This is a genomic window from Pseudomonas viridiflava (assembly GCF_001642795.1).
Taxonomy (GTDB): Bacteria; Pseudomonadota; Gammaproteobacteria; order Pseudomonadales; family Pseudomonadaceae; genus Aquipseudomonas; species Aquipseudomonas viridiflava.
This window is the reverse complement of the sequence record NZ_LKEH01000017.1, coordinates 87,406-199,987: the sequence shown is the minus strand read 5'-3', so window position 1 is coordinate 199,987 and position 112,582 is coordinate 87,406. Positions and strand designations below refer to the sequence as shown.

Sequence of the window (112,582 nt, the reverse complement as noted above, 5' to 3'; positions counted from 1 at the left end):
AGCGTCGCGCAACTGAGCGTAGAAAGTGGCCCGACCCAGATCGACCGGTATGACCGACGGCGCTATGCCAATGTCAGCGCCGATCTGGGGCACATGCCGCTCGGCCAGGCACTGGCCATTGCCCGATCCCTGCCAGCGATCCAGTCCATGCCGTCCAGCGTGAGGCTGATTGAAACAGGCGATGCAGAGATCATGGCCGAATTGATGGAAGGCTTCGGCATGGCCATCATTATTGGTCTGGTTTGCGTCTACGTGGTGCTGGTGCTGCTGTTCAGCGACTTCTTCCAGCCGTTGACCATTCTTTTCGCCATTCCACTGTCGGTAGGTGGCGCCTTTGTCGCTTTGCTGCTCACCCGGGGCATGTTGAGCCTCCCGTCCCTGATCGGTCTGGTGATGCTGATGGGGATCGTCACCAAAAATTCGATTCTGCTGGTCGAGTATTCGGTGATGGGCATCAGGAAGCAGGGCCTTTCAGTGGCAGATGCCCTGATCAATGCCTGCCACAAGCGCGTTCGCCCGATCATCATGACCACCCTTGCGATGATCGCGGGGATGATGCCGATTGCCTTGGGACTGGGGGCTGACGCGAGTTTCCGACAGCCCATGGCCATTGCGGTGATTGGCGGGTTGATGACGTCTACCGCCTTGAGTCTGCTGGTGGTGCCTGTCGCATTCACTTACATCGATGATCTGGAGCGCTTGCTGCACCGCTGGTTCAGCCGCGGAGCCGCTCACCATGGCGAGTCTATTCACTGATGTGTGAAACTGCCTGCGGTCTGCCCAGCCGAGTCAGGCCGTACAACACCGCACCGACCACCAGCATGACCCCGGCCCGCAGCCAGGTTTCCGGCCCTTGCTGAGTCAACAGCAACAGACAGGAGAGTATCCCAAGGACGGGAATCACCCAGTGAACCTGAAAGTGCGCAGGCTCGACCTTGGCCCGCTTGAGCACCAGCACGGCCACATTGACGCTGAGGAATACGAACAGCAACAGCAGCACCACCGTTTCGGCGAGCGTGGTCAGGGTGCTGGTGAACGACAGCGCGATGGCGACCAGGGTGGTGACCAGAATGGCAACGCCGGGTGTGCGTCGATGCGGCAGCACGCTGCCCAGAATCGCAGGCAGCAGACCTTCGCGCGCCATGCCGAACGTCAGGCGGCTGGCCATGATCATTGTCAACAGCGCGCCATTGGCGACCGCGATCAGTGCGATCAAGGCAAACCAGGTTGATGGAATCCCCAGACCCGATGCCTTCACCACGTCCAGCAGCGGCGCCTGCGAGTCCTTCAACTGATCGACCGGCAACACCATGGCCGCGCCCACGCCCACCAGCACATACACAGCACCGGCAATCAGCAATGCTCCGAACAGGGCGCGGGGATAGACCTTGCGTACATCCTTGATTTCCTCGGCCAGGTTGGCGGAGGTTTCGAAACCGACAAAGGAATAGAACGCCAGCAGCGATGCCGCCAGAATGGCCGTTGCAGGGGAGGCCGTGTCCAGTTCGAACACCCGTTGCGGAACGCCCTGACCCTGGCCGACGAACCAGGCTGCAGCGGCGATCACCATCACCAGTCCGCTCAGCTCGATGGTGGTCATCAGCAGGTTGGCCCCCAGCGATTCCTTGATGCCTCGTGCATTCAACAGTCCGACGATAACCAGAAACCCGACACAGACCCATTGCGGTGGCACGCTGATCAGCGCTTGCAGGTAGTCACCGGCGAACGCAACGGCCAGTCCCGCTGCGCTGGTGACGCCTGCCGCGATCATCGAGAAGCCCACGAGAAAGGACAGCAGGGGTTTGCCGAAGGCTTTTTCGGCATACACCGCAGCGCCGCCCGCACGCGGGTACTTGGTGACCAGTTCGGCATAGGACGCTGCCGTCAGCAGGGCAAAACACAGCGCGATCAGCAAGGGCGCCCAGATGGCTCCGCCCACGCGTCCGGCGATGGTGCCTGCCAGCGCATAGACGCCGGCGCCGAGCACGTCGCCAAGGATGAACAGCATCAGCATCGGAGCGGTGATCGCGCGTCGTAGTGACGCTTTTTCGTGACTGGCCATGGGGGAGTGATTCCTTTCGGGGGCTGCGGCGTGTGAGTTTCAGAGCATTGCAGTGACGGTTGGTTCTGACTTTCTGCCAGGTGCACCGATCAGAGGCAACGTCTCAGTCTGCGTCTGCTCTGGAGCGTTGCGCAGATGAATGATCGATGGCCTGCTGAAGTTCGATGGCGTCGTGACTGCAAAAGATGCGCAGGTCGCGTCCCGCTGAAAGCGACAAGTTGCGCAACCGCATCTGATTGGCGACGCGCTCCTTGTGATCGGTGTCCATCATGCGCTGGTAAAAGCGCAGTCCCGGCGTGCAGCTGCGTTCGGCTGAACCGATTTCGCCATGGTAGAAATAGGCATCGCCTGCATGCAGCACCCAACCCTCGGGCGTGCGAATGGCAATGCCTGCGTGCCCAAGGGTATGGCCCCGCAGCGGAACCAGAAGAATGTCGTCATCGCCCGTACCCAGCAGCGTGCGTACAGCGCCAAAGCCATTCCAGCGGTCGCCGTCAGCGTCATACAGTTTCCAGTCATTCACCCTTTGCCATTGCGGAGCGCGAAATCTGCGCGAATCGCGCCAACCGGCGGCGTTGCTGGCCGCGGACATTTCGTCACGCATGACATGTACGCTGGCCTGCGGAAAATCATGCAGACCGCCAGCGTGATCGAAATCCAGATGAGTCAGCACGATATGGCGAACATCTTCGGCACGAAAACCCAGCTGCCGTACCTGATGCAATGCGGTATAGCGCTGCTCCAACTTAATATTGTTGAAGTAGCGAAAGAACCGGCTTAAACGCCTTGAAGGCTGCTCGACATCTTCGGTTCCGAAACCGGTATCCACCAGCACCAGTCCGTCGTTGTCGGTTTCGATCAGCAGACAGTGACAGACCAGTCGCGCGGTCAGTCCTCGGCTGAAGCCGTCGAACAGCGCACCGCCGAGAGGGCACATGCAACCGCAGTTCAGATGATGGATGCGCACGACCGCCTCCTCTCAATTCGAGATACGCTGTTCATGACCTGCGTCTCACTCTTCGTCCCGCCGCTTGCGGCAGCGTTCCAGCAAGCGTCTGCGCGGGGCTTCCGGACGAAGCTCGCGAATGATCACCTTCAAAACCTGCTTCAGCCTGCTGGCGATATCGCTCGTCAGAGAAGGCTTTGTGTCCCGTTTTCCCTCAGTGACCGTTGTGATCAATTCCTTCATTCAGGGCTCCCATGGCTGAAAGTCGACACCGCTTCGGTCTGGCCGGTGCGTGTCTGAAAAATGATCTTGATTCAAACCGGAAATTCAAAGCGATGATCTTCGGCCCTGACAGGCGGTTTCATGAAGTGAAACGTTGGTCATGCAAGGGAGTATTGCTCGGGCGCGTTGTCACAGTTGCGGTATCCGGATGAATCTGTGGAGGCTGGACGTTGAATATTGCATGCCTGGGCTGGGGATCATTGATGTGGGAGCCGGGCGCGCTTCCGTTGGCAGGTGAGTGGTACGGGGACGGTCCCGCGCTGCCGATCGAATTTTCGCGGGTGGCGGATGGAGGCGAGCTGTCCACCGCCATTTGCCTGAACGCACCACCCGTGAAAGTGTGTTGGGCGCTGCTTGCAGTGTCGAGCGTCGAGGAGGCCTGCGCGGCGTTGCGTGAGCGTGAGCAAATCCCTGAAGAGCGGGAAGGCGCTATCGCCAGTCTGCTGGTTTCACGCAAGCCGGTAGGCGTGTTGATGGAATGGGCGTGGGAGCGGCGGATCGATGCCGTTATCTGGACGGCATTGCCGCCCCGGTTCAACGGCATTGAAGGCCGGGTCCCGTCGGTCGAGGATGCGGTGGCTTACCTTTCGGGTCTGACCGGTGAAACGCTACAGCATGCGCGCGACTACATCGAGCAGGTTCCCGAGCAGATCGACACGCCCTATCGTCGGATTATCAGGCGTCAGCTGGGATGGCATCCCGGATCCGCGCTCTGAATTTTTGCGAGCTGTGAGCCGCGAACCTGAAACCTTTGCCGATGAAGGGAGTTGAAAGTGAAGCATGAACGTCATGAGCGGTTTGATGCTGTCTGGGTAACGCTTGAGCGATTGCGCGACGACATTCGAGGCCTTGAGCGCAGCGAGCTGGAGCGGGTGGCGCATTTGCGCGGACATCAGACGGTCGATGATCTGGAGGCGTTGCAGCAGTCGTTCGTCAAGCTGGATCACGCTGTGCTGGACATCGAACAGACACTGGCCAGCCTGGGCGAGGCCACCGGGGAAATCGGAAAACTCTAAGCGGTGGTGCTGTGCTGCCATGAACCATGTGTCAGTTGCACGGTCCTATTCGGGCCCTTAAAAAAGGGCCGCAGTCCGCTGGGCAGTCCCTGCCTTTTACGGCTATTTCCTTCCCCAGAGTCCATGCCCATCATGCGCAAGCACCTCCGTTTTCCATGGCGTGTCCGGCTCTGTCTGATTTCGTTCGCGTCCTTGTTTGCCGCGCCTGCCATGGCCAGCGAAGGGCAGCAGATGGTCCAGAGCATCAATGCCTACCGTGCGCAGCCGCAGCGCTGTGAGTCGCGAACCTCCAAGGTGGCTCGCCCATTGGTGCTGAACGATAGCGTCACGCTGCCCATCGTCTTCAACGGCAGTTCCCGCGATGCGCTCAAGGCTGCGGGCTATCAGGCGGTAACCGTACGCACCATCCGTCTTGCAGGCGCGCAGGACGCCAACGAGGCGGTCGGCATGCTCAAGGCGCGTTACTGCGGCGCGTTGCTGGACGCTCAGTACGCCGATGTCGGCATCACTCGGGAACGAAACGATTGGCGCATCGTGCTGGCCCGTCCCTTGATCGACAGCAAGCTGAGTGACACCCGCTCGGCGGGCAAGCTGCTGCTCGCACAGATCAATGAAGCGCGGTCCAAACCCCGTATGTGCGGCAAACGACCGTTTGCAGCGGCGCAGCCTGTGGTCTGGAATGCGACGCTGGAACTGGCCGCTCAGGGCCACAACCAGTCGATGGCCAGCGAAAACTATTTTCAGCATCGCGGTTTCGATGGCGACTCGCCTGCTGACCGGGCCCGTGCGGCAGGTTACAGCGGCCGACAGATTGGAGAGAACATCGCGGCAGGTCAGAGCACGCCAGGCAAGGCCATGGCCAGTTGGCTGGCAAGCCCCGGGCATTGCGCGAACCTCATGAATCCGATGTTCACCGAGGTGGGCGTGGCGTATGCGACCGGCCCACAGACCGATTATGGCGTTTACTGGACGATGCTGTTCGGTGGGCCTTGATGCCTGGCATCACGACCGTTGGTCGTGCCGTCGAACAGACTGAACAAACCCTGCGTGCGGCCTGATTGTCTGCAAGGGAAGGCGCGTCGTTTCAATCGCCGCAGCCTTTCAATGCAATGAAATGATCAGGAGTATTCACATGAGCAAGCCAGCGATCTGCCTGGGTTTTTTCTGTCTGTTGGCCCTGCACGGCTGCTTCGACAATTCGGGTAACGAGACCAAGAACAACACCGACGGCAGCAAGTCCTCGGTACAGATGCAGCAGGGCAAGTCCGAGCAGAGCAAGTAATCGCCATGAGCCAGTCCGTGACCGCCTCTGACCTGCAGATCGACTTCAGCGCGGACAAGGAGAAATCCCTGTTCAAGTGGCTGATCGCCAGTTTTCTGATGGGCAAAAGGATTCAGGCCCAAATTGCCTGCGAAGCCTACCGGGTGATCGTTGAGCACAAGGGTCGTGACACACCCCGCAAGCTGGCGAGCTGCACGCATCGCGAACTGGTCGACATGCTGGGGCAGGCTCATTATGTGCGCTATGACGAGTCCACTGCCGAACGGCTGCTGGCACTGGCCAGCAAGCTGAACGAGGAATACGGCGGCAAGCTTCTCAATGTTCACGAAGCCAGTGATGGCAGGGCGGATTTCGAGAAGCGCCTGCTGGCATTCGAGGGAGTCGGCCCCAAGACAGTGGAGATATTCATGCGCGAGGCTGGCAGGGTGCTGTATTGAGCGCGTTCCTTATCGGCTGCGCGGGCTGGAGCCTGGCGCGTCAATACTGGCCCGTATTTCCTGATGAAGGCACCCATCTGCAGCGTTATGCGGCACGCTTCAATGCGGTGGAGATCAACAGCTCGTTCTATCGTCCTCATCGTCCAGAGACCTATGCGCGCTGGGCCGAGTCGGTGCCTGAAGGCTTTCGCTTTTCCGTGAAGTTGCCCAGGACCATCAGTCATGAATTGCGTCTGCATGATTGCGAAAGCCTGTTGAGGGTCTTTCTCGAGCAGTGCATGCAACTGGGTGACAAGCTGGGTTGCCTGTTGATTCAGCTGCCTCCGTCGTTTCGCTATGACGCCGATATCGCGCAACGCTTTTTTGCGTTATTGCGTGAGTGCTATACCGGGCATGCGGTGCTCGAGCCGCGCCACGAGTCCTGGCTGCAGGCACAGCCGCTGCTGGTCGAGCAGCGTATCGGACAGGTTGCCGCTGACCCGTCACCCGTGTCAGGTGGTGACGTTCCAGCGGGCTGGGAAGGTTTGCGCTATTGGCGGTTGCATGGCTCGCCGCAGATCTACCACAGTCCGTATGGTGCAGATCGGTTGGCGACGATTGCCGAGCAGTTACGCCGATCCGAGCAGGAGGGCGCAGCGACCTGGTGCCTGTTCGACAATACCGCCAGCGGTGCGGCGGTGGGGGATGCGTTGGGGCTGCAAGAGCTGCTCACGGACTGATTTGCCAGCGTGCTTCTCTTGCGTACGTCGGGACGCAGAGCGTCCTGAGCGGCATTCCCACGCAGAGCGTGGGAACGATCATGGTGGAGCCGACAAATAGTGATCGTTCCCATGCTCGGCGCTCCTCGTTATGCGCAAGCCGGCCTCGACACTGATCGTACCTACGCTCCGCGTGGGTATGCCGCCCGTGACGCTCTGCGTCACAAATGGCAAAGACTGCGGGGCAGTGAGCTAGCCGCGTGTTTCAAGTCACGTTTGCGCCCCTCACTCCCGCCCTGCAAGCTTGTCTTCGACCTCGCGGTTCTTTTCCTTGAGGGTCTCGGCGTCCTGCTCCTTTTCGCGGTTGGAGGTCGGGGTGATGATCTTGTCGACGCCTTCGGCAGGTGAGTCCTGATTGTCAATGTCCTTGCGCACGACCTCGACAGGTTCGCCGGACTGGTCGACGGTGGGGGTGTAGGGCTGGTCTTCTGACGCCTTGTCCTGAGGTCTTGCGTGGTCATTACTCATGTGGGTTCCTCGTTGATGGCTGTCTTCCTTGGAGAGGACGACGAAACGGCGAGTTCGATCTTTTTCACCGTGATCTGCCTGACAGCTGTCAGTCACTGAGCCGTAGAAGGTCGTTGCAGCAGGTCGATCAGGGTAATAGTCGGTTCATTCAGGCTTGGCCGGTCGCGGTGCACCAGGCCCACGTCTCGATGAAAGGTCCGCTCGCCAAGGTCCAGCGCCCGGATGCCTTCAGGCCAGGGATGGTGGCTGGCCGTCTGCGGTATCAGCGCCACGCCCAGGCCACGGGCGACCAGTTTGATGATGGCCTCCAGCTCATCCAGCTCGCAGACTTCCCGGACGCTGAACGGCATCTGGCGCAGGAAACGATCCACCTGCCGGCCACCAAACGAAGAGCGGTCATAGCGAATCAGGGGTTGTGAGGAGAGCAATTGCATCCAGTCATCGCCCGGTATCTCGGCAGGCACGATCAGGCGGTAGGGTTCCTGCGCAAGACTGGTCCAGCGCAGATCGCTTTGCAGCGAGAAGGGCGGTCGGATAATCGCCGCCAGATCGATTTCGCCGGCATCCACCTGATTGACCAGATTCATGGAAACGCCCGGAATCACTCGCGTCCGGCACTGCGGCCATGAGCGATGAAAGGCCGCCAGCGCGTCCGGCAGTAATGAGCACTGCATGGAGGCGATGGCACCGATGGTGAGGTGCAGCACGGCGGGCTGACCGGCAGGAGACGAGCCCAGATTGTGATAGAGCCGAATCAGCTCCTGCGCCTGTAGCAGGGTCTGATGCCCCATGCGATTCAACTGCGCCGAACGGCCCTTGCGCTCGAATAGCGCAAAGCCCAGTTCGGCCTCCAGACGCTGCATCTGCGCGCTGACCGCCGCTTGGGTCAGCCCGATCCGGTTGCCCGCCGCAGCAAAGGTTCCGGCCTGTGCAACGGCTACCAGGGTCTTGAGCTCGCGAATCATTGATAAATCCCTTTTGTGTATTCGAGAAATATATATTGATTTTAGTGTTGAGTCCTCGCGCATATGATTGACCCGGCGTTATCCAGAAGGACGCGCCGACGTCCCGCCCAACAGACCTGACCCCGGAGCCTGCAATGAGCCTTTCACCTTTTCATCTGGCGATACCTGTTTATGACCTGGCTGCCGCGCGCAGTTTTTACGGCGAAGTGTTCGGCCTGGCTGAAGGTCGTTCCAGCGAGCAGTGGGTAGACTTCGATTTCTACGGGCACCAGTTGGTAATCCACCAACACCCGAAGACGTCTTCGCAGGAACACGTTCACAGCAATGCGGTGGACGGTCACGATGTGCCGGTTCCGCATTTCGGCATCATCCTGCACTGGGAACAGTGGGAAGCGTTGGCCGAGCGCCTGAGGTCGCTGGGGACGCAGTTCGTGATCGAACCTTACATCCGCTTCAAAGGGCAGGTCGGCGAGCAGGCCACCATGTTCCTGTTCGATCCGTGCGGCAATGCGCTGGAGTTCAAGGCGTTCAAGGACATGAGTCAGCTGTTCGCCAAGTGAAGGGCAGAAAGCCGCTTCCAGGGAAGCGGCTTTCGGGTTGTAACCATGGCTGAAAGGCTGATCAGACCTTCGAGCCGCCCCAGCGTGGCGCGTTCCTCAGGTCGTCACGTTGCTGGGTATCCGGCGACTTGTGCGGTTCGCCGTACTCCACGTGCAACGTTTCATCCAGTCGGTTGCTGGACGAGCCTTTTTTCTGCGGCGTTTCGTCGAAGTGCTCCCACTCGGCGCGCTGGAAACGGAAGAGGCTGTCGTCTTCAGGCGCTTCGCGTTCGCGATAATGGTGAATCGAGTAATGCGCGTATTCCACCTTGTCGCCCCAGTCGGCCTGCAACAGGCCATCGGCGGCCAGATCCCGATACCAGTCGTTTTCCTTCTCGGACGCTTTCTGCTTCTTGTTGTGGTCGACGAAGTAACCGATGATCCCGCCCACCACGGCGATAACCACCCCGACCAGAAAGAACGGCCCGGCCAGCGCGGTAGCGGCTGCTCCACCCGCGCCAACCAGCGCTGCGGTGCCCAGCACCCCGGCAGACGCGCCGAATGCACCGCCCGCGATCTGCAAGCCTCCCGCGGCCTGAGCCAGCTTGTCACCGGACTTGACCCCGTCCTTGATGGTGAAGGCACCAAGTACGATGTCGGCAAAACCGCCCGCCAGGTCAGTCGCCGGTCCCAATACTTTCACCACCGAGCCCGCAATCTTGGCCGAGACACCGGGCTTGAGTTTGACCTCGCTGTCCAGACGCTGGGAAATACCCTCCATTGCCTTGTGCTCGGCCTGCGCATTGCCGGTCAGGTCGCCGATGAGGTCCATGCGCTGGTTGTCAGGGATGTCCAGCGCAGTACGGATCTCGGCGAGCCGCTCGGCACTCAGGCCACTGGGGCTGACTTCGACCTTGGGCGGCTTCATGTCCGACTTGCCCCAGATTTCCGGTACGGTCTTGTCCAGACCCAGCAGGTCGACCAGGCCACCTTTGCCCATCAGGTCACCCACCTTGTCGGCCAGTTTGACGAAATGGCTCGCGCCGCCGGCAAAACTGATGAAGTCCTTGGCAATGCTCAGACGCTGGAGAGGCGTTTCGCCCAGTTTTCCACCTTGACCCACCATTTGATAAATGGCCGAGAACAGTGAAACCCCCGCAGCCACCGAGCCCATCACGCCCTTGCTGTTGAGGGTGTTGAAGATTTCACCCAGTTTGCCGCGGTCGGCAACCGGGATGTAGGGCTTGGACAGGGCGGTCTTGATGTCGGCTTCGCTCACCGAGCCTTTTTCCTGGTAAGCCTTGCCGACTTCCTTGAGCGCCTTGGCGATGTCCTCGGTCTTGGCGTTGCCGACGACGCCTTCCTGGATGAATTTCTCGAACGTGGGCTGCAGGTGGCGGGGCAGGTCGACCAGAATGCCCTTCAGCTCGCCCTTGAGCAGGCCGAACAGGTCCTTGGTGGCCAGTGCGTTGTTTTCGTCACTGATCTTCGACGGGTCGGCAACCAGGTCATTGAGGTCACTGGTGAGGCCATCGGCCTGGATCGACTGCGCCGCCTTGCTCGCTGCCTCGGGGTCGACCAGTGCCAGCGATGACAGGGTGTCGCTCAGGTCTTTCTGGGCTTCCTGTCCAAGGCCCTGCGCCTTGAGGTCCTTGAGGTACAGCACGTAATCGGGATTGGCCGTCAGGTCGATCAGCTTTTGCTTGATGGCGTCCTTGTCGGGCACCTTGCCCAGCGCGTCGGTCATCTTGGTCTGGTAATCCTGCTGCACGGTCGGATCCGAGAACAGCGTCGTCAGTTGTTCCTGCAGCTTGCCGCCATCGATGATGTCGTGCATGTCCGCCGAACTTAGTTGAGTCTGCTTGCTGTCGAACTCCCGCCATGTACCACCAAAGGCGCCCTGGGCTTCTTCATAGCCGGTCAGGCCACGGCCGTTGTCGTAGGCGGCCTGTGCTTCGATGGCTCTCACCAGCTTGGCGCGCGGATCATCCTTGGGGATTTCCCCCTTCTTGACGCCTTCGCGGTACTGATCCAGCAGCTCTTTGGTGGCCAGTTCGCCGACATTCAGCTCGGGAGAGTTTTCATCGTCCTTGTCAGCCTTGACCCCGGTTTTCTGGCCCATCAGGTCCAGTTCGGCAGCGGGAGGCAGGTTGTGGCGGGTGCGCGTCTCACCGATATTGCCCGTACCCAGCTCGTTCCATTTCGCAACGACATCGTCATACAGCTGAGGACTTTGATCCTTGGATACGATGAACTTGTCATCACCGTTGGCGAACCGGATCAGGCCATCGCCCAGCTCATCCGGCGAGCCAATCACAATGTCCTTGTTTTTCAGGAAGTCGTTCGGGCCAGCCAGTTTGTAGCCTTCCGCTTCACTACTGTGAATCTTCGCCCAGGTATCGTTGAGCGTGCTGACCTTTTCGAACAACTCGGGCGTCAAGGATTCGGAGACGACGATTCGCTCACCCGCCTGATTCTTGTAGCTTATCTGGCTGCCTTCCTGGCCGGTGACCCAGTTGAACTCGGTGATGTCGCCCAGTTTCGGGATCGGGGTATTACCGTCGGCCAGAATTTGCCCCTCATTGACGGCTGTTTCCAGTGCTTTCCTTTTCTCCGGATCGGACACGACGGTTCGCAAGGCTGACAGGTACTCGAACAGTTTCGGGTTATCGTCCCGCGCCACCACGACCTTTTCGCCATTGTGTTCATAACGGATGGTGCCTGGACCCGCTTCGTCCAGCGGGCCGACCGTGGTGCCGAACACGGGCGGCCACACTTCGTTGTCACCCGCCCTGCGATAGCCTTCGCCTTCGCTCTTGCTCAAACCGGTCAGGCTCGTGAATGCGTCCTTCGCGGCCTTGTACAGCTCAGGGTTGTCACGCTCTGCCACGACGATCTTGTTGCCTTCGCGGTCCACGTAGCGCATGACTCCGGGACCGACTTCATCCACCGGCCCGACCACGGCGAAGTCACCCAGTTTTTCGGGTGGTTTCTCATCCGCTCCTGCCACGCGATAGCCTTCACGCTGGCTGCTGCCCACGCCAGACAGGGCCTTGAAGTCAGACGCTACCTGTTTGAACAGTTCAGGGCTCTGCTGCCGCGACACAATGACCTTGCTGCCATCGGCGGCCTCATAACGAATGAGCCCCGGCCCGCTTTCGTCCGGCGGACCGATACGTGAATAGCCGCTCAGCGTTTCGGGTGCCGCCGCGTCAGCGTTGGCCAGCGCGTAGCCAGCCTCGACGCTGGCCTTGAAACCGGCCACGCGCGGCTGGTCTTCGACCACCTGTTGGTAGAGCGCCGGGCTCGTGGATTTGCTGACCAGCACGTGGTCGCCATCCTGTGTGACGTAGCGCACCGTGTCGGCCGCAACCGTGCCTGGCTTTTCAATGGAGGTGTAGTCAGTCAGCGCCGGCGCTTTATCGTTGGCGCCAGCCGGTCGGTACTGAGTGCCATTGCGGTTACTGGTCTGCAGCAACTGTGTGAAACGGGCCTTGGCATTGAAGCCTGGCGTTGCCGAGGGAAGAGGGCCGGGTGTCTGACCTATCGAGGGTGTCGACATACCATATGACTCCTGTTGTAACGGTTGGACTTCGTCTCGAAACGGACCGCGCGTTGCCTCGCCAAGAGGCACAGGCCAGTCTCGGCCTTTCGGGCGACATACACTTGCGAGCGTGAGCGGGTCATTGAATTGTGCCGTGGTTTAGTGGCGGCCAATTGCGATAGTGCAGGGTGTTACTTGCATGACACTAACATTGCTGCGTGACATATAAGGGTTGCGAAGTGCTTTTTCACAACATTTCACAACCGGCTTGAAAGCGCCCTGGGGCACGGCACGTCTGTCTCTGTGCCGCACGCGTTGAGCTGCCGGCGTCTGATATAAAGTTCACTGTTCCGAAAAATATAATTGCTGTTGATAAATATCATTTTGATATTACTTGTCCGATATCTTTCGTTTATACCTGTTTTCGCAAATTCACAACGTTTCACAGCACAGTCCAATAGTCGCTGCGTAGTATTTGTGGGGTCGGACAACAAACTTTTTTAGTGGCGTAATCGCCAACTATGAAGCGCGCAGTTCAATGCGCAAAAGTGTCCGGTCATCGCTTTTTTGGCTTGCCTGTCGGCAGGTACAACTTCCCTCGAAGCAAGGAGAAACAACATGAGTTCTACTCCACCCGTAAGCTCCGGCAACTCTGACGCAGCGATCGAAAAAATGTCCGCCACCTTTGATATGGCTATCGAGAAATCGGCCAAGATCACCGAAATCTCCACTGCCAAAAAAGCAGAGCTGGACGCGACCAAGCAACGTCCGCAGAACTGACGTTGCCATGCGGGCAGCCTCGCCGCTGCCCGCATCTTCTCTTCACGAAAAGTCTTGCGATCGACAGTTTTACCCGGCTCTGACGTGCCGTTTCCGGTAAATCACACGGTGGTGACTCGATCATGACAGCCCTGATTTCATTCAAGTCGACGCCCGATACTGCGGCGCCCGGCCAGAGCACGTGTGTGCTCGAAATTCTTCAAGGTTTGCACAAGGGTGTTTCGCTGGCGCTGGACAAGCCGAGCTACAGCATCGGCAGCGCCGCGCCTGCCGACCTCATCCTGAGCGATACCGATATCGCCGCACAGCATGTGCGTCTGGTTTTTGGTCGTGACCCTGCGGATCGCGGTCAGGTGGCCATCGAAGCCAGCGGCGGTGATGTCGCTTTCATTCACGCCAGCGGCCTGCGTGCCGTACTGGCTGCAGGCACGGGTCAGCGAGTCCGACTGCCAGTGGAACTGGAGCTGGGTCAGGCCCGGCTTTGTCTGCGTGCAGACCGGCTGCAAGCAGTCGTCTCCGATGTTCCGAACACCCGCTCCCCTCGGGTCTGGGGGCTTTTCGCTGCGTTGACGCTGTTGCTGATATGCGCGACCGCGTTTGCGCTGCATGCTCCGCGCGAAGATGCCATACGAGCAGCGGGCATCAACCAGAAACAGTTGCCCGCAGCCGCCCCGGCCCCGACGCTCGCTCAGGCGCAAGGCTGGCTTGAGCAGGCGTTGAAAGACGCTGGGCTTCAACAGTTGCACCTTGTCAGCCACAACGGCACAGGGCCTGGCGGACAGCTCGGTGTGGAAGGCACCTATTCCCCGGAACAGAAAGGTAGCTGGCTGCAGGTCCAGCGCGCATTCGACAGCCAGTTCGGCCAACACATCGTACTGACCCCCAAAGTGCAGCTGGCAGCTTCGGTGGCCAAGCCTCGTGTACGTTTTCAGGCGGTCTGGTTCGGTCCAGATCCTTACGTGATCGATGAGCACGGCAAGCGCGTCTATCCCGGCGCAGCGCTGCAGGACAACTGGACCCTGGAAGGCATCGCCGATGATCAGGTGCGTCTGGTGCGCGGCCAGGAAAGGTTTGTGTTTACGTTATGAAAGTCGACCTGCGCCCCGTACTTCCATCCCCTGGCGAGCCGCTGCCGGCCGTTGAACGCGTCGCTCCGGTGTCGCCACGCCAGGCGCCGCGTTTCGAAGCATTGCTCGACCAGCGCGAAAGAAAGGTTCGCCGGTCGCTGCGTGGCGAGCTGGAGCAGACGGATCAGGCCGCTGCTGCCAGCACCGAGCTGTTCGGCACCGTACGCTCGCTCCAGACCCTGCGTTATCTGCTCGACGAAGTCTTGCCTGCGCTGGACGCCGAGCCCGATATCCGGGCGCTGGCCGAAGACGTGATTCGTGAGGAGATCGACATTCGTCTGCTATTGGAACAGCAACGCGCGCAGGTGCAGCCATGAGCGCGAGTCAGGATCGTGACTGCGTCGAGCTGCTCAAGGGGCTTGGCGATCTTTATCGTCGCTGCGGTCAGCCGCAACGGGCGCTGGTGATGCTGTTGATTGCCATCCAGTTGGCCCCGGCCGACACCGGTCTGCTGCACAGCCTGGTGCTGGCCTTCACTGACAGCGGCGATACCGGCCGGGCGTTGGCAGCGCTGGATCGTCTGGTGAGCTATCAGGGCGAGAGCGCTGCCTTGCTGTTGTTGCGCAGCCGCGCCTTGTGGAAAGCCGGCAGCAAGGACGAAGCCCGCCAGTGCTTCAGACGCTACCTGAGCGCGCGGAGGGATGAGCAATGACGTTCATGAATCGTCTCAACCTGCTGGCGCAGATCGCATCCAAGCGCACCGACGTTATCATCGTCGCGTTCATGCTGATGGCCATCGCCATGATGATCATTCCGTTGCCGACCTATCTGGTCGATGCGCTGATCGGCGTGAACATCGCCCTGAGCCTGCTGATCCTGATCGTTGCCTTCTACATCAATCATTCCGTGGAGTTTTCGGCGCTGCCGCCGCTGATTCTGCTCAGCACGTTGTTTCGATTGTCCCTGTCGATCACCACGACGCGTCTGATTCTGCTGGACGGCAACGCCGGTCATATCGTCAAGGCCTTCGGTGATTTCGTGATCGCCGGTCAAGTGGTGGTCGGGCTGGTGGTGTTTCTGATCATCACTGTGGCGCAGTTCGTCGTCATCACCAAAGGTGCCGAGCGTGTGGCCGAAGTGGCCGCACGTTTCACCCTGGACGCCATGCCCGGCAAGCAGATGAGCATCGACAACGATTTGCGCAACGGCGATATCGATCAGGCCGAGGCGCGCCGTCGCCGCTCGCGTCTGGAGCGCGAAAGCCAGATGTTCGGGGCCATGGACGGTGCCATGAAGTTCGTCAAGGGCGACGCCATCGCGGGGCTGGTGATCCTGTTCGTCAACCTGCTGGGCGGGATGATGATCGGCATGGTCGAGCGCGGAATGCCGTTTGCCGAAGCTGCTCACACCTATTCGTTGCTGACCGTCGGCGACGGCCTGATTGCGCAGATTCCGGCGCTGCTGATTTCGGTGGCTGCCGGCACGGTGGTCACGCGGGTCAACAGTGATGGCGAGGAGCGCGACCTGGGAACGGAAATCGTCCGGCAGCTGGGCGCCAGTCACCGTGCGCTGGGGCTGACGGCCCTTATCCTGCTGGGTGTCGGACTGTTGCCGGGGTTCCCGTTGCTGGTGTTCGTCACACTGGCGGCGGTGCTGGGCGGCAGTGCGGTGGTGCTCTGGCGTCGCGCCAGAACCGGCGCTTCCGTGCCCGCGATCGACCTGCCGGACGATGAACTGGCCATGGAGCCAGACGCGCCTGAAGTGCTGGAAACGTTCGAACGTCCGCTGGACAGTCGAGTGCTGCTGAGTGTCGGAGACGGTCTGGCTCAGGTAGCGCCATTGCAGCCGCTGCGGCAGCGGATCGAAGCGCTGTGCCACGAGATTCGCGCCGACCTTGGCATCGATGTGCCGGTGCCGGAGGTGTACCTGGATCGCTCGATGTCCGCAGACCGTTTTCAGGTCGAGCTGGAAGGCGTGCCCGTCTGCGAAGGTGAATTCGACGGGCAATGGCTGCTGCTGCAGGACGATCCCGTGCACGCCCAGTTGCTCGCTGTCGAGCCTCGCGAGGCGCCGTCACCGATCAGTGAACGTTCCGGTCGCTGGGTGGAGCGCGAGCACGCCAGTCAATTGCAGGAGGCCGGTATCGGCTTTCTGTTTGCCGACGAGGTGTTGCGTGAGGTGCTTGATCGCACGTTGCGCCGTTACGCCGCCGACTTTCTGGGGATCCAGGAAACCCGCGTGATGCTGGAGCAACTGGAGGGCAAATACGGTGAGCTGATCAAGGAGGTGCTGCGCATCCTGCCGTTGCAGCGCGTGGCCGAAGCACTGCGTCTGCTGGTCGCCGAAGGCGTTTCCATCCGCAATCGCCGGGGTTTGCTGGAAGCGATGGTGGAGTGGGGAAGCCGCGAATCCGATGCCGGACGGCTCACCGAGCACCTGCGTGCCGGACTTGCGCGGCAGATCAGTCATCAGTACGCCGACCGCAACCGGGTGATCAGCGCGTTCGTACTGGCCCCGGCGCTGGAAGAGCAGTTGCGTGCCGCCATCAGCCGCCTGGACAAGGGGCGTGATTCGGTCCCGGACGACATCGCCCGCACGCTGCTCGTGCAATTGCGCCGCTTGTGTGACCTGTTGCCGGAAAACGATTCGACCGTGCTGCTGGTGCACCCCGAACTGCGTCGGGGTATCCGCCGCATGATCGTGCGCGGCGAGCTGCAACTGGCCGTGCTGTCCTTCAGAGAGCTGGCGGGCGAATACAACCTTCAGGCGGTCGGCACCCTCAGCCTGACCGATATCAATACGCGCCCGGCCTCAGGTGCCGGGTCCGTCTCTTCACTGGCGACTGCCTCATGACTTGTTCAGTAGCTGCACTGCGTACGTTTTTCTTCAGCCTTGGCGTGTTGCTCCTGAGCAGCCACGCCAGCGCCGAGAACATCGGCAAAGGTGCCAAAGGCACGATCGATCTGGGAATCGGCGAAGGCCGGGTTCTGCATTTTTCGGCACCCGTGGATTCGGTGATGGTTGCCGAACCGGGGATTGCCGATCTGCAGGTGGTGTCGCCCGGCGTGATCTACGTGTTCGGCAAGGCGGCCGGGGAGACCAGCCTGATTGCGCTGGACGCTGAAGGGCAGGAGACCGCCACGCTGAGCCTGTCGATCAACAGCGGCACCTCGGCCGTCTCACGGCCGCTCAAGGCGCTTCATCCGCAGAGCCAGACGCGTATCAAGGCCACCGGCAACCGTCTGGTGGCCGATGGCGCGGTGCAGGACGTGGGCGAGGCCACCGACCTCAATGCGCTGTTGAGCACCGAAGGGCAGAACTTTCAGTCAACGGTCAACAGCGCCACCTACGCGGGCTCTGCTCAGGTCAACATCCGGGTACGTTTCGCCGAAGTGTCGCGCTCCGAACTGCTGCGCTACGGCGTGAACTGGAACGCGCTGTTCAACAACGGCACGTTCTCCTTCGGTCTGCTGACCGGTGGCGGCCTGGCGAGCGGTGCGGCAGGCGGCGCCTCGAATGTGATCAGCGCGGGACTGGCCTCGGGCAACGTGAATATCGACGCCATGCTGGAGGCGTTGCAAAGCAACGGTGTGCTTGAAGTGCTGGCCGAACCGAACATTACGGCGATGACCGGACAGACCGCCAGTTTTCTGGCCGGTGGCGAGGTGGCGGTACCGGTACCGGTCAATCGCGAGGTCGTCGGGATCGAATACAAGCCGTACGGCGTGTCATTGCTGTTCAGTCCGACGCTGCTGCCGAACGGGCGAATCGCCTTGCAGGTGCGCCCGGAGGTCAGCAGTCTGATGAGCACCACCACGCTGGACGTCAACGGTTATCAAGTGCCGTCGTTTCGCGTACGTCGTGCGGACACTCGGGTCGAAGTCGGCAGCGGTCAGACCTTCGCCATTGCCGGGCTGTTCCAGCGTGAAAGCAGTCAGGACATGGACAAGGTGCCGATGCTCGGCGACATGCCGATTCTGGGCAATCTGTTTCGCTCCAAACGGTTCCAGCGCAACGAAACCGAGCTGGTGATTCTGATCACGCCGTACCTCGTCGAGCCGGTCAAGGATCGCGTAGTGGCCACGCCGCTGGACAAGCAGCGCGCGGCCGCCACGGCATCCGCCAGCCCGCGCACCGGTGGCGCATTCGGCTTCTACATGAACTGAAAGGAGCAGGCCATGAACTTCAATCCAGCGTTGCCCGTTCCCTTTGCGTGTCTGTTTCTCTGCCTGCTGGGCGGCTGCAAGACGCATCTTGACCCGGTCAGTTATTCGCCGGACTACACCGCAATCACCCGCGCAGACGGCCGTATCGAACTGGTGCCTCAGGCGTGTGCCCAGCCTGCGGCGCAGGATGACATCGATGTCGGTGAAGACTTTCAGGCGTTGCTGCCGCCTGGCTGCGCCAGCAATCTGATTCTGTTGCAGATGGTCGAGCAGCGTGCGGACGTGCTGCGCGGGCGTGACACCGGGCCGACCATGGCGGCGCCGGTCGGCCGTGCCGCGCAGGTGTACATCGACGGTTATGACCGTGAAGAGCTGCGTCGCCGTCAGGCCGAGCAGCAGGCCAGCACCGACACCCGGGAGGCTCGATGAACTCAGCGGCCGTCGACAAGCCCCAGTGCCTGGGCCTGCGCTGCAGGATCCTTGATCGCCTTGATGCGGCGCGCCTCGGTGATCAACTTACTGCGCTCGGCCTTCGGAATGTCCTCGAAACTCATGCCCTTGAGGTCCTTCTCTCGCCCGGCCAGGACCATGACCAGCAATTCGTTGCGCTGATGCCTGGGCTGCGCCAATGGCGACTGGCTGACCGTTTCGATGGTCTGCAACGCCTTCTGACTGTCGTCGCCCAGCGCGTAGGCCAGCGCCAGGTTGCAGCGGGTGTCCAGATCGTTCGGGGCAAGGCGCAGGCTGGTGTTGAACGCAGTCTGGGCCGGTTTGGCCTGACCCAGCAGGATGTGCGCGATGCCCAGTCGGTTCCAGGCCGTCGGCTGTTGCGACGCATCCGCCGCCTGGTTCAAGGCGGTGACGGCGCGCTCCAGCTTGCCTTGACGCAACTGTGCCGTGCCCAGACCCAGCAAGGCGTCAGGGTCGTTGGCCTTGAGTTCCAGCGCACGTTGAAAAGCCCGCTCTGCACCCCGGGTATCGTTACTGGCGAGCAGGGCATCACCGAGCTTGAGCCACGACTCGACACCGGCCTCGGGCTGCTGCGTGGCGCGCTGGTAGAACGATGCCGCCGTGGTCGGGTCGCCGCGCTTTTCCAGGTCCGCCGCCAGTTGCATGAACCGCTCGTAGCTGGCATCGCTGCGGGGTTGAGTGGCACAGGCCGTCAGGGTCAGACAGCCGAGCAGCAACAGCGTGGACACGGAACGAGGGGGCATGGACAAGGCTCTTGTGAAAGTGGATCGGGCGAGGCGAATCATCCGCCGAGGGCTGTTGCAGGCGAGCGCCATCTTATCGACTCGGCGCGCAATTGCGACCGTTTTCTGAGCCTGATTCAGCCCGCTTTGTTCCCGGCAGGCGTTGCGCAGAAAGGAGGTCGCCATGGCGCTCTTCAGGCTTGAGCACGTCGTAGCACGCAGCCTCATGGTGCTGGCGCTGGCCGGGTTTTCCTGTGTGCTTAATGCTGCACCCGATCACGAGCCGGACTGGTTTTCCAAACCTTACGCCTACGTGTTGGTGGATCAGGATATCCGCGGTGCCCTGACCGAATTCGGCCAGAACCTGGACCTGATCGTGGTGTTCTCCGACAAGGTGCGCGGCGCGGCGCGGGGCACCGTGCGCGGCGCCAGTGCGGGAGAGTTTCTGTCCCGGCTGTGCGACGCCAATCAGCTGAGCTGGTATTTCGACGGCAATGTGCTGCACATCGCCCAGTCGGATGAAGTCGGCACCCGGGTGTTCGACCTGCCGGGGCCGAAGCTGGATGAACTGCAGCACTACCTGGCGCAGCTGGAGGTCTCGGGCCAGCCGATGTCCAGTCGTGCCAGCCCCGATCACGACAGCCTGTTCGTGTCCGGTCCGCCTGCGTACCTGGCGCAGATCCAGCAACACCTTGATCGTCAACCTGTCGCCGAGGCTGCACCTGTGGTGCGTGAGCGCGGTGTGCGGGTATTCCGTGGCGGTGTCGTCACCCAGGTCACCAATGACCGTCAATAACCCAAAGGAGCATCACTCATGTCCGTGAATCCGGTAGACAGCACGACCGATATCAACCCTTCCAGTCAGGAGTCGCGTTTCAACGCAGCCGTCGACAATGCCACACAGGCGTCCAGCGACGCTGAGTTCAACGATGCGCTGATCACCCAGGCCGTCACCATCGGCGGGCAATTCATCATCATGCCGCGCGCTCAGGAAATGCTGAACGAAGCGCAGTCCGATGATGACTCTGAATAAGGATCGACCATGACCGTCAATCTGGCTGCATCACCGGCGGCGGCTGCCTTGCCGTCGCCGGGAGGAGGCGGGGGCATGCAGGCCTCGCAGAACCTTTTCGAACACATGGCCGAAAGCGCCAAGGGGATGCCGCAGGGCGCAAGCCCGCACCAGATCGGCAGCAACCTCATGGAGCGTCTGGACGGCTTCATCGACCGCTCACGGCAGTTCTCCGAACGCGCCGACGCGATGACCCATGGCAGTGCACCTTCGTCCACCGGTCACGCGCAGGCACCTGAGGCAAGCGCTGCTCAGGATATGAGCAAGACAGGCGGTCCCCAGGTTGATCGCATCGTGCAGTCGCTGGGCCGGATGTTCGACTACTCCATCGAAACCCAGATGGTGGTGCGCGGGGCCACGCAGATATCCGGTTCCGCCAACACCCTTCTCAAAGGTCAATGAACCATGCCCAGATGCCGTCGTGTCCTGCGCCTGCTGATCGTGTCCGCGCTTGCCAGCCTGTTGCAGGCCTGTGATGTCGATCTCTACACCAACCTGGGCGAGCGCGAGGCCAATGCCATGCTCGCCGTGCTGCTGCGCGACGGCATTCCGGCTTCGCGCAAGGTTCAGGACAACGGCCAGTTGAAGGTCATGGTGGACGAGAAGCGCTTCGCACAGGCCATGGCGGTGCTGGATGACGCCGGTCTGCCGGGGCAGAGTTTTTCCAACATGGGTGAAGTATTCAAGGGCAATGGCCTGGTGTCCTCACCCGTTCAGGAGCGTGCGCAGATGGTCTACGCGCTGAGCGAGGAACTGTCGCACACCGTTTCGCAGATCGACGGGATCCTGTCTGCGCGAGTGCATGTGGTGCTGCCCGACAACGATCTGCTCAAGCGGGTGATCTCGCCGTCGTCGGCTTCGGTGCTGGTGCGTTTCGATCCGAAAACCGACATCAATGTGTTGATTCCGCAGATCAAGACCCTGGTCGCCAATGGCATTTCCGGACTGGGTTACGACGGGGTTTCCGTGACTGCGATCAAGGCGGTGCTGCCAGCCAACGCCTCTGCCGGTCCGCAACTCGGTAGCTTTCTCGGGTTATGGATGCTTGAAGACGACGTGCCTCGGGCCAGATGGCTGTTCGGCACGCTGTTGCTGATTGCTCTGGTGCTGGCCGCGATTCTGGGCCGCCAGCTCTGGAAGCGGCAAAAGGCTGAAGGGGCTTACGTCCTGAGTGATGCGCCATGAGTGCCGGGTTGACGGGGCGGTGGCAAGCGCTGACTGAACAGCCGTTGGCCTTTGTTCGCGAGCGTTGTGTCAGTGACTGCCTGGTGCACGACCTTGCGCCTGCCGACCTTGCGAGCCTGCGCGAATCGCCACGCTTTGCTTCGCGTCTTGAGAGCTTGTTGAACCATCATTTTGGTTTACAGCCGTTGGCGCAATTGGCGTTGCCTGCCGAGCAGGACTTGCCGGTCCTGCTGCTGAGTGACAACGATTTTGCACGTCTGCCGCGCCTGTGTGGCGCGGTCTGGCACGCGGCAACACTGAGCCGGGAAATTCGCGGTCAGGTGGTCAGCGAATACCGCCAATTGCTGGGTGAAGAAACCTTTGCCTTCGCGCTGGCGCATCGGCATCTGGCGGGTGCGGCTGACCTGCTTCGGACCCCGGCCGAGCTGGCTCAGGCCATCGACCGCGACGGCGCGTTCTGCGTGGCCACCTGGCTGGGTGCCCAGCCTGCGGACCTGCGGGCCTGGCTGCAGCTGCGTCTGGAATGTCCTGAGCCGGATCAACCCGAGGATCAACGACAGGTCCGGGTGGTGCAGGTCGTGGCCGCTCATCTGCTCAAGCGTGCACAAGGAAACGACCATGAGTGAGCTGCCGACCCGCCCTGGCACACGCATCGTGCGGGCTGCCGACGCGGCCCGCTGGATCGACGGTTACGCGTTTGTGGAGGCCGCGCATGACGAGGCCCGCCGCGTGCGTGAGGACAGCGCGCAATGGCTGGAGCAGGCTCGTGCAGAAGGTTTCGAACACGCTCGCCGACAGGGTGCCGAGGAGGCCGCCGCGCTGTTGGCGCAGACCAGCGCCCAGGTGGATCGCTACCTTGCAGGTCTTGAGACTTCGCTCGCCGAACTGGCGCTGAATATCGCTCGCCAGGTGTTGGGTGAACTGGACGGGCGCGAGCGGCTCGTGCGCTGCACGGCTCAGGCCTTGTCGGCGTTTCGCCAGGATCAGGTGCTGACGCTGTATGTGCCCCGCAATGAAGTCGAACGTCTGCGTCAGCACATTGCGCAAGGCTCGTTGTCGTTGCAGGCGCTGAATGTGGAAGGCGATGACCAGCTTGAAGCCGGTCAGGCAAGGCTGGGCAGTCCGGCGGGCTCGGTGGAACTCGGGCTGGATGCGCAGTTGGACAACCTGCGACGCGCGCTGTTGCCGCTGGCCGAGGGTGAGCGCCATGAGTGAAGCCCTGGCCGCATTGATCGGTGGCTTGAACCAGCGTCTGCAGCGTGCCCAGCCGCGGCCGATGCACGGCACCTTGCGCAGCATTCGCGGTGTGTTGCTGCGTGCAAGCGTGGCCGGGGTGCGCATCGGCGAGCTGTGCCTGCTGCGTGATCCTGGCAATGGCCGGGAACTGTCGGTTGAAGTGATCGGCTTTGATGAGGACGATGCGATCCTCTCGCCTATTGGCTCAATGGAGGGCTTGTCGACCCGTACCCGGATCATCGCCACCGGACAGGCGATGGGTGTGCAGGTGGGGGATGCCTTGCTCGGTCGGGTAATCAGCCCGATGGGTGAATTTCTTGACGGCCCGGCGCTGACCGCCACCCTCGGTCTGCAGCGCTACCCGCTGCACGCCGAGCCACCGGCCCCGTTCAGCCGCCAGCGTATCGTCGAACCCCTGTCGCTGGGTGTACGCGCCATTGACAGTCTGCTGACCGTCGCCTGCGGGCAACGCATGGGCATCTTTGGTGAGCCAGGTGTGGGCAAGTCATCGTTGCTGGCCAGCATTGTCCGCAACAGTGACGCAGACGTGATTGTCATCGGCCTGATCGGCGAGCGTGGGCGCGAAGTGCGCGAACTGCTCGAGGGGCAACTGGACGAGGCGGCGCGTGCCCGAACCGTTGCCGTTGTCGCCACCTCGGACCGGCCTGCCGCCGAGCGGGTCAGGGCGGCCTACGTGGCGACCGCTCAGGCTGAATACCATCGCGATCAGGGACGCAATGTGCTGTTGCTGATGGACAGCCTGACCCGCTTCGCCCGTGCCCAGCGCGAGATCGGCCTGGCTGTCGGCGAGCCCCCGACCCGGCGCGGCTATCCGCCCTCGTTTTTCTCGGCGCTGCCACGGCTGCTGGAACGCGCCGGTCCAGGCCCGACCGGCAGCATCACCGCCTTGTACACCGTGCTTACCGAAGGTGACGCAGCGATGGACCCGGTCGCCGAAGAAACCCGCTCGATTCTCGACGGCCACATCGTACTCAGCGCCGAATTGGCACAGCGTGATCACTTTCCAGCCATTGATGTGCTGCACAGCCGCAGCCGTTTGATGGAGCAGGTGGCTTCGGCGGCGCACAGGCAACTGGCGTCGCGGATGCGTGAACTGATTGCTCGCCGTCAGGCGATAGAACTGCTCATTCAGGTCGGTGAATACGCCGCGGGCAGTGACCCGCTGGCGGATGAAGCGATTGCCCGTCATGCAGCAATAGAAGCATTCCTGCGCCAGCCTGCCGCTGAACACGACACCCTCGCACAGACCCTGGCGCATATGCGCAAGGTACTGGCATGAGCGTACTCAACCACGGAAGTCCCAATGGGCTGCGTCACGGAGAAACCCAATGAAGACGGCTGATCTGCATAACCTGCAAGCCCTGCGCCTGCTGCGTGAGCAGCGTGCCTCTGCTCATCTGGCCACTCAACGCGAGCGTTGCCGTGAAACCGAACATCACCTTGATCAGGCCAGAGAAACCTTACGCCTGCACCGCGAGAGACGCGCGCAGGAAGCAGAGCAGGCCTACGGTCTGTTCAGCGAGGGCATTTCAGTGAGTGCCTGGCAGGCGGCCCAAGAGCACCTCAAGCAACTGGATGAAGAACGTGAGGCGCTGCAGGCCGAGGTCAACGCCGCTGTGCTGAACGTTGAAACCGAGGAGCAGGCTCGTGAGCGGCTGCGCACCGAGCACAGGCAACGTCAACAACAGAGCCAGGCATGGCAAAGCCTGCTTGAACAGCGCCTGAGCCTCGAAACGCGTCTGGGTGAGCAGCGCGACGAAGCCGAGCAGTCGGGCTCGTCGAGCGATAACGCCCTGAGCGTCGACGCAAGCAGTGCAACAGGCGCTGGAGGCGAGCGGTGACGGCTTACGAAACCTCCTTCAATGGCGCCGCGCTGTCGGACCTGCCGTCGTTCGACCCCGATGTGCTCAGCCTGCACAACCGCCTGCATCGCCGCGTGGCCGACTGGCATGGCGTGCTGCGCGGTCAGCCGATGCGAGTGCAGTGGGCCTGCGGTAGGGATGTCGATCAACCGTGCGTGTCGGTTGCCCTGATGATCGGCCAGACATTGGTCGAGTTGAGGGTGCCGGAGCCCTTGTTTGAGCGGTCCGGGATGACCTGGCAACCCGGCTCGGCCATTGACCGCCAGAACGAGGCGTTGTTGCTGGAGCAGGCCTGGCTGGGCTGGATCGAACCCCTTGAAGCCATTCTGGGTGAACCCCTGCAGGTGGTTCCCTGGGCCGCGGACCCGACGGCACGTTGCCTCGGTGTCACGCTGGAGGTGCACATCGCAGACTTCCCGGCAGCGCGCGTGGAACTGCGGATGAACAGCGTCGCAGCTGATCACGTCGCCGCTCTGCTGGAGCGCTACGCAATGTCTGATCAGGGTGCGCTGCAAGCGCTCAGGCTGGTGATAAGTGCCGAGGCGGGACATGCGCCGCTGCGCGTGGACGAGCTGCGCAGTCTCGCGCCGGGCGACGTGGTGATGCTCGACACGCTGCCTGACGATCAGGTTCGTCTGCGCATCGGTCAGCACCTTCAGGCTCACGCACGACGCTCTGGGCGTTCGCTCGAGTGGTGCGGACCATGGCGCGGTTCCGACCCCGACCCAAGCGCGGCAACCCATTTCAACAGGAATGAAGCAATGAATGAACCTACCGTAATGCCGGACCTGGATGTCTCACTGGACGCGCTGCCGCTGACGCTGGTCTGCCAGTTGGGCAGTGTTGAACTGACGCTTGAGCAACTGCGCGCAATGGCCCCCGGGACGCTGCTGCCGCTGGCCTCGTCCGGTCAGGACGAGGTGGACCTGATGGTGAACGGACGACGCATAGGTCGGGGAGAGCTGGTGCGCATTGGTGATGGCCTGGGCGTGCGCCTGCTGGGTTTCAATGCGCCATGAACGGCTATCAGCCGAACCTCATCGAGATCATTCTGGTCGTTGCGACCATTGGCCTGATTCCGCTGGCCGTGGTGACACTGACCGGTTTCATGAAGATATCCGTGGTGCTGTTTCTGATTCGTAACGCCTTGGGCGTGCAGCAGACGCCACCGAACCTGGTGCTGTACGGCATCGCCCTGATTCTTTCGGTCTACGTGACCACGCCCTTGATCGGCGACATGTACCGACAGGTTCAGGGGCGAGATCTGAGCCTGCAGAATGTGCAGCAACTCGAAGAACTCGGCAGCGCACTGCGGCCACCCTTGCAGGCGCATTTATCGAAATACGCCAACGAGAACGAGCGTGGTTTTTTCGTTCAGGCGACCGAAACTATCTGGTCACCCGAAGCGCGAGCCGATCTGCGTGACGACGATCTGGTGGTGCTGATCCCCGCGTTCGTCAGTTCCGAGCTGACCCGTGCCTTCGAGATCGGCTTTCTGTTGTACATCCCGTTTCTGGTGGTCGACCTGCTGGTCTCCAACGTGCTGATGGCGATGGGCATGTCGATGGTCTCGCCGACGCTCATTTCGATACCCCTGAAGATCTTTCTGTTCGTGGCATTGAGCGGCTGGTCGCGGCTGATGCATGGGTTGATCCTGAGCTACGGAGGCTGACGTCATGGGGCAGGATGTGTTTCTTTCGCTGATGAACCAGGCCTTGATGACGGTGCTGCTGCTTTCGGCGCCTGCGCTGGCGGTTGCCATCGTCGTCGGCCTGAGTGTGGGGTTGCTGCAGGCGTTGACCCAGATCCAGGACCAGACCCTGCCTCAGGTGGTCAAGCTCGTCGGGGTGCTGCTGGTGATTGTGTTTGTCGGGCCGTTGCTGGCTGGGCAGGTGGCCGAACTGGGCAATCAGGTGCTCGACAATTTTCCGTTGTGGACTCGCTGACGCACCATGGATGCCGAACTGACCAATGCATTCATCGAGATCGCCTATCCGGTGATCAGCTCTGCGTCGCTGGCGGCCTCGCGGGCGATGGGCGTGGTGATCATCACACCGGCGTTCAATCGCCTCGGGTTGACCGGGATGATTCGTGGCTGCGTCGCCGTGGCGATATCCGTGCCGATGATTCTGCCGGTATTCACTGCGTTCACGTCGATGCCCGAACACAGCGGGTTCTTTCTGGCCGGGTTGATGGTCAAGGAATTGCTGATCGGGCTGCTCATCGGCCTGTTGTTCGGCATTCCGTTCTGGGCTGCGGAAGTGGCCGGTGAACTGATCGATCTGCAGCGCGGCTCGACCATGGAGCAACTGGTGGATCCGCTGGGGCAGGGCGAGGCCAGTGTCATGGCCACGCTGTTCACGGTGATGCTGATTGCGCTGTTCTTCATGTCAGGCGGCTTCATCCTGATGGTCGATGGCTATTACCACAGCTACCAGTTATGGCCGGTGACCGAGTTCACTCCGTTGTTCAGCAGCGCCGCACTCATGTCGATTCTGGCAATTCTGGATCAGGTCATGCGCATCGGCGTATTGATGGTGGCGCCGCTACTGGTGGCAATGCTGATCACCGATCTGATGCTGGCGTACCTGTCGCGAATGGCGCCGAGCCTGCATATCTTCGACTTGTCGCTACCGGTCAAGAACCTGTTTTTTGCAGTGTTGATGGTGGTGTACATCAGCTTCCTGATCCCGGTGATGATTGACCAGCTGGCGCAGTTTCGAGGGACGGTCGAGGTGCTCAAGGCGCTGGCGAGCGAGGCACCGTAATGGCCGATACCAGCGAGGAGAAAAGCCAGCCGGCCACAGACAAAAAACTGCGTGACGCACGCAAGAAGGGCCAGGTCGCCAAGAGTCAGGATCTGGTGTCCGGCGTGGTTATTCTGCTGTGTACGCTATGCATTGCCGTGCTGTTGCCCAAGGCCCGCGCTCAGGTCGAGGCGTTGATCGACCTGACAGCGAACATCTACATAGAACCGTTTGCCGACGTCTGGCCAAGGCTGCTCGACCATGCCGAGCAAATCGTGCTGGGCATCACCTTGCCGGTGGTCGCCGTGACAGTCGCGGCGGTCATCCTGACCAATATTGTGACCATGCGCGGCGTGGTGTTTTCGGTCGAACCGGTCAAGCCGGACATCAAGCGCATCCATCCCGGCGAAGGCTTCAAACGGATTTTCGCCATGCGCAACCTGATCGAGTTTCTCAAGGGGCTGGTCAAGGTGTTGCTGTTGGCGCTGGCGTTCTATATCGTCGGACGCCAGGCGCTACAGGCATTGATGGAGTCTTCACGCTGTGGTGCCGGCTGCATCGAATCGACGTTTTACCTGGTGCTCAAACCGCTGGTGTTCACCGTGCTGGCGGCGTTTCTGCTGGTGGGTGCGGTGGACGTCCTGATGCAGCGCTGGCTGTTCGGGCGCGACATGAAGATGAGTCGCAGTGAACAGAAACGCGAACGCAAGGATGTCGACGGCGACCCATTGATCAAGCGCGAGCGTCAGCGCCAGCGGCGCGAGATGCAGGCGCTGGCAACGAAGCTGGGGTTGGGACGGGCGTCGCTGATGATCGGCATCGGCGGTAACTGGGTGGTCGGCGTGCGTTACGTGCGTGGCGAAACGCCCGTGCCGGTGGTGGTCTGCCGAGGTTCGCCTGAAGAGTCCGTCCAGTTGCTGGCGCAGGCTGCACCGCTGGGCATTGCCGTCTGGGCGGATGCCGGGCTTGCCGAACAGATCGCCAAACGTAGCGTGGCCGGTGATCCGGTACCGGAAAACACCTTTCAGGCGGTGGCCGACGCGCTGGTGGCACACCGGTTGATCTGACCCGGTGTGCCTCTTGTCAATGCATGGCAGGGCGATATCGAGTGGCTGGCGTGCCGTTGACGACCTTCAGTCGATTGAGGTCGGCGTTGATGCGCCATGCCCAGAAATGCGTGCCGTCCTGTCGCGATATTTCGAGCGCCTGGGCCAGCACCGTGCGGACGTCTTCCAGCGCATGCGCCTGGGGTTGGTCGAGCATCAGTTGCGCCTTGATGCGCATCATCTCGGGGAGGTACCAGCGGTCATTGCGTTTCACGGCATTGACCACCAGTTCGTCGAGCGTCTCCAGCGCCAGCGGTTGCAGCCCCAGCGCTGCTAGGCCCAGCACGTATTCGGTATTGAGCATCGAGTGCAGCGGGGTTTCCACATGACGTCGCAGTTGCTGAAGCGCTTCGCCCAGCCGCGGTGTACCCGTTGTCGCATCGCCTTCACGAATGGTCAGAATGCTTTCATAGCAGCAGGTCAACTGACGCCAGACATGCAGCGGCTGCCGTTCGCTGCTCTGTTTGAGCAATTCGAGAAACTGCCGGGTCTTGTGCAGGGTGCCTGCGATCAGGGTGGCCGGAATGGCGCTGAACGCGAGTGTGTACCAGATGGTGGCAGGGTGGCCCAGCGCAACGGCCTGTCTGATGTTGGTGTCCAGCGCCACCATGGCCTGCCCAATATTGCCCACCATCAACTGCACTTGCGCCCTCAGCGACTGGGCGGCGATACGCTGGTCGAAATGCATGTCCACGGCATAGGAAGATGCTGAAAGAGGTGCGCCCAAGGCTTCATGAGCGGCCTGACCGGCGGTTTTCATGTCGCCCATATAGAACGCGCTGGTGGCTCGCATGCGTTTGCCCAGAAGCTGGCAATCGGCGATCCGATGATCCTTGCCAAGCGCCAGAAACTGCAGGGCGATCTGTCGGCCCTGGACGTGACGATTGCTGCAGGTATGGTCGTTCCATTGTCCCCACAGCGCGCGCAGGCGGTATTCCGTGTCGTTCAGCGCATCGGCATCCTCGCCGACCTGTTGCCAGATCTCGCGCATTTTCTGTCCGGCGCCGTACGTAAGCATCAGGATGCTGCCCGACACCGTCAGCAGTCGCATGCGCTGGTGCCGGTCCATCTGCGCCATCTCCACATGGCGAGGCAGGCCATGGTTGACCCAGTCCTGGTATTCATGGACCAGCGATAGCCTCATCCACAACGGAGCGCTGCGTAACGTGAGCTCGACGCCAATCTGCCGGTCGCCCTCGGGGGAAAAGGCCCAGGCGAGGGCGGCGCGCACGGTATCTATCTCCACCGCGTAACGCCGAGTCCAGGCGTCATGGGACAACCGGTCCAGGTCCTGCCTGGCCTCGTCGAGCAGGCTCAGGGCCCAGTTGGCATGCGCGCGCGACAGGCGATCCAGGTCATCGAGCTGCACCAGTTTTTCATGGGCGTACAGACGGGTCGTTTCCAGCAGCCGAAAGCGTTTGCCGTGGCTGTGATCGAATCGTCCAAGCAATGATTTGTCCAGCAGGCTTTCCAGCATCGGCAGGGTCATGCGCACATCGGGCAGACCGATATTGACCGTCGCCATGACCCCGTCCAGTGCGAACGAGCCATTGAAAATGGACAGCTGTCGCAGCAGTGCCTGCTCATGCCCGGTGAGCATGCCGTAGGTCCAGTCCAGTGCTGCGCTCAAAGACCGCTGACGGGGCAGGGCGGTGCGGCGTCCGGTCATCTGCAGGCGGAAGCTGCCATCGAGCAGGCCGACCAGTTCATGAATGCCAAACGTCCGGACGCGGGCGGCGGCCAGCTCGATTGCCAGCGGGTTGCCGTCCAGCTTGCGACAGATGGCTGCCACGCTGTGCGTATCGCGATCATGGAAGACAAAGCCGGGATCCTGCTCCCGGACTCGGGTAATGAACAATTCCACACCGGAAAACGTGAGCGCCTCGGCTGCGGTCAATGGCGGGTGCTCGCCAGGCACCTGCAGGGACGCCAGTTCGTGGACACATTCACCGTTTGCCCTTAACGGCTCACGGCTGGTGACCACCACGCAGCATCGCGTGGTGTTGGCCAGCAAGGCTTCGACCGCTGTGGCGGTTTCTTCCAGCACATGTTCGCAATTGTCGAGTACCAGCAACTGCGGGCGCTCTGCCAGCTCCCCTGTAATATCCAGCAGAAGGTTCTCGTCGTCTGCGTTAAGGCCAAGCGCACTGGCGATCATGCCCTTTACCGACTGGGCTCCACTGACGGGCGTCAGGTCGAGAAATGCGCTGCTCAGCGATGATCGGGTAGCGAGGCTGTCAGCCAGAGCCAGCGCGACGGTGGTCTTGCCGACGCCACCGGGGCCGGTGAGGGTCAGTAGTCGCTGGGTCAGAAGCTGATCGGTCAGGCGGCGAATCAGATCATCACGGCCCAGTACAGGCTGTTTGGCGTCCTGTGTCGCTGCCACAGGTTCAGGAGGCGGAGCGACGACCTGTGGCGCGGTCTGGATCGTCACGGGTGCGCTGAACCGATAGCCGCGACCCGGTACGGTCACGATGCAACTGAAGTCTTCATCGTCTCCCAATGCTCTGCGCAGGGCGACGATCTGCGCGCGAAGGTTGCACTCTTCAACCACTGCCTTCGGCCAGGCCACGGCCAGCAGTTCTGCTTTCTCAAGCAGTTCGCCGGGACGTGAGGCAAGTGCGACCAGCAACGACATGGCGCGACTGCCCAAGGGCACAGGTTGGGCGTGTTTGAACAGGACCTGTTGGCGTGGAAGCAGCACGAAGGCCCCGAAGCGAATGGCTTCCTCGGGACCGGGTGCTTTATCTGTTACGAAATCGATCTGTGTAGCCGTACCGCTTGCTTCAAAATCCATGGTTAGACCTGTATCAGAAGTAACAGCAGTGCTTGCGCATCGTGGCGGAGCATGACGGTGTCGATCTGTGCACCGGCGCTGGGAGCGGGTTGTTTATTGCCTACCCTGACGTAGTCATGACCGGCCGAGCTTATAGCATTTGAATCAATTACTTATTACACCAAGGGGTATGATTCGGCCAAACAGGGGATGGATACGGACATGCGTGACGGGTTTTCCACCCATGATTCCCCACGGGGACGGGCAGGCGCGCAGGTCAGAAATATTCTGACCTGTTTTTTTGCAAACAGTGCAGCAAGAAATGCGCCGACACTCGGGCTGTCAGCCGTTAATTATTCCTTGCGTTGTCAGCGGCGGGTAAAACAGCACCTTTCAGGCGGATTCACGTTGCGCAACAGGACGTTGCCATGAAGTGTCTGATCGGACGATAAAACAAAAACACCCTGCAAAAGCGGCGCTCTTGCAGGGTGTTCATGGTGACATTGGTTGGCCCTGCCAGATCAGATCCGGCAGGGCCTTGCTTCAGGCTTGAGGGCCTTACAGCGCCATGTCACTGGCAGGGTTGCTTTCACGCTTCTCTGCAGGCTGGGCAGCAGGCGCAGCAGCGGCCGTTGCCTTGTTTACAGGTGGCGGTGGAGTCAGTTGCAGGGTTTCGGCGGTGTAGGCCCATTCCTGTGCAACGCGATCCGGGTTTTCGTTCAGCTTGGTGCCGTAGCTTGGAACGATCTGGTGCAGTTTTTCCTGCCAGGCCGGAGTCGCTACCTTGTCCTTGAACACTTTCTCAAGCACGCCGAGCATGATCGGAGCAGCCGTCGAAGCACCTGGCGAAGCGCCCAGCAGACCGGCAATGGAGCCGTCCTTGGAAGCAACGATTTCGGTACCCAGTTTCAGGACGCCGCCTTTCTCTTCGTCACGCTTGATGATCTGAACGCGCTGACCGGCCTGCATCAGGCGCCAGTCTTCTTTCTTGGCGTTCGGGAAGTACTGCTGCAGGGCAGCAAAACGGTCGTCATCGGACATCATGACCTGGCCAGCCAGGTATTCGATCAGTGGGTACTGAGCGATGCCGACGCGGGTCATTGGCCACACGTTATGCGTGGTGGTGCTGGTCAGCAGGTCCAGGTAGGAACCGTTTTTCAGGAACTTCGTGGAGAAGGTGGCGAATGGGCCAAACAGGATCACGCGCTTGCCGTCCAGAACACGGGTGTCCAGGTGCGGAACCGACATGGGTGGCGCGCCAGTGGACGCGATACCGTAAGCCTTGCCCATGTGTTGCATGGCCAGGGTAGGGTTCTCGGTCACCAGCCACGAACCGCCGACCGGGAAGCCGCCGTATTCCTTGGCTTCAGGAATGCCCGACTCTTGCAGCAGGTGCAGTGCGGCACCGCCGGCGCCGATGAACAGGAACTTGGTATCGGTCTCGGTTTCGGTACCGTCTTTCAGGTTCTTGTACTTGACGCGCCAGCTGCCGTCGTCATTGCGGGTGATGTCCTGGACTTCACTCGACAGCTTCAGATCGAAGTTGGATTTGGTCTGCAGGTTGGCGACGAACTGACGGGTGATCTCGCCGAAGTTCACGTCGGTGCCAATCGGGCTCCAGGTCACGGCCAGCTTCTGCGCCGGGTCACGACCTTCCATCATCAATGGAACCCACTTCTTGATCTGCTCGTGGTCCTCGGAGTACTGCATGCCGCTGAACAGCGGGCTCGTTTGCAGTGCTGCGTAACGCTTGCGCAGGAACTTGATGTTGTCGTCGCCCCACACGAAGCTCATGTGCGGCGTGGAGTTGATGAACGAACGCGGGTTCTTCAGAACGCCGGTCTTGACCTGCCAGGACCAGAATTGACGAGAGATCTGGAACGCTTCGTTGATCTCGATGGCCTTGGAGATGTCGACGTTGCCGTTCTTGTCTTCCGGGGTGTAGTTCAGCTCGGCCAGGGCGGAGTGACCGGTACCGGCGTTGTTCCAGCCGTTGGAGCTTTCTTCGGCCACGCCATCGAGGCGCTCGACCATTTCCATGGACCAGCTCGGCTCAAGCTCGTTGAGCCAGACTGCCAGGGTGGCGCTCATGATGCCGCCGCCGACCATCAGTACATCTACTTTCTTGGCTTCGGCGGAGTGCGCGGGCATCATCCCGAGCGACATCGCCAGACCCAGAAGGGCCGTGTTCACTTTCTTCAACATGCTGTAATCCATTTGATAAATGCCATCCGCCGACAGCTCCTGGGGGATCCGGATTCTGCGTACACCGCAAGCATGCGACAAACGCCCGCACCTTCAGGGGCTAGAGGTGGACATACAAGGCCAATACAATACTGCTCAAGACCTCACTTTATGTCCTACTGCGCTGGCTTCTTATCGTCGTTGGATTCAGCGTCATGAAGCGACATGTGCCAATTGATGCAACGCAACATCGGGAAATAAATCCCGTCGTATTGCGCAATGCGCATCTGATCAGCCTGTTCACGGAGTCTTGGACGCCGCATGGGGGTCATGGAGACACGCTCTGAGGCGTATTTTTTGTGCTCGTCCTAGACGGCACGCCATGGTGCCATATCGGCAAGACGCGGCATTTTCGCATATTGTGAGGTGTCTACGCGAGGTGTTATCTACACACCGACATCCTTACGCCCGACCAAACGAAACAAGGCGTGTCCAGCCTTTATCGTCACGCTCGCCATAACCTTGACAGGAAACCGTGTTCTGGCCGAAATACGGCATGGTCATTTGCCCCTCGTTCCGCTCGGAACCCGCCGCATACCAGCCCGACCGAGGTCGTGCAGGTTCAATGCCGACGATTGATGAGCATTCCTCATGACTTCAAGTAACGCGCGGCAGCTAATGCTCCATTGAGTCGGGTGCTAACGTCATTACTCGGCCAATGCATGTCCCGGCGCTGCTCGTCCTGAATGTCGCGCGCCAAAGACGGTGATCCGTAAACATCCCGCAACAGCTGCCTGATCTGAACCTGGACCAAAACGTTGAACTTTCAGCGTGTCAGTCAGTTAAAGACATATGCCAACCGTAATGCCATGACGCTCCGGGCACGTGTCTGCCCGGACTGCATGCGTTGAAGGGACCTGAACCAGCCCTCGCCACACCACCACGCCCAGCACAATAAATAACGCCCGCCACTTCACAGCAGTGACGGCTATGACAAGGTGATTCTGATGAGTGATACCAAGACGCACAAAGGAACTGTCGCCGACGCCGTGCAGCCTTCACGACGCAATTTTCTGAAGTTCGGAGCGTCTGGAATCGCCGCCGCGACCCTGTCGACATGGATACCTGCCGACGGGATGCTCCAGGCCGCGCCTGCGCCTGCGCCGGTCGTGGTGGAAGACACTGACGCCCCCGGCGTCGGCGAGTACCGCATTCAATTGAAGGTCAATGGCCAGACTCACGCGCTGAACGTACCGGCCAATGCCGTCCTCCTTGATGTTCTGCGTGACCGCCTGCAACTGACCGGCACCAAGAAAGGCTGTGATCACGGCCAGTGCGGGGCATGCACGCTGCTGGTCAACGGGGTGGCCATCAACTCCTGCCTGTCGATTGCCATTCAGCACGATGGCGACAGCATCACCACCATCGAAGGGCTCGCCGAGAACGGCAAGCTGCATCCGGTGCAGGAAGCTTTCTGGGAACACGATGCCTATCAGTGCGGTTATTGCACCTCGGGCCAGATCATGAGCGCCGTGGCGATTCTCAACGACCCGAATATCCCCTCCGATGACGCCAGCGTCCGCGAAGCCATGAGCGGCAACATCTGCCGCTGCGGGGCCTACAAGAACATTCTGTCGGCGGTGCAGTCGGCGCGCTCGAAGATGCCGAAGGCAGGGGGAACGGTCTGATGAGAACCTTCGATTATGCAAAGGCCACCACACCTGCACAGGCCGTCAGTACGGCTTCAGGCGAGGGTGAGCGTTTCTATCTGGCAGGCGGCACGACGCTGCTGGACCTGGTCAAGCTCGACATCATGCAACCCGGGCAACTGGTGGATATCAATCACCTGGCACTCAAGCAGATCGAATCGCTGCCGGACGGCCGTCTGCGCATTGGCGCGCTGGTCAGCAATACGGCGCTGGCCAGTCATCCTCTGGTCCGGGAGCGCTATCCGGTCCTGTCGCAAGCCCTGCTGGCAGGTGCTTCCACGCAACTGCGCAACAAGGCCACCACGGCAGGCAACCTCATGCAGCGCGTGCGATGCCCGTACTTTCGCGACGGGATCTCGGCCTGCAACAAGCGTGAGCCGGGCTCAGGCTGCGCCGCCATCGGCGGGATGAACCGCAGCGTGCACGCCGTACTGGGCACCAGCGATCACTGCATTGCGACCCATCCTTCGGACATGTGCGTGGGCATGGCGGCAGTGGGCGCGCAGGTCACTGTGCAGGGGCCGAGTGGCAGCCGGGACATTCCTTTCGCCGACTTCCACTTGCTGCCGGGCAACACACCTGAACGCGAGCATGCGCTGGCGCCTCATGAACTGGTCACCCACGTGACCCTCGACGCGCCGCTGTCGGGCAGTCGTTCCGGTTATCTGAAGCTGCGTGACCGCACCTCCTATCAGTTCGCCCTGGCCTCCAGCGCGATCATCGTGGTGACGGACGGCAAACGTGTCACCGACGCGCGCATCGCGCTGGGCGGCGTCGGCACCAAACCGTGGCGCGCGGTCGAGGCCGAGCGTGCTCTGATCGGTCAGCGTGCCGACATGGACACCTTCGCCAGGGTGGCTGCCCTGGCCATGAAAGGCTCCAAAGCCTATGAACACAACGCCTTCAAGATCCCGCTGGGTGAGCAGGTCATCGTCCGTAACCTTCGTGACCTAACGGCGTAGGAATTTTCCATGAGCGAACAGATTATCGGCATCCCGCAGCGTCGTATCGACGGCGGCAAGAAAGTCAGTGGCGAGGCGCGTTATGCCGCCGACCACCCCATGAAAGACATGCTGTACGCGTACGGCGTCTACAGCACCATCGGCAGTGGCCGGATACTCGCGGTCAACGATCAGGACGCGCGCAAAATGCCCGGCGTGGTCGAAGTTTTCCATCACGGCCATTTTCCCGAGTTGCACCGTACGCCTGAAACGGCGTTCAGTTTTGCGACGCTGTTGTCGGCGAGCAAGGCCGACGAGCATCGCCTGCCATTCGAGGATGATCGGGTCTATTACCCAGGCCAGTTCGTGGCGCTGGTCGTGGCCGAGAGTTTCGAGCAGGCCAGGGCTGCGGCTCATCGGGTCAAGGTCGACTATCAGGAGAACAAGCCGGTCAAGGATTTGCAGGAAGCGCTGCGCAACAATGGCGCCCGCGACGGCGGTGCCGGACATACACGTGGCAACCCGGACGGGGCGTTCCTCGCCGCGAGCAGAAAGGTCGATCAGACCTACACCACACCGGTCGAAGTGCATAACCCGATGGAGATGCACGCGAGCACCGCGTGGTGGCAGGACGGCAAGCTCTATGTGTATGAAAGCACTCAGGGTGTCGTGAACCATCGCAATCTGCTGGCAAACGTATTCGATCTGCCGCCGGACCGTGTCGAGGTGCGTGCGCCGTTCATTGGTTCCGGGTTCGGTGGCAAGCTCTGGCCATGGCCGCACTCGGTCGCCGCCTGTGCAGCGTCAAAGGTGACCCAACGCCCGGTCCAGTTGGTACTGCCCCGCGCGCAAATGTTCACCACGGTCGGTCATCGTCCGGAAACGCGGCAGCGACTGCGTCTGGCCAGCGATGCGAACGGCAAGCTGGTCTCTATCCGTCACGAGTCCTTCAACAGCACTTCGACGCTCGACGACTACACCGAAACCTGTGGCGGCGTGACCAAGAGCCTGTACGGCTGCGACAACGTGCTGGTCAGTCACCGAATTGCTGCGGTCAACCGCGGTACGCCGACTTCGATGCGTGCGCCTGGCGCTGCACCGGGCCTGTTTGCGCTGGAATCGGCTATCGACGAACTGGCGCTGGCCAACGGCATGGACCCGCTGGCGTTTCGCAAGCTCAATCTGTCGGAGATGGACCAGAGTCAGAGCCTGCCGTGGTCCAGCAATCACTTGCCGGAAGCCATTGATCAGGCGGCCGAGCGTTTCGGCTGGCAGGCGCGCAAGGCCGAGGTTGGCTCGATGCGCGACGGCGATGAGATCATCGGTTACGGCATGGGTGCCTGCAACTGGGAGGCCTTTCAGGTGCCGACCGATGCACGAGTGATCCTGCGCTCCGACGGCACCGCCCTGGCGCAGTGCGGTTTGCAGGACATCGGCACCGGTACGTACACCATCATCGCCCAGACTGTCAGCCAGCTCACCGGCATCCCGATGGAGCGCGTTGAAGTGGAGCTGGGCAGCTCATCGTTTCCTGCGGGTCCGGTGTCCGGCGGTTCCTGGGTTACCGCCAGTGTGATGCCGGCGATTGCCGGTGCCACGCGCGAAGCGTTGCAGAAACTTCGTCAGTATTCGGTGGGCAAGAATGCGGCCTTTGCAGGTCAGCAGGTTGATTCGATCAAGGTCGAAGACGGTCAACTTGTGTCCGGTGAGCAGCGCGTCAGCTTTGTCGACGTCCTGAAAGGTCAGCGTCTGTCTCGTGCCGAAGGCAATTTTCAGAGCGGCATGCAATCTTCCGACAAGTTCTCGTTCCGCTCGTTTGGTGTGCATTTTGTCGAGGTGCGCTGGGATCCGGGCATCTCAAGCCTGCGTGTCTCGCGAGTGGTCAGCGCCATCGACGTCGGCAAGGTGGTCAACCCGCTGGCGGCGCGCAATCAGGTTGAGGGCGCAATCGTGATGGGCATCGGCATGGCCATGTTCGAAGCCGCCGAGTACGACCCGCGTACCGGTTTGCCGGTCAACAACAACTACGCTGAGTACGTGGTTCCCGTGCATGCGGACCAGCCCGAAATCGACGTCATCCTGCTGGATTACCCGGACCACAATATCGGTGAGTTTGGCGCGCGTGGCATCGGCGAAATCGGCGTGACCGGTCTGGCCGCTGCTGTAGCGAACGCCGTGTACCACGCCACGGGCAAACGGGTGCGCAATTTGCCCATCACCAAAGAAAAGCTGATGGCAGGGCTGTAGAGATGAAGCAACTTGACTTGCAGGTCATTCAGCAGGCGCGTGACTGGCTGGCGACAGGCAAATCCGTGTGGCTCTGCACCGTGCTCTCGACCTTCGGTTCCGCTCCGCGCGGACCGGGGGCGATGCTGGTCGCGCTGAGCAGTGGCGAACATCGAGGGTCACTGTCCGGCGGCTGCGTGGAGGAAGACTTTCTGGAGCGGTTGACGGCCGGGCAGTTCGAGCCGGTCAACCAGATCGTGCGTTACGGGGAGGGCGGTCTGGCACCGACTCTGGCGCTGCCGTGTGGCGGTGTGCTGGATGTGCTGATCGAATGCATGACGCCCAGCCCTGAAACCGACCGGCATCTGGCCGCAGTAGAACAGGCCCTTGCCGGACGCACGGTGATCGGCCGCGAGGTCGTGCTGGGCGGTGTCCAGCGCAGTACCGGTCCGGCTGCGTTGGGCGAGTCGCGGGTGCAGGTCGAGGGGGAACGCATCAGCATCCGCATGGGCGCGGTCTACCGCGTGCTGTTGGCCGGGCTGTCGCCGGTGGCCGAATTCTGCGCCAGTTTTGCCGTTGCCATGGGCTATGAAGTCATCGTTTGTGACCCTCGTACCGAAGTCACGGCCGGCTTCTCGATGCCGGGTGTCGAAGTGCGCGACGTGCTGCCTGCGGTTTTCATTGCCGAAGGCGGCTGTCATGCGTCAACGGCTGTGCTGGCCCTGACTCACGATCCGAAGCTGGATGATCTGACCATGCTTGAAGCTGTGCGCACCGAGGCGTTTTACATCGGTGCCATGGGTTCGATGCGCACCAGCAGCAAGCGCAAGGAGCGACTGGCACGGATCGGCGGACTGGATGACGAGGCACTGGCGCGGATTCATGCGCCCATCGGCCTCAATCTGGGCAGCAAGACCCCGGCCGAGATCGCCATTGCAGTGATGGCCGATATCCTGCGGGTAGCCAACGGGGTCAGTCGCCAGCAGCTTTGACGAACGTCTGGCAGGCAAGTGTCAGCGCCTCCTGCGTATCGGCGTCGCGCAGGATGCCGGGATCCTCACACACCAGCACATCGCACAGCTCAGGATGGCTTTTGATGATCGATTTTGCGCCTTGATCGCCTTCAAGGTTCAGCAATAACGGCCAGAACTCGCGCCCGATGATCACCGGATGCCCGCGTTGTCCGTCGTGGCCGGGCAGGGCGATACGCCCTGGATTGGCCATGCGGGCAAGGGCTTGCAGGGTGGCGGGTTGTATCCACGGCATGTCAGCCAACAGCACAGCCACCGCGTCGGCGCGGGATGGCATGAGTGCCTCGATACCGCTGGCCAGACTGTGTCCCATGCCCAGATCGGCCTGCGGACTGCGTACCACTGTCACTTGCTGCGGAATGCCCAGCAGGTCCGCATCATCCTCTTCTCTCACAACCACCCAGACCTCGCTGAATGCGCCCACGGCGTTGTCGATGCTTGCGCGCAGCATGGTGCGACCGCAGGGCAGAGTGGCGCGACGCTTGTCACCATCGAAACGGCGACTGCGACCTGCGGCAAGGAGCAGGGCGAACACTTGGGGAAATGGGCTGTCTATGCTGGTCAATCCGAAGCCTTTTGAAAAAAGGTGAAGGGAACAGGGCCGGTTCGTCATCCACACAGACACACGATGACCTACGCGTGAGACACGCACAATGCCTGATTCCGCTGCCTTTTTGCAGTGACAAGATTTACATTTTCGAGGGTTTCACGTGGACAATCATATCCGCCCAGTCGAGATGGAAAAGGCCTACCGCCTGCTCAATCACGGTCCTACCGTGCTGGTGTCATCCGCTCACGGTGGCGTTCATAACGTCATGGCCGCGGCCTGGGCCTGTGCGCTGGACTTCTCGCCGCCCAAGGTGACGCTGGTGATCGACAAGATGACCAAAACCCGCAGCCTGGTGGAAAACAGCGGTTACTTTGCCCTGCAGGTGCCCAATCGCGACCAGTTGAATCTGACGTTTGAAGTGGGCACCCAGAGCCTGATCTTCACGCCGGACAAACTGGAGAAGGCGGGCGCAGAACTGTTCCGAATTGAAGGTCACGACACGCCGCTGGTGGCTGGGTGTTCGGCCTGGCTGATCTGCAAGGTCATCCCTGAGCCCCATAACGAGCAGACCTACGACCTGTTCATCGCCGAAGTCGTCGGTGCCTGGGCGGATACCCGCGTGTTCCGTGACGGACACTGGGAATTCGAAACAGCCGACCCGAAATGGCGCAGCCTGCACTACGTGGCAGGCGGGCATTTCTACACCATTGGCGACGCTGCAGTGGTGGAAACAGAAGCGGATTGAGCGTTGCTGCGATCAGTGTGAGGTCGATGATCGTTCCCACTCCGCGCTCAGCGTTATACACAAGTCCGCAAGACGCGCAAAACGGGGGGGCAAAACGAAAGTGACTGACTGAATGCATACCCCGTGGGAGGCGGCTTGCCGGCGATGGCGTCAGTTCAGTCACTGACAGGTCGCTTCAGAAAAAGCATCGCCGGCAAGCCGCCTCCCACAGTCGGTGGTCGCAGCAAGATTCGGGTATAACGCTGAGCACAAGCATGGGCATGATCGGNGTGCTTGAGATCACGCTGATCGTTCCTACGCTCCGCGTGGGAATGCCGCTCAGGACGCTCCGCGTCCGCTAAATGCGCCGACGCAGATGCGTGTTCAACAACCCCTTCAATGACGATCCCGCCATACGGTCTGGGCATTGGTGAATTCGCGTACGCCAAAGTGCGAGAGTTCACGTCCGTAACCGCTTTTCTTGACGCCGCCAAAGGTCACGCGCGGGTCCGAGGCGCTGTAGCCGTTGATGAACACACCGCCGGTGTCCAGCTCGTCCGCCAGTTGCTCGGCCAGTTCCAGATTGCGGGTGTAAACGGTGGCGGTCAGGCCGAAGTCGCTGTCGTTGGCCAGTTCCAGCGCATGCCGGGCGTCGCGGGCGGTGATGATCGAGGCGACCGGGCCGAACAGCTCCTGCTTGAACGACGTCATCTGGTCGGTGACATCACCCAGTACTGTCGGCGCATAGAAATTGCCCTGACCTGCAATCCGTTCGCCGCCCAACAGCAGTGTCGCCCCTTCGGCCAACGTGGCCTGAACCTGTGCGTCCAGCTCGTCACGCAGGTCGAAGCGCGCCATCGGACCGATATAGGTCTCGGCCGCCAACGGGTCGCCGATCACCAGCTTGCGTGTTTCCTCAACGAACCGGCGGGTGAATTCCTCGACCACACCGTCTTCGATGATCAGACGCTTGGCCGCTGCACAGACCTGCCCGGTATTCTGGAAACGGCCGATGACCGCAGCTTTCACGGCCTCATCCAGATCCGCGTCATTGAGCACGATGAACGGATCGGAGCCGCCCAGTTCCAGCACGCTCTTCTTCAGCGCGGCGCCCGCCTGCGCACCGATGGCCTGACCGGCACGCACGCTGCCGGTCAGGGTGACTGCGGCAATCCGCGGATCGGCAATGGCCCTGGAGACGCCATCCTGAGTCGCGTTGATCACCTCGAACACGCCGTCGGGAAAGCCAGCGCGCTTGAATGCGTCGAGCATCAGGTAAGCGCAGCCCATCACGTTGGGTGCGTGCTTGAGCACATAGGTATTACCGGCCAGCAACGTCGGCACTGCGCCGCGCAGCACTTGCCAGATCGGGAAGTTCCACGGCATGACCGCGAGAATCGGGCCGAGTGGGCGGTACTCGATGCGGGCCTTGTCGTTTTCGACCAGAGTCGGCTCGGCCGCCAGCATTGCGGGGCCTTGCGCGGCGTACCAGTCGCACAATTGGGCACATTTCTCGACTTCGCCCAGCGCTTGTTTGATGGGCTTGCCCATCTCTTGGCTGATCATCTGCGCGATGGCATTCGCGTCTTCACGCAAGGTCTTGCCCAGCGCAATGATCAACTGTGCACGCTCATCGATGGTTTTGCGCTTCCAGACCGAAAAGCTCGCCGCAGCGCGGGCAAGGCTGTTTTCGAGCTCCGCATCGGAGGCAAATGGGTAATGACCGATCTGTTCGCCCGTGGCGGGATTGGTCGAAATTGCATGGGTCTTGCTGGAAATAGCAGTCATGGCGCCATCCTGTTCAGGTGGGGAATGAAACCAGAATAAGCCCGTGACATGCTCTGCGAAACTGAATAATAATGAGCATATCTTTCACGTTTGGAGAATGATGTGGATCTGGTCCAGCTGGAGATCTTCAAGGCAGTTGCCGAGCACGGCAGCATCAGTGCGGCTGCGCAGCATATCCATCGGGTGCCTTCCAACCTGACCACGCGCATCAAGCAACTGGAGCAGGATCTGGGCGTCGAGTTGTTCATTCGTGAAAAGCTCCGGTTGCGGCTGTCGCCTGCCGGCTGGAATTTTCTCGACTACACGCGGCGTATTCTTGATCTGGTTCAGGAGGCGCGGTTGTCAGTGTCTGGCGAAGAACCGCAGGGTCCGTTTGCACTCGGCTCTCTGGAAAGCACGGCGGCGGTGCGAATTCCGGCGTTGCTGGCGGCTTATAACCAGCAGTACACCAAGGTCGAGCTGGACCTGAGCACTGGTCCCTCCGGCACCATGATCGACGGCGTGCTTGCAGGCCGACTCGTCGCGGCGTTTGTTGACGGCCCGGTATTGCACCCGTCACTGGAAGGCATACCCGTATTCGAAGAGGAAATGGTGGTGATTGCACCGCTGCAGCACGCGCCGGTGACCCGTGGACGGGACGTGAGCGGGGAAAGTATCTATGCCTTTCGCGCCAACTGTTCGTACCGGCATCATTTCGAGCGCTGGTTCACCGATGACGCTGCCGTGCCGGGCAAGATCCACGAGATGGAGTCCTACCACGGCATGCTGGCCTGCGTCAGCGCTGGCGCGGGTCTGGCGTTGATGCCCCGCAGCATGCTGGAAAGCATGCCCGGTTGCAGCACGGTCAGTATCTGGCCGCTGTCCGAGGCCTTCCGTTACCTGCAAACCTGGCTGATCTGGCGCCGTGGCACGGAGTCACGCAGCCTGACGCGCTTTATCGAACTGGTTCAGGCGCAGGGCGAGTCGCCCAAGACGGCTTGAGCGACTGGCCGGTTTACGCCTTCGAAAGGCTGGCGGCGATCGCTTGACCCACGTCCTGCGTCGAGCATTTTCCGCCCAAATCCGGGGTGATATGTCCGCTGGCGATGACCTGCTCGATGGCACCGACAATCTCGTCGTGTGCTGCGGTGAATCGCTCGTCACCCTGACCCAGAAACTCCAGCATCAGTGCGCCCGACCAGATCATGGCAATCGGGTTGGCGATGTTCTTGCCGAAGATGTCCGGAGCCGAACCATGAACCGGCTCGAACAGGGAGGGAAAATTGCGTTCCGGGTTGAGGTTGGCCGACGGTGCGATGCCGATGGTGCCCGCGCAGGCCGGCCCTAGGTCGCTGAGAATATCGCCGAACAGGTTGGATGCCACGACCACATCGAAGCGTTCCGGTTGCAGCACGAAGCGTGCACACAGGATGTCGATGTGCTGCCGGTCCCAACTGATTCCAGGGTACTGACTGGCCATCGCCTCGGTACGTTTGTCCCAGTACGGCATGCTGATCGCCATCCCGTTGGATTTGGTCGCGGACGTCACGTGCTTGCGTTCACGTTTGTTGGCCAGTTCGAAGGCGTATTTTAGAATGCGGTCGACGCCACGGCGGGTGAACACCGACTCCTGTAGGACGAATTCGTTTTCGGTGTTTTCAAACATGATGCCGCCCAGGGACGAGTATTCGCCCTCGGTGTTTTCCCGCACCACGATGAAGTCGATATCGCCGGGCTCGCGGTTGGCCAGCGGGCAGGGCACGCCGGGAAACAACCGTACCGGGCGGATGTTGGCGTACTGGTCGAACTCGCGGCGAAACTTGAGCAGCGAGCCCCACAGCGAAATGTGGTCTGGCACCTTGTCGGGCCAACCCACGGCACCGAAGAAAATCGAATCGAAGCCTTTGAGCTGTTCGAACCAGTCGTCCGGCATCATCTTGCCGTGCTCAAGGTAATAGTCGCAGCTGGCCCACTCGAAGTATTCGAACTCCAGTTCGATGCCATGGCGAGCGGCAGCGGCCTGGACGACCCGTACACCTTCGGGCAGCACTTCCTGGCCGATCCCGTCTCCGGCGATGGCCGCGATGCGCAGTTTCTTATTGTTCATGGCGAGGCTCTCTCTGTGGATGGGTTGCTCAGGTTGCTTATGCTATAAGCACACGAAACAAAGATAATCAGCTGCTCAATGCATTCAAGGAACACGGTTCGTGAATAATTACCCCAGCCTCGATGACCTGAATGTGTTCGTCCACGTTGCACGCCGTTCCAGCTTTGTCGGCGCAGCGAACGAACTGAGCATGTCTGCGGCTTACGTGAGCAAGCGCATTCGCCTGTTGGAGCAGGGCATGGGCGTCGTGCTGCTGCACCGCTCGACGCGTCAGGTGTCGATCACCGAGGACGGCGAGCGGGTCTACGAATGGGCCAAGGGCATTCTGGAGTCGGTGCAGCAAATGGGCGACGAGGTTGCGGCGCTGCACAACGAGCCCAGTGGCCTGCTGCGTGTGGTCAGCAGCCAGGGTTTCGGTCGCCGATTCGTGGCGCCGGCGTTGTCGGAACTGGCGGCGCGCTACCCGAAGCTGGACATCCGTCTGGACACTCAGGACCGGTTGATCGATCTGATCGAGGAGGGCGTCGATCTGGATATTCGGGTCGGCAACGAAATAGCGCCACACCTGCGTGCCCGTCATCTGGCCAGCAACTGGCGGGTGCTGTGTGCCAGCCCGGCCTATCTTGCCCAACGCGGCGCACCCATGAGCCTGGCAGAACTGGCCAACCATGACTGTCTGGTGATCAAGGAGCGTGACCGGCCCTTCGGTATCTGGCACTTGAACGGGCCGCAGGGCGCTGAAACGGTCAAGGTCACCGGCAGTCTGTCGACCAACCATGGCGAGATCGCGCGGCAATGGTGCCTTGATGGGCGCGGCGTGTTACTGCGCTCACTCTGGGACGTGCGCGATGATCTGGCCGAGGGGCGGCTGGTTCAGGTGCTGGCAGATTATCGTCAGGAGGCGGACATCTGGGCGGTGTACACCTCGCCACTAATGCGCTCGGCCAAGGTGCGGGTCACGGTGGAGTTTCTGCGTGAGTTTCTGGCGCAGGGTCAGGTCGGGGTGGGTGAGCAGTAGTTGGCAGCGTCATGTTGATTTCGGGCTGTGGGAGGCGGCTTGCCGGCGATAGCGTCAGGTCGGTCGCTGATGTGGCTTCCGGGAAACCGAATCGCCGGCAAGCCGCCTCCCACGGTTCGGTGTTTGATGCGTGACAGCGCTATGTCGAAGACGTGGTGGCGCCTCCCCAGGTGTTACGTTCTTCAACAGATGATGCGTAATCCAGAAAGACCGGTCAGTCCAAAACAGATCAATGCGCCCCGGCCGCCTTGTTCAGGTCGCCATCGGTCCATTCGGTGTAGATACAGGCATCCGCCGCCGCCCAGCGCACTTTCACGGCATCGCCTGCCTGCATCGGCATGCCGGTGGCCGACAGCGCCTTGACCGTCATGGCGGTGCCGCCAGCCGTCACCACCGAGCAGGTCTGGCTTTCACCCAGAAACAGTACTTCGGTCACCGTGGCATTCACCTCGTTCCAGCCCGGCTCAAGCGCAGTGGCCGCCGCCTGTTGCAGGCTCAGGGACTGCGCCTTTTCTGGCCGGATCATCGCCAGCACGTCCTGATCGGTCTTCAAACCGTTGGTGATGCGGATCGCCAGCGGGCTGCCTTCGAACGTTGCCACGGCATTACCCTGAGCCTTGAGCCTGAGGAAGTTGGAGTTGCCCAGAAACGAGGCGACAAAGGCGTTCGGCGGGTTCTGGTACAAGTCATAGCCGCTGCCCAGTCCGACAATCTTGCCGTGACTGAAAATCGCGATGCGCTGAGACAGGCGCATGGCTTCTTCCTGATCATGGGTCACGTAGACGATGGTGATGCCCAGACGCCGATGCAGCTGACGCAATTCGTCCTGCAGGTCTTCTCGCAGTTTCTTGTCCAGTGCGCCGAGCGGTTCGTCCATCAGCAGGATGCGTGGTTCGTAGACCAGCGCTCTGGCAATCGCAACGCGCTGTTGTTGGCCTCCGGACAGCTGAGAAGGGCGGCGATGGGCGAAGGCTTCGAGCTGCACCAGCTTGAGCATGGCGTCGACACGCTGTTCCCTTTCGGCTGCAGGCAGCTTGCGAATGGCCAGCGGGAAGGCAATGTTGTCGCGCACACTCAGGTGCGGAAACAGCGAGTAGCGTTGGAACACCATACCGATGTCGCGCTTGTGCGGCGGCACGTTCACCAGCGACTTGCCCTCCACCAGAATCTCGCCCGAGCTTGGGGTTTCAAAACCGGCCAGCATCGACAGGGTGGTGCTCTTGCCCGAGCCGCTGGAGCCCAGGAAGGTCAGGAATTCGCCGTTCTGGATATCCAGAGAAATATTGTCGACGGCCGCGAAATCGCCGTAGTGCTTGTTAAGGTTGCACAGGCTGACCAGGGTCTTCTGATCGTGTTGCGCGGTGTCTTTGATCACGGCACTCATGAGGTACTCCTGGCTTCGTTGCGGCGACGCAGGGTCGCGGCGATGAACATGACCAACACCGACAGGGCAATCAGCAGTGTCGAGGCGACGGCGATGACCGGGGTCAGGTCCTGACGCAGCGTGGTCCACATTTTGACGGGAAGGGTTTGCAGGGTCGGGCTGGCCATCATCACGCTCAGCACCACTTCGTCCCATGAGACCAGAAACGCGAACAGCGCGCCGGCCATCATGCCGGGACGAATGCCGGGAAAGGTCACCTTGTAGATCGCCTGCAGGCGTGACGCGCCACAGATCACGGCCGCGTCTTCAATCGACTGATCGAACAGCTTCAGCGAGTTGATGATGGAAATGATGGTGAACGGCAGCGCGACGATCACATGGCTGACCACGAACGAGAACAGCGTGCCGGTGTAGCCGAGCTTGAGGAACAGTGCATAGACCGCCACCGCGATGATCACCAGCGGCACGATCATCGGCAGGGTGAAGACGCCGTACAGCAGGTCGCGGCCGGGAAACCTGCCACGCACCAGCGCAAACGCGGTCGGCAGGCCCAGCGCTACCGCACTGATGGTCGTGAGGATGGCGACCTTGAAGCTCGACATCGCCGCATCCATCCATTCCGGGTTGGAAAAGAACTGCTGATACCACTTGAACGTCCAGCCCGGCGGCGGGAACACCAGCCACTGGGACGAGCCGAATGACAGCAGCACGATGAACAGGATCGGCAGCAACAGGAACAGCGCAATCAGCCCGGTGGTCAGGTACAACCCCGACCGCAGGCGAAAGCTCATGGCATTGGGTGTCAGGAGCATGGCGACTTACCTCCCGTTGCTGGCGCCGACCGGAGATTCCGGCTGGAGCTTGAGATAGAAGTAGAACAGCACCAGGGTGATCACGATCAGCAACGCAGCGGCGGCGCTCGCCAGCCCCCAGTTGAGGAACGACTGCACCTGCTGGACGATGAACTCAGGCAGCATCATGTTCTGCGCGCCGCCCAGCAAGGCAGGGGTGACGTAGTAACCCAGCGACATCACGAACACCATCAGACCGCCGGAAAACAGACCCGGACGGCACAGCGGCAGAAATACCCGGAAAAAGTTGGTCCATGGACTGGCGCCGCAAATGGAACCGGCCTGCAACACCATCGGGTCGATGGCCTGCATGGTTGCCTGCAGCGGCAGGACAATGAACGGGATCATGATGTAGCTCATGCCGATCACCACGCCGGTCAGGTTGTGCACCATCTCCAGCGGCTGATCGATGATACCCATGGCCATCAGTGCCTTGTTGATGACGCCTGAGGCCTGCAACAGCACCAGCCACGAATAGGTTCGGGCCAGCAGGCTGGTCCACATCGACAGCAGCACGATGTTGAAGATCCAGCGCCCCCAGCCGCGTGGCACCAGCGTGATCACCCAGGCCAGTGGGAAGCCGAGCAGCAGGCTGAACAGCGTCACCAGACCTGCGACCGAGAAGGTATTGATCAGTACCCGCGAATAAGCCGAGTTGGCAAACAGTTGCTCGTAGTTGCCCAGACCCGGAACGGGTTCGAGCACGCCACGCAACAGCAGGCCGATCAAGGGTGCAAAGAAGAACAGTCCCAGAAACAACAGCGCGGGAATCAGGTTGCGACTGCCGCGCCAGCGTTGTGCCAGAGAAGGGGTTGGCTGCATGTTCGTCGCCTTGCCTGAAACCGCACCGGTGGTGCGCGAAGCCCCCCCGGCCGGATGGGGTTGACCGGACACGACAGCCGTCATTTTTACTTGACCAGCCATTCGTTCCACCGTGTCGCAATATCCGGACCGTTCTTGGCCCAGTATGCGAAGTCGAGAGTGATTTGGTCTGCGCCGTAAGCCGTTGGCAGATTCTTGGCCAGGGTCGAGTCAAGGCGCGGCACGCTGTCCAGGTTCACCGGGGCGTAGGCGCTCAGGTTGGAGAAGTCGGCCTGGCCTCTGGCGCTGGTGGCTTCGGCGATGAACTTCATCGCTGCGTCCTTGTTTTTGGCACCTTTTGGGACGACCAGAAAGTCGGCCATGACCAGGTTCTGCTTCCAGCTCACGCCGACCGGAGCGCCGTCCTGTTGCAGGGCGTACACGCGGCCGTTCCACATCTGGCCCATCGAAGCCTCACCGGACGCCAGCAACTGCTGGGACTGCGCGCCGCCGCCCCACCAGACGATGTCTTTCTTGATGGTGTCGAGTTTCTTGAAGGCGCGATCCAGGTCCAGCGGATAGAGCTTGTCGGCGGCTACACCGTCAGCCAGCAGGGCGAGTTCGAGCACGCCGGGGCTTGGCCATTTGTACAGCGCGCGTTTGCCGGGGTAGGTCTTGGTGTCGAACATGGCGGTCCAGTCGACGGGCTTTTTGCTGCCCAGCTTGTCTTCGTTATAGCCCAGCACGAACGAGAAGAAGAACGAGCCGACGCCATTGTCCGAGGCGAAGCGGGGATCGATGCGATCACGCTTGATGGTGTTGAAGTCCAGAGGTTCCAGCAGGCCCTCGGCGGCGGCACGCAGGGCGAAGTCGGCTTCGACGTCGACCACATCCCACTGCACGTTGCCGCTTTCGACCATGGCCTTGAGTTTGCCGTAGTCGGTCGGTCCGTCCTGCACGACGGTGATACCGCTGGCCTTGGCGAAGGGAACCGCCCACGCCTGCTTCTGGGCGTCCTGCGTCGAGCCACCCCAGCTGACGAAGTTGACGCTGTCGGCGGCCATGGCAGCAACGCTCGAGAAAGCCAACACGCCGGCCATCAGAGCCGCCGTTGCACGTTTGTTCAACACCATTTTCACGCCCTCATTTGTTGTGTTTTGAGCGGGCATTTCATGCCCGCGTAATCGGGAGCAGTAGGTCCAATGGGCCTTTGAAACCAGTCACTGTCAGAAGCTTTTTATTGATGCTGTCCCCGTGCCGGAGGCGCCTGACAAATCGTTGCGGCTGTGGAATGTCATATTATGGTATTCCAAACTTTGTGCAAGTATTTTGCCTCTGTGTGGCTATCGACCTGTCGTTTTATCTGCTTGAAACCCAGCGTTTGCAGGCCGTTCGGGCAGTGCCGATCAGCAATTGTCCTGTTGTCAGATCAAGCGGTCAGCCTGGAAACGGAATGCTTTCAACCACTTCCAGATCGTAGCCAGTCAGGCCTGCGTACTTCAGTGGCGGGCCGAGGTGGCGCAGTTTGCCGACGCCCAGGTCCTGCAATATCTGCGCGCCGGTGCCGACTTCCGAATAGATGCGCGACTGTGAGCGGGTGTACTGACGTGGCGGCTGGGTGAGGTGTGGAATTCGCTCCAGCAAGGCTTGCGATGACTCATGATTGGCGAGCACCACGACGATCCCGCGACCTTCTTCGGCAACCTTCTGTAATGCCGCCCAGAGCGTCCAGTTGGCAGGCCCGTTGTATTCGGCGCCGACCAGATCACGCAATGGATCGACCACATGCACTCGCACCAGCGTGGCTTCGTCGCGGCGCACATCACCCATGACCATGGCCATGTGCACGCCGCCTTCGATGCGGTCTTCATAAGTGAACAGGCGGAAGGTGCCATGCACGGTGGGCAGCTCACGTTCGCCGATTCTGACGATGGTGTGTTCGGTGCTCAGGCGGTAATGGATCAGGTCGGCGATGGTGCCGATGCGGATACCGTGCTTCTCGGCGAAGCGCTCCAGATCGGGACGCCGGGCCATGGTGCCGTCGTCGTTCATGACTTCGACAATGACCGAGGCGGGCGTGAAACCGGCGAGCCGTGCCAGGTCGCAACCGGCTTCGGTATGCCCTGCGCGGGTCAATACGCCGCCCTCGCGGGCCCGCAGCGGGAAGATGTGGCCCGGTTGGACGAGGTCTTCCGGAGCCGCCTGCGGATTGACGGCGGCCTGAACGGTACGTGCTCGATCTGCAGCGCTGATGCCGGTCGTCACGCCCGTGGCCGCCTCGATGGAAACCGTGAATGCGGTGGAGAACACGCTGCCGTTGCTGGGCACCATCTGCTCAAGGCCCAGACGCTGACAATGTTCATCGGTCAGGGTCAGGCAGATCAGTCCTCGCGCCTCGCGGGCCATGAAACTGATGGCCTCCGGCGAGCAGCAATCTGCAGCCAGCAACAGATCGCCTTCATTTTCGCGGTCCTCATCATCGACGAACAGGACCATTTTTCCCTGACGATAGTCTTCAATGATGTCTTCGATACGATCAAATGCCATGGTCGGATCCCGGTGTTATGGATGAATTATTGTGGTATACCATAAGACAGAATATTTCACAGATTCCCTATCATTGAAACAGTGAGATCACGATGAAGGCTTATTGGATTGCACACGTTGACGTGACCGACCCTCAGCAGTACAGCGAATATACCCAGCGCGCGCCAGCCGCTTTCGCGTTATTTGGTGGCAAATTCATGGCTCGCGGAGGTCGGTCCGAAGCGCTTGAAGGACGAGCGACGCCGCAACGCACTGTGGTGATTGAATTCGAGTCGTACGAACAGGCAGTTGCCTGCTATAGATCACCCGAGTATCAGGAAGCCATGAGCCATCGAAAGGGCGCATCGAAGGCGGAGATCGTGATTGTTGAAGGGATGGAGTAGGGCGCTGACGAGGGCTGTTCAGAGGCGGGTCATGGCATCTAGACTGAGTGCCCCTGTATTAGTGGACTAAACACAGTGCATGCTCCCGCTTCCAGTATCGTCATCCAGTGCCTGGCTGAAACACACCTTGAAAGCCTTGCCGCGCTTTATAACGATCCGGCTGTTTGCCGCCAGGTATTGCAGATGCCGTACCAGTCGGTCGAGGTCTGGCGCAAACGTCTGGCTGCAAGCAATGAGCGGCAGATAAAACTGGTGGCCGTGCACGGCAATGAGGTGATCGGTCATATAGGTCTTGAACAATACTCACGTATTCGCCAGACCCACATTGGTAGCATCGGCATGGTCGTGACTCCCGACTGGCACCGCAAGGGGGTTGGGTCGAAGCTGCTGGCTGCCGTGCTGGACGTTGCCGATAACTGGATGAACCTGCGCAGGGTCGAGCTGACGGTTTACGCAGACAACGAGGCTGCCATTGGCCTGTATCAGAAGTTCAGCTTCGAGACAGAAGGGCGGCTGCGTCAGTACGCGATACGTGACGGAATGATGGTCGATGCGCTGACCATGGCGCGGTTGCGGTGAAGTAAGCAAGGTCAGATATCTGGTACGCCTCTCGTGGGAATGCTTCTACGGACGCTCCGCGTCCAGCGGTGGTGGGTCAGACTCACCACCCTCACCGAATGAAATGCACCTTCCCGGTATCATCATTGCCGATGTAGAGGCCATACACCCCGGCCTGGCGTTCTTCGATGTAACGCTCCAGGATCTGGCGGATGGCGGGGTAGTAGATGCTGTCCCACGGAATCTCGTCGGGGGCGAAGAATTTGTAATCCAGCGTCTCGGGGCCGAACTGGCCAGTGATTTCCAGCGCGATGGCGCGGAAGATGATGTACACCTCACTGATCTGCGGCACGCTGAAGATCGAGTAGGGCGAGATGATTTCGCCGCGTACGCCGCTTTCTTCCCACACCTCGCGCAGCGCCGCCTGTTCGGTGGTCTCGCCGCTTTCCATGAAGCCTGCTGGCAGGGTCCAGGTACCGGGTCGGGGCGGGATCGCACGCTGGCACAGCAGGTACTTGCCTTCCTGCTCGATGATGCAGCCAGCGATGATTTTCGGATTAACGTAATGGATGTACTGACAATTGCCGCAAATCAACCGCGCATGAGTGTCGCCTGAAGGTATGCGCTGATCGAGATCAGCGCTGCCGCATTGGGGACAGAAGCGTGGTTGGGCCATTTCATCGACCTATGCGGGGTTCTTTCAGGGCCACTGGCGCCACGATCTCGCGGACCTTGGCGTCGTCGTCCTGCTTGGATTTGAGGTACTCGAGCGCGACGCGGGCGGCGTTGCGCACGTGATCCACCGAGGCCTGATGTGCGGCCAGCGGATCGCCGCTCTTGATGGCTTCGACGATCAGTTCCATTTCCTTGTTGCTGGCGCCGCGACGGTTTTCCTGGGAGACCGAAGTGGCACGCAAGTAGCTGATACGGGCCTGCAACTGACGCAGCTGGGTGGCGGCGACGTGGTTGCCCGAACCTTCCAGCAGCACGTCGTAGAAGCCCTGCACCGAATCGATGACTTGTTGCAGCTCGCCTTCCTTGAGCGACTTACGGTTCACTTCAAGGGCTTTTTCCAGCGCCTTGATGTCCTTGGGCTTGGCACGCAGGGTGAACAACTGGACGATCAGCCCCTCCAGCACACACCGCAGCTCGTAGATGTCGCAGGCGTCTTCCAGTGTAATGATGGCAACGCGCGGCCCCTTGGCATCGGCAAATTCCACCAGCCCTTCGGACTCCAGATGGCGCAGCGCCTCGCGTACCGAAGTACGGCTCACACCCAGACGATCACACAAGTCACGCTCGACCAGACGATCTCCCGGAAGCAGCTGGAAGTTCATGATCGCGCTACGCAATTTGTCCAGCACGATCTCGCGCAGGGTAACGGGGTTGCGGTTGACCTTGAAGTTGTCGTCGAGTGGCAGGCGTTTCATCGGGTGTGCTCGGAGTGGGGCTGTCAGATAAAAAACACGGCCTTTGGAACTGGCCGCGTTCATGTCGGCAGCCCGCGATTCAAGCGGGCTGCTGCATGGCCCGGAGGTGCAGACCGGGTCGCGGCCGAGTTTATCACGCTGTTGCCCGCATCCACCAAACCGACAGGACTGCGTCAGACCAGCGCGGGCAGGGCGCCCATCTTGCCGCGGTGGTAAACCATCGGCGTGACAGGGGTGGCCGGCAGGATCAGGTTTTTCACTGCGCCGACGATGATCGCGTGGTCGCCGCCATCGTATTCACGCCACAGCTCACACTCGATGATCGCAGTGGCGTTATTGAGCAGCGGGTTGCCCAGATCGCTCAGGTGCCACTCGATGCCCTTGGTCTTTTCCTTGCCTTTGCTGGCGAAGGCATAGGCTTCGGCCTGTTGATCGGCCGAGAGCAGATGAATCGCGAATTTTTTGCCGTCGCGCAGCACAGGATAGGTGTCCGATGCGTAGTTGGGGCAGAACAGCACCAGTGCCGGGTCGATGGACAACGCACTGAACGCACTGGCAGTGATGCCTACCAGATTGCCTTCCGGGTCCAGCGCAGTGACGATGGTGACGCCTGACGGAAACGACGCCATCACTTCTTTATAAATACCGGGTTCGATCATCGCAGCGGCCTCGTTAACGCATTACAAATGGATCAGGCATGGGCGCCTGCGAAAGGTTGATCCACACCGTTTTCAGTTCGGTGTAGGCCAGCACAGAGTCTATCCCGCTCTCGCGACCATAGCCGCTGTTTTTGAAGCCTCCGATGGGGGCCATTGCCGAAACGGCGCGGTACGTGTTGACCCAGATGATCCCGGAGCGGATATCGCGCGCCAGACGATGGGCGCGTCCCAGGTCGCGGGTCCAGATGCCCGCCGCCAGGCCAAACTGTGAGTCGTTGGCAATCGCCAGCGCCTCGGCCTCATCCTTGAAACGGATCACTGAAGCCACCGGACCGAATACTTCTTCCTGCATGATCTTCATCGAATTGCGGTCGCATTCGAACAGGGTCGGCTCGTAGAACCAGCCCTCGCTGGCCAGTTCCGGCCGCTTGCCGCCCAGACGCAAGCGTGCGCCTTCGGCCAATGCATCAGCGACCAGACCTTCGACCACCGCCAATTGTTGGGCGGTGGCCATCGGACCCATTTCGGTCGTTTCGTCCTGCGGGTTACCGATGCGAATACGGCGGGCACGTTCGACCAGCCGCTCGACAAATTCGTCGTAGATCTCGTCCTGCACCAGCAGCCTCGAGCCGGACACGCAGCTCTGGCCCGATGCTGCGTAGATGCCCGCAACGGCGCCGTTGATGGCACTGTCCAGATCGGCATCGGCAAAAATGATGTTGGGAGACTTGCCGCCCAGTTCCAGCGACAGTTTGGCGAAATTTTCCGCACTGCTTCGGACCACATGACGCGCCGTGGCAGCGCCGCCGGTAAAGGCAATCTTGCGCACCAGCGGATGCCGGGTGAGGGCAGCGCCCGTGGTCGGACCATAACCGGTGATGACGTTGACGACGCCCGGCGGAATCCCCGCTTCCAGCGCCAGACGGGCCAGCTCCAGTACCGTGGCGGAGGCATGTTCGGAGGGTTTGAGCACGATGGTGTTGCCCGCTGCCAGCGCCGGAGCGAGCTTGATGGCGGTCAGGTAAAGCGGGCTGTTCCACGGGATGATGCCAGCCACTACGCCCATCGGTTCATGCACGGTGTAGGCGAACAGGTCTGGCTTGTCGAGGGGCAGGGTGCCACCTTCGAGCTTGTCGGCCAGCCCTGCGGTGTAATGAAAGAACTCGGGCAAATAGCTGACTTGACCACGGGTTTCACGGATCAGTTTGCCGTTGTCGCGGCTTTCCAGTTGCGCCAGTTGCTCCTTGTTCTCGGCAATCAGATCGCCCAGCCTGCGCAGCAATTTGCCGCGCGCCGTAGCGGTCAGTCCACGCCACGCCGGGCTCTCGAAGGCTTTCTGCGCGGCCTGCACGGCGCGCTCCACGTCCGCTTCGTCAGCGTCGGGCAACTGCGCCCAGGGCTGCGCCAATGCCGGGTTGAGGCTGTCGAAGGTCTTGCCTGAAAGTGCGTCGACCCAGAGGCCGTCGATGCACATCTGAAAACGGGTGAGGCTCATGCAACGATCCCCTTTATCGAGTTGTGAACACGCGCCGACTTGTCGAGAAAGTCCAGCAGCACCTGATTGACCAGGCGCGGCGATTCCACCGGCATCATGTGGCGCTGATCGGGCAGTATCGCCACTTCTGCGCCCTTGATGCGCATGGCCAGTTCCCTCGCCATTTCAGGCGTGGAGCCTGGGTCCAGCTCGCCGGTGGCGATCAGTGTCGGTGCGCGAATATCGCCCAGATCGTCGGCGCGGTACATATCCTGTGTGGCAAACAGCTTGTACGTGGTGAGGTAGCCCTGCGGATCGTTGCTCGCCAGATTCTGGCGGATGGCAGCGATCTGCGCCGGATTGGCTGCCTGATACTCGCGACTGAACCAGCGTGATAATGCTTCGGCCGCGTTGGCGTCCGGGCCGTGCTCGGCGGCCTGGCTGGTGCGAGCGATGACGCCTGCGCGCTGTTGCGGACTGCGGTTGAACACGCTGTTGAGGATGACCATGGCCGACAGGTGCTGTGGAAAATGCAGCGCGAAAGCTCGTGCAACCAGCCCGCCCATCGAGAACCCGATGACCGACGCCTGCGGCAGGCCCAGATGCTCCAGCAGCTCGCGCAACTGTTCGGCATAACCGGGCAGGCCGGTGTCCGGGTCAGGCCGCGGGCTGGCACCATGGCCCAGCATGTCATAAGCAATAACCTGGTAATGCGGGGCCAGCCCGACGATCTGGCCACCCCACATTTCCTTGTTCAGGCCCACCCCGTGAATCAACACCACGGGGTGGCCTTGGCCGGTGGCCAGATAACTGGTACCCGCCGGGGTGCATTCAGCGGTGAGCTGATTCATGGATCGCTCCTGCGCAGACTGGATGAAGGGGATCACTGCGCTTTTTCAGCGGCCAGTTCTTCCAGGTCGATGTAGCGGTTGCCGATGCGCGGATGCAGACGTCCGCCGTTGGCGGCGCCCAGCACCACGACAATTTCGTCGGCACGTGGCGAGTCTTCGATATGCATTTCAAGCGTGATGTAGTGCGAGCGCAGACCTTCGTCGTCCTTGTGCATCATCGGAATCTGGATGGAGGTACCTGGTCCGCCACGCTTGTTGGTGAAGCTCAGATAGCTCTTGGCCTTGACCGCTTCGCGGTAATGATTGCCGAAGCGCAGGGTGTGGATCACCGCCGATGCATGTTCGATTTCGCCGTCTGCACCAACCACGGCGGCTTTGCCATAGGCTTCGATCCTGTCGGCGCCGCCGATGGCATCGGTCAGACGTTTGACCATCAGTTCGCCCAGATCCGAGCAATTGGCGCGGATCTCGGGCTTCAGGTCTTCGACAAAACCATTGCCCAGCCACGGGTTCTTGATCACGACCGCCAGCCCGACCATGGTCACCGGTTTGTCGGTGGCCTTGCCGCCTTCGATGAAGGTTTCTTCGGTGTAATTGACGATCTTGCGGATTTCAAAGCTCATGAAGGACTCCCGGAACGAGCACTATTGTATTTCGTATGATGGTATACCATAAGATTGCTCGTGCAAGCGTTTTTCTTCTTCTGACAGCGGGTCGAGCGCACCGGCAAAGTGAGTTACCCGGAAATGACCATTCGTCAGGTGCCAGAGCCATCGCTTTGAACACGCGCCCTCATGTCGTGACAGATATTCGGTGAGCCATGAATCGCTCAACCTATTTTTCACTTCAGGAGAGCCAAGCATGAAAGCCATCGTCTATAACGGGCCGCGCGATGTCAGTGTTAAGAACGTGCCGGACGCGAAGATCGAGAAGCCAACCGACGCTCTTGTCAGAGTGACAACCACCAATATCTGCGGCTCCGATCTGCATATGTATGAGGGCCGCACCTCGTTCGAGACCGGGCGCATCTTCGGTCACGAAAACCTCGGCGAAGTGATCGCCGTCGGTGCCGGTGTCGATCGCATCAAGGTCGGCGACCGGGTCTGCCTGCCATTCAACATCGGCTGCGGCTTCTGCGAAAACTGTGAAAAAGGCCTGACCGGTTTCTGTCTGACCGTCAATCCGGGTAGCGCCGGCGGGGCCTATGGTTTTGCCGATATGGGTGACTACGCAGGCGGCCAGGCCGAACTGCTGCGCGTCCCTTACGCAGACTTCAACTGCCTTTTGCTGCCGGAAGATGCTGTCGAGAAGGAAGACGACTACGTCATGCTGTCCGACATCTTTCCTACCGGTTGGCACGCGACTGAACTGGCGGGCTTGCTGCCGGGCGAGAGTGTCGCGATCTACGGTGCAGGCCCGGTCGGCCTGATGGCCGCGCACTCAGCCATGATCAAGGGCGCGTCGCAGGTATTCGTGGTGGACAACCATCCGGATCGACTTGCCCTGGCGGCGAAGATGGGCGCCACGCCGATCAACTCGGTCGAGCAGGAAGCGGTCGAGCAGATTCTCAACCTGACGAATGGCAAAGGCACCGACCGGGGTTGTGAGTGCGTCGGCTATCAGTGCTGTGACCGCCACGGGCATGAGGCCAACCACCTGACGATGAACAACCTGGTGGCTTCGACCAAGCCTACCGGCGGAATCGGCGTCGTGGGCGTATTCGTCCCGCAGGATCCGGGTGCCAAGAATGATCTGGCCAAGGAAGGCAAGATGGCCTTCGACTTCGGCGCGTTCTGGTTCAAGGGCCAGCAGATCCGCACCGGTCAGGCCAACGTCAAGGCCTACAACCGTCGCCTTGCCGAACTCATCCACCACGGACGCGCCACGCCGTCGCAGATCATTTCCCACCGTCTGAAACTGGAAGAAGGCCCTGAGGCCTATCAGCATTTCGACGCCCGCGACAACGGCTGGACCAAAGTGGTGCTCAAGCCCGCTGCCTGATTGCATCACCTGACCAGATGCCCACGTCGCTGCGGCGGTATGGGCTTCATAATCAAGGAGACCAATATGAAAGATTTCGAAAACTATCCAAAACCACCGTTTCCCAAGCAGGCTCAGAAAGTGCCGGGTGAGCAGGGCAGGATGGAGCCGTATCCCGATTGCGGTGAGAAGAGCTATACCGGACATGGTCGTCTGCAGGACAAGATTGCCTTGATCACCGGTGCCGACAGCGGCATCGGTCGCGCTGTAGCCATTGCCTTTGCCCGTGAAGGCGCACAGGTTGCAATTTCCTATCTCGACGAGCACGAAGATGCCAAAGAGACCGCGCGTTGGGTCGAAGAGGCTGGCAGAAAGTGTCTGTTATTGCCGGGCGATCTGGCAAAGAAAGAGCAGTGCGAATACATCGTGAGCAAGACCGTCGAAGAGTTCGGTCGCATCGATGTGCTGGTCAACAACGCTGCGTTCCAGATGAGCCATGAAACCCTGGAAGAAATCAGCGATGAAGAGTGGCTGATGACCTTCGATGTAAACATCACGGCGATGTTTCGCATCTGCAAGGCAGCGGTTCCGCATATGGGACGTGGTGGGTCGATCATCAACACCAGTTCGGTGAACTCGGACATGCCAAAGGCGACACTGCTGCCTTACGCCACGACCAAGGGCGCAATTGCCAACTTCACCGCGGGTCTTGCGCAAATGCTGGGCGAGAAAGGCATTCGCGTGAACAGCGTAGCGCCGGGTCCGATCTGGACGCCGTTGATCGTCTCGACCATGCCCGAAGAAGAAGCTTCGAGCTTTGGCGGCCAGACACCGCTGGGCCGTCCGGGTCAGCCCGTGGAAGTGTCGCCGATCTACGTATTGCTGGCCTCGGACGAAGCGAGCTACATCTCGGGTACACGCTATGGCGTGACCGGTGGCAAGCCGATTCTTTAAGGGTTTTTCAGTTTGCCCGCGAGGGCGGCGTCATCATGAACGCTGCCTGGATCGCGGGCTTTTTTATGGTTTTTTTCGGCATTTCACATTTTGTTGCCATCGGGTCAGGCAAGCTGGAAATGAACACGATGGTCGGTGACCTTGCGAAGTCGCTTGACCATTAGGGGTATACACCCCTAAATTCGTTTCAGTATTTTTCGAGCGCGCACCTCACGCTCCTCGCAACGACCCATGGAGAGTTGCCATGTATCCTGATGTACAGCTTTATATAGACGGCCAATGGCGCGCCAGCCGTGATGGCCGCACGATTTCAGTGATCAATCCCGCCACCGGCGATGCACTCGGTACCGTCGCCCATGCAGGCATTACCGATCTGGACGAGGCACTGGTTGCCGCCGAGAAAGGCTTCACCACTTGGCGTAATACCTCGGCCTACGACCGTTACAAGATCATGCAGAAAGCCGCGAATCTGGTCCGTGAGCGTGCCGACGCTATCGCTCGCATCATGACGCAGGAGCAGGGCAAGCCGCTGGCTGAAGCGCGCATGGAGACCCTGTCCGCCGCTGACATGATCGACTGGCTGGCTGAAGAGGGTCGCCGCAGCTACGGCCGCATCGTGCCGTCGCGTGGCGTGAACATCGAACAGAAGGTCGTCAAGGAGCCGGTCGGTCCGGTGGCGGCGTTCACGCCCTGGAACTTCCCGATCAACCAGGTGGTACGCAAGCTGTCGTCGGCGCTGGCTGCCGGTTGCTCGATCATCGTCAAGGCACCCGAAGAAACCCCAGGCTCGCCTGCCGAGCTGATCCGTGCCTTCGCCGACGCTGGCGTGCCAGCCGGTGTGATCGGGCTGGTGTATGGCGACCCGGCAGAAATCTCCAGCTACCTGATCCCGCATCCCGTGATCCGCAAAGTGACCTTCACCGGTTCCACGCCTGTCGGCAAACAGCTTGCGGCATTGGCAGGCAAGCACATGAAGCGTGCGACCATGGAGCTGGGCGGCCACGCGCCTGCGCTGGTCTTTGACGACGCTGATATTGATCTTGCCGCTCGGGTTTTGGCCACTGCCAAGTTCCGTAACGCCGGTCAGGTCTGTGTCTCGCCAACGCGCATTCTGGTGCAGCGCAAGGTGCTGGCGGCGTTCACCGAGAAGTTTGTCGGCCTGACGCAGGAAATCAAGGTCGGCAACGGTCTGGAGAGCGGCACCACCATGGGGCCGGTTGCCAATGACCGCCGCATCCCTGCGCTGGTGGACCTGATCGAAGACGCTGTAAAGAGCGGTGCAACCCTGTCAACGGGTGGCAAGGCAGTGGAAGGGCCGGGCTACTTCTTTCAGCCGACCGTGTTGAGTGGTCTGACTCCGGCCATGCGCATCATGAACGAAGAACCATTTGGCCCTGTCGCGCTGCTGGTGCCGTTCGACACCGTGGAAGAGGCGATCGCCGAGTCCAATCGGGTGCCGTTCGGTCTGGCGTCTTACGCGTTCACCACGTCGATGAAGACTGCCCAGGCGCTCAGCACTTACATCGAAGCAGGCATGCTGTCGATCAACCATCAGGGCATCGGTTTGCCGGAAGTCCCGTTCGGCGGGATCAAGGATTCCGGCTACGGCTCTGAAGGAGGCACCGAGGCCATCGAGGCGTACTTGAACACCAAGCTGGTGACTCAGTACAACTGATTGTTCGCGTTGTAAGCAAAACGGCCGCGATGTCTGCACATCGCGGCCGTTTTTTAACCCGATTCGATCAGTCCCGAGCCTGAATGCCGGTCTGTTTCATGACCAGATTCTTTTCTTTCTTGTACTGCAACGCCACTTCCGGCGCCGGACCACTCTGGCCGGTTTCCATCCACTTGCGCAGGCGGCTGGCGTCGGCAAAGTGCGTGTACTTGCCGAACGCATCCAGAATGACCACTGACACCGGGCGGTTGGCCATGGTCGTCAACAGCACCAGGCAGTGACCTGCCTGGTTGGTGAAGCCGGTCTTGGTCAGCTTGATGTCCCAGTTTTCCTTGCGAACCAGGTGATCGGTGTTGTTGAACACCAGGCTGTAGGCCGGTTTGCGGAAGGTCACTGTCTTGGTTTCGGTGGTGCTCAGTTCGCTCAGCATCGGGTATTTGCGCGCTGCCATGACCAGTTTGGTCAGGTCACGGGCGGTCGACACGTTGTAGACCGACAGGCCGGTGGGTTCGACATAGGCGGTGTGCTTCATGCCAAGCGCCTTGGCCTTGGCATTCATCGCCAGGATGAAGGCCGGATAGCCGCCCGGATAGCTGTGCGCCAGACTGGCAGCCGCGCGGTTTTCCGAAGACATCAGGGTGATCAGCAGCATGTCCCGACGATTCATTTCGCTGCCCAGCTTGACGCGGGAGAATACGCCCTTCATTTCCGGTGTCTGGGAAATATTGACCGGAATGACTTCGTCCATCGATTGTTTGGCATCCAGCACCACCATCGCGGTCATCAATTTGGTGACAGAAGCGATGGGTACGATCACGTCAGGGTTACTGGAATACAGGACCTTGTCGGTTTGCAGGTCGATCACCATGGCGCTGCCGGAGGCCAGGTGCAGGTTGGAGGGATCACGATTTAGAGCGGCGGTTTCGTTCGCCAGGATGGAAGTGGAAAATGCCGAACCCGTAAGTACACATAATAGGCCCAGAACAGACAGACGAATTTTCAAGAACAAGGCTCACTCGATAAGGTGCGTAGAAAGAAAGGAACAGGCTGGAACCCGGCATTTTATGAGTACGCTTTCACTTATGTCGATGGGAGTCGTAGGGCGTTTCGTCAATAAAATCGGAAAACAGCGCTTCGTTAAGTTGCGGTTAAGTAGGAAAAGTGTTCAAAACGCTCTGCGTCTTGAATATTCGTGGTGCTGCAAGCCTGCACCGATTAGCATTCCCAGCCATCGAAGGTCATGGGTTCAAGGAGTCGCGTAATGCTCAAGGGGTTTATCGGCAAGGATTACGTTGTACTGGTAATCGCCGCATCACTGGTTGCCGTGCTGCTGTTGCTGGCCGGCTTTTTTACCCGTCCTTCGGATTGGGCAGGCTGGATGCAGGCCATTGCCCTGATCGTTGGCATGATGGTGGCGATTGCCGTTCCGGCCATTCAGCGCAGGCAGGAAGCGGTTGTGACCAACAAGCAGCTGCGTGACCGTGAGACAGGCTACGCACGGCGTATGCAATACCTGTGCGGGGAGCTGAGTGAATTGCACGGGCGCATCAACCTGAATCTTGCGCATCTGCGCGCCAGTGACCGCCATAGCCTCAAGTTCACGCTGCAGGATTTTCTGCATCGCCTGTTCGAGTCCCACAAACAGGACCTGAACGACGACCGCGTGGTGCTGGCCTATGAACTGCGTCAGGTAGCCAATGACCTGATCGACGAGCTGGACAGCGGTCGCAATGATCGTGTGGTGTTCATGGCACTGGAAAAGCGCCTGCAGAAGCTGACCCATCGTTGCCAGGTGAATGCGGCGATGGCCGAGCGGACGTGATTATGACGTTCGAGCAGGCGGTTAACGCATGACGTGCTCAATAGCGAGTTTTCGTGGGTCCAGTGTTTACTGCGAAACAGCGCTATGTCGTGTTCCCCGTAATTGCTGATATTTCCCAATAAAAAAACCGCATCAAACGATGCGGTCAAGGGAGAGTGCGGAGCAACGCACGAAGTACGGTGAGCAACCGGGCAGGGCGTCAGCTGTGCAGGACGCGGCTTTTCAGTTCCTCGGAAAAAGCCTGGGCGACAGGCAGGGAAGCGAAGGGGCCGCTGACCGGTTCACCGTCCTGGATCAGGTACCAGCACGCCAGCAGACCGCGCTCTCTGAGCGGAGCCGGGACTGCGCTGCCTACCACCGACATGATTTGAACGTTGTTCATAGCGACCTCCATCTGTTCATGAGGCTACTGTACGGTCTGATTCCGGCAGGCAGAAATCGACGCTCTCAATAGTCGTCATTGACGGGAACGAGGGTTGAACACGTTGCAGTGCGGGGCAGGGGTATGCGCAAGAAATGAAAAACCCGCCAATGAAGGCGGGTTTTTGTGCTGTTACCAGCGGCCGTGCGGGCCGTAGCCCTGGTAATAACCTGGAGGCGGGCCGTCATAACGACGGTAGTAGCGTGGCGGCGGAGCCGGATAACGCTCTACAACTTCATACGCCGGCTGGTAGTAGACCACTGGCGGCGGAGGTGGCGGCGCGTAATAGACCTGCTGCACGGGCGGCTGGTAGTAAACCGGCTGACGCTCGACATAGACCGTTCTGTCACGGCTGGAAGATACCGCTGCGCCCACCACGGCCGCGCCAACCAGCGCACCTACCACGGCTGGGCCACCCCAGCCACGATGATCGGCGTTCGCCTGACCTGCAAGGGCCAACGCACCTATAAACAAGGCAATCTTGGGGATTTGACGAATCATGAGTGTTCCTCGCTTTCAACCCGTTGTCGCGGGCCTGCATTAAGCTCAAGCACTGCCACGGGATAACTCTAAGACATCGAATTTGTAAAAAACTGCGAAATCGTTGAGTAAATTTTATGTAAGGTGTTTTCCGATCCGCAATGCCGGTCAACTTCATTCGGGTCAGCCAGGCGCAGTGTACGCCTGGCGTAGAGATTTAATCCAATACCGTTCGGGAGAAAAACATGGCCATTACTGCCAACCGGGACACGTTATTGTGCATGTCCATGGCGGCGCGTCCGGGAAACTTCGGCGTGCGTTTCCATAACCATCTATATGAACAGTTGGGCCTCAATTATTACTACAAGACCTTCGCGCCCAATGACCTGAAGGCCGCGGTAGCAGGCATTCGTGCGCTAGGCATCCGTGGCAGCGCCGTTTCCATGCCGTTCAAGGAAGACTGCATTGCGCTGGTGGACGAGCTGGATGCGTCGGCCGCGGCGATCCAGTCGATCAACACCATCGTCAATACCGACGGCCATCTGAAAGCTTTCAACACCGATTACATTGCCGTCGCGCAACTGATGCAAAGCCACGCAGTGCCGCATACACCGTTTGCCCTGCGCGGCAGTGGCGGCATGGCAAAGGCGGTTGCCTTCGCGCTGCGTGATGCGGGCTTTACCGACGGTTTGATTGTGGCGCGCAACGAGCAGGCCGGGAAACGTCTGGCTCAAGCCTGCGGCTTTCGCTGGCAGTCCGGGTTGGGCGATGAACGTCCTGAATTGCTGGTCAATGTCACTCCGCTTGGCATGATCGGCCCGCAGTCTGACGAGCTGGCGTTCGATGAGGCGGCTATCAGTGCTGCGCAGACGGTTTTCGATGTGGTCGCCACGCCTGCGGACACCCCGTTGATCCAGACCGCCCGACGTCTCGGTAAAAAGGTCATCAGCGGAGACGAGGTGGCTGCGATTCAGGCGTTGGAGCAGTTCGTGCTGTACACCGGCGTTCGCCCGACCGACGAGCAGTACCAAAAGGCAGCGGCCTTCGCCCGAGGCTGAACCCTCATCGTGATATACAAGTCTGGAAGACGCGCAAAACGGAGCCAAAACGTAAGTATCCGAGTGAATGCATACCCTGTGGGAGGCGGCTTGCCGACGATGGCGTCAGTTCAGTCACTGACAGGTCGCTTCAGAAAAGCATCGCCGGCAAGCCGCCTCCCACAGTAGTCCGTGGTGCAGTAAGACTTGGGTGCATGGGCATGATAGGCGTGCTTGAGACCACTCTGATCGTTCCTACGCTCTGCGTGGGAATGCCTCCCAGGACGCTCTGCGTCCGCGCTCGAATGTGGCGCAGATGTGTGCTCAAGCTCCAGCGCCATCATGCGTCCGGCTCACAGGATCCGCAATCTGTGCCATTTGCGACGCGGAGCGTCACGGGAGGCATGCCCACGCGGAGCGATGGGCACGATCAGGGTGAGGCGGACTGGTGTATCCGCCGACCGGTCAGTTCTGCTCGAGTCTGGCCAGCCGCTCTTCCAGAGCGGCCACGCGGGCTTCGAGTTCTTCGATACGCTCGTTCGACGCAGCAGTGGCTGTGCTGCGTTCCGGTGCGTTCTGGCGCTGGGCGAGCAGCGCCTGCAGGTCTTCAGGATTACCCAGCGCGTGCATGTAACGGTCCTCGCGCTGGCCTGCCTGACGCGGTATCAAGGTCGCCAGACCTCTGGCGATCAGCCGCTCGAGTTGATGAACGACCTGCTCGGCGTCTTCGAAATCATGCATGCGATTACTGCGTGTGAGCAGCTCATTGACGGTCTGCGGGCCTCGCAACAACAGCAGTCCGGTCAGGATGACTTGCGCAGGCACCAGTTCCAGACCCTTGTCTACCTTGTGCTCCCAGCGGTCGGCGCGGCTGCCCATCACCAGCCGCGTCAAGCCCTGGCCTTCCAAAGCGCGCAGGCTCTGTCCAACCTGGCCCTGAGTCAGGTTCATGACCGGGTCGCGGCTGGTCTTCTGGTTGCAGGCCAGCACCAATGCATTGAGGGTCAGCGGGTAGGTCTCGGGATTGGTCGCCTGCTTTTCGATCAGGCAGCCCAGAATGCGCACTTCGGTACTGCTGAGCTGCAACGTCTCGGCAGTGTCGGATACTTCGGTCGAGGAGGGTTCGGTGGACATGGACGCTTCCCTGAGTAATGACGGTGGATCAGACTATGAGCTGTTGCAGCATTTTGCCAGCGCATCCGCACGTGCGCCGAAAAGACTGACGGCCTTTCGCGTCAGGCAGGTCTATAATTGCGCCTTTCTCAATCAGGATATGTCATGTCTATTTCCCTGTATGCCGCTTCGATTCCTGTCTTCCAGCAAATGCTCAATGCGTTGAGCGACGTTCTGACCAAGGCTGAAGCCCACGCGACCGAGAAGAAAATCCAGCCGCCAGCGCTGCTGCAGGCTCGTCTGTTCCCGGACATGCTGCCGTTTACCCGTCAGGTGCAGATCGCGGTGGACTTTGCCAAGGGTGCCTCCGCGCGTCTGGCAGGTGTCGAGATTCCGCAGTATGACGACACTGAAACCAGCTTTGCCGAATTGCAGGCTTTGCTGGCCAAAACACTCGAATTCATCGGCAGCATCAAGCCCGAGCAGGTCGATGGCAATGAAGGCATCGAAATCGTGCTGCGTCCCGGCACCGAGAAAGAGCGCCGCCTGAACGGCCAGGCGTACCTGCTGAGCTACGCCTTGCCGCAGTTCTTCTTCCACGTGACCACCGCTTATGACCTGCTTCGCCACAATGGCGTCGAGATCGGCAAGCGCGATTTCATGGGCAAGTTCTAACGTTGTCGATGTAAACCGGATCTTCGTGGGGGTCGTTGCATGCGCATGCCGCAGGTGAATGCCCCACGCTCGCTTCAACCTCGTTTCTGTTTTTGATGATCTCAAATGAAGGCCCATCCAGTGGATGGGCCTTCATCGTTGTTCTGGAGTTTTGATGTTACTGCCCATTCTGCTGTTGTCAGCCGCCGGGTTTACCGTGCTGACCACAGAGTTCGTCATCGTCGGCCTTTTGCCTGCCATGGCGCGTGATCTTCACGTCACGGTGCCGCAGGCCGGTCTGCTGGTGACCCTGTTTGCCTTTACCGTCGCCGCTTTCGGCCCGTTCCTGACGGCGTACTGCTCGCGCTTCAGCCGCAAGCGCCTGTTTGTCGGCATCCTGATTCTATTCGGGCTTTCGAATGCGTTGGCCGCCCTGGCACCCAACATCGCGGTGATGGGCGTTGCCCGATTGATCCCGGCGCTGGGGCTGCCGGTGTTCTGGGCATTGGCCAGTGAAACGGCGGTGGACATCGTCGGTCCGCAGTTCGCGGGCAGGGCGATTGCCCGGATCGGTTTCGGGATCGTCTGTGCCACGGTGTTCGGCATTCCTGTCGGTACGCTGATTTCCGATGCGTTCGGCTGGCGCACGGCATTTGCAGCCCTGTCGGTGCTGGCCTTTGCCAAAGCGCTGTTGCTGACGGTTTACCTTCCCAGCGTCGTCAAAAAAGAGCCTGTCTCTATTCTCGGCCAGTTCGGCATCCTGCGCAGTCCTTTGATGCAGGGCCACGTGTTGCTGTCCATACTGGTCTTCAGCGGCATGTTCACGGCCTACACCTATCTGGCCGACATGCTCGAACGTCTGGCCGGTTTTGACGGCACACTGGTCGGCTGGTGCCTGATGGGCTTCGGCGCGGTCGGCTTGCTCGGCAACTCGTTGGGCGGACGCATGGTGGATCGCCATCCTCTGATCGCCAGTCTAGTGTTTTGCGCATTCATGGTGGTGGGCATGGTGGCGGTGGTGCCGAGTATCCATTCCTGGTTCGCTCTGGCACTTGCGCTGGCGGTATGGGGCATCACTCAGGCCGCGCTGTTCCTGGTCAGCCATGTGCGTCTGATCAAAGCGGCACCCCAGGCCCCGGCTTTCGCTGCATCGCTGAACATCGCCGGTGCCAATCTGGGCATCGGGATCGGAGCGGTTATCGGCGGGAGGGTGATCGATCACCTTGGGCTCGGCAGGCTGGGCTTCGCCGCAGCCGGCATTATCGTTCTGGCGATACTGCTGGCCTGGGTTCTGATGAAAAGCAAACCGACCCCCGTCGCGGCCTAAACGCTGTCAGTGAACAGCTGGTTACGGGCACCCTCGGCAATGGCAACCACGCCGGGGTGCCTGACCTTGCGTTCTACCGTAATCGCGTAGAACGATTCGGTCACCGCGTCGGTCTGGCCGATGATCTCCACGCCATACTGACTCTGCACCTCGTCAGCAATCACGCTGGGCGCCACGAATACGCCGCTGCCTGATTTTCCGAAAGCCTTCATCAAGGCGCTGTCATCGAACTCGCCCACAATGCGCGGCTGGATTTTCAATTCGGCGAACCAGCGCATCAGGCGTCCCCGCACTACGGTTTCCTGACCCGGTATGAGCAATGGAGCGCCGTGCATGCACTGCGGAAAGTCGTCCCCGATGCGTTCGGCCACTTCCTGGGTTGCGAAAAAACTGACACCGCACTCGCCCAGTTTCTGACTATGCCCCTTGATGTCCAGATGAGGCGGCATCGGGCTGTCGGAAATCACCAGATCCAGACGCTGAACCGCAAGGTCGGCCAGCAGGCGTTCGAGCTTGTCCTCCCGACAGGTGATGCGTATCGATCCGTCGAGGTCCATGGTGGGCGCAAGCAGGTGGTAGACAATGGATTTGGGCACCACGTCGGCGACGCCAATCCGAAACAGCAGTTGTTGTTCGTCAGGGTTTGAACTCAGCAAGGCTTCAAGCTCATTGCCCAGTTGAAACATCTGCTCGGCATACGGCAGGGCCATGCGGCCCGCTTCGGTCATTTCCAGCTGCCGACCCACGCGCTGGAAAAGATCCACGCCCAGGGTCGACTCCAGCAGGCTGATCTGGCCGCTGACGGTTTGCGGTGTGAGGTTCAGTTGTTCGCAGGCACGGACAATGCTGCCGGTCTTGGCCACGACCCAGAAGTAGTGAAGCTGACGGTAATTGAGCATGTCCATTCCCGATTCGTTAAAACCGAAGTATATCGCTTATAAAATCGAATTTTCCTGATGTTTCAGCTTCCCTAGAATGCCTTTCCAACGCCGGACCCAAAGCATCGTCCGGCCTTGCCTATCGAGGGACACATGAAAAAATCATTTTACGCTGTACTTTTGACCGGTTCGCTGTTGGTAATGGCCGGGTGCGATCAGATTGAGTCGTCCTCCAAGCAGATGTTGAATACGGCGGCCGATTCAGCCAAAAAGGCAATCGACGACACTCATCAGGCAGCGAGCAAGGCTGTGGAAGAGGCCAAGCGGGAACTTTCGGTGCTGGAGCCGACACCAAGCCCGGCTGAACCAGAAAGTAAGTCCGGTAAAGAAATCTAACATTCGTTCAACTATTGGCTCAGGCAGGGCAGTGATCTATGGAATACCTATTGGAACTCGCGACCAGTCCGGCTGCGTGGATTGCGCTGGCGACGCTGGTCGTGATGGAAGTCGTACTGGGTATCGATAACCTGATCTTCATTTCGATCATTACCAACAAGCTGCCGGAACATCAGCGCGAAAAGGCGAGGAAGCTGGGCATCGGCATGGCGCTGGTCATGCGCCTGGGCCTGCTGAGCACCGTGGCGTACATCGTGCAGTTGACCGAGCCTGTGTTTGAAATGTTTGGTCAGGCCTTCTCGTGGAAGGACATGATCCTGATCGCCGGTGGTCTGTTCCTGGTCTGGAAAGCGACCACGGAAATCCATCACAGCATGGACGTGAAGACCGAGGAAGAGAAAACCTTGAGCAACGCCGTGGCGCTGACCATGGGTAGCGCGATCGTTCAGATCCTGATGCTGGACCTGGTGTTCTCCATCGACAGCATCATTACCGCTGTGGGCATGACCGAGCACTTGCCGATCATGATCATCGCTGTCGTGAGTGCCGTGGTCGTGATGCTGGTTGCCGCCAACCCGCTGGCGAAGTTCATCAACGACAACCCGACCGTGGTCATGTTGGCGCTGGGCTTCCTGATCATGATTGGTATGACGCTGATCGCCGAGGGCTTCGGTGCCCATGTTCCGAAGGGCTACATCTACGCCGCGATGACGTTCTCGGCAGCGATTGAAGGCCTGAACATGATGGTGCGCAAGGCCAAGCGCAAAAAGGCTGCACGTCTGGCTTCCAACGCCTGATCGCACGTCGCATGAAAAAACGGTCGGCCCGAGTCATCGGGTCGACCGTTTTGCATTTCAGGGCCTGCCAGAATCGCTTGCAAGCCCGATTCAGTGCGCAGCGGCATGACCGGTTTTCGGCGACCGGTCCAGCTTCAAGCGCTTGGGCGAAGGCGGGGTGACAGTGTGTGGATGATGACGGCGGGACACGCGCATCACACCCCACAACATGGCCGTAGCCACCGCAAGCCACGAGGCGACCAGCATCACGATTGTCAATTCCAGGCTCATAAGTGCCTCCACGTTTCCTGCTTTTGTGTTGCATTCCTGATAACTGACAGTCTAGTACCGGGCATGTTGCGATTAATTGACCAATGGCGTTTTGGTATGACCGTTTCGATCTATTGCCGTCGCATCACTGCGCGCAAAGGCTATACCCGGTCTCTCACGGGCTCTATCATCAGCGTTCAGATCGAGTGGTGATTGCTCGATGTCAGTTGAAGTGAGTGAACATGTTGCCGTTACGCATTCTTTCAAGCGCTGTCCGTTCCAGGGGTTCATTGCTGCTGGCTGCACTGATTCTGTGTCTGTCAGGCTGCTCCTCGATGGTCACACCGCAGATCAAGAGCCTGCCTGATCGTGTGGAGCTCAACTCGGTGCCGTTCTTCCGTGGCAACGCGTATCAGAGCGGGCCGGGTGCGCTGGCGAGCATGCTTGCCAATCAGCAGGTACAGACCACGCCAGGTCTGTTGGACAAGCCTCTGCAGCTGCCGGGCGCCGAAGATCGTCTGGAGCAGAACATGCCCCGCGTCGCCCGCGAGTACGGCTTCATGGTGTATCCGCTGGATCACGACCTGCAGGCGTTGCTCGTTCAGGTGTCGGCTGGCTATCCGGTGATGCTGCGGTTTTCCCAGGGCTCGGCATTCTGGAAAGCGCCACGCTATGCTGTTCTGGTGGGCTACAACCGGGTGAAAGAAACCGTCCTGCTCAGCGCGGGCATAGACCGGCGCTACACCATGAGTTTCAGCAGTTTCGACTCGGCCTGGAAAAACGCCGGCAGTTGGGCGGTATTGATCCAGTCGCCACGCCAGCTGCCTGCGCAAGTCGATGCGCAGCGCTGGTTGAAGGCGGCCGCCGACCTGTCGCAGGCCGGGCAGGAACAGGCGGCAGGTGAGGCGACCCGAACGCTGAATCGCGCCGTTAAATGAAATAGACAGCCTGAATGAAAACGGCGCCCTGTAAGGCGCCGTTTTTCATGAACCGTCAGAAGCCCAGTCGATCACGCAGGCTGTAGTACCACGCACCCAGCGCAGTCATGGGCGTGCGCAGCAACTGTCCGCCGGGGAATGGGTAGTGCGGCAGGTCGGCGAACGCATCGAAACGTTCGGCCTGACCGCGCAGCGCCTCGGCCAGTACCTTGCCCGCCAGGTGGGTGTAAGTGACCCCATGGCCGCTGCAACCCTGTGAATAATAGATGTTGTCGCCCAGCCGTCCGACCTGAGGCAGGCGGGACAGGGTCAGCAGGAAATTACCGGTCCACGCGTAGTCGATCTTCACGTCCTTGAGCTGCGGGAACGCCTTGAGCATCTTCGGGCGGATAATGGCTTCGATGTTGGCCGGATCCCTCGCGCCATACACCACGCCGCCGCCGAAGATCAGGCGCTTGTCGGCGCTCAGGCGGTAGTAGTCCAGCAGGTAATTGCAGTCTTCTACGCAATAGTCCTGTGGCAGCAACGTCCTGGCGAGTTCTTCGTCCAGCGGTTCGGTAGTGATCACCTGAGTGCCGCACGGCATGGATTTGGCTGCCAGCTCCGGGACCAGATTACCCAGATAGGCATTGCCCGCGACGATAATGAATTTGGCGCGGACCTTTCCCTGTGCGGTATGCACCACAGGATTCGCGCCACGCTCGATGCGAATCGCGGCGGATTGCTCATAGATCGTTCCGCCCAGCGTTTCCACCGCAGCCGCTTCGCCCAACGCCAGGTTCAGCGGGTGAATGTGGCCGCCGCTCATGTCCAGCAGGCCGCCAATGTATTGCTCGCAATTCACCACTTCATTGATGCGGCGTTGATCCATCAGCTCCAGCTGCGAATGGCCGTAGCGTTCCCACAGCCGTTTCTGCGCTTCAAGGTGAGCCATCTGCTTGCCTGTCAGCGCGGCAAACACACCGCCATCCTTCAGGTCGCACTGGATGCCGTAGCGTGAGACGCGATCACGAATGATCGCCGCGCCTTCGAACGCCATCTGCCCCAACAACTGAGCCTGTCGCGGACCGACCGTGCGTTCGATCACGTCGATGTCACGGCTGTAGCTGTTGACGATCTGTCCGCCGTTGCGACCCGACGCGCCGAACCCGACCTTCGCCGCCTCAAGTACGGTCACTTTGAAACCGTTCTCCAGCAGAAACAGCGCGCTGGAGAGTCCCGTGTAACCAGCACCGATGATGCACACATCGGTCTCGACCTCGCCTTGCAGGGCGGGGCGTTCAGGCACCGGATTGGCCGACGCGGCGTAATAGGACTGCGGATAAGGCGTGTTGGCCATCCTGAAGCTCCGTTTAATATTCTTGACGAGTGTGCCGATCCTACCCGAGATGGAAACGCTCTGCCAGCGTAAGGCGAAAAGACCTTTCATTTCGTTCTTGGCAAAAACATCGTTAATTCATAGGGTTAGCGGTAAAAACTGATTGACATGAAGATTAAAGCCGGTAGGATGCACNGTAGCTCAGTTGGTTAGAGCACCACCTTGACATGGTGGGGGTCGTTGGTTCGAGTCCAATCGCGCCTACCAGACAAAATCCGCTCTGCTGGGCGGTAATGAGAAGGGCGACCCGAGAGGGTCGCCCTTTTTTCGTTTCCCAGCGCAATCGGCCCAGTCAAATAATCCGCATATTCAGAGAGTTACTGCAAAAAAAGCCATTGACACCCATCTGAATATCCGTAGAATGCCGNGTAGCTCAGTTGGTTAGAGCACCACCTTGACATGGTGGGGGTCGTTGGTTCGAGTCCAATCGCGCCTACCAAACAAAATCCGCTCTGCTGGGCGGTAACGAAAAGGGCGATCCGAAAGGGTCGCCCTTTTTTGTGTGCGCGTTTTCCGAGATGGGCAAGGGCTTGCCTTCAATGCGCCAGCCGCTGGGCGCATTGAAGGCTGCGTTCACCCTTGTCGGGCAAATGATTTGACGATGGACTTGGTGGCCGGGCTCGCCTTCAGGTCGCTGACGTTCTTGGGGGCGAGCCATTTGCAGGCGGCTATCTCGTTCTGGGGTTTGGCTTCACTGGAGTCGGGCACCAGAGTGATGAACACATGATGGGTCACCCGGTCTTTTTCATATTCGGCCAAATAACGCAGCTCCAGGTTTTCCAGGCCTGTTTCTTCATTCAGCTCACGCACCGCTGCCTGTGCAGGGGTTTCTCCGGGCTCGACCTTGCCGCCCGGCAAGGCCCATTTGGATTTCGGTTTGCGCACGTAGAGGATCTGTCCGTCTCGCTTGCAGATGACTGTCGCTCGTTCTTTCATATCCGTTCACCTTTAAGCGTCCCTCACCATCAATATCTGCAAGGACTTCATGAACTTGAGACCGGCAAGCAGCAAGTGGTAGTCACTAAATTGTAATAAAAAGTTCATTTATGTGAATGGAGCACAATCAGTGCCATGAATTAAGCGTAGTTGAAGAGGGGCCGATCGCCCGAGTCATTGAGTTCTCGGCCCCTTGGCTTCAGTGATGCCTGGCGAGACCTCGTGTAGCGATATGCTGCGACAGCTTTTGATAGGTCCTGTCGTCTGCGGCTGCGAGTATTTTTCTGCCGTCCTTGAACGTCGTCAGAAACGTTATTTCCTTTTCCTCGCCGGCCAGCATGACGCCTGCTGCCGCGCCTACAGGCCCGAGCACCAGCGCGCCCGCGAGACCGTAGCCGATAGCGCCGTCGATTTTTTTACTGGATGCCTGGCTGGCCATTTCGACTGACTTGATGTCGTTGTGCTTGAAGCTGATACCCGGCCACGGGAAGAGGGGAGTTACGAGAGTGATGGTGCCAGCACGGTATTCCCCATCACCTTGAAGAAAATCACCCGCTAAAATCTTGATATTAGCCATGTGTCATTCTCCGTCCATTGAGTTGGCGCGTTTCAATCGAGCAACTATTTCGCGCCCCAAAAAAGTGCGTGTCAACGCTCTGGGGACGAGCTGCACAGGGTCAGAAGACGAAAGGTTCGACGGCGTTCGTCTTGGCTCCACGGTGCTGGAAATAGTATGCGTGAACAAATGGCGTGCACGAATTTGCGCCGTCAGGCCGAGGCCTGTCACGAGGGCGGACAAGACCGCACGTTATGGTTTGCATCGGGTTGACAGCAGTGGTCTGGCTGGCATGTCGCCAGTCAGACCGCCATTCAGGATCAGGCTGCAGCAGCTTCCTGTTTGAGGGTTGCCATATCAATCACAAAACGATACTTCACGTCACCCTTGAGCATCCGCTCGTAGGCTTCGTTGATGTCCTGCATGGCTATTTCTTCGATATCGGACACGATGTTGTGTTTGGCACAGAAGTCCAGCATCTCCTGGGTTTCCTGAATGCCACCAATCAACGAGCCTGCCAGGCTGCGGCGTTTGAAGATCAGGTTGAATACCGCAGGTGAAGGATGGGGCTCGGCTGGCGCGCCGACCAGTGTCATGGTGCCGTCGCGCTTGAGCAGGGACAGGAAGGCGTCCAGGTCATGAGGCGCTGCAACGGTATTGAGGATGAAATCCAGGCTGTTGATGTGGGCGGCCATCTCATCCGGGTCTTTTGAAACCACGACTTCGTCTGCACCCAGACGCAGGCCGTCTTCGCGTTTTTTGGGTGACGTGGTGAACAGCACCACATGAGCACCCATGGCGTGGGCAATCTTTACGCCCATGTGACCCAGACCGCCCAGGCCCACGATTCCGACCTTCTTGCCTGGACCGACCTTCCAGTGATTCAGCGGCGAGTAGGTGGTGATGCCCGCACACAGCAGCGGTGCAACGGCTGCCAGATTCTGGTCGGGCGCGATGCGCAGCACGAACTTCTCTTTGACGACGATTTTGTCCGAGTAGCCGCCGAAGGTGTTCTCACCGCCGAAGACGGGTCCGTTGTAAGTGCCGGTGAAGCCTTTTTCGCAGTACTGCTCTTCATGCTCTTCGCAGGATTGACATGCCTGGCAACTGTCGACCATGCAGCCGACGCCCGCCAGATCACCTACCTTGAATTTGGTGACATTGGCACCCACGGCAGTCACCTTGCCGACGATCTCATGGCCTGGTACCGATGGATAAAGCGTGTTGTGCCATTCGTTGCGCGCAGTGTGCAGGTCAGAGTGGCAGACGCCGCAGTACAGGATGTCGATCTGAACATCGTCGGCGCCCGGAGCGCGTCGTTCGAATTGATAAGGTGCGAGCTTGTCGGTGGCAGCCTGGGCTGCATAGCTGTAAGTCTTGATCATTGCGATCACCTGTCCAGTATGTGTTTGGCGAAGAAAGCGCAGGCCAGCATAGTGCGCAAAAGACGATGTTGCCTGCTGCGGGAACACTCTCTGACCCGAAAAACCATGAAATAGTGCCGCGCTCACAGCGATGTTCGGCGCGCCCAGCATGCCGACTTGCAGGTACAATCCTTGCATCACAATTGCTGCTTTAATGTGACAGCGCACTGCCAACTCTGGCCGGAAGCGTCAATTATATTCGCCGTCGGTTTCTGGATCTGGTGTTGACATGACTGTACCCCCTTTGGCCTCCTGCCTGCGCCAGACCAACGACAGCGTCGCTCCCGGCGATACGCTGCGCGACCGTCGTGACCGGCTGTCCAGTCATCAGGCCATCGATGAGTTAATGGCTGTGGCACGCCAACAGGTCCCCGGCGTGCCCTGGGCGTTCTATGTGGCGGGCGAGCAGAAGCGTCTGCTGGGGCAGGGCGCGCTTCATTACGATTGGCCAGAGCACATTCCCGTTGGCCGATTTGAGTCGTTCTGTAACGAAGGTCAGGTACATCGGTGGGCGACAGGCCGGGGTGAAGAGGCGCTGGGCTGGCTGCTTGCACCGCTGGCCGAACAGCACAAACCGGAACTTGCAGATCTCGCGGTCAGACTGGGCTCTCTGTTGCAGAGCGCTGCACTGGTCAGGGCGCAGAGCACCCAGCGCGCGCTGTACGAGATCAGCCTGCTGGCCAGCTCGACCCACGAGCGAGGCACGCTGCTGCAAGGGATTCACCAGCAGCTTGGTACGCTGATCGACGCCGAGAATTTCTACCTGGCGCTGTACGACAGCCAGTCCGGCAAGATCACCTATCCCTATTACATCGACCGTTTCGACGATGAGGCGATGGCCCCGGAAACCTTCGAATACCTTGAACCCGCCAATATTTCCATGACCGGCTATGTGCTGACCCAGGGGCAGTCCATGTTTCTCGATGCGGCGGGCATCGAAGAGGCAGAAGCGGCTGGCCGTTTCAGGTGCAGAGGGCGTCGTCCGGAGTTCTGGATGGGCGCGCCGCTGAAAAACGCGTCGGATGAAGTATTCGGCATGGTCGCCATGCAAGTCTACGATGTGTCCCGTGTCTACAGCGTTCAGGACCGGGCGCTGTTTTCAGTGGTCTCGCGGCATGTGGCCATGGCAATGGACCGGCTGTTGCACCGCGCCCACCTTGAACAGACCGTGCTGTTACGCACCCAGCAACTGTCCGCCGCCAACGATGCCTTACGTCTGGAAGTGGCCGAGCGCGAGCGTGCCGAGCACCTGCAAAGTGCGCTGTTTCAGATTGCCGAACTGTCCAGCCGTCCCGGAGACATGAACGAGCTGTTCCAGAGCCTGCACATGATCGTGGGTGAACTGCTGGTGGCGCTCAACTTTTACATCGCGCTCTATGACAAAGCCACGGGTGAGGTCACCTTTCCCTATTACATTGACGAGCGTTTGACGCAGTCACCTGCGCCCCGGCGTGGTCAACGCGGATTCACCGAATATGTCATTCGCCAGCGCCGTCCATGCCTGATCGACAGCAAAGACGCGCTCAGGCTCGAAGCTGCGGGCGAGATTGAAGTACAGAACCAGACCAACCGATCGACCTCCTGGCTGGGTATTCCGCTGTTCGAGGCGGAGGAGGTGCGGGGTGTTCTGGCCGTCCAGAGCTATTCTCGCCACGTCAGCTACACCTTGCGCGATCAGGACCTGCTGACCTTCGTTTCCCGGCATATTGATACGGCCCTCTCGCGCCGCAGCGCTGCCGAGGCGATTCATACCGCCAACCTGCGTCTGGAGGCGCGGGTGCTCGACCGGACTCGCGAACTGGATCAGCTCAATGCAAGGCTTCAGCACGAAAACGCTCATGACTCACTGACCGGTTTGCCCAACCGCAGCCATTTGCAGCAACGATTGCAGTTGGCCTGGGAGGAGTTCTGCGGCCGGGGGCGTGCGCTGGTGGTGATGTTCATCGACCTGGATCGCTTCAAGATCGTCAACGACAGCCTCGGGCATCATTGTGGCGATCTGTTGCTGATTCAGGCGGCCCAGCGTCTACGCAGTTGCATGCGCGTGGGTGACCTGCTGGCCCGCCTGGGCGGCGACGAGTTCGCCGTACTGGGGATTGGCGCGCGATTGAGCACGGGGGTCGGGATCGCTCAACGGATTCTCACGGCGTTCGAGTCGCCCTTTGTGATTGACGAACACACGGTCTTCACCTCCTGCAGTATCGGCGTCGTCGGGGCTGACGGTGAGTTCCACAAGGAGCCTGCTGATCTGTTGCGCGATGCCGACACGGCAATGTACACAGTGAAGAACGGCGGACGTGATGGCTGTGCAGTTTTCAACCAGGCACTGCGCCGTCAGGTCTCGGATCAGATGGATCAGGAAGGCGCGTTGCGGACCGCGCTGAAACGCACTGATCAGCTCATTCCCTATTTCCAGCCCATCACCTGCCTGGAAACCGGCAGGCTGCTGGCGCTGGAGGCGTTGATTCGCTGGCGTCAGCCTGACGGGCAGGTGCTGACGCCCGAGTGCTTCCTGCCCGCGCTGGAGGGCCTGAGGTTGATTGGCCGTCTCGACCTGTACATGCTCAGGCAGGTCATCGCGATTCTGGCCGATCCGGCCAACGCACACTTGCCTCCAGTCCATGTGAACTGCTCCAGCTACAGCATTACCCGACCGGCTTTCGCAGGCGAAGTGCTTTCCATGCTGGTCGAGTCCGGCGTGTCTCCGGCCAGATTGTGCCTTGAGCTCACTGAAGGCGCGCTGGTGGCAGATCCCGAACAGGCGCGTCTGTCCATGAAGCAGCTGGCCGACCAGGGCATGTCAGTGGTGCTGGATGACTTCGGTGCCGGGTTTTCTTCTCTCAGCTATGTGCACCAGTACCATTTCAGCGGGTTGAAGATCGACAAGTCGTTCATCTTCGAACTGACCACCAGTGACCGAAGCCGCGCCATCGTGCGGGCGATTGTACGGATGGCAGAGTCGCTGGACCTGACCGTCGTCGCCGAAGGCGTGGAGGACCGTCAGACGCTGGAACTGCTGCGCGAGATGGGCGCGGGGCAGGCGCAAGGCTACTACCTCGCAGGCCCGCTGCCGCTGGAACAGTTGCAGATCGCTCAGGGCCAGACGACCCATTGACGGCAACACGTTGCCGCGTTTGACGTGATTTGGAAGCGCTGGCGGGTAAACGTCATCTTTCTGCCGCTGCCTTTAGTCGCCATGCCATAGGAATCATGGGTTTAGGGTGATCTCGGTAGTTGGCACCGCTCTTGCTGGTGTACAAGCGCATCACGTCATCAGGAGGTGAAAGATGATTATTGGCAACAGTGGGCTCGAACAGCTGGTTTCCCATGCTGTTGGAGCCATAGGGCGCAAGACGCTGGGCGAGGTGTCGCAGGATTCGTTCGGTGCGATGGCCGCAGCGGGCCTTGGCAACGGGGCGTTTCCGGTCACCTCGCAAACCGCCAACGCTGCGTCCACGGATGACGCGCAGAGCAACAGTGGCTACAACGAATCGTTTGCACGGATGATGGTCAATCTCAAGAGCGGGGCGGATACGTCGCTTTCCGAGAAGACCGCTGATCGCGATAACGGCGTCACCGGCGCGAATGCTGCCAGTGTCGGCGCTGCCGATGGCGCTGCGACGGGGGTCCAGAAATTCATGGACACCCTGAAGCAGACGGCTGAAGAGAAAGTGCGGGAAAAACTGACTGGCATCACCCAGCAGCAATACACCGCGATGAAGCCTGAGGATCAACTGACGATCGACCAGAAAGTCCAGGACGCCCTCAAGGACAAGCAGAACGATGTTGCGGATGACATCAATACGCGCATCCGGGGCATCAAGGCCGGTTTGTTGGCCTGACATCCCGATAGGTTGCACCCATGATTTCGCGAGCCGGCTCGCTTTCACGTACACGTGAGAGCAAGTTGACTCGCGATTTTTTTTGCCTGGGTTTTGGGCGTTCAGGTAGTTGCGCGTGAAACCGGGACGCGGAGCGTCCTGAGAGACGTGACTGAANGCCCATCGCTCCGCGTGGGCATGCCTCCCGTGACGCTCCGCGTCACAAATGGCACAGACTGAGGACTCAGTCAGCCGAGCGAATGACGTGGATAACGCTGGAGCTTGGGCACACATCTGCGCCACATTCGNCGGACGCGGAGCGTCCTGGGAGGCATTCCCACGCGGAGCGTAGGAACGATCAGCGTGATCTCAAGCACGCCTCCCACGGGTACGTATTCAGTCAGACACTTTTGTTTGGGCCCCGTTTGAGCGCCTTCCAGGCTGGTGTATAACGATGAGCGCAGAGTGGGAACGATCTGTATCGGGGGGGACTGAAACTGATCGTGCCAATGCTCCGCGTTGGCATGCCGCCCGGGACGCTCTGCGTCCCATTGGGTCTGATCATCTGGACGTTTCGGTTGATACCTTGGTCGTCCCCACTCAGCGCAACTGTTCCCGATAGGGCAGGTCCGGCCCGACCCGTGTGCAGGTCAGCGCCGCTGCACTCGCTGCAAAATCAAGCATCTGGTCCAGCATGTCCTTCGTAAGCTCCGACAGCGCCTTTGGCGTATCCAGCTGGCGTTCGGTCAGGAACGTCAGGAGTGCTGCCTGGAATGTATCGCCTGCGCCCACGGTGTCCACCGTCACGACGTTCTTTGCCGGGATCGACCAGGTGCCGTGCTCGCGGGTGAAGATGCTTGCGCCCTGCGTGCCACGGGTCACGATCACCATGTGCGTGTGCCGGTTCAGCCAGCCTTTTGCAATGGTTTCGGGGTCGCGGTCGGGATACAGCAGGTGCAGGTCTTCATCGCTGACCTTGATCATGTGCGCATGCTCGGCGAATGCCGCAATCTGGGAGCGCCAGCGCTGGATATCCGGTGCCGGATTGAGGCGCACGTTCGGGTCCAGGGAAATCAGGCGTTTGCCGCTTTCCCGGGCCACGAGGGCCAGCAGCGTATCGGCAATCGGCTGCACCACCAGTGAGAACGAGCCGACATGAATACCCCGTACCTTGTCGTCGAGTCTGGGCAAATGTTCCAGGCGTAACTGGCGATCGGCGCAACCGTCGCCTCTGAAACTGTAGGTGGGCGAACCGTCGGCCCCGACCGCGACCATGGCCAGCGTGGTAGGCGCGTCGAATTCAATCAGATGCTCGGCACTGACCTGTTCGTCATCGAGCACTGCGCGCAGGCGGCGACCCAGGTAATCCGTCGACAGACCGGCAAACAGGGCAGATTCCACACCCAGTCTGCGCAGGCCGATGGCAACGTTGAAGGGTGAGCCGCCGGCGATGGCGTCAAACCCCAGCTTATTGAGCGCGCTGCCAGTGTCGGCGCGGGTGAAAATATCGAACAGGGCTTCGCCGCAAACCAGAAACATAGGTGCTCCGTGAAAAAGGCAGGTTCAAACTGCTCGTAATTGATCTTGGTAGTGCTGGTAGACCTGTTGATAGGCGACGACGTTCTGCGCAATCGGTCGTGTCTCGCTGGCAGCGTCCAAGCTCACGCAACGCTCGCACAGGTCCTGCAGGCTGTCGGGTTGACCCTTGGCCGTCGACCAGCACCACGCTGCCTGAATCGCCGCGCCCAGCGCAGCGGCTTCTGCCAAGCGTGTGCAGACCACTGGCGTATCCATGATGTCGGCCACGATCTGCCGCCATACCGGACTTTTCGAGCCACCGCCGATCAGGCGGATGCTCTCGCTTTTGATGCCGCTGGCGCGCAGCAGATCAAGCCCGTAGCGCAGGCCGAACGTCGTGCCTTCCACCACCGCCCGACACAGGTTGGCCTGACTCAGATTCGTGCTGTCCAGACCGAGAATGCTGCCGGTGGCATCGGGCAGGGCGGGGACGCGTTCGCCGTTCAGGAACGGCAGCATCAGCACGCCTTCAGCGCCGATCGGTGCGCTGGCAACGGCCGTATTGAACGCCGCGATGTCCAGCGCAAACAGCTCGCGGATGGCCGTCGTGGCGTTGGTCAGGTTCATGGTGCAGATCAGCGGCAGCCAGCCGCCGGACGACGAGCAGAAGGTCGCAACCGAGCCGTGCTCGCTGACCGCAGGCTGATCGGCGAACGCGTACACCGTGCCGGAGGAACCCAGGCTCATGGTGATCAACCCCGGCTGGATATTGCCGGTGCCAATCGCCCCCATCATGTTGTCACCGCCGCCGCTGGACACCAGGGCCTGCGGGTTCAGATCCAGCAGTTGGGCAATCTCGGGCCGCAATGTGCCAACCGCCTGTTCAGCGTCCAGCAACTGCGGCAGTGCCTTTTCAAGGCGTCCGCTCGGGTCGATATGGGCCAGCAACGGCAAATCCCATTCGCGCGTGCGCACATTGAAATAACCGGTGCCCGAGGCGTCGCCGTAGTCGGTGCAGCAGCGGCCGGTCAGCCAGTAGTTCAGGTAGTCGTGGGGCAGCAGGATCCTGTCAATCTGCTCGAACAGTTCCGGGTGTTGCTCCTTGGTCCACAACAGCTTTGACACCGTGTAGCCCGGCGCGATGACCAGTCCCAGGCGCTCCAGTGAGCCTTTTTCGCCGCCCAGATGGTCCAGCAGACGTTGATTTTCCGGAGCGCTTTCAGTGTCACACCAAAGCTTGGCCGGGCGCAGCACCTGGCCCTGCGCGTCGAGTAGGACTAAGCCGTGCTGCTGTCCGGAGATGCCGATGCCCTTCACATCCTGTCCTGAAACACCGGACTGAGCGAGCGCTTCGCCGACCGCGTGCTGCAAGGCTGTGAGCCATTGCTGGACGTCCTGCTCGCGACGTCCGTGATGATCTCTGATCAGGCTGTGGGGTGCCGAGCCTTCGCCCAGCACGCGACCTGTCTGTGTATCGAGCAGCAAGGCTTTGGTGCCTTGGGTGCCGCAATCGATTCCAAGAAACATGGGTGTCCCTCAGAGGCTCTTGGCCAGTAGTTTTTCCAGGGTACCGCTGACGCCCAGCGTGCGCAGATCGGCCAGGTTCTGCTCGAACGCCGCCACGAAAGGTGCAGACTGCGCAATAGCCAGGCCGAAGATTTCCTCGACCTGCAGCAGACGTTCGGTGATCAATGCATCGTCGGCGACCAGGCCTTTGCAGAAATCGGCGCGTGGGTCAGGAATGCTGTAAACCGCACCGTTTTCATCCTTGCCCTTGAGGTACAAGGCCCAGGCGGCGACCACCAGCGATGCCCGCTCCAGATTGCCCTGATCGACGATCAACCGGTTGATCGTCGGAATCGTGAATTTCGGGAATTTCGACGAGCCATCCGAGCAGACCCGCTCCAACTGGTCGGCAATCGCCTGATTGGAGAAACGCTCGATCAGCGTGTCCTTGTAGCCTTCCAGATCGATGCCGGGCACCGATGCCAGTTGCGGCGTGACGTCGAGGTCCATGTAGGCGCGGATGTAACGCACGAACAGGGGATCGTTCATGGTCTCGTGTACGAAACGATAGCCCTTGAGAAAGCCCAGATAGGTCAGGGCCAGATGGCTGCCGTTGAGCAGCTTGATCTTCATTTCCTCGTAAGGCGTCACGTCATCGGTGAACTGCACGCCGACCTTTTCCCAGGCTGGCCTGCCGTTGACGAACTTGTCTTCCAGCACCCATTGCACGAACGGTTCGCAGACCACCGGCCAGGCGTCGTCAATGTGCTTCTCGTCGGCCAGCTTCAATCGGTGCGCGGCGCTGGTCATTGGCGTGATGCGGTCAACCATCGCGTTGGGAAAGCTGACGTTGTCAGCAATCCAGTCGTGCAGATCGGCGTCGCGCTGGGCGGCGAAGGCCAGCAGCGCCTTGCGTGTGACCGCGCCGTTGTGCGGCAGGTTATCGCAGGACATCAGCGTGAACGCAGGCGTGCCTTCGGCGCGGCGGCGGGCGAGTGCGGCGCACAGGAAGCCGAACACGGTTTTCGGCGTGGCGGGATTGGCAAGGTCATGCTGAATCTGCGGCAGGTGGGTCATGAACTGACCGTTGCTGTCGTCGATGCAGTAGCCGCCTTCGGTGATCGTCAGCGACACGATACGGATGTCCGGGCTGGCCAGTTTGTCGATCAGCGCCTGCGGACTGTCCTCGGCCAGCAGCATGCCGCTGATCGACGCGATGACGCGTGTCTTGGTGTCCGGCGTGTCGCCCAGTTCATAGAGTGTGTACAGGTAATCCTGCTGCGCGAGGGCGTCGCGCACCGCGCGGTCATCGGGACGCAGCCCGACACCGCAGATGCTCCAGTCCAGACCTTCGCCGGTGTTCATCAGCGCATCGGTGTAAAACGCCTGATGGGCGCGGTGGAAACCGCCGACCCCGATGTGCGCGATGCCCTGACGGGTGTCAGTCGCGGAATAGGCCGGTACGTCGATGTCGGCGCCCAGGCGCGACAGGTTCTGTTTTTTCAATTTCATGACAGGACTCTCCAGGACTCAGGCGGCAGCGGTCTGCAGGGCTTTGGGGATCACCAGACCATCAGCGTCAAACAGGTGGCAGTGGGCACTGTCCAGATGCAGGTGCAGCGTCTCGCCATACTGGCTGGCCAGATCACCACGAATACGCATGGTCAGCGCCTCTCCCGAGCGGGTGCGCACGTGGCAGAACGTGTCGCTGCCGAGGCGTTCGCTGACATCGGCAATCACCTGCAACTGGCAATCGCCGCTCTGGGCGATGTCCAGGTGTTCGGGGCGGATGCCCAGCGTCACCTGAGCGCCAACCGCCAGACCTGCGCGGCTGACCGGCATGCTGACCGTGGTGCCCGCGTCCAGCTCGACTTGGCAACTGCCGCTGTCGATCCGGCTGATCCTGCCCTTGAGGAAGCCCATTTTGGGCGTGCCGAGAAAGCCTGCCACGAACAGGTTGGCCGGGTGGTGATACAGGTCCAGCGGAGAGCCGACCTGTTCGACCTTACCGCCATTGAGAACCACCACCTTATCGGCCAGAGTCATCGCCTCAACCTGATCGTGGGTCACGTAAATCATGGTTGCCTGCAGCTCTTTATGCAGGCGCGACAGCTCCAGACGAGTCTGCACGCGAAGCGCGGCGTCGAGGTTGGAGAGCGGTTCGTCGAACAGGAATATCTTGGGGTTACGCACGATGGCGCGGCCAATCGCGACCCGCTGACGCTGACCGCCGGACAGCTGCTTGGGTTTGCGCTCAAGCAGCGGTCCCAGCTCCAGGATCCGGGCGGCCTCATCGACTTTCTTCTTGATCTCGTCCTTGTTGCCGCCAGCCAGATCCAGCGCGAACGACAGATTCTTGCCAACCGTCATGTGCGGGTACAGCGCGTAGGTCTGAAACACCATCGCCAGATCGCGCTTGGCCGGGGTCACCTGGGTGATGTCGCGGCCATCGAGCTCGATGGTGCCGGAGGTCACTTCTTCCAGGCCTGCGATCAGGCGCAGGAGGGTGGATTTGCCGCAGCCCGACGGACCGACGAAAACCACGAATTCACGGTCTTTCACATCCAGGTCGATGCCCTTGATGATCTGGTGACCGTCGAAGCCTTTTTGCAGATTTCTGATGCAGAGGTTAGCCATGATGGACTCCTTTTTATTCTGTAGGCCGGGGCTATTTGACGGCGCCGAACGAAAGACCGCGAACCAGTTGTTTCTGGCTGATCCAGCCGAAGATCAGGATCGGCGCGCATGCCAGCGTCGAGACAGCCGACAGCTTGGCCCAGAACAGCCCTTCGGGACTTGAGTAGGATGCGATCAGCGCAGTGAGTGGCGCAGCGGCAGACGAGGTGAGGTTCAGGGACCAGAACGCTTCGTTCCAGCACAGGATCAGCGAAAGCAGTGCAGTGGAGGCCAGGCCACCCTTGCAGATCGGCATCAGCACGCGAAAGATTTCCTGACGGGTGCTGGCGCCGTCCAGACGCGAAGCTTCGAGAATTTCGCCCGGAATGTCCTTGAAGTAGGTGTAGATCATCCAGACCACGATCGGCAGGTTGATCAGCGTGTAAATAATGATCAGCGCCAGCCGCGAATCCAGCAGGCCAAAGGTTTTGGCCAGCAGGTAGATCGGCATCAGCACGCCCACGGGCGGCAGCATTTTGGTGGAGAGCATCCACAGCAGCGTGCCGCGGGTGCGCTTGGTTTCGAAGAACGCCATCGAGTAGGCCGCCGGAATGGCCACCAGCATGCTCAGGATCGTCGCGCTGAACGAGATCAGCACCGAGTTCCAGGCGAAGTGGAAGTAGTCACTGCGCTCCTGAATGTGCAGGTAGTTTTCCAGCGTCGGTGTGAAGAACAACTGCGGCGGCGTGGCGAAGGCGTCGATCTCGGTCTTGAAGCTGGTCAGGACCATCCAGAAGATCGGGAAGAAGATCAGCGCGGCGATGAGCCAGGACAACGTCCCGAGCAACAGGCTTTGCAGGCGGCGTGATTGTTTGAGCGTCATCATGGCAAGGCCCTCATGACTTGTCGGTGAGGTTTTTGCCGATCATCCGGATCAGGATGATCGCTGCGATGTTGGCGATGACCACGGCGATCAACCCGCCTGCTGACGCCATGCCGACGTCGAACTGCAGCAGCGCCTGGATGTAGATCAGGTAGGCCAGGTTGGTCGAGGCAAAACCCGGACCGCCGTTGGTGGTGGTGAAGATTTCAGCGAACACCGACAGCAGAAAGATGGTTTCGATCATCACTACGACCGCAATCGGGCGCGCCAGGTGCGGCAGGGTCAGGTGCCAGAAGATTGCAATCGGGCCTGCGCCGTCGAGACGTGCCGCTTCTTTCTGTTCCTGATCCAGTGACTGCATGGCGGTCATCAGGATCAGGATGGCGAACGGCAGCCACTGCCAGGACACAATAATAATGATCGACAGCATCGGGTAATGGGCGAACCAGTCGATGGGCTCGGCCCCGAAGAACTTCCACACCGCCGCCAGCACGCCGGAAACCGGGTGGAAAATCAGGTTTTTCCAGATCAGCGCGCTGACCGTCGGCATGATGAAGAAGGGTGAGATCAACAGCACCCGCACGATGCCGCGACCGAAGAACTCACTGGCTTCCAGCAGCGCCGAGATGAGCACGCCGAGGATCACACTGATCGCCAGCACGCTGCCTACCAGCAGCAGGGTGTTGCCTGCGCCGGGCAGAAAGCCGCTGTCGGTGACGAAGTATTCGAAGTTTTCCAGACCGACGAATTCGTTGTCGCCGGGAGACAGCAGGTTGTAGCGAATCAGCGAGAAATAAATGGTCATGCCCAACGGCACGATCATCCACACCAGCAGCAGCGCGACGGAAGGGCTGACCAGAAACCAGCCCGGTTTGAAACGACGGCTTTTGATCGGGGGCAGTTCGCCGGACGCGTCCGTACGATCAGAAATGGCTGAGGTTTTCATGGGGGCTCCCATCGGATATCACAGAATCTTGATGCAAGGACGGGAGAAATGGATCTCCCGCCCTGCAGCGTGCGGTTACTTCTTCGGGTAGCCCGCGCGCTTCATGTCGCGCTCTGTGGAGGTCTGCGCGTTTTTCAAGGCGGCGTCGACCGAGGTCTGGCCAATGAGTGCGGCCGAGAACTGCTGGCCGACACTGGTGCCGATGGCCTGGAACTCGGGGATCGTGACCAGTTGGATGCCGACATAAGGCACTGGCTTGAGGGTCGGTGTCTTGGGCGTCACGGCCTTGAGCGATTCCAGCGTGATGTTGGCGAACGGCGCCGCTTTCTTGTACTCATCGCTGTAGGTCGAAGCGCGGGTGCCTGGCGGCACGTTGGAGGCGCCATCTTTCTCGGCCACGAGCGCGGCGTACTCTTTAGAGGTCGCCCACTGGGTGAACTCGGCAGCGTCCTTGGCATTCTTGGCGCTGGCAGGAATGGCCAGGGACCACGAATAGATCCAGGATGAACCCTTGTCGGTCACTTCATGCGGCGCGTAGGTGAAGCCGACGGTATCGGCAACCTTGCTTTGAGTCTTGTCGGTCACGAAAGAACCGGCCACGCTGGCGTCCACCCAGATGGCGCACTTGCCGCTGTTGAACAGCGCGAGGTTTTCGTTGAAGCCGTTGCTCGACGCGCCCGGTGGGCCGGATTGCTTCATGGTGTTGACGTAGAAATTCAGCGCGTTCTTCCATTCAGGCTGATCGAACTGCGGTTTCCACTGCTCATCGAACCAGCGCGCACCAAACGAGTTGGCCACGGTGGTGATCAGCGCCATGTTCTCGCCCCAGCCGGCCTTGCCGCGCAGGCAGATACCGTACTGTTCCTTGGATTTGTCAGTCAGCTTGCCGGCGAACTCGGCGATCTGGGTCCAGGTCGGACGCTCGGGCATGGTCAGGCCTGCCTTTTCAAACAGGTCCTTGCGGTAGTAGGTGATCGAGCTTTCTGCATAGAACGGCAGAGCGAACAGTTTGCCGTCGACCGACAGACCGTCACGCACCGAAGGGAATACGTCATCGAGTTCGTAGCTGGCGGGCAGGTCTTTCATTTCCTGCAGCCAGCCCTTGGCACCCCACAGTGAGGCTTCGTACATGCCGATGGTCAATACGTCGAACTGACCGCCCTTGGTGGCGATGTCAGTGGTCAGGCGCTGACGCAGGACGTTTTCTTCAAGCACCACCCAGTTGAGTTTGATGTCCGGGTGCTTTTCTTCGAAGGTCTTGGAGAGGCGCTGCATGCGGATCATGTCGCTGTTGTTGACCGTGGCGATGGTCACGGTTCCGGCAGTGGCGGTGCCACTGACCATGAAACAGGTGCTGAGGACGGTACTGGCAAGCAGAACTTTTGCTGAGGTCTTCATTGATCACTCCTCTTCCACGCCCAGAGAGCTGCAGAAGGCAGGTTATTGTTTTTGTCTCTTCCGGAGGAAGGAAGATGTGCACTGATTACAACGGCGTTCGCGATGAAAGACAAATCCTGCACCGCACTGCCACTGATACTTTTTTGCAGTGAGTCTGCAAGCGTGCCTGCGCCGCGAACGCCCAGTCACAGGCGTTGGCGATGTTTGAGCGTAGACGATGGGCGAGGAGGCGGGGCGAATCAGTACAGGTTTTGTTCGGTCAGACGCTGGACGGCCAGGCGCCGGTAATGCGATGGCGTCATGCCCTTGAGTTGCTGGAAACGCCGGTTGAAGTTGGAAATGTTGTTGAAGCCGGACTCGAAGCAGACGTCGGTCACAGGCTTGTCGCCATCGGCCAGCAGCTCGCAGGATTTGCTGATACGCAGGCGATTGACGAACTCCACGAAGCAACGGCCAGTGGCCTGCTTGAAGACTCTGGAGAAATACGTAGGCTTCATGCCCAGGTACTCGGCGACTTCTTCCAGCGGCAATTCCCGGCTGTAGTTGGCGAAGATGTAATCCACCGCCCGGTTGGTGCGGTCGACGCTGTGCTCGTCCGCCGAATGAGTGACCGCCGTACCGGAGAGCAACTGGTAGTCATCGCTGGCCGCCAGCAGTTCCAGCAGGATGAAGAAATGACCCAGACGGGTGATGCCATTGGAGTCGGCGATTCGCTGCATCAATCTCATGGCCTGACGAATCGTGCGCTTGCAGCGAAACTCGATACCGTAGCGGGCACGCTCCAGCAGCGGCGCCAGGGTTCTGAGTTCGGCGAAGACCTGATTGCCGCTTTCCAGCAGCTCGTCGGTGAAGTTGACCAGCATGTCGCGCTTGGGCACGACTTCGTCTTCATCGATCTGACTGATCCAGTTGTGCGGCAGGTTGGGGCCGGTCAGGAACAGGCTGGCCGGGTTGAAGTTGCCGATGTAATCACCCACGAAGACCTTGCCGGAGCTGGCGACGATCAGGTGCAACTCGTATTCCTTGTGAAAGTGCCAGCGCACCAGCGGGCAGGGAAAACCGTGCTCGCGATAAATGATCGACAGGCCGTTATGGTCGTCCATCAATTCATAGGAAGGATCCGCAATTCTTGTTGTTTTACTCATGGCGTGGCCGTTTGCAGTGGTTGCCAGGGCGTTAATGTGCCTCATTTTTCAGATCATTGCCCGACCGACGCCGAAAAAACGCTTAGGATCAGTCACTCTTCACAGCAGTCATTGCAGGAGCGGGACGCGATGAAACAGATTCTTTTGATCGGCATGGGGGCTGGCGATCCCGAGCAGATCACGGTTCAGGCTATCAATGCCCTGAACCGGACGAACGCAGTGTTCCTGCTCGACAAGGGCTACGCCGACGACGATCTGCTGCTATCGCGCAAGACGATGTGTGAGCGATACATCACTCACACCGACTATCGGCTGGTGCAGGTCCAGGACCCGCGCCGCGAAGATGATCCCAGCGGCTATGAACGCGGCGTCGAGCATTGGCACGAGCAGCGCGCCATCCTGTTCGAGCGCCTGATCGCCGATGAGCTTGGCAAGGACGAGACAGGCGCGTTTCTGGTCTGGGGTGATCCTGCGCTGTACGACAGCACCCTGCGTATTCTCGACCGGGTGCTGGCGCGGGGCAGGGAAGTCTTTGAGCATCAGGTCATTCCCGGCATCACCAGCGTGCAGGCGCTGGTCGCCAGTCATCGCATACCGCTGAACCGCATCGGTGAACCGGTGCTGATCACCACAGGCCGTCGCCTCGCAGCGAGTCTGGATGATGCACCGGAGAACGCGGTGGTGATGCTCGACGCCCATTGCACATTCGATCGTTTCATCGGCAAAGGGCTGGATATCTACTGGGGCGCCTACCTGGGCACCCCGGACGAGATACGGGTGTCAGGCAGGCTCGATGATGTGTGCGAGCAGATCAAACAACTGCGCGCCGAGGCCCGGCAGCGCAAGGGATGGGTGATGGATACGTATCTGTTGCGCAGACCGTGTCCCCCGACGGAGACGACAGACTGACCGTTCAAGGAACAACAGCCTTCAGGCCCTGAATCGCGCGGATTGCGTCATCAACCGTTTCCACCAGGGGCCTTTCTCGGGCGCTGAGTGTGAAGCTGTCTGCACCTGAACCAGTTCAGGCACGTCGCGCAGCCTGATCCACAGATCGTCGTGCCATTGCAGGGTGCTCAGCGGGCGTCCTTGCCAGCGCATCTGGCAGGATTCCGGATGGTCGAAATCTTCGCGATGCCGGGCGTGCAAGGCAGGCAGCACGTCCTGAACCAGCCACTGACGCAGAGCGCGGTTCTCGGGAACGTAATGGTGGACGAGCATGGCGAACACAGCGGATTCGCTGAGCAGCAGGCAACGTTCCCACTGCTGGTGGGTCTGCAGCCACGCCGTGCGGGACTGATCGGCATCGAGCTTCAGCGTAGAGCGTTCGTCCAGGCGCTTGCCCATGAGGCGGGCAAGGTCTGACAGCGGAAACCAGGCCTGAGCACCGATCATGACGGCGCGCAGCATGCGGTGATGGCGGATGAAGACCGTGGGTTCGAGATAGTCGGTGCAAGGGGAGGCGGGGTGTGGCAGGTCCATGAGTGAAAGCTCCTTTGAGTAAAAGAGCTGCCCGGCGTCGTCAAACGCAGTGGGTGGCAGCTGTGCGAAGGTTGACGAACCGGCCTTCACTCAAGCACACCGGCAGACCCAAAGGTCTCCGACGCACAGCCGCCATGAAGTCACCTTGAGCACAGGAAGTGCAAAGGCAACATGCAGCGCGATTGCGAATGAAGGTTCGGATCGTCAAATCCGGTCACTGTTCTGCAGCGACGGCGCACCTTAAAGCCGCAAATCGACACGCGCAAGCGGTCAGGATTTTCTCGGAAACTTCATACGAAGGAAAGGGAATTGTCGCTACTACCAGACGACTTTCAGGCCGCCACGCGGTGCTTGAAGCGTTAAAGAACGCATGCAGATATTGGGCGACTGGGCACCCTGATATCTACAAAATACTCAAACCTTGCGATTCTTCGCCTCGATCCACTGCGCCATGTACTTTGTGCTCTTGTGGTGATGGTGCCGCAACATCGAACCTGTGAAGTTGGCCAGTCGATGGCCTGGCAGATCGCGGCGCAATATGTCGATGCGTTGCATCAGGCTGGCGCAGTGCTGTTCGTGACGGTAACGCGCTTTCAAGAGTGCCCGGCCAGCTGTCTGTGCTTCTGACCACAGCGCTCGACTCTGATACAGGCGGACCGCAGCGTCAGCGATCTGCGCGGGATCGGTCTCGACGATTCCGGGCCACGGCAGTCCGCCGCTCATGGCCTCGGCACCGATGGGTGTCGTGACCGATGGCGTACCACACAGCATGGCGTCGATGAGCTTGCCCTTGATGCCGGCGCCGAAGCGCAAGGGTGCCAGGCATACACGTGCGCTGGACATGACCTGCAGCGCATCCTCGGCCCAGTTCATGATGTGGAAACCTTGCGCCCCGTTGTGCAACGCCGTCGCCTTGGGGGGTGTGTAGGCACCGTAGATATGCAGTTGCGCCTGAGGCAACTGCTGGCGAATCAGCGGCCAGATGGCGTTTTTCATCCAGAGCACCGCATCCCAGTTCGGGGCGTGGCGAAAGTTGCCGATACTCAGAAAGTGCGCGCGCTGGTCGAACGGCCGGGCAGTCTGTGACGGCTCATCGAGCATCAGCGGGCACCAGTGCAGCAACGATGCAGGCATGCCGAATGATTCGGTCAGCAGCTCGATTTCCACGTCCGAGGTCATCAGGTTCAGGTCGCATCGGTACAACGACGCGATTTCACGCTGGGCCAGATCACCGCCAGCCATCAGGCTGAACAGCTCTGCATCGCACGGCTCGAATAAATCTGAAGGGGCGGTGCCGGACTCGTCGTTCAGCAGGTCTTTCAGCCGTTGATGGCGCGCGTGGCGCAGGCTCTGCAGGTCAGAGGTCTCCAGCACCCGCAAGGCGTCAGGACATTGCTGTTCGACACGCCAGCCGAACTGTTCCTCGATCATGAACTGATCGAACAGCACGACGTCGGGCTGCAGTTCGCCGACGAACGTATCGAAGCTGCTGTTGTTGAGTTCGATGCGCACTTCGGTGATGCCCAGGCTGACCAGGTCGGCGCGGTGTTCGCCTTCTGTGGCAGGGCTGGCAAACGTGATCTGCCAGTCATGCTCAAGGAAACAGCGAATCAATTGCATCACATGGCCGCTGGCCGCAGATGAGCGCGGCTCTGGCCAGACGTAACCGATAATCAGCAGGCGCTGGCTGGATTTATCGGCAGATGGGGAAAGGCTGTCGGGTGCGTCGATATCAATGCTGGTCAAGAACGCTTTTTACCTTGTCGCGCAAATCATCGATGGAGAACGGCTTGCCGATCGAATGCATGCCCGCAGGCACTTCGATGTTTTCCGAGTAACCGCTGGCGAACAGCACCGGCAGCGAAGGGCGCAGCTCTCTGGCTTTTTTGGCCAGCTCCGTACCTTTCAGATCGGGCAAGCCCTGATCGGTCATCATCAGGTCGATGCTTCTGGTTTCATCCTTGATGATTTCAAGCGCCGTCATTGCATCTTCGGCTTCGAGCACGGTGTATTCCAGCTCCTCGAGAACGTCGACGATCAGCATTCGCACGATAGTGTCATCCTCGACCACAAGAATGGTGCTGGGTGCGTCCGGCATGGTTGACTCCTTAAAGCCTGAAGATAAAGGTGGTGCAAAGGGCGCAGAACGTTATGCGCCTTGCCGGACATTTCAAGGCCGGTGACCCTGACGTGCCCGCTATTCATACAGTCCCTGTATCAGTAAATAAAATGCATGCAGAAGTTCAATCTGTCGCGGTTCCAAGCACACCAGCATAGCAATCTATGGCGTAAGAGCCATGCTTGCTGATGCGCAGGAGCTTATCGCCGATTTATGTGTGAAATTTCAATCCTCTATGTGAGAAATGAGAGTCTTTTTCACGGGTTTACGGCAAACTCTACGGTTTTGATCCAACCGTCAGGGATTTTTCATGAATCGGACGTCTGTTATCGATGAGCAACGGTTCCGCAAACTGCTGGGACGTAACGTCGGCCTGCCTTTGGGCGTCGGCGTTTTAAGCGCAGTTTTCTTTATTCTGTTGATCAGCTATCTGCTGTCGGCCATTCAATGGGTCGAGCATACGGATAGGGTCATCAACAACACCAATCGCTCGATGAAGCTGTCCATTGATATGGAAACCGGCATGCGCGGTTTTCTGCTGACCGGTGATCAACATTTCCTCGACCCCTATGAAGTGGCCAAGCCTCTGCTGACGGCGGAACTTCAAGGGCTTCAGGCATTGGTGGAAGACAACCCGACTCAGTTGGACCGCTTCCGGCGCCTGCTCACCCTGCAGGAGGAATGGAATGCCTTCGCTCTGGAGATGATCAAACTGCGCCGTGAAAACGGTGATTACCAGACGCCAGTCCTGGCCGGACGGGGCAAGCGCATCACCGACCAGATCCGTACCGAATACGATCAGGCCGTGGAGATGGAGCAGCAACTGCGCCTGACCCGCAACGCCGAGGTCACCCGCAGTACAGTCATGTCTGTCGCGCTGTACCTGGTCTTCGTCGTTATCGTCAGTGGCATCCTGGCGTGGGTCGGTCGTCGTGACCTGATGGCGCTGTCCGACACTTACAGCGAGAACCTCAGGCAGCAGGAAATCAATGCTGAACGCTTGCAGAAGGTCGCGTGGCTGCGCAACGGGCAAAGCGAGCTGGCAGAGCATGTGTTGGGTCAACTGACTTTGGGCATGCTGGGCCGCAATATCCTGCAGTTTCTGGCCCGCTATCTGGGGGCTTCGGTGGCGGCGGTCTATGTGCGTCAGGAACACGGCGGCCTGGTCCGCGTGGCTTCTTATGGTTTTTCCCGCGAACAGGAAGAGCGTGACCAGACCATTCACAGTGACGAAGGTATCGTCGGCCAGGCGGCGCGACAGGATCGTGTCATCACTTTGAAAGATGTGCCCGTCGATTACTTCAAGGTCAGCTCCGGTCTGGGTGACGGCTCGCCACGCAGTGTGATCGTGGTGCCGACCAGCAACGACGATCAGGTCAACGGCGTGATCGAGCTGGGTTTTCTACACGCGCTGACCGAACAGGATGTCGAATTCCTCGAACTGATCTCCGACAATATCGGCACCTCCATCGAGGCGGCGCGTTATCGCCAGCGTCTGCAGGAAGTGCTGGCCGAGACGCAACAGCTCAACGAAGAGCTGCAGGTGCAGCAGGAAGAGCTGCGCACGGCCAACGAAGAGCTCGAGGAGCAGTCGCGGATTCTGAAGGAATCCCAGGCGCATCTGGAAACCCAGCAGGCCGAGCTTGAACAGACCAACGAACAACTGGCCGAGCAGGGCCAGGCGCTGGCCGATCAGCGCGACGCGCTGGACCGCAACAACGAAGAATTGAATCAGGCGCAGGTCGAATTGCAGGCCCGCGCCGATGAGCTGCAGCGCTCCAGCAAATACAAGTCCGAGTTCCTGGCCAACATGTCCCACGAGCTGCGCACGCCGCTCAACAGTTCGCTGATTCTGGCCAAACTGCTGGCCGAGAACCCGACCGAGAATCTGACTGCCGAGCAGGTCAAATTCGCCGAGTCGATTTATTCGGCGGGCAATGACCTGTTGAACCTGATCAACGACATTCTGGACATCTCCAAGGTCGAGGCCGGCAAGCTGGAAGTGCGGCCGGAAAACAGCAGCGTGTCGCGCCTGGTGGACGGGTTGCGTGGGCTGTTCCAGCCACTGGCGACCGAGAAGCGTCTGCAGTTCACGGTCGAGATGCAGCCCGGCGCACCGACCATGCTGTACACCGACCGCCAGCGTCTGGAGCAGATTCTCAAGAATCTTCTGTCCAACGCCATCAAGTTCACCGAAACCGGCACCGTCAGCATGATCGTGTCGCGTCAGCCCGGTTCAGGCATCGCTTTTACAGTGCGCGACTCTGGTATCGGCATCGCTGAAGAACATCAGCAGAGCATCTTCGAGGCATTCCGTCAGGCGGATGGCACCACTAACCGTCGCTACGGCGGCACCGGGCTGGGCCTGTCGATCTCCCGCGACCTGGCCGCGCTGCTGGGCGGTTCGATCAGCGTGACCAGCGCGCCGGGGCAGGGCAGCATCTTCACGCTGGTGTTGCCGGAGCAGTACGTCGAGCAATCCACCGAGGCGCAAGGCGCGAACATCGCTGCCGTGGTATCGACGCCGGTCATGCCGGCGCCGACCGTTGCCAGACCTGTTGTCGAGCCGGTTGTCGTGCCGGACGAGGCGATTCCGGTCTTCGACGATGACCGTGACAAGGCGCCGTTCGACAAGCGCTGCATTCTGGTCATCGAAGATGAAGTGCGGTTTGCGCAGATCCTGTTCGATCTCGCTCACGAACTGGGCTACTACTGTCTGGTCGCCCATGCGGCCGATGACGGCTTCAATCTGGCCGCGCGCTTCACGCCGGATGCGATTCTGCTGGACATGCGCCTGCCGGATCACTCGGGCCTGACGGTTCTGCAGCGCCTCAAGGAGCTGGCGCCTACCCGGCACATTCCGGTGCACGTGATCTCGGTCGAGGACCGTCAGGAAGCGGCCTTGCACATGGGCGCCATCGGTTATGCGGTCAAGCCCACGACCCGCGAAGAACTCAAGGACGTGTTTGCAAAGCTGGAAGCCAAACTGACCCAGAAGGTCAAGCGCATCCTGTTGGTCGAAGACGATGCTTTGCAGCGTGACAGCATTGCGCGTCTGATCGGCGATGACGACATCGAGATCACGGCGGTAGGTTTCGCTCAGGAAGCGCTGGATCTGCTGCGCGACAATATCTACGACTGCATGATCATCGACCTCAAACTGCCTGACATGCTCGGTGACGAGTTGCTGAAGCGCATGTCTACCGAAGAAATCTGCTCATTCCCGCCGGTGATCGTCTACACAGGGCGCAACATGACCCGTGACGAAGAAGCCGAGCTGATGAAGTATTCGCGCTCGATCATCATCAAGGGCGCGCGCTCGCCGGAACGCCTGCTCGACGAAGTGACGCTGTTCCTGCACAAGGTCGAATCCCAGCTTTCCAATGAGCGTCAGAAGATGCTCAAGACCGCCCGCAGCCGCGACAAGGTGTTCGAGGCGCGCAAGATTCTGGTGGTGGATGACGATGTGCGTAACATCTTCGCGCTGACCAGTGCGCTGGAGCACAAGGGCGCGGTGGTCGAGATCGCGCGTAACGGGCTTGAGGCGATTGCAAAACTCAATGAAGTCGAAGACATCGATCTGGTGCTGATGGACGTGATGATGCCGGAGATGGATGGCTATGAGGCGACCATCGAGATCCGCAAGGATCCGCGCTGGCGCAAGCTGCCGATCATTGCGGTGACGGCCAAGGCGATGAAGGATGATCAGGAACGGTGCCTGCAAGCAGGTTCCAACGATTACCTGGCCAAGCCTATCGATCTGGATCGATTGTTCTCGTTGATTCGCGTGTGGCTGCCAAAAATGGAACGTATTTGAATGCGCACGGCCAAACCGGTCTTCGTTCACACTTTCGGGTTCGTCCATGCACCTTGATCGCAATGCCGAGATCGAGTTGAGGCTGCTCATCGAGGCGATCTACCTCAAGTACAGCTACGACTTTCGGGATTATTCCGGCGCTTCGGTCAAGCGTCGTGTGGCGCACGCGTTGCGCCAGTTCGATTGCAGCACGATCTCCGCATTGCAGGAGCGGGTGCTGCATGACCCGGCCGCGTTCATGCAGTTGCTGCAGATCCTCACCATTCCGGTGAGCGAGATGTTTCGTGATCCGTCGCACTTCCTTGCCATTCGCCAGGAAGTCGTGCCGCTGTTGCGCACCTATCCTTCCATCAAAGTATGGATCGCCGGCTGCAGCACAGGCGAGGAGGTGTATTCGATGGCCATCCTGCTGCGCGAGGAAGGGCTGCTGGAGCGCACAATCATCTACGCCACCGACATCAATCCCAGTTCGCTGGAGAAAGCCAAGCAGGGCATCTTCTCGATGGAAAACCTGCGCGCCTATACCGAGAACTATCGCAAGTCCGGTGGGCTGCGGGATTTCACCGAGTACTACACATCGGCCTACGATTACGCGATCTTCGACAAAACATTGCGTGAAAACGTGACCTTCGCCGATCACAGTCTGGCGACAGATAGTGTATTCTCCGAGACCCAGCTAATATCGTGTCGTAACGTATTGATTTACTTCAATAAAAAGCTTCAGGATAGGGCCTTCGGGCTGTTTCATGACTCGCTCTGCCACCGGGGTTTCCTGGCGCTGGGCAGCAAGGAGACGCTCGAGTTTTCGGCCTATGGCAATGCGTTCGAGACGCTGGTCAAGCCTGAGCGGATCTACCGCAAATCATGAAGACGACCTTTGCCGGTGCTTCGGCCGACGACGTTCTGCCGGTGGTGGATGCGATCGTGGTCGGTGCTTCGGCGGGCGGCGTCGAGGCGCTGCTGAGAATTTTCACTTGTCTGCGGCCGGGGTTCGGCTTGCCGATCCTGGTGGTGCTGCATTTGCCGGATGATCGTCGCAGTCAGTTGGCGCATGTGTTCCAGAGTCGCCTGCCGTTTCCGGTAAAGGAAGCCGACGACAAGGAAAGCATCAGGCCCGGCACGTTGTACTTTGCGCCGTCGGGTTATCACCTCTCTGTCGAGACTGACCGTACGTTGTCATTGAGTCAGGAAGACCGGGTTTTCTATTCAAGACCGAGCATCGACATTCTGTTCGACTCGGCCTCTGACGCCTACGGTGAGCGCCTGGCGGGCGTGCTACTGACCGGTGCCAACAACGACGGAGCGCAGGGATTGCTGCAAATCAAGCATTATAAAGGTTTCACGGTTATTCAGGACCCGCAGCAGGCCCAGGCGAGTACCATGCCCGAGGCCGCCCTGGCGCTGCATTCGCCGGATTACCTTCTGTCTTTGAACGAAATCGGCCCGTTGCTGGCCGAGCTGGAACGAATCGCATGCTAAATGAAGTCCAGGCAAAACTGCTGATCGTCGACGATCTGCCGGAGAACCTGCTGGCCCTCGAAGCGCTGATCAAGCGTGAGGACCGACTGGTGTTCAAGGCGCTGTCGGCCGACGAGGCGTTGTCGCTCCTGCTGCAGCATGAATTCGCGCTGGCCATCCTTGATGTGCAAATGCCGGGCATGAATGGCTTCGAGCTGGCCGAGCTGATGCGCAGCACTGAGAAGACCAAGAGCATCCCCATCGTGTTCGTCAGCGCTGCGGGTCGCGAGCTCAATTACGCCTTCAAGGGCTATGAAAGCGGCGCGGTGGACTTCCTGCACAAGCCGCTGGACATCCATGCGGTGAAGAGCAAGGTCAACGTATTCGTCGATCTGTTCCGGCAGCGCAAGGCCATGAAGATGCAGGTCGAAGAACTCGAGCGTAGCCGGCAGGAGCAGGAAGCCCTGCTCAAGCGCCTGCAATCCACTCAGGGTGAGCTTGAGCACGCGATACGCATGCGCGATGACTTCATGTCGATCGTATCCCACGAGGTGCGCACGCCGCTCAACGGCCTCATTCTGGAAACCCAGTTGCGTCAGTTGCACTTGGCCAAGGGCAACATGTCGGCATTTACGCTCGATAAGCTGCGCGCCATGGTCGACCGCGACGAGCGTCAGATTCAGAGCCTGATACGGCTGATCGAGGACATGCTGGACGTGTCTCGCATTCGAACAGGCAAGCTGTCGATCCGGCCCAGTCCGTTTGATCTGTGCGAGCTGGTAACCCAACTGTTGGAAAATTTCTCGGCCCAGATTGCGGCGGCGAACTCGAGCGTCACGCTGGTCGCCGAAGAACCGGTTATTGGTGTCTGGGACGAGTTCAGGATTGAACAGGTGGTTGCCAACCTGCTGACCAATGCGCTGCGCTATGGCGCTCGTAAGCCCATCGAGGTCCGCGTTTACAGCGAAGCGGGGCAGGCGAGTGTCGAGGTTCGCGATCAGGGCATCGGGATCACTCCTGAAAACCAGAAGCGCATCTTCCAGCAGTTCGAACGTGTCTCGGCCAACCATGCAGTCGCCGGACTCGGTCTCGGTCTGTTCATCTCGGAACAGATCGTCATGGCCCATGGCGGCCGGATCGAAGTGGAAAGCGAAGAGGGCAAGGGTTCGGTTTTCCGCGTCTGCCTGCCCCAATAATCGGGCAGCCGTCAAAAACAGATGGCATTACGGAATTATCGTATTTCCGTCGCAACCTCCGCAGCGCGCCGTGGTCGTATTGGCAGCTATCTATAAGATCAAAGGCAGTTCAATGAGCGCTGATGCAGAAAACGTCGTACTTATCGTCGAAGATGAACCCCTGATCCTGATGCTGCTGGCTGATTACCTGTCGGGCGTGGGCTATCGCGTCCTGCAGGCCGAGAACGGTGAGCAGGCGTTCGAGATTCTCGCCACCAAACCGCACCTGGACCTGATGATCACCGACTATCGCCTGCCTGGCGGTATTTCGGGCGTGCAGATTGCGGAGCCAGCGGTCAAGTTACGACCGGAACTGAAGGTCATTTTCATCAGCGGTTATCCCGCAGAAATCATTGATTCGGGCAGCCCGATAGCGGCCAAGGCTCCCATTCTGGCCAAGCCGTTCACCATGGAAACGCTGCAGTCGCAGATCCAGGATTTGCTGGCCTGATTGTTTGCCAAAATCCGTTTCTGCCCGGAGGGCTCAGGGGCTCTTGGATGTTACGAGGGCAACGATGGGCTGCGTAGCGGCCCCAGGTCGCATCTGACACACCGCTTGCATCGGTTTTGCTGCCGGTTCCCGGCAGATCGCGGGCAAGCCGCCTCTTATCAAACAACCTGCAACCCACTGAAGAGACACAATTTGTGGGAGCGGACTTGTCCGCGAAAAGGCCGGTACATCCGACGCATATGCGGTGGCTGAAACACTGCATTCGCGGACAATTCCGCTCCCACGACGCCCGGTGTTTGCTGCGCTACAGCGCTCCGTCAAAGATGCGGTGAGCATTCCCACAGTCTGGTTTCTGCTGCGCGATGGCGGGAAAGACTCAAGAGTCGGGATGGTGCTCAACAGAGGGCTTTCGGGCTTGATCTTTATCAAGCCTCGATCATTTCCCGCACTTTGGACGTCAGGTGATCAAACGCGAAGGGTTTGGTGATCAGTTGCATGCCGGTGTCCAGGAATCCTGAGCGTGCAGCGGCATGCTCGGCGTAACCGGTGATGAACAACACCTTAAGCTCCGGCCGCAGTTGCCGGGCAATTTCCGCGAGCTGACGACCGTTCATGCCCGGAAGCCCGACATCGCTGATCAAGAGGTCGATTCGCTGACCGGATTCCAGTATCGGCACTGCAGACAGGGAATCACCTGCCTCGATGAAGGCGTATCCAAGCTCACTGAGCACCTCGCTGACCAGCGCCCTGACGGCCGGGTCGTCTTCGACGATCAGCACGGTTTCGCCTTCTTTGGCGTACACCGCATTGCTCTGGAAGCTTTGCTCGTCCTCGTCCTGATTGCCTTTGAAGCGCGGCAGGAACAATTCCACGGTGGTGCCACGACCGACTTCGCTTTTGATTGCCACATGACCGTGAGACTGTTTGCTGAAGCCGTAGATCATGGACAGCCCGAGGCCTGTGCCCTGGCCAATCGGCTTGGTCGTGAAAAACGGGTCGAATGCGCGGCTGATGACCGCTTCCGGCATGCCGCAGCCGTTGTCGGTGATGCTCAGGACGACGTAGTCGCCCGGCAGCAGGTTCTCGTGAGCGTTGGTAAAGGATTTGTCCAACTGACGGTTGTAAGTCTCGACCGTCAGCAGTCCGCCATCAGGCATCGCGTCGCGGGCGTTGAGTACCAGATTGAGGAGGGCGTTTTCCAACTGGTTGGGGTCCGCCTCGGCAGTCCAGAGGTCGCTGGCCAAATGCATTTCCAGCTGGATGCTTTCGTTGACGCTGCGCTGAATCAGCTCGCCCATGGCGTTGATCAGGTGGTTCATCTCTACCGGCTTCGAGTCCAGCGACTGGCGACGTGAAAACGCCAGCAGACGATGAGTGAGGGCGGCCGCCCGGTTGGCGGACGTCACGCCCAGGTCGATCAGGTTGTCCAGGCCTTCGGTACGACCGCGTGCCAGACGTCGTCTGATCAACTCCAGGCTGCCGATGATGCCGGTCAACATGTTGTTGAAATCGTGGGCAATGCCGCCGGTCAACTGACCGACCGCTTCCATCTTCTGCGACTGTCGCAGCACTTCTTCCTTGTGGCGCAGCTGCGAGGTGCGTTCTTCGACCTGCTGTTCCAGTGTTTCGTTGAGGCGTCTGAGCTGGGATTCAGCCTGTTTGCGCTCGGTGATGTCGGATGTCACGCCGACCAGCGAGCTGACGTGGCCGTTATTGTCGCGGATGGAGCGGGCGCGCACATCGACCCAGTTGAGCGACCCGTCTGGCCAGACATTGCGATATTCAATGATGAAGTCGACGCCCGTATCCAGACTGCGCTGCAGTGCGGACTGCATGCGCGGCTGGTCCTCGGGATAAACGACAGCGAGCCAGTCTTCGTATGTGAAGGCCTGATGCTCTTCACGGCCGTAATGACCTCGGGTGATAGCAGAGCAGGTGAGTAGCAGGCGCTCGGATTCAAGCTCCCATGAGCCGAGCCGTCCGGCCTTGAGTGCATTTTGCAGGCGTTTTTCGCTTTCCAGCAGGTCTTCCAGGCGTGCACGCGCTTCGTACTGACGTCGTCGCCCGCGTACCGCAGTCGCCACCAGGCTGACTAGCGTGACAGGATGGAAGGGGCGTTCCAGGAACGTGACATTGCCCAGCAGACTGCCCATTCGCGCCGACGGATTCTGCTCGGGGCCGCCATGATGAGTCAGCAGGACAATAGGCAGGTCCGACCAGGTAGGCTGCTGACCCAGCAGGTCGAGCAGCGGCGTGATGTCAACGGTACGCAGAGCCTCGTCGGCGACGATCACAAGACCTGCGCCGGTTTCCAGTTCTGCAACCAGTTCGTTGAGGTCGCGTGCAACGGTTGCCGGGTAGCCGGCTTCCTTGAGAATCATCAGGGCAATCTGGCTGTCCCGTCCACGAGGCGCCAGGATGACCGCCCGCTCTGAAAGTTGCCCCTTAATACTCACAAGTCTTCGTCCGTCAACAGCGGTTTGCTTTCGCCCAGATAGGTAGGAACGCCGCGCAATACGCCCTGGAAGGCTTCCAGCGGCGCACCGATCTTCAAACCCTTGCTACTGATCCGGTATTCGCGAATGGTCGATTCGTGCATACCGGTGCGTTTCTTGATGATGGAAATGGCCCGGCGCACCTGGCCCAGCGCTTCGAAATAGCGCAGCAGAATCACGCTGTCGGCCAGATAGGTGATGTCGACCGGCGAACGCATGTCGCCGACCAGTCCGTGCTGCGCGACGGTCATGAACGTCGAGGCGCCGCGGCGGTTCAGATACAGCAGCAATTCGTGCATGTGCAGAACCAGCGCGTTTTCTTCCGGCATGGACGCCTGATAACCGTTGATACTGTCAATCACCACAGTCTTGATCTGCTTCTGATCGACTGCGCGTCTGACGCGATGGGAGAACTCGCCTGGTGACAGTTCGGCGGCGTCGATCTGCTCGATCAGCATGTTGCCGGTCTCCTGCAGCGCACGCAGGTCGATGCCGATTTTCAGCATGCGCTCGAACAGCAGGCCCATCTCCTCGTCAAAGATGAACAGCCCGACTCGCTCACCTCGGGCAACTGCCTGAGCCGCAAAAACCATCGAGATAAGTGACTTGCCGGTGCCCGCAGGACCCAGGATCAACGTGCTGGAGCCGCCTTCGATGCCGCCGCCCAGCAAATCGTCCAGCTCCTGAATGCCGCTGCTGAACTGAGCGCGTGAATAGTCTGATCGATGCTCGGCGGCCACCAATCTTGGAAAGACGTGAATACCATCTTCAGCAATAGTGAAGTCATGAAAGCCGCCACGGTACTTCTGGCCACGGTACTTGACGATCTTCAGACGCCTGCGTTCTGCGCCGTAGGCAGGTGTCAGGGATTCGAGCCGAATCACACCGTGGGCGACGCTGTGCACGGTCTTGTCCAGCGCTTCGGTGGTCAGGTCATCCAGCAGCACGACGGTCGCGTCATAGCGCGCAAAGTAGTGCTTGATCGCCAGGATCTGACGGCGATAGCGCAACGAGCTTTGCGCCAGCAGGCGAATTTCCGAAAGGCTGTCGATGACCACGCGGGTTGGCTTTACGCGTTCGACCACTTCGAAAATCTGCCGTGTCGCTTCGCCCAACTCCAGGTCGGAGGAGTACAGCAGGCTCTGATGGTGGTCAGCGTCCAGCAGGCTTTCTGGCGGCGTCAGCTCAAAAATCTTGATGTGCTCATCCAGCTCCCAGCCGTGGGAACGTGCGCCGTCGCGCAGCTCCCGTTCGGTCTCGGAAAGCGTGATATACAGCGACGTTTCGCCCGCTTGGGCGCCTGCCAGCAGGAACTGCAGCGCTACGGTTGTCTTGCCGGTTCCGGGTTCTCCTTCGAGAAGGAAAACGTGACAGCGTGAAAGACCTCCCGAAAGGATGTCGTCCAGACCTTCAATGCCGGTTGCCGCTTTTGACGTATTCAAGTATCGCCCTCTGATGACTGACGGAGCAGTAGTAGTGTCACCCATTACTGGACATCATGGCACTACGACGGTTCAGACTATTTGGTGGCCCGCCTGGCCTGCGCCCTTGCCACAAGGGCATATGGGTCCGGCAAATGTCACAACAGTCGCCTGACAGCAATCGTGACTGGATTGTTATAGTCCAACGATGGAAATTCACCTGCCTGAGGATCAAGCCGTGCGCGACTACCAAACCTTTCTGGTTGAACTGAACGACAACATTGCCCATGTGCAGATCAATCGTGCTGACAAGATCAACGCCATGAGCGACGCGTTCTGGACCGAGATCATCGAGATCTTCCAGTGGATCGAGCGTGAGGATGAGGTGCGGGTGGTGGTGCTCAGCGGCGCGGGCAAACATTTCTCGTCCGGTATCGACCTGAAGATGCTCGCGTCGGTCGCAGGCCAGCTCGGCAAGGATGCCGGGCGTAATGCGCGGGTGCTCAGGCGCACCATCCTCGACATGCAGGCCTCGTTCACTGCCGTGGACACGTGTCGCAAGCCAGTCCTTGCGGCGATTCAGGGCTACTGTCTGGGCGGTGCAATCGATCTGGTGTCGGCGTGCGACATGCGCTACGCCGCAGCCGATGTGCAGTTCGCGATTCGCGAAATCGACATGGGCATGGCGGCCGATGTCGGCACCCTGCAACGCCTGCCGCGAATCATCCCGGACGGCATCATGCGCGAGCTGGCCTACACGGGGCGTATGGTCGAAGCCGATGAGGCGCTGCGTATCGGCCTCATCAACCAGTGCTTTACCGATAAAGCCGCGTTGCTTGACGGCGTGATGGCCATCGCTCGACAGATTGCCGAAAAGTCGCCGATTGCCATTGAAGGCACCAAGCAGATGATCGGCTACATGCGTGACCACAGCGTGGATGATGGGCTTGAGCACGTTGCTATCTGGAACGCTGCCATGTTGCAATCAGCGGACCTGAAGCTGGCAATGGTTGCCCAGATGAGCAAGCAGAAGCCAGTCTTCGACAATTGAAGCGGTAGTACGCTTGCGTTCGAACAGAGGAGTTTTTCCATGACGCGCCCGGAGCGTTGGACGACCGCGGTACTGGATATCGAGGCCAGTGGCGGTTGGGCCGTGGTCCATGGTGACCAGGGATTTCTGCTGGACAGCAACGGGGTGATGTTCCCCAGAGCCTGGCTAAAGGGGCTGGACCTGCCGGTACAGAGCGAGCACGGCATCGGTCACTTTGATGGCGAGGCCGTCTATCTGCTGGTGCTTGAGCGGTCGGTAGCGGTTGAGGGCTGTTCGTGGCAGGGCCTGCGGCAGTTCATGCTGGAGGGTGACTTTGCCATCTTCGAAATGCTGGGTTACGCAGCGCAGATCAGCACCTGGGCCCGGGAGCACCGTTTCTGCGGGGCCTGCGGCCGTCCGACGGTGCAGGTGCATGGCGAGCGCGCCATGTACTGCGAACATGACAACCTGCGGCTCTATCCGCGCATTTCACCTTCCATGATCGTGCTGATCACTCGCGGCGACGAGATCCTGCTGGCACGGTCGCCACGCTTTGTGACGGGCGTTTACAGTACGCTGGCGGGGTTCGTCGAGCCCGGTGAGTCAGCCGAGGATTGTGTGCGTCGTGAGGTGATGGAAGAGGTGCAGGTGCGCATCAAAAACCTCAAATACATGGGCAGCCAGTGCTGGCCGTTTCCGCATTCGATGATGCTGGGCTTTCATGCTGAATACGACAGCGGTGAGATTGTGCCTCAGGCCGATGAAATCGAGGACGCACGCTGGTTCCGGATCGATGACCTGCCACCCCTGCCAGCCAATCGTTCCATTGCGCGTTATTTGATCGAGGCCTATCTGGCCGAGCGATCAGGCGCCCCCGAACCAGTGTTGCCAGGCTAGACGCACGGTCAGGCCCAGTACCACAGTGATGAACACAGGGCGGATGAATTTCGCGCCGCCCTTGATCGCCGTTCCTGCCCCGAAGTAGGCGCCGAGCATCACCGCCAGACCCATGCAAAGGCCGATCACGTAATCCACCTGACCCGAGAACATGAACACCGACAGCGCCACCGCATTGCTGACGAAGTTCATGCTGCGCGCTACGCCGCTGGCCTTGACCAGATCGACCGGGTAAATCAGTAGTGTGCTGACCGTCCAGAAAGCGCCGGTTCCAGGGCCTGCGACGCCGTCGTAGAAGCCCAGACCCATCCCCTGAGGCAGTTGCCATTTCTTCTTGATCGGAGCATCGCTGTCCAGCGGCGCCTTGGGTGTGCCGCCAAACAGCAGGTACAGGCCGCAGCCGAACACAATCACTGGCAGCATCTGATTCAGCCATTCGGCAGGCAGATAATGAGCAATCACTGCGCCGATTGCCGCGCCGACAGCCGTGCCGACAATGGCGTGAACCCACTGTTTCGGATCGAACAGCTTGCGCCGGTAGAACGTGAAGCTGGCAGTCGCCGAGCCGAACGTCGAGCTGAGCTTGTTGGTGCCCAGTACCAGATGAGGCGGCAGGCCTGCGGTCATCAGGGCTGGCGTGGTCAGCAGTCCGCCGCCGCCTGCGATGGCGTCGATGAATCCGGCAATGAAGGCAACCACCGCCAGAATGGCGAGGGTGGTCAGGTCGACGCTGAGTTCGAAAGGCATGGAGGGCGGCTTATTGGCAGAAGGGCAGAATGGCGGCGCATTCTAACCCTTTGCCGAATGTTGCAGGAAGCCTGTCAGATATCCGCGAGCGCGATCCAGCGTTGCTGCTCGGCGGCCAGGCGAATGGCCGCCGCCAGGCGTTCGATCTGCCAGGCTTCCTCGAAGTCTGGGCCACGGTTGCCTTGGCCGCACATCGACAGGATCAGCGCCTGGACCTCCAGCGCCTTGAGTTCGTTGTACCCCAGCTGGTGACCCGGCGCAGGGCAGAACGCGGCGTAACCGGGCAGTGAAGGGCCTGCCAGCAGTCGTTGGAAGCCGTCCCGGCCGGGCGCTCCGGCGCGGTATAGACGCAGTTCGTTGAGCCTTTCCTGATCGAAGGCCAGTGTGCCTTTGGTGCCGCTGATCTCGAAGCTGAGATGATTCTTGTAGCCGTGCTTGAGCCAGCTGCTGCTGAAGGTCCCGCGTGCGCCATTGGCGAAGCGCAGCAGGGCATGGGTCTGGTCGTCGACGGCAATGTCGCGCAGTTCGGTGCTGCCCGCGCTGGCAGGGCGCTGGCGGTGAACGGTGCTGACATCGGCACATACCGCTTCGACGTCGCCCAGCAGATAGCGCGCCATGGCCAGCAGGTGGCTGCCCAGGTCGGCCAGGGCTCCGCCTGCATGAGCCGCTTCGCAGCGCCACGACCAGGGCGACTGCGCATCGCCCATGAAGTCTTCACTGAATTCGCCCTGAAAGCTGACGATTTCGCCCAGTTCGCCAGCCTCGATCATTTCCCGGGCCAGGCCAATCATGGGGTTGTGCTGGTAGTTGTAACCCACCTGGGTCACGACGCCTGCGGCTCTGGCGCTGCGTCGCATCTGATCGGCCTGGGCCAGGCTCACTGCCAAAGGTTTTTCGCAGTACACCGCCTTGCCTGCGGCAATGGCGGCCATGGCCATCGGGAAATGCAGATGGTTGGGCGTGGTGATCGCCACGATTTGTACGCTCGGATCATCGATCAATTGCTGCCAGTCGGCATGGCTGCGATCAAAACCCCAGGCCTGCGCACACTGCTCGGCGCGTACGCTGTCGGCATCGGCCAGCGCGGCGAGGCGAATGCGTGCGGGAAGGTCAAGGGCCGCGTTGGCGTTGCCGAATGCCAGCGCGTGAGCACGGCCCATGAAACCGGTACCAATAAGACCGATACCGTATTCCGGAAGGGTGGAAGAAGTGGTTTCCCGCATGACATTCTCCAGAAAGGATTGTTGTTATGCGGAAAATATATTCCAAATAATTAATTAATGGAAAATATAATTCATATCGCAGCTTTGAGGTTACCTCAGCGCTGGCTGGTCAGGACAGGAAACCGCCATCCACGTTCAGCGCAACGCCAGTGGTGTAGCTGGAAGCCTCGCTGGCAAGGTACAAGACGGCTCCAGCCATTTCACTAGGCGCTGCCACGCGCTTGAGCGGTATCTGCGCCAGCGCCATGTTCAGGATCGCGTCGTTCTTGACCAGCGCCGAAGCGAATTTGGTGTCGGTCAGGCCGGGCAGCAGGGCGTTGCAGCGGATGCCGAAGCCCGCGCATTCCTTGGCGAATACTTTGGTCATGTTGATCACTGCAGCCTTGGTCATCGAATAGACGCCCTGGAACGCGCCAGGTGATACCGCGTTGATCGACGCCACGTTGATGATGCTGCCGCCGCCGGTCTCGCGCATCAGCTTGCCGGCTTCCACCGACATGAAGAAATAGCCGCGAATGTTCACGTCCACGGTTTTCTGGAACGCGCTGAGGTCGGTGTCCAGCACGTTGCAGAATTGCGGGTTGGTGGCGGCATTGTTGACCAGAATGTCCAGACGCCCGAACTGTTCCCGAATCTGCGCGAAGACGCTGCCGATCTGTTCCATTTCGCCGATATGACACGCGATTGCAGTGGCCTTGCCGCCTTCTGCGATGATTGCGTCGGCGATGGTCTGGCACCCGTCGATTTTACGACTGGACACGATGACATGGGCGCCTTGCTGGGCCAGCAGGCGGGCAATGGCCTCACCGATCCCGCGACTGGCGCCGGAAACGAAAGCGATTTTGCCGTCGAGGTCGAAGAGTTGGGTTCTGGACATGTCTTTTCCTTGTTCTGATGTCATCAAAGGCTGGATTTGGCAATTACATTGAGGCTCATCTGCTCCAGCAGCCGGTTCATGTGAATGAACTGTGCGAAGCGTTTGTCCTGCGTCTGGCCGTGATAGAACCGGTAATAGATCTGCTGCACGATACCGGCCAGACGAAACAGGCCGTAGGTGTAATAGAAATCGAAGTTGTCGATCCGCACGCCGGCGCGTTCCGCGTAGTAATCCACGAATTGCTGGCGGGTCAACATGCCGGGCGCATGGCTGGGCTGACGACGCATCAGTTGCACGGGCGCCGGGTCATCGGCCTGAATCCAGTAGGCGAGGGTGTTGCCCAGGTCCATCAGCGGATCGCCCAGGGTGGTCAGTTCCCAGTCCAGCACGCCGATGATGTGCATCGGGTTTTCCGGGTCGAGGATCACGTTATCGAAGCGGTAGTCGTTGTGGACGATGCTGGCAACCGGTGAGTCGGCTGGCATCTTCGCAGCCAGCCAGGCCTTGACCTGATCCCACGCGGGCGCGTCGGGGGTCATGGCTTTCTCGTAGCGTTCGGTCCAGCCCAGAATCTGCCGCTGCACGTAGCCGTGGGGTTTGCCCAGATCGCCCAGGCCACAGGCCTGATAATCGACCCGGTGAAGGTCCACCAGCTTGTCGATAAAGCTCTTGCACAGGTCCTCGGTCTGCCTTGCGTCCAGACCCAGCGCGGGTGGCAGGTCCGAACGCAGGATGATGCCCTGGACGCGTTCCATCAGATAGAACTCGGACCCGATGACCGATTCGTCGGTGCAGTGCAGGTAAGCCTGAGGGCAGTAGGGAAACGCGTCCTTGAGTTGATTGAGGATGCGATATTCGCGGCCCATGTCGTGGGCCGAGCGCGCCTTGTGCCCGAAGGGCGGCCGACGCAGCACCAGTTCCCGTTCGGGATACTGGATCAGGTAGGTGAGATTCGAGGCGCCGCCCGGAAACTGACTGATAAGCGGCGTGCCATGCAGCTCCGGAAGATGGTTTTTGAGATACGGATCGATGAGGGCGACGTCAAGTTCTTCGCCGCTACGGATGTCCGTGGACTGGTCGGTCAGCGCCATGCTTATCCCTTCTGCTTATTATGGTCAGCCAGAAACATTGACTAATCTAATGATAGGCGAGCCCGCGAACAACTGCCGGACCGCTTTATAGGCTAGCGTGTTGCCGCTCAATCAGCGGCCTTGATCACTGGACATGAACGGTCAGGCGAAAAAAAACCGAAGCCTGTCGGCTTCGGTTTCTTCAGATGCATCAAGCGTTTTCCTGGATTTATACCGGAAACAGTTCGCTCAGCTTCATCGCCAGCATCATGTCGCCTTCAGCGCGCAGCTTGCCGCCCATAAAAGCCTGCATGCCGTCGGTTTCGCCGCTGACAATGCCTTTGAGCGTTTGGCTGTCCATCACCAGCGTGACGTTGGCATCAGGGTTCTCGCCTTCCTGCAGGTCGCAGGTGCTGTCCTTGACGATCAGAGCGTAGTACTTGTCTTCGTCGGTGATATGGAAACCGAATACCAGGTCCAGGCCGGCAGCGGCGCTTGGGTTGAACTTGGCTTGCATGGTTTTCACGGCGTCAGCTGTTGAGGTCATGTCTTGATCCTTTTATGGGTTCTGATGTTGGTGATTTCTGGCGCCCGACGAGCGCGCTTTTGGCCTGCTCAGCGATAGGTGATGAGCTCCGGCGCCTTCAGCAGTTGCAGGTGCGTATAACCGTTGAAGGAAGCCAAGGTCACTTCGTTGTCTCTGAAGCCTAGCCGGTGCAACGAAGTGTTGACGATGTGCCAGTTGAGTTCGAATGCCTGCTGTGCAGGCATGCCTGTAATCAGATGCAGCAGCGCGGTAATGGTGCCGCCGGAGGTGAACACGGCGATGCGCTCATTGGGCGCTGCGTTCTGGACGATCCGGTCCAGCCCCGCCTTTACCCTTGCGACGAAACCCAGCCAGCTCTGCAGGCCGAGGGTGTCGTGCTGACCACCGATCCAGCGACCGATAATCAGTGAAAACAGGCGCTGAAATTCGGCGCGATTGTTGGCGGCATCCCGCAGGATATCCAGCGCCTTCGGTTCTTGCGACAGCATGGCGGGGATCAGGGCACGCATGACGCCTTCGGCATCGAATTCGTCGAAAGCACTGTCGATTTCAAGCTCCGGCACATTCAGACCGGCTTCGCCGAACTGGGCCAGCGCATTGAGCGCGGTGTCTTTCTGACGACGCAGGTCGCCGGAGATGCAACGATCGAAGCTGATACCCAGATCCACAAGGTGTGCGCCGACAATCTGTGCCTGACGAATGCCCACAGGCGACAGGACGTCGTAATCGTCTGCACCAAATGAGGCCTGGCCATGTCGTATCAGGTAGATGCTGCCCACGTCCGGTTCGTCTCGGTACGTTGAAGGTCTGGCGAGGTTATGAGGGATGCCGGGGAGCTGTCAATAAAAAAACATACGCTCGTTTGAAATCACCGTTTTAATGGCTGGTAACCCTTGCCGCTGGTGATCGTGAGGGGGCGTCGGTATGCTGGCGACATCGCGGCCCTTGATTGGTAAGGGCGCAATGCAAGTGAGGATTATCCGTGGAGTTCGTTGTCGATTACGCCAGTTTTCTGGCCAAGACAGTCACGCTGGTGGTTGCCATCATCGTGGTGCTGGTCGCCATTGCGTCCATGCGTGGCAAGGGACGTCGCAAAACCGCCGGACAATTGCAGGTCACGCGCCTCAATGACTTCTACAAAGGTCTGCGCGAGCGTCTGGAACAGTCGCTGCTGGGCAAGGATCGCCTCAAGGCGCTTCGCAAGGAGCAGGCCAAGGCGCTGAAGAAAGAGAAGAAGGACAAGATCGAAGAGAAGGCCCGCGTTTACGTGCTGGACTTCGATGGGGATATCAAGGCCTCTGCCACCGAAAGCATGCGCCACGAGATCACGGCACTGCTGACACTGGCCACCGACAAGGACGAAGTGGTGCTGCGTCTGGAAAGCGGCGGCGGTATGGTTCACAGCTATGGGCTGGCGTCTTCGCAGCTGGCCCGTATACGTCAGGCAGGCATTCCGCTGACCATCTGTATCGACAAGGTGGCCGCCAGCGGCGGTTACATGATGGCGTGCATCGGCAACAAAATCATCAGCGCCCCGTTTGCGATTCTCGGGTCCATTGGCGTTGTCGCTCAATTGCCCAACGTCAACCGTCTGCTGAAGAAACACGACATCGACTTTGAAGTGCTGACCGCTGGTGAATACAAACGCACGCTGACGGTGTTCGGCGAAAACACCGAGAAGGGTCGCGAGAAGTTTCAGCAGGATCTGGACATCACTCACGACCTGTTCAAGAATTTCGTCGCCAGTTATCGCCCGCAGCTTTCCATCGATGAGGTCGCGACCGGCGAAGTCTGGCTGGGCATGGCTGCGCTGGACAAGCAACTGGTGGATGAACTCAAGACCAGCGATGAATACCTGGCCGAGCGCGCCAAGGATGCCGATGTGTTCCATCTGCACTACGTACAACGCAAGAGCCTGCAGGAGCGCATGGGCATGGCAGCGGCGGCGTCGGCAGATGGCTTGGTAGCAAAGTGGTGGGGACGACTGACGCAGCAGCGGTTCTGGTGATTGTTGCTTCTCCGGTCAGAGCGATGGACACGATCAGTAGATGTCCTCAAGATCGTTCCTACGCTCCGCGCTCATCGTTATACACAAATCATCTGGCTATCCGGAGAGGCAGCCCCACTGATGTGCTTTTGTAGCGCGGTAGTAAGAACACT

At 60.0% G+C, this 112,582-nt stretch carries 111 protein-coding genes and 2 tRNA genes (1 of these 113 cut by a window edge); 61 read left to right on the top strand and 52 right to left on the bottom strand.

The features are described 5' to 3' along the window. Nucleotides 1-756, top strand: the 3' portion of a protein-coding gene (locus AO065_RS02090; protein ID WP_032652107.1) for an efflux RND transporter permease subunit. The gene continues 2,325 nt to the left of window position 1, outside the view; 756 of the gene's 3,081 nt are visible here — the last part of the coding sequence; the start codon falls outside the window, past its left edge; its stop codon occupies nt 754-756. On the opposite strand, the gene AO065_RS02085 is transcribed toward AO065_RS02090, so the two are convergent. The 3 genes from AO065_RS02085 to AO065_RS26920 all read right to left on the bottom strand — a co-directional run bounded on the left by AO065_RS02085 (nt 746) and on the right by AO065_RS26920 (nt 3,251). Further along, nucleotides 746-2,062: an APC family permease gene (locus tag AO065_RS02085; protein WP_004886340.1), complete on the bottom strand. Its 1,317-nt coding sequence runs from the start codon at nt 2,060-2,062 to the stop codon at nt 746-748. The two genes, AO065_RS02090 and AO065_RS02085, sit on opposite strands and share 11 nt — an antisense overlap. Nucleotides 2,063-2,165: 103 nt before the next feature. Beyond that, nucleotides 2,166-3,029, bottom strand: coding sequence for an MBL fold metallo-hydrolase (locus tag AO065_RS02080; protein WP_004886343.1), 864 nt, complete (start codon nt 3,027-3,029; stop codon nt 2,166-2,168). A 45-nt stretch (nt 3,030-3,074) separates the two neighbouring features. Further along, nucleotides 3,075-3,251 carry a hypothetical protein gene (locus AO065_RS26920; RefSeq protein ID WP_155500426.1) on the bottom strand — a complete coding sequence of 59 codons (177 nt, stop codon included), beginning with the start codon at nt 3,249-3,251 and terminating at the stop codon, nt 3,075-3,077. Between the two features lie 209 nt (nt 3,252-3,460). Here AO065_RS26920 and AO065_RS02075 point away from each other — a divergent pair, with 209 nt between their 5' ends. The 6 genes from AO065_RS02075 to AO065_RS02055 all read left to right on the top strand — a co-directional run bounded on the left by AO065_RS02075 (nt 3,461) and on the right by AO065_RS02055 (nt 6,744). Then, nucleotides 3,461-4,006, top strand: coding sequence for a hypothetical protein (locus AO065_RS02075; RefSeq protein ID WP_032652093.1), 546 nt, complete (start codon nt 3,461-3,463; stop codon nt 4,004-4,006). A 57-nt stretch (nt 4,007-4,063) separates the two neighbouring features. Beyond that, entirely contained in the window at nt 4,064-4,306 is a 243-nt protein-coding gene (locus AO065_RS02070) for a hypothetical protein (protein ID WP_004886345.1), read from the top strand. Nucleotides 4,307-4,429: 123 nt separating this feature from the next. Beyond that, nucleotides 4,430-5,299: a CAP domain-containing protein gene (locus tag AO065_RS02065; RefSeq protein WP_004886347.1), complete on the top strand. Its 870-nt coding sequence runs from the start codon at nt 4,430-4,432 to the stop codon at nt 5,297-5,299. A gap of 139 nt (nt 5,300-5,438) precedes the next feature. Beyond that, a complete protein-coding gene (locus tag AO065_RS27245) occupies nt 5,439-5,588 on the top strand; it encodes a hypothetical protein (protein WP_004886349.1) in 150 nt (49 codons plus the stop codon). A 5-nt stretch (nt 5,589-5,593) separates the two neighbouring features. Then, nucleotides 5,594-6,025 (top strand): HhH-GDP family DNA glycosylase, encoded by a 432-nt coding sequence (locus tag AO065_RS02060; RefSeq protein ID WP_004886351.1) that lies wholly within the window; start codon nt 5,594-5,596, stop codon nt 6,023-6,025. After that, the gene (locus AO065_RS02055) at nt 6,022-6,744 is read left to right on the top strand and encodes a DUF72 domain-containing protein (protein ID WP_004886353.1); all 723 of its coding nucleotides are present in this window, start codon (nt 6,022-6,024) and stop codon (nt 6,742-6,744) included. Before AO065_RS02060 ends, AO065_RS02055 begins: the two co-directional genes overlap by 4 nt. A 264-nt stretch (nt 6,745-7,008) precedes the next feature. On the opposite strand, the gene AO065_RS02050 is transcribed toward AO065_RS02055, so the two are convergent. Further along, nucleotides 7,009-7,251, bottom strand: a complete 243-nt coding sequence (locus AO065_RS02050; RefSeq protein WP_004886354.1) for a hypothetical protein — start codon at nt 7,249-7,251, stop codon at nt 7,009-7,011. A 92-nt stretch (nt 7,252-7,343) separates the two neighbouring features. Further along, the gene (locus AO065_RS02045) at nt 7,344-8,216 is read right to left on the bottom strand and encodes a LysR family transcriptional regulator (RefSeq protein ID WP_004886356.1); all 873 of its coding nucleotides are present in this window, start codon (nt 8,214-8,216) and stop codon (nt 7,344-7,346) included. A 134-nt stretch (nt 8,217-8,350) separates the two neighbouring features. Here AO065_RS02045 and AO065_RS02040 point away from each other — a divergent pair, with 134 nt between their 5' ends. Then, nucleotides 8,351-8,776 carry a VOC family protein gene (locus AO065_RS02040; protein ID WP_004886358.1) on the top strand — a complete coding sequence of 142 codons (426 nt, stop codon included), beginning with the start codon at nt 8,351-8,353 and terminating at the stop codon, nt 8,774-8,776. Between the two features lie 61 nt (nt 8,777-8,837). On the opposite strand, the gene AO065_RS02035 is transcribed toward AO065_RS02040, so the two are convergent. Beyond that, on the bottom strand, nt 8,838-12,317 hold the full coding sequence (locus AO065_RS02035; protein ID WP_004886361.1) for a hypothetical protein: 3,480 nt from the start codon (nt 12,315-12,317) through the stop codon (nt 8,838-8,840). Nucleotides 12,318-12,917: 600 nt separating this feature from the next. Between AO065_RS02035 and AO065_RS27240 the strand changes: the two genes are divergently transcribed. The 7 genes from AO065_RS27240 to AO065_RS02005 all read left to right on the top strand — a co-directional run bounded on the left by AO065_RS27240 (nt 12,918) and on the right by AO065_RS02005 (nt 18,741). Further along, the gene (locus tag AO065_RS27240) at nt 12,918-13,079 is read left to right on the top strand and encodes a hypothetical protein (RefSeq protein ID WP_003377029.1); all 162 of its coding nucleotides are present in this window, start codon (nt 12,918-12,920) and stop codon (nt 13,077-13,079) included. Nucleotides 13,080-13,201: 122 nt separating this feature from the next. Beyond that, nucleotides 13,202-14,167 (top strand): SctD/MshK family protein, encoded by a 966-nt coding sequence (locus AO065_RS02030; protein WP_004886365.1) that lies wholly within the window; start codon nt 13,202-13,204, stop codon nt 14,165-14,167. Further along, entirely contained in the window at nt 14,164-14,523 is a 360-nt protein-coding gene (locus AO065_RS02025) for a hypothetical protein (RefSeq protein WP_004886367.1), read from the top strand. The genes AO065_RS02030 and AO065_RS02025 overlap by 4 nt, the downstream gene beginning before the upstream one ends. Next, entirely contained in the window at nt 14,520-14,858 is a 339-nt protein-coding gene (gene sctY / locus AO065_RS02020; protein ID WP_004886369.1) for a type III secretion apparatus assembly chaperone SctY, read from the top strand. Before AO065_RS02025 ends, sctY begins: the two co-directional genes overlap by 4 nt. Then, nucleotides 14,855-16,999, top strand: a complete 2,145-nt coding sequence (gene sctV, locus AO065_RS02015; RefSeq protein WP_004886371.1) for a type III secretion system export apparatus subunit SctV — start codon at nt 14,855-14,857, stop codon at nt 16,997-16,999. Before sctY ends, sctV begins: the two co-directional genes overlap by 4 nt. Next, the gene (locus AO065_RS02010; protein WP_004886372.1) at nt 16,996-18,312 is read left to right on the top strand and encodes a type II and III secretion system protein family protein; all 1,317 of its coding nucleotides are present in this window, start codon (nt 16,996-16,998) and stop codon (nt 18,310-18,312) included. The genes sctV and AO065_RS02010 overlap by 4 nt, the downstream gene beginning before the upstream one ends. A gap of 12 nt (nt 18,313-18,324) precedes the next feature. Beyond that, a complete protein-coding gene (locus AO065_RS02005) occupies nt 18,325-18,741 on the top strand; it encodes a hypothetical protein (RefSeq protein ID WP_004886375.1) in 417 nt (138 codons plus the stop codon). A 2-nt stretch (nt 18,742-18,743) separates the two neighbouring features. Here the strand turns inward: AO065_RS02005 and AO065_RS02000 are convergent, their stop codons facing one another. Further along, complete coding sequence (locus AO065_RS02000) at nt 18,744-19,526, bottom strand: tetratricopeptide repeat protein (protein WP_004886376.1); 783 nt, start codon at nt 19,524-19,526, stop codon at nt 18,744-18,746. A 205-nt stretch (nt 19,527-19,731) separates the two neighbouring features. Between AO065_RS02000 and AO065_RS01995 the strand changes: the two genes are divergently transcribed. The 13 genes from AO065_RS01995 to AO065_RS01935 are packed head-to-tail and all read left to right on the top strand — an operon-like array spanning nt 19,732 to nt 28,695. After that, nucleotides 19,732-20,301, top strand: a complete 570-nt coding sequence (locus tag AO065_RS01995; protein WP_412778561.1) for a type III secretion protein — start codon at nt 19,732-19,734, stop codon at nt 20,299-20,301. A gap of 18 nt (nt 20,302-20,319) precedes the next feature. Then, nucleotides 20,320-20,538, top strand: coding sequence for a hypothetical protein (locus AO065_RS01990; protein WP_004886379.1), 219 nt, complete (start codon nt 20,320-20,322; stop codon nt 20,536-20,538). Nucleotides 20,539-20,547: 9 nt separating this feature from the next. Further along, entirely contained in the window at nt 20,548-20,979 is a 432-nt protein-coding gene (locus AO065_RS01985; protein ID WP_032652097.1) for a hypothetical protein, read from the top strand. A gap of 3 nt (nt 20,980-20,982) precedes the next feature. Then, a complete protein-coding gene (sctJ, locus tag AO065_RS01980) occupies nt 20,983-21,762 on the top strand; it encodes a type III secretion system inner membrane ring lipoprotein SctJ (RefSeq protein WP_004886383.1) in 780 nt (259 codons plus the stop codon). Continuing rightward, complete coding sequence (locus AO065_RS01975) at nt 21,759-22,388, top strand: hypothetical protein (protein WP_004886385.1); 630 nt, start codon at nt 21,759-21,761, stop codon at nt 22,386-22,388. The genes sctJ and AO065_RS01975 overlap by 4 nt, the downstream gene beginning before the upstream one ends. Beyond that, on the top strand, nt 22,381-22,977 hold the full coding sequence (locus AO065_RS01970; RefSeq protein ID WP_004886386.1) for a FliH/SctL family protein: 597 nt from the start codon (nt 22,381-22,383) through the stop codon (nt 22,975-22,977). Before AO065_RS01975 ends, AO065_RS01970 begins: the two co-directional genes overlap by 8 nt. Further along, on the top strand, nt 22,970-24,298 hold the full coding sequence (locus tag AO065_RS01965) for a FliI/YscN family ATPase (protein ID WP_004886388.1): 1,329 nt from the start codon (nt 22,970-22,972) through the stop codon (nt 24,296-24,298). Before AO065_RS01970 ends, AO065_RS01965 begins: the two co-directional genes overlap by 8 nt. 49 nt (nt 24,299-24,347) lie before the next feature. After that, complete coding sequence (locus tag AO065_RS01960; protein ID WP_004886390.1) at nt 24,348-24,860, top strand: hypothetical protein; 513 nt, start codon at nt 24,348-24,350, stop codon at nt 24,858-24,860. Continuing rightward, on the top strand, nt 24,857-25,900 hold the full coding sequence (sctQ, locus tag AO065_RS01955) for a type III secretion system cytoplasmic ring protein SctQ (RefSeq protein WP_004886391.1): 1,044 nt from the start codon (nt 24,857-24,859) through the stop codon (nt 25,898-25,900). The genes AO065_RS01960 and sctQ overlap by 4 nt, the downstream gene beginning before the upstream one ends. After that, a complete protein-coding gene (gene sctR / locus AO065_RS01950; RefSeq protein WP_004886393.1) occupies nt 25,897-26,553 on the top strand; it encodes a type III secretion system export apparatus subunit SctR in 657 nt (218 codons plus the stop codon). The genes sctQ and sctR overlap by 4 nt, the downstream gene beginning before the upstream one ends. 4 nt (nt 26,554-26,557) lie before the next feature. Then, entirely contained in the window at nt 26,558-26,827 is a 270-nt protein-coding gene (locus AO065_RS01945; protein WP_004886396.1) for an EscS/YscS/HrcS family type III secretion system export apparatus protein, read from the top strand. Nucleotides 26,828-26,833: 6 nt separating this feature from the next. Then, nucleotides 26,834-27,649: a type III secretion system export apparatus subunit SctT gene (gene sctT / locus AO065_RS01940; RefSeq protein WP_004886398.1), complete on the top strand. Its 816-nt coding sequence runs from the start codon at nt 26,834-26,836 to the stop codon at nt 27,647-27,649. Further along, complete coding sequence (locus tag AO065_RS01935; protein ID WP_004886400.1) at nt 27,649-28,695, top strand: EscU/YscU/HrcU family type III secretion system export apparatus switch protein; 1,047 nt, start codon at nt 27,649-27,651, stop codon at nt 28,693-28,695. The genes sctT and AO065_RS01935 overlap by 1 nt, the downstream gene beginning before the upstream one ends. A 16-nt stretch (nt 28,696-28,711) precedes the next feature. Here AO065_RS01935 and AO065_RS01930 read toward each other — a convergent pair whose 3' ends face one another. Then, nucleotides 28,712-31,531, bottom strand: a complete 2,820-nt coding sequence (locus AO065_RS01930) for an ATP-binding protein (protein WP_004886401.1) — start codon at nt 31,529-31,531, stop codon at nt 28,712-28,714. Between the two features lie 537 nt (nt 31,532-32,068). Then, a complete protein-coding gene (gene mqo / locus AO065_RS01925; protein WP_032652108.1) occupies nt 32,069-33,715 on the bottom strand; it encodes a malate dehydrogenase (quinone) in 1,647 nt (548 codons plus the stop codon). A 986-nt stretch (nt 33,716-34,701) separates the two neighbouring features. On the opposite strand from mqo, the gene AO065_RS01920 reads away from it, so the two are divergent. Genes AO065_RS01920 through AO065_RS01905 form a run of 4 tightly spaced genes read left to right on the top strand, consistent with a single transcriptional unit; the run spans nt 34,702 to nt 39,562 of the window. After that, nucleotides 34,702-35,382 (top strand): (2Fe-2S)-binding protein, encoded by a 681-nt coding sequence (locus AO065_RS01920; RefSeq protein WP_004886403.1) that lies wholly within the window; start codon nt 34,702-34,704, stop codon nt 35,380-35,382. Beyond that, nucleotides 35,382-36,365 (top strand): FAD binding domain-containing protein, encoded by a 984-nt coding sequence (locus tag AO065_RS01915; RefSeq protein WP_004886404.1) that lies wholly within the window; start codon nt 35,382-35,384, stop codon nt 36,363-36,365. Before AO065_RS01920 ends, AO065_RS01915 begins: the two co-directional genes overlap by 1 nt. A gap of 9 nt (nt 36,366-36,374) precedes the next feature. Then, nucleotides 36,375-38,591 carry a xanthine dehydrogenase family protein molybdopterin-binding subunit gene (locus tag AO065_RS01910; RefSeq protein WP_004886405.1) on the top strand — a complete coding sequence of 739 codons (2,217 nt, stop codon included), beginning with the start codon at nt 36,375-36,377 and terminating at the stop codon, nt 38,589-38,591. A 2-nt stretch (nt 38,592-38,593) separates the two neighbouring features. Beyond that, complete coding sequence (locus AO065_RS01905) at nt 38,594-39,562, top strand: XdhC family protein (protein ID WP_004886406.1); 969 nt, start codon at nt 38,594-38,596, stop codon at nt 39,560-39,562. Here the strand turns inward: AO065_RS01905 and AO065_RS01900 are convergent. After that, nucleotides 39,543-40,166, bottom strand: a complete 624-nt coding sequence (locus AO065_RS01900) for a nucleotidyltransferase family protein (RefSeq protein ID WP_004886407.1) — start codon at nt 40,164-40,166, stop codon at nt 39,543-39,545. The genes AO065_RS01905 and AO065_RS01900 overlap by 20 nt on opposite strands. A 145-nt stretch (nt 40,167-40,311) precedes the next feature. On the opposite strand from AO065_RS01900, the gene AO065_RS01895 reads away from it, so the two are divergent. After that, nucleotides 40,312-40,896 (top strand): flavin reductase family protein, encoded by a 585-nt coding sequence (locus AO065_RS01895; RefSeq protein ID WP_004886408.1) that lies wholly within the window; start codon nt 40,312-40,314, stop codon nt 40,894-40,896. 375 nt (nt 40,897-41,271) lie between these two features. Here AO065_RS01895 and AO065_RS01890 read toward each other — a convergent pair whose 3' ends face one another. Then, on the bottom strand, nt 41,272-42,663 hold the full coding sequence (locus AO065_RS01890; protein WP_004884784.1) for an aldehyde dehydrogenase family protein: 1,392 nt from the start codon (nt 42,661-42,663) through the stop codon (nt 41,272-41,274). Between the two features lie 102 nt (nt 42,664-42,765). On the opposite strand from AO065_RS01890, the gene ptrR reads away from it, so the two are divergent. Beyond that, nucleotides 42,766-43,644, top strand: coding sequence for a putrescine utilization regulator PtrR (gene ptrR / locus AO065_RS01885; protein ID WP_004884787.1), 879 nt, complete (start codon nt 42,766-42,768; stop codon nt 43,642-43,644). 13 nt (nt 43,645-43,657) lie between these two features. Here ptrR and AO065_RS01880 read toward each other — a convergent pair whose 3' ends face one another. After that, nucleotides 43,658-44,749 carry a tartrate dehydrogenase gene (locus tag AO065_RS01880; protein ID WP_004884789.1) on the bottom strand — a complete coding sequence of 364 codons (1,092 nt, stop codon included), beginning with the start codon at nt 44,747-44,749 and terminating at the stop codon, nt 43,658-43,660. Nucleotides 44,750-44,849: 100 nt separating this feature from the next. Between AO065_RS01880 and AO065_RS01875 the strand changes: the two genes are divergently transcribed. Next, a complete protein-coding gene (locus tag AO065_RS01875) occupies nt 44,850-45,767 on the top strand; it encodes a LysR substrate-binding domain-containing protein (RefSeq protein ID WP_004884791.1) in 918 nt (305 codons plus the stop codon). Nucleotides 45,768-45,996: 229 nt separating this feature from the next. On the opposite strand, the gene AO065_RS01870 is transcribed toward AO065_RS01875, so the two are convergent. The 5 genes from AO065_RS01870 to ribBA form a co-directional block, all read right to left on the bottom strand. Next, a complete protein-coding gene (locus tag AO065_RS01870) occupies nt 45,997-47,151 on the bottom strand; it encodes an ABC transporter ATP-binding protein (RefSeq protein WP_054540899.1) in 1,155 nt (384 codons plus the stop codon). Next, a complete protein-coding gene (locus AO065_RS01865; protein ID WP_004884803.1) occupies nt 47,148-47,963 on the bottom strand; it encodes an ABC transporter permease in 816 nt (271 codons plus the stop codon). The genes AO065_RS01870 and AO065_RS01865 overlap by 4 nt, the downstream gene beginning before the upstream one ends. A gap of 6 nt (nt 47,964-47,969) precedes the next feature. Next, complete coding sequence (locus tag AO065_RS01860) at nt 47,970-48,926, bottom strand: ABC transporter permease (RefSeq protein ID WP_029242142.1); 957 nt, start codon at nt 48,924-48,926, stop codon at nt 47,970-47,972. After that, the gene (locus AO065_RS01855) at nt 48,911-49,936 is read right to left on the bottom strand and encodes an ABC transporter substrate-binding protein (RefSeq protein WP_004884808.1); all 1,026 of its coding nucleotides are present in this window, start codon (nt 49,934-49,936) and stop codon (nt 48,911-48,913) included. The genes AO065_RS01860 and AO065_RS01855 overlap by 16 nt, the downstream gene beginning before the upstream one ends. 304 nt (nt 49,937-50,240) lie before the next feature. Beyond that, complete coding sequence (gene ribBA / locus AO065_RS01850; RefSeq protein ID WP_004884810.1) at nt 50,241-51,350, bottom strand: bifunctional 3,4-dihydroxy-2-butanone-4-phosphate synthase/GTP cyclohydrolase II; 1,110 nt, start codon at nt 51,348-51,350, stop codon at nt 50,241-50,243. 92 nt (nt 51,351-51,442) lie between these two features. Between ribBA and AO065_RS01845 the strand changes: the two genes are divergently transcribed. Together AO065_RS01845 and AO065_RS01840 are read left to right on the top strand one after the other, a co-directional pair. Next, on the top strand, nt 51,443-51,733 hold the full coding sequence (locus AO065_RS01845) for a DUF1330 domain-containing protein (protein ID WP_004884812.1): 291 nt from the start codon (nt 51,443-51,445) through the stop codon (nt 51,731-51,733). Nucleotides 51,734-51,808: 75 nt separating this feature from the next. Then, nucleotides 51,809-52,312, top strand: coding sequence for a GNAT family N-acetyltransferase (locus AO065_RS01840; protein ID WP_004884814.1), 504 nt, complete (start codon nt 51,809-51,811; stop codon nt 52,310-52,312). Nucleotides 52,313-52,403: 91 nt separating this feature from the next. Here AO065_RS01840 and AO065_RS01835 read toward each other — a convergent pair whose 3' ends face one another. The 6 genes from AO065_RS01835 to AO065_RS01810 form a co-directional block, all read right to left on the bottom strand. Beyond that, the gene (locus AO065_RS01835) at nt 52,404-52,967 is read right to left on the bottom strand and encodes an NUDIX hydrolase (RefSeq protein WP_004884816.1); all 564 of its coding nucleotides are present in this window, start codon (nt 52,965-52,967) and stop codon (nt 52,404-52,406) included. A 1-nt stretch (nt 52,968) separates the two neighbouring features. Further along, nucleotides 52,969-53,721, bottom strand: a complete 753-nt coding sequence (locus tag AO065_RS01830; RefSeq protein ID WP_004884817.1) for a GntR family transcriptional regulator — start codon at nt 53,719-53,721, stop codon at nt 52,969-52,971. A gap of 173 nt (nt 53,722-53,894) precedes the next feature. Continuing rightward, nucleotides 53,895-54,380, bottom strand: a complete 486-nt coding sequence (locus AO065_RS01825; protein WP_004884818.1) for a flavin reductase family protein — start codon at nt 54,378-54,380, stop codon at nt 53,895-53,897. 13 nt (nt 54,381-54,393) lie between these two features. Next, nucleotides 54,394-55,875: an aldehyde dehydrogenase gene (locus tag AO065_RS01820; RefSeq protein ID WP_004884820.1), complete on the bottom strand. Its 1,482-nt coding sequence runs from the start codon at nt 55,873-55,875 to the stop codon at nt 54,394-54,396. Further along, nucleotides 55,872-56,705, bottom strand: a complete 834-nt coding sequence (locus AO065_RS01815; RefSeq protein WP_004884821.1) for an alpha/beta fold hydrolase — start codon at nt 56,703-56,705, stop codon at nt 55,872-55,874. Before AO065_RS01815 ends, AO065_RS01820 begins: the two co-directional genes overlap by 4 nt. Before the next feature lie 32 nt (nt 56,706-56,737). Next, a complete protein-coding gene (locus tag AO065_RS01810; RefSeq protein ID WP_004884822.1) occupies nt 56,738-57,328 on the bottom strand; it encodes an amino acid synthesis family protein in 591 nt (196 codons plus the stop codon). 238 nt (nt 57,329-57,566) lie between these two features. Between AO065_RS01810 and AO065_RS01805 the strand changes: the two genes are divergently transcribed. From AO065_RS01805 to AO065_RS01795, 4 genes are all read left to right on the top strand, one after another. Then, entirely contained in the window at nt 57,567-58,706 is a 1,140-nt protein-coding gene (locus AO065_RS01805; protein WP_004884825.1) for a glutathione-independent formaldehyde dehydrogenase, read from the top strand. Between the two features lie 66 nt (nt 58,707-58,772). Beyond that, nucleotides 58,773-59,639 (top strand): SDR family oxidoreductase, encoded by an 867-nt coding sequence (locus AO065_RS01800; RefSeq protein ID WP_004884826.1) that lies wholly within the window; start codon nt 58,773-58,775, stop codon nt 59,637-59,639. Nucleotides 59,640-59,674: 35 nt separating this feature from the next. After that, the gene (locus AO065_RS27565; protein ID WP_267904506.1) at nt 59,675-59,803 is read left to right on the top strand and encodes a hypothetical protein; all 129 of its coding nucleotides are present in this window, start codon (nt 59,675-59,677) and stop codon (nt 59,801-59,803) included. Between the two features lie 80 nt (nt 59,804-59,883). Then, nucleotides 59,884-61,314, top strand: coding sequence for an NAD-dependent succinate-semialdehyde dehydrogenase (locus AO065_RS01795; protein ID WP_004884828.1), 1,431 nt, complete (start codon nt 59,884-59,886; stop codon nt 61,312-61,314). A 67-nt stretch (nt 61,315-61,381) separates the two neighbouring features. On the opposite strand, the gene pbpG is transcribed toward AO065_RS01795, so the two are convergent. Then, nucleotides 61,382-62,323 (bottom strand): D-alanyl-D-alanine endopeptidase, encoded by a 942-nt coding sequence (gene pbpG, locus AO065_RS01790; RefSeq protein WP_004884830.1) that lies wholly within the window; start codon nt 62,321-62,323, stop codon nt 61,382-61,384. A gap of 252 nt (nt 62,324-62,575) precedes the next feature. Between pbpG and AO065_RS01785 the strand changes: the two genes are divergently transcribed. Next, nucleotides 62,576-63,136, top strand: coding sequence for a hypothetical protein (locus tag AO065_RS01785; RefSeq protein WP_004884831.1), 561 nt, complete (start codon nt 62,576-62,578; stop codon nt 63,134-63,136). A gap of 199 nt (nt 63,137-63,335) precedes the next feature. Here AO065_RS01785 and AO065_RS01780 read toward each other — a convergent pair whose 3' ends face one another. Continuing rightward, nucleotides 63,336-63,518, bottom strand: a complete 183-nt coding sequence (locus AO065_RS01780) for a hypothetical protein (protein WP_004884834.1) — start codon at nt 63,516-63,518, stop codon at nt 63,336-63,338. A gap of 171 nt (nt 63,519-63,689) precedes the next feature. Then, nucleotides 63,690-64,058 (bottom strand): hypothetical protein, encoded by a 369-nt coding sequence (locus tag AO065_RS01775; RefSeq protein WP_004884836.1) that lies wholly within the window; start codon nt 64,056-64,058, stop codon nt 63,690-63,692. Between the two features lie 224 nt (nt 64,059-64,282). On the opposite strand from AO065_RS01775, the gene AO065_RS01770 reads away from it, so the two are divergent. Beyond that, nucleotides 64,283-65,095: a shikimate 5-dehydrogenase gene (locus AO065_RS01770; RefSeq protein WP_004884838.1), complete on the top strand. Its 813-nt coding sequence runs from the start codon at nt 64,283-64,285 to the stop codon at nt 65,093-65,095. A 444-nt stretch (nt 65,096-65,539) separates the two neighbouring features. Here the strand turns inward: AO065_RS01770 and AO065_RS01765 are convergent, their stop codons facing one another. Then, nucleotides 65,540-66,208, bottom strand: coding sequence for a YceH family protein (locus tag AO065_RS01765; RefSeq protein ID WP_004884849.1), 669 nt, complete (start codon nt 66,206-66,208; stop codon nt 65,540-65,542). A gap of 144 nt (nt 66,209-66,352) precedes the next feature. On the opposite strand from AO065_RS01765, the gene AO065_RS01760 reads away from it, so the two are divergent. Then, nucleotides 66,353-66,862: a DUF1993 domain-containing protein gene (locus AO065_RS01760; protein WP_004884851.1), complete on the top strand. Its 510-nt coding sequence runs from the start codon at nt 66,353-66,355 to the stop codon at nt 66,860-66,862. 154 nt (nt 66,863-67,016) lie between these two features. After that, on the top strand, nt 67,017-68,168 hold the full coding sequence (locus tag AO065_RS01755; RefSeq protein WP_004884852.1) for an MFS transporter: 1,152 nt from the start codon (nt 67,017-67,019) through the stop codon (nt 68,166-68,168). Here the strand turns inward: AO065_RS01755 and nhaR are convergent. Continuing rightward, nucleotides 68,165-69,067, bottom strand: coding sequence for a transcriptional activator NhaR (nhaR, locus tag AO065_RS01750; RefSeq protein ID WP_004884853.1), 903 nt, complete (start codon nt 69,065-69,067; stop codon nt 68,165-68,167). The two genes, AO065_RS01755 and nhaR, sit on opposite strands and share 4 nt — an antisense overlap. 132 nt (nt 69,068-69,199) lie before the next feature. Here nhaR and AO065_RS01745 point away from each other — a divergent pair, with 132 nt between their 5' ends. Then, entirely contained in the window at nt 69,200-69,442 is a 243-nt protein-coding gene (locus AO065_RS01745; RefSeq protein ID WP_004884855.1) for a hypothetical protein, read from the top strand. 38 nt (nt 69,443-69,480) lie between these two features. After that, nucleotides 69,481-70,239, top strand: coding sequence for a TerC family protein (locus AO065_RS01740; protein ID WP_004884858.1), 759 nt, complete (start codon nt 69,481-69,483; stop codon nt 70,237-70,239). A gap of 90 nt (nt 70,240-70,329) precedes the next feature. On the opposite strand, the gene AO065_RS01735 is transcribed toward AO065_RS01740, so the two are convergent. Further along, nucleotides 70,330-70,509: a hypothetical protein gene (locus AO065_RS01735; RefSeq protein ID WP_004884859.1), complete on the bottom strand. Its 180-nt coding sequence runs from the start codon at nt 70,507-70,509 to the stop codon at nt 70,330-70,332. 314 nt (nt 70,510-70,823) lie between these two features. On the opposite strand from AO065_RS01735, the gene AO065_RS01730 reads away from it, so the two are divergent. Beyond that, complete coding sequence (locus AO065_RS01730; RefSeq protein WP_412778555.1) at nt 70,824-71,426, top strand: peptidase C39 family protein; 603 nt, start codon at nt 70,824-70,826, stop codon at nt 71,424-71,426. 55 nt (nt 71,427-71,481) lie between these two features. Here AO065_RS01730 and AO065_RS01725 read toward each other — a convergent pair whose 3' ends face one another. Then, the gene (locus AO065_RS01725; protein ID WP_004884863.1) at nt 71,482-72,765 is read right to left on the bottom strand and encodes an NAD(P)/FAD-dependent oxidoreductase; all 1,284 of its coding nucleotides are present in this window, start codon (nt 72,763-72,765) and stop codon (nt 71,482-71,484) included. Between the two features lie 168 nt (nt 72,766-72,933). On the opposite strand from AO065_RS01725, the gene AO065_RS01720 reads away from it, so the two are divergent. Together AO065_RS01720 and AO065_RS01715 are read left to right on the top strand one after the other, a co-directional pair. Beyond that, nucleotides 72,934-73,011, top strand: a tRNA-Val gene (locus AO065_RS01720). 154 nt (nt 73,012-73,165) lie between these two features. Continuing rightward, a tRNA-Val gene (locus AO065_RS01715) sits at nt 73,166-73,243 on the top strand. 134 nt (nt 73,244-73,377) lie between these two features. On the opposite strand, the gene AO065_RS01710 is transcribed toward AO065_RS01715, so the two are convergent. From AO065_RS01710 to AO065_RS01700, 3 genes are all read right to left on the bottom strand, one after another. Then, nucleotides 73,378-73,740: an NUDIX hydrolase gene (locus AO065_RS01710; protein WP_004884871.1), complete on the bottom strand. Its 363-nt coding sequence runs from the start codon at nt 73,738-73,740 to the stop codon at nt 73,378-73,380. Between the two features lie 199 nt (nt 73,741-73,939). Continuing rightward, complete coding sequence (locus AO065_RS01705; protein WP_004884873.1) at nt 73,940-74,317, bottom strand: hypothetical protein; 378 nt, start codon at nt 74,315-74,317, stop codon at nt 73,940-73,942. A gap of 299 nt (nt 74,318-74,616) precedes the next feature. Further along, the gene (locus AO065_RS01700) at nt 74,617-75,681 is read right to left on the bottom strand and encodes an NAD(P)-dependent alcohol dehydrogenase (RefSeq protein WP_004884875.1); all 1,065 of its coding nucleotides are present in this window, start codon (nt 75,679-75,681) and stop codon (nt 74,617-74,619) included. 268 nt (nt 75,682-75,949) lie between these two features. Here AO065_RS01700 and AO065_RS01695 point away from each other — a divergent pair, with 268 nt between their 5' ends. Further along, the gene (locus AO065_RS01695; RefSeq protein ID WP_004884877.1) at nt 75,950-78,835 is read left to right on the top strand and encodes a bifunctional diguanylate cyclase/phosphodiesterase; all 2,886 of its coding nucleotides are present in this window, start codon (nt 75,950-75,952) and stop codon (nt 78,833-78,835) included. A gap of 172 nt (nt 78,836-79,007) precedes the next feature. Continuing rightward, nucleotides 79,008-79,562 carry a hypothetical protein gene (locus tag AO065_RS01690; RefSeq protein ID WP_004884879.1) on the top strand — a complete coding sequence of 185 codons (555 nt, stop codon included), beginning with the start codon at nt 79,008-79,010 and terminating at the stop codon, nt 79,560-79,562. A gap of 579 nt (nt 79,563-80,141) precedes the next feature. On the opposite strand, the gene AO065_RS01685 is transcribed toward AO065_RS01690, so the two are convergent. The 8 genes from AO065_RS01685 to AO065_RS01650 form a co-directional block, all read right to left on the bottom strand. Next, a complete protein-coding gene (locus AO065_RS01685; RefSeq protein WP_004884886.1) occupies nt 80,142-81,080 on the bottom strand; it encodes a carbohydrate kinase family protein in 939 nt (312 codons plus the stop codon). A gap of 24 nt (nt 81,081-81,104) precedes the next feature. Then, nucleotides 81,105-82,586, bottom strand: coding sequence for a xylulokinase (gene xylB / locus AO065_RS01680; RefSeq protein ID WP_004884889.1), 1,482 nt, complete (start codon nt 82,584-82,586; stop codon nt 81,105-81,107). Nucleotides 82,587-82,595: 9 nt separating this feature from the next. Continuing rightward, nucleotides 82,596-84,077 (bottom strand): mannitol dehydrogenase family protein, encoded by a 1,482-nt coding sequence (locus AO065_RS01675; protein ID WP_004884891.1) that lies wholly within the window; start codon nt 84,075-84,077, stop codon nt 82,596-82,598. 18 nt (nt 84,078-84,095) lie between these two features. Further along, nucleotides 84,096-85,202 carry an ABC transporter ATP-binding protein gene (locus tag AO065_RS01670; protein ID WP_004884892.1) on the bottom strand — a complete coding sequence of 369 codons (1,107 nt, stop codon included), beginning with the start codon at nt 85,200-85,202 and terminating at the stop codon, nt 84,096-84,098. Between the two features lie 31 nt (nt 85,203-85,233). Further along, nucleotides 85,234-86,067 carry a carbohydrate ABC transporter permease gene (locus AO065_RS01665; protein WP_004884895.1) on the bottom strand — a complete coding sequence of 278 codons (834 nt, stop codon included), beginning with the start codon at nt 86,065-86,067 and terminating at the stop codon, nt 85,234-85,236. 10 nt (nt 86,068-86,077) lie between these two features. Next, nucleotides 86,078-87,010: a carbohydrate ABC transporter permease gene (locus AO065_RS01660; protein ID WP_004884899.1), complete on the bottom strand. Its 933-nt coding sequence runs from the start codon at nt 87,008-87,010 to the stop codon at nt 86,078-86,080. Between the two features lie 75 nt (nt 87,011-87,085). Then, a complete protein-coding gene (locus AO065_RS01655; protein ID WP_004884902.1) occupies nt 87,086-88,408 on the bottom strand; it encodes an ABC transporter substrate-binding protein in 1,323 nt (440 codons plus the stop codon). Nucleotides 88,409-88,647: 239 nt separating this feature from the next. Continuing rightward, entirely contained in the window at nt 88,648-89,553 is a 906-nt protein-coding gene (locus AO065_RS01650; RefSeq protein ID WP_004884903.1) for an AraC family transcriptional regulator, read from the bottom strand. 129 nt (nt 89,554-89,682) lie between these two features. On the opposite strand from AO065_RS01650, the gene cobF reads away from it, so the two are divergent. Then, on the top strand, nt 89,683-90,462 hold the full coding sequence (cobF, locus tag AO065_RS01645; protein ID WP_004884905.1) for a precorrin-6A synthase (deacetylating): 780 nt from the start codon (nt 89,683-89,685) through the stop codon (nt 90,460-90,462). A gap of 21 nt (nt 90,463-90,483) precedes the next feature. Here the strand turns inward: cobF and AO065_RS01640 are convergent, their stop codons facing one another. The 3 genes from AO065_RS01640 to AO065_RS01630 form a co-directional block, all read right to left on the bottom strand. After that, the gene (locus AO065_RS01640; protein ID WP_004884906.1) at nt 90,484-91,035 is read right to left on the bottom strand and encodes a BRO-N domain-containing protein; all 552 of its coding nucleotides are present in this window, start codon (nt 91,033-91,035) and stop codon (nt 90,484-90,486) included. Nucleotides 91,036-91,449: 414 nt separating this feature from the next. Beyond that, nucleotides 91,450-92,781: a glycosyltransferase gene (locus tag AO065_RS01635; RefSeq protein ID WP_004884908.1), complete on the bottom strand. Its 1,332-nt coding sequence runs from the start codon at nt 92,779-92,781 to the stop codon at nt 91,450-91,452. Continuing rightward, nucleotides 92,768-93,133 (bottom strand): response regulator, encoded by a 366-nt coding sequence (locus AO065_RS01630; RefSeq protein ID WP_004884909.1) that lies wholly within the window; start codon nt 93,131-93,133, stop codon nt 92,768-92,770. Before AO065_RS01630 ends, AO065_RS01635 begins: the two co-directional genes overlap by 14 nt. Before the next feature lie 331 nt (nt 93,134-93,464). Between AO065_RS01630 and AO065_RS01625 the strand changes: the two genes are divergently transcribed. The 5 genes from AO065_RS01625 (at nt 93,465) to AO065_RS01605 (ending at nt 100,115) form a co-directional block, all read left to right on the top strand. Next, nucleotides 93,465-96,971: a response regulator gene (locus AO065_RS01625; protein ID WP_004884911.1), complete on the top strand. Its 3,507-nt coding sequence runs from the start codon at nt 93,465-93,467 to the stop codon at nt 96,969-96,971. A 46-nt stretch (nt 96,972-97,017) separates the two neighbouring features. Further along, a complete protein-coding gene (locus AO065_RS01620) occupies nt 97,018-97,839 on the top strand; it encodes a CheR family methyltransferase (RefSeq protein ID WP_004884913.1) in 822 nt (273 codons plus the stop codon). Continuing rightward, complete coding sequence (locus AO065_RS01615) at nt 97,836-98,450, top strand: chemotaxis protein CheB (RefSeq protein ID WP_004884915.1); 615 nt, start codon at nt 97,836-97,838, stop codon at nt 98,448-98,450. The genes AO065_RS01620 and AO065_RS01615 overlap by 4 nt, the downstream gene beginning before the upstream one ends. Beyond that, complete coding sequence (locus AO065_RS01610) at nt 98,444-99,625, top strand: hybrid sensor histidine kinase/response regulator (protein WP_004884917.1); 1,182 nt, start codon at nt 98,444-98,446, stop codon at nt 99,623-99,625. Before AO065_RS01615 ends, AO065_RS01610 begins: the two co-directional genes overlap by 7 nt. Before the next feature lie 112 nt (nt 99,626-99,737). Then, nucleotides 99,738-100,115, top strand: coding sequence for a response regulator (locus AO065_RS01605; RefSeq protein ID WP_004884919.1), 378 nt, complete (start codon nt 99,738-99,740; stop codon nt 100,113-100,115). 425 nt (nt 100,116-100,540) lie between these two features. Here the strand turns inward: AO065_RS01605 and AO065_RS01600 are convergent, their stop codons facing one another. Beyond that, nucleotides 100,541-102,571: a response regulator gene (locus tag AO065_RS01600; protein ID WP_004884920.1), complete on the bottom strand. Its 2,031-nt coding sequence runs from the start codon at nt 102,569-102,571 to the stop codon at nt 100,541-100,543. After that, nucleotides 102,568-104,052: an ATPase domain-containing protein gene (locus AO065_RS01595; protein ID WP_004884923.1), complete on the bottom strand. Its 1,485-nt coding sequence runs from the start codon at nt 104,050-104,052 to the stop codon at nt 102,568-102,570. The genes AO065_RS01600 and AO065_RS01595 overlap by 4 nt, the downstream gene beginning before the upstream one ends. A 187-nt stretch (nt 104,053-104,239) precedes the next feature. On the opposite strand from AO065_RS01595, the gene AO065_RS01590 reads away from it, so the two are divergent. Beyond that, nucleotides 104,240-105,082 (top strand): crotonase/enoyl-CoA hydratase family protein, encoded by an 843-nt coding sequence (locus tag AO065_RS01590; protein ID WP_004884925.1) that lies wholly within the window; start codon nt 104,240-104,242, stop codon nt 105,080-105,082. 39 nt (nt 105,083-105,121) lie between these two features. Continuing rightward, nucleotides 105,122-105,958, top strand: coding sequence for an NAD(+) diphosphatase (nudC, locus tag AO065_RS01585; RefSeq protein WP_004884927.1), 837 nt, complete (start codon nt 105,122-105,124; stop codon nt 105,956-105,958). Here nudC and AO065_RS01580 read toward each other — a convergent pair. From AO065_RS01580 to AO065_RS01555, 6 genes are all read right to left on the bottom strand, one after another. Next, on the bottom strand, nt 105,926-106,705 hold the full coding sequence (locus tag AO065_RS01580; protein ID WP_004884929.1) for a TSUP family transporter: 780 nt from the start codon (nt 106,703-106,705) through the stop codon (nt 105,926-105,928). The genes nudC and AO065_RS01580 overlap by 33 nt on opposite strands. 74 nt (nt 106,706-106,779) lie before the next feature. Further along, nucleotides 106,780-107,928, bottom strand: coding sequence for a Gfo/Idh/MocA family protein (locus AO065_RS01575; RefSeq protein ID WP_004884931.1), 1,149 nt, complete (start codon nt 107,926-107,928; stop codon nt 106,780-106,782). A 109-nt stretch (nt 107,929-108,037) separates the two neighbouring features. Continuing rightward, complete coding sequence (locus AO065_RS01570; protein WP_004884933.1) at nt 108,038-108,805, bottom strand: SDR family oxidoreductase; 768 nt, start codon at nt 108,803-108,805, stop codon at nt 108,038-108,040. Between the two features lie 23 nt (nt 108,806-108,828). After that, entirely contained in the window at nt 108,829-109,896 is a 1,068-nt protein-coding gene (locus AO065_RS01565) for a phosphotransferase family protein (protein ID WP_004884935.1), read from the bottom strand. 208 nt (nt 109,897-110,104) lie between these two features. Beyond that, on the bottom strand, nt 110,105-110,422 hold the full coding sequence (locus AO065_RS01560) for an SCP2 sterol-binding domain-containing protein (protein WP_004884937.1): 318 nt from the start codon (nt 110,420-110,422) through the stop codon (nt 110,105-110,107). Nucleotides 110,423-110,490: 68 nt separating this feature from the next. Next, nucleotides 110,491-111,201, bottom strand: a complete 711-nt coding sequence (locus tag AO065_RS01555; RefSeq protein WP_004884940.1) for a histidine phosphatase family protein — start codon at nt 111,199-111,201, stop codon at nt 110,491-110,493. 203 nt (nt 111,202-111,404) lie between these two features. Here AO065_RS01555 and sohB point away from each other — a divergent pair, with 203 nt between their 5' ends. Further along, nucleotides 111,405-112,430, top strand: coding sequence for a protease SohB (sohB, locus tag AO065_RS01550; RefSeq protein ID WP_054540862.1), 1,026 nt, complete (start codon nt 111,405-111,407; stop codon nt 112,428-112,430). Nucleotides 112,431-112,582 lie beyond the last annotated feature (152 nt).

What these genes read in the sequence shown, in the direction of transcription:
- AO065_RS02085 (WP_004886340.1), bottom strand. Translation starts at nt 2,062, where the DNA reads ATGGCCAGTCACGAAAAAGCGTCACTACGACGCGCGATCACCGCTCCG.
- AO065_RS26920 (WP_155500426.1), bottom strand. Translation starts at nt 3,251, where the DNA reads ATGAAGGAATTGATCACAACGGTCACTGAGGGAAAACGGGACACAAAG.
- AO065_RS02065 (WP_004886347.1), top strand. Translation starts at nt 4,430, where the DNA reads ATGCCCATCATGCGCAAGCACCTCCGTTTTCCATGGCGTGTCCGGCTC.
- AO065_RS27245 (WP_004886349.1), top strand. Translation starts at nt 5,439, where the DNA reads ATGAGCAAGCCAGCGATCTGCCTGGGTTTTTTCTGTCTGTTGGCCCTG.
- AO065_RS02060 (WP_004886351.1), top strand. Translation starts at nt 5,594, where the DNA reads ATGAGCCAGTCCGTGACCGCCTCTGACCTGCAGATCGACTTCAGCGCG.
- AO065_RS02050 (WP_004886354.1), bottom strand. Translation starts at nt 7,251, where the DNA reads ATGAGTAATGACCACGCAAGACCTCAGGACAAGGCGTCAGAAGACCAG.
- AO065_RS02045 (WP_004886356.1), bottom strand. Translation starts at nt 8,216, where the DNA reads ATGATTCGCGAGCTCAAGACCCTGGTAGCCGTTGCACAGGCCGGAACC.
- AO065_RS02040 (WP_004886358.1), top strand. Translation starts at nt 8,351, where the DNA reads ATGAGCCTTTCACCTTTTCATCTGGCGATACCTGTTTATGACCTGGCT.
- AO065_RS02035 (WP_004886361.1), bottom strand. Translation starts at nt 12,317, where the DNA reads ATGTCGACACCCTCGATAGGTCAGACACCCGGCCCTCTTCCCTCGGCA.
- AO065_RS27240 (WP_003377029.1), top strand. Translation starts at nt 12,918, where the DNA reads ATGAGTTCTACTCCACCCGTAAGCTCCGGCAACTCTGACGCAGCGATC.
- AO065_RS02030 (WP_004886365.1), top strand. Translation starts at nt 13,202, where the DNA reads ATGACAGCCCTGATTTCATTCAAGTCGACGCCCGATACTGCGGCGCCC.
- AO065_RS02025 (WP_004886367.1), top strand. Translation starts at nt 14,164, where the DNA reads ATGAAAGTCGACCTGCGCCCCGTACTTCCATCCCCTGGCGAGCCGCTG.
- sctY (WP_004886369.1), top strand. Translation starts at nt 14,520, where the DNA reads ATGAGCGCGAGTCAGGATCGTGACTGCGTCGAGCTGCTCAAGGGGCTT.
- sctV (WP_004886371.1), top strand. Translation starts at nt 14,855, where the DNA reads ATGACGTTCATGAATCGTCTCAACCTGCTGGCGCAGATCGCATCCAAG.
- AO065_RS02010 (WP_004886372.1), top strand. Translation starts at nt 16,996, where the DNA reads ATGACTTGTTCAGTAGCTGCACTGCGTACGTTTTTCTTCAGCCTTGGC.
- AO065_RS02005 (WP_004886375.1), top strand. Translation starts at nt 18,325, where the DNA reads ATGAACTTCAATCCAGCGTTGCCCGTTCCCTTTGCGTGTCTGTTTCTC.
- AO065_RS02000 (WP_004886376.1), bottom strand. Translation starts at nt 19,526, where the DNA reads ATGCCCCCTCGTTCCGTGTCCACGCTGTTGCTGCTCGGCTGTCTGACC.
- AO065_RS01995 (WP_412778561.1), top strand. Translation starts at nt 19,732, where the DNA reads ATGGTGCTGGCGCTGGCCGGGTTTTCCTGTGTGCTTAATGCTGCACCC.
- AO065_RS01990 (WP_004886379.1), top strand. Translation starts at nt 20,320, where the DNA reads ATGTCCGTGAATCCGGTAGACAGCACGACCGATATCAACCCTTCCAGT.
- AO065_RS01985 (WP_032652097.1), top strand. Translation starts at nt 20,548, where the DNA reads ATGACCGTCAATCTGGCTGCATCACCGGCGGCGGCTGCCTTGCCGTCG.
- sctJ (WP_004886383.1), top strand. Translation starts at nt 20,983, where the DNA reads ATGCCCAGATGCCGTCGTGTCCTGCGCCTGCTGATCGTGTCCGCGCTT.
- AO065_RS01975 (WP_004886385.1), top strand. Translation starts at nt 21,759, where the DNA reads ATGAGTGCCGGGTTGACGGGGCGGTGGCAAGCGCTGACTGAACAGCCG.
- AO065_RS01970 (WP_004886386.1), top strand. Translation starts at nt 22,381, where the DNA reads ATGAGTGAGCTGCCGACCCGCCCTGGCACACGCATCGTGCGGGCTGCC.
- AO065_RS01965 (WP_004886388.1), top strand. Translation starts at nt 22,970, where the DNA reads ATGAGTGAAGCCCTGGCCGCATTGATCGGTGGCTTGAACCAGCGTCTG.
- AO065_RS01960 (WP_004886390.1), top strand. Translation starts at nt 24,348, where the DNA reads ATGAAGACGGCTGATCTGCATAACCTGCAAGCCCTGCGCCTGCTGCGT.
- sctR (WP_004886393.1), top strand. Translation starts at nt 25,897, where the DNA reads ATGAACGGCTATCAGCCGAACCTCATCGAGATCATTCTGGTCGTTGCG.
- AO065_RS01945 (WP_004886396.1), top strand. Translation starts at nt 26,558, where the DNA reads ATGGGGCAGGATGTGTTTCTTTCGCTGATGAACCAGGCCTTGATGACG.
- sctT (WP_004886398.1), top strand. Translation starts at nt 26,834, where the DNA reads ATGGATGCCGAACTGACCAATGCATTCATCGAGATCGCCTATCCGGTG.
- AO065_RS01935 (WP_004886400.1), top strand. Translation starts at nt 27,649, where the DNA reads ATGGCCGATACCAGCGAGGAGAAAAGCCAGCCGGCCACAGACAAAAAA.
- AO065_RS01930 (WP_004886401.1), bottom strand. Translation starts at nt 31,531, where the DNA reads ATGGATTTTGAAGCAAGCGGTACGGCTACACAGATCGATTTCGTAACA.
- mqo (WP_032652108.1), bottom strand. Translation starts at nt 33,715, where the DNA reads ATGTTGAAGAAAGTGAACACGGCCCTTCTGGGTCTGGCGATGTCGCTC.
- AO065_RS01920 (WP_004886403.1), top strand. Translation starts at nt 34,702, where the DNA reads ATGAGTGATACCAAGACGCACAAAGGAACTGTCGCCGACGCCGTGCAG.
- AO065_RS01915 (WP_004886404.1), top strand. Translation starts at nt 35,382, where the DNA reads ATGAGAACCTTCGATTATGCAAAGGCCACCACACCTGCACAGGCCGTC.
- AO065_RS01910 (WP_004886405.1), top strand. Translation starts at nt 36,375, where the DNA reads ATGAGCGAACAGATTATCGGCATCCCGCAGCGTCGTATCGACGGCGGC.
- AO065_RS01905 (WP_004886406.1), top strand. Translation starts at nt 38,594, where the DNA reads ATGAAGCAACTTGACTTGCAGGTCATTCAGCAGGCGCGTGACTGGCTG.
- AO065_RS01890 (WP_004884784.1), bottom strand. Translation starts at nt 42,663, where the DNA reads ATGACTGCTATTTCCAGCAAGACCCATGCAATTTCGACCAATCCCGCC.
- AO065_RS01880 (WP_004884789.1), bottom strand. Translation starts at nt 44,749, where the DNA reads ATGAACAATAAGAAACTGCGCATCGCGGCCATCGCCGGAGACGGGATC.
- AO065_RS01870 (WP_054540899.1), bottom strand. Translation starts at nt 47,151, where the DNA reads ATGAGTGCCGTGATCAAAGACACCGCGCAACACGATCAGAAGACCCTG.
- AO065_RS01865 (WP_004884803.1), bottom strand. Translation starts at nt 47,963, where the DNA reads ATGCTCCTGACACCCAATGCCATGAGCTTTCGCCTGCGGTCGGGGTTG.
- AO065_RS01860 (WP_029242142.1), bottom strand. Translation starts at nt 48,926, where the DNA reads ATGGCTGGTCAAGTAAAAATGACGGCTGTCGTGTCCGGTCAACCCCAT.
- AO065_RS01855 (WP_004884808.1), bottom strand. Translation starts at nt 49,936, where the DNA reads ATGGTGTTGAACAAACGTGCAACGGCGGCTCTGATGGCCGGCGTGTTG.
- ribBA (WP_004884810.1), bottom strand. Translation starts at nt 51,350, where the DNA reads ATGGCATTTGATCGTATCGAAGACATCATTGAAGACTATCGTCAGGGA.
- AO065_RS01845 (WP_004884812.1), top strand. Translation starts at nt 51,443, where the DNA reads ATGAAGGCTTATTGGATTGCACACGTTGACGTGACCGACCCTCAGCAG.
- AO065_RS01835 (WP_004884816.1), bottom strand. Translation starts at nt 52,967, where the DNA reads ATGGCCCAACCACGCTTCTGTCCCCAATGCGGCAGCGCTGATCTCGAT.
- AO065_RS01830 (WP_004884817.1), bottom strand. Translation starts at nt 53,721, where the DNA reads ATGAAACGCCTGCCACTCGACGACAACTTCAAGGTCAACCGCAACCCC.
- AO065_RS01825 (WP_004884818.1), bottom strand. Translation starts at nt 54,380, where the DNA reads ATGATCGAACCCGGTATTTATAAAGAAGTGATGGCGTCGTTTCCGTCA.
- AO065_RS01820 (WP_004884820.1), bottom strand. Translation starts at nt 55,875, where the DNA reads ATGAGCCTCACCCGTTTTCAGATGTGCATCGACGGCCTCTGGGTCGAC.
- AO065_RS01815 (WP_004884821.1), bottom strand. Translation starts at nt 56,705, where the DNA reads ATGAATCAGCTCACCGCTGAATGCACCCCGGCGGGTACCAGTTATCTG.
- AO065_RS01810 (WP_004884822.1), bottom strand. Translation starts at nt 57,328, where the DNA reads ATGAGCTTTGAAATCCGCAAGATCGTCAATTACACCGAAGAAACCTTC.
- AO065_RS01805 (WP_004884825.1), top strand. Translation starts at nt 57,567, where the DNA reads ATGAAAGCCATCGTCTATAACGGGCCGCGCGATGTCAGTGTTAAGAAC.
- AO065_RS01800 (WP_004884826.1), top strand. Translation starts at nt 58,773, where the DNA reads ATGAAAGATTTCGAAAACTATCCAAAACCACCGTTTCCCAAGCAGGCT.
- AO065_RS27565 (WP_267904506.1), top strand. Translation starts at nt 59,675, where the DNA reads ATGAACGCTGCCTGGATCGCGGGCTTTTTTATGGTTTTTTTCGGCATT.
- AO065_RS01795 (WP_004884828.1), top strand. Translation starts at nt 59,884, where the DNA reads ATGTATCCTGATGTACAGCTTTATATAGACGGCCAATGGCGCGCCAGC.
- AO065_RS01785 (WP_004884831.1), top strand. Translation starts at nt 62,576, where the DNA reads ATGCTCAAGGGGTTTATCGGCAAGGATTACGTTGTACTGGTAATCGCC.
- AO065_RS01780 (WP_004884834.1), bottom strand. Translation starts at nt 63,518, where the DNA reads ATGAACAACGTTCAAATCATGTCGGTGGTAGGCAGCGCAGTCCCGGCT.
- AO065_RS01775 (WP_004884836.1), bottom strand. Translation starts at nt 64,058, where the DNA reads ATGATTCGTCAAATCCCCAAGATTGCCTTGTTTATAGGTGCGTTGGCC.
- AO065_RS01770 (WP_004884838.1), top strand. Translation starts at nt 64,283, where the DNA reads ATGGCCATTACTGCCAACCGGGACACGTTATTGTGCATGTCCATGGCG.
- AO065_RS01765 (WP_004884849.1), bottom strand. Translation starts at nt 66,208, where the DNA reads ATGTCCACCGAACCCTCCTCGACCGAAGTATCCGACACTGCCGAGACG.
- AO065_RS01760 (WP_004884851.1), top strand. Translation starts at nt 66,353, where the DNA reads ATGTCTATTTCCCTGTATGCCGCTTCGATTCCTGTCTTCCAGCAAATG.
- AO065_RS01755 (WP_004884852.1), top strand. Translation starts at nt 67,017, where the DNA reads ATGTTACTGCCCATTCTGCTGTTGTCAGCCGCCGGGTTTACCGTGCTG.
- nhaR (WP_004884853.1), bottom strand. Translation starts at nt 69,067, where the DNA reads ATGCTCAATTACCGTCAGCTTCACTACTTCTGGGTCGTGGCCAAGACC.
- AO065_RS01745 (WP_004884855.1), top strand. Translation starts at nt 69,200, where the DNA reads ATGAAAAAATCATTTTACGCTGTACTTTTGACCGGTTCGCTGTTGGTA.
- AO065_RS01740 (WP_004884858.1), top strand. Translation starts at nt 69,481, where the DNA reads ATGGAATACCTATTGGAACTCGCGACCAGTCCGGCTGCGTGGATTGCG.
- AO065_RS01735 (WP_004884859.1), bottom strand. Translation starts at nt 70,509, where the DNA reads ATGAGCCTGGAATTGACAATCGTGATGCTGGTCGCCTCGTGGCTTGCG.
- AO065_RS01730 (WP_412778555.1), top strand. Translation starts at nt 70,824, where the DNA reads ATGGTCACACCGCAGATCAAGAGCCTGCCTGATCGTGTGGAGCTCAAC.
- AO065_RS01725 (WP_004884863.1), bottom strand. Translation starts at nt 72,765, where the DNA reads ATGGCCAACACGCCTTATCCGCAGTCCTATTACGCCGCGTCGGCCAAT.
- AO065_RS01710 (WP_004884871.1), bottom strand. Translation starts at nt 73,740, where the DNA reads ATGAAAGAACGAGCGACAGTCATCTGCAAGCGAGACGGACAGATCCTC.
- AO065_RS01705 (WP_004884873.1), bottom strand. Translation starts at nt 74,317, where the DNA reads ATGGCTAATATCAAGATTTTAGCGGGTGATTTTCTTCAAGGTGATGGG.
- AO065_RS01700 (WP_004884875.1), bottom strand. Translation starts at nt 75,681, where the DNA reads ATGATCAAGACTTACAGCTATGCAGCCCAGGCTGCCACCGACAAGCTC.
- AO065_RS01695 (WP_004884877.1), top strand. Translation starts at nt 75,950, where the DNA reads ATGACTGTACCCCCTTTGGCCTCCTGCCTGCGCCAGACCAACGACAGC.
- AO065_RS01690 (WP_004884879.1), top strand. Translation starts at nt 79,008, where the DNA reads ATGATTATTGGCAACAGTGGGCTCGAACAGCTGGTTTCCCATGCTGTT.
- AO065_RS01685 (WP_004884886.1), bottom strand. Translation starts at nt 81,080, where the DNA reads ATGTTTCTGGTTTGCGGCGAAGCCCTGTTCGATATTTTCACCCGCGCC.
- xylB (WP_004884889.1), bottom strand. Translation starts at nt 82,586, where the DNA reads ATGTTTCTTGGAATCGATTGCGGCACCCAAGGCACCAAAGCCTTGCTG.
- AO065_RS01675 (WP_004884891.1), bottom strand. Translation starts at nt 84,077, where the DNA reads ATGAAATTGAAAAAACAGAACCTGTCGCGCCTGGGCGCCGACATCGAC.
- AO065_RS01670 (WP_004884892.1), bottom strand. Translation starts at nt 85,202, where the DNA reads ATGGCTAACCTCTGCATCAGAAATCTGCAAAAAGGCTTCGACGGTCAC.
- AO065_RS01665 (WP_004884895.1), bottom strand. Translation starts at nt 86,067, where the DNA reads ATGATGACGCTCAAACAATCACGCCGCCTGCAAAGCCTGTTGCTCGGG.
- AO065_RS01660 (WP_004884899.1), bottom strand. Translation starts at nt 87,010, where the DNA reads ATGAAAACCTCAGCCATTTCTGATCGTACGGACGCGTCCGGCGAACTG.
- AO065_RS01655 (WP_004884902.1), bottom strand. Translation starts at nt 88,408, where the DNA reads ATGAAGACCTCAGCAAAAGTTCTGCTTGCCAGTACCGTCCTCAGCACC.
- AO065_RS01650 (WP_004884903.1), bottom strand. Translation starts at nt 89,553, where the DNA reads ATGAGTAAAACAACAAGAATTGCGGATCCTTCCTATGAATTGATGGAC.
- cobF (WP_004884905.1), top strand. Translation starts at nt 89,683, where the DNA reads ATGAAACAGATTCTTTTGATCGGCATGGGGGCTGGCGATCCCGAGCAG.
- AO065_RS01640 (WP_004884906.1), bottom strand. Translation starts at nt 91,035, where the DNA reads ATGGACCTGCCACACCCCGCCTCCCCTTGCACCGACTATCTCGAACCC.
- AO065_RS01630 (WP_004884909.1), bottom strand. Translation starts at nt 93,133, where the DNA reads ATGCCGGACGCACCCAGCACCATTCTTGTGGTCGAGGATGACACTATC.
- AO065_RS01625 (WP_004884911.1), top strand. Translation starts at nt 93,465, where the DNA reads ATGAATCGGACGTCTGTTATCGATGAGCAACGGTTCCGCAAACTGCTG.
- AO065_RS01620 (WP_004884913.1), top strand. Translation starts at nt 97,018, where the DNA reads ATGCACCTTGATCGCAATGCCGAGATCGAGTTGAGGCTGCTCATCGAG.
- AO065_RS01615 (WP_004884915.1), top strand. Translation starts at nt 97,836, where the DNA reads ATGAAGACGACCTTTGCCGGTGCTTCGGCCGACGACGTTCTGCCGGTG.
- AO065_RS01610 (WP_004884917.1), top strand. Translation starts at nt 98,444, where the DNA reads ATGCTAAATGAAGTCCAGGCAAAACTGCTGATCGTCGACGATCTGCCG.
- AO065_RS01605 (WP_004884919.1), top strand. Translation starts at nt 99,738, where the DNA reads ATGAGCGCTGATGCAGAAAACGTCGTACTTATCGTCGAAGATGAACCC.
- AO065_RS01590 (WP_004884925.1), top strand. Translation starts at nt 104,240, where the DNA reads ATGGAAATTCACCTGCCTGAGGATCAAGCCGTGCGCGACTACCAAACC.
- nudC (WP_004884927.1), top strand. Translation starts at nt 105,122, where the DNA reads ATGACGCGCCCGGAGCGTTGGACGACCGCGGTACTGGATATCGAGGCC.
- AO065_RS01580 (WP_004884929.1), bottom strand. Translation starts at nt 106,705, where the DNA reads ATGCCTTTCGAACTCAGCGTCGACCTGACCACCCTCGCCATTCTGGCG.
- AO065_RS01575 (WP_004884931.1), bottom strand. Translation starts at nt 107,928, where the DNA reads ATGCGGGAAACCACTTCTTCCACCCTTCCGGAATACGGTATCGGTCTT.
- AO065_RS01570 (WP_004884933.1), bottom strand. Translation starts at nt 108,805, where the DNA reads ATGTCCAGAACCCAACTCTTCGACCTCGACGGCAAAATCGCTTTCGTT.
- AO065_RS01565 (WP_004884935.1), bottom strand. Translation starts at nt 109,896, where the DNA reads ATGGCGCTGACCGACCAGTCCACGGACATCCGTAGCGGCGAAGAACTT.
- AO065_RS01560 (WP_004884937.1), bottom strand. Translation starts at nt 110,422, where the DNA reads ATGACCTCAACAGCTGACGCCGTGAAAACCATGCAAGCCAAGTTCAAC.